Raw genomic sequence first — 114070 nt, 5'->3', positions numbered from 1 at the left:
CGCCTCACGATCAAAGATATCGATTTCAGAGCTGGTTACTTCACCATGCACTAAGAGCGGCATACCAACAGCTTGCATCGCTTCTAATGCCGCATGGCAATGTTTAAGATCACTGACACCAGCATCACTATTCGTCGTTGCACCTGCGGGGTATAGCTTAAATGCGGCGATGCCTGCAGTCTTAGCCTTACGAACTTCATCTGCAGAAGTATTGTCAGTGAGATATAAGGTCATTAAAGGCGTAAAGTCACTGACACCCAAAGACTTTAAATTCGATTCAATGCGAGATTGATAGGCTTTAGCCAAATCCACAGTAGTTACTGGTGGCTTGAGATTGGGCATGATGATCGCGCGAGCAAATTGACGCGCAGTGTCTGCCAACACATCTTTCATCACTTCGCCATCACGAATATGCAAGTGCCAATCGTCCGGCTGAATCAGTTTAATTTGTGTAGGACTATTAGACATATTATTTATCGAGCAAGATGATGCGGAAATCATTCACATTGGTAAGTGTAGGTCCAGTTTCCACTAAAGCGCCTAATTCTGCAAAGAAGCCATAACAATCATGTGTTGATAAGAATTTCTCTGGAAGCAGACCTGCAGTCTGGCTAGCTTGGCGAACGGCGCCATCAAACCAGGCTCCAGCATTCTTTTCGCTGCCATCAATGCCATCGGTATCCGCTGCCAATGCAGCTAATTGAGGGAGGTCTTTAGAGGCAGCAAAAAGAGAGAGCAGATATTCGCTACAGCGACCACCACGACCCTTAACACCGGCTGGAATAGTCACTGTACACTCGCCACCAGAAATCAGAGCAAGCGGTTTATCAAATCCCCTTGACACATGATCACGAACTAAAACAGCCTGCTCAATTCCAACCTCTTGGGCTTCACCAGTAATCGTGTCACCCAAAACGATTGGCTCATAGCCTTGTGTACGAACATAGTCAGCGGCAGCCTCTAAACTTTTATAGGCAGTTGCAATCACATGGTTGGCCACTTGAGCGGAGATTAAATCAGAATCTTTCAAAGTCTCTGGCTTTTCTCCAACTAGGCCTTGCTTGAGATGATTTAATACTGATGCAGGAATGGAAGATGCATCTAAGTCATATTTTTGCAAAATATTGAGTGCATCTAAATACGTGGAGTAGTCAGCAGCACATGGGCCACTAGCAATATCTGCTGGTGAATCGCCTGTGACATCAGAAATTAATAAGGCCTCTACTCGTGCACCACGCGAAATGGCTGCCCTAGCTAAGTTACCACCTAAGATTGCAGACAAATGCTTACGTACCACATTCATCTCCTCAATAGGGGCACCACTACGTAGCAACGCTTCTGTGGTCTTGCGCATATCCTCAATCGAGATACCTGCTTGCGGTAGAGTGAGCAGGCTTGAGCCACCCCCAGACACTAAGGCGATCAATACATCACCTTGCGAAAGTTGATTCGTGAGCGCAAAAATCTCTTTTGCTCCGTCCATACCAGCTTGATCAGGCACCGGATGTCCAGCTTCAATAATTTTGATTTGGGACGTTGGTGAGTTATGACCATAACGTGTCAGCACTACACCTTCTAATGTCACTTCTGGCCAATGCACTTTTGCATAAGCTTCTAAAGCACTCGCCATCGAAGCACTAGCTTTCCCAGCGCCGACCACTAGACATCTTCCCCGTGGCCCTTGTCCAGCTGGAAATATCTTAGCTAAATATTGTGGAACAATCACCTGCGGATCAGCAACAGCGACAGCAGTTGCAAAAGCATTTTTAAGGATCGCGTCTTTGTTTGCCGCCATAGAAGTTGAGGAAATATTTTGGATCATCCAGCTATTCTAATCAAGAGCAGCACGTTCTTGCATTTGCCACATTTCTGTATATTTACCTTTAACTGAAAGTAGCTCCTCATGGGTTCCACGCTCCACAATTTGCCCATGATCCATTACTAAGATCTGATCAGCATGAACGATGGTTGAAAGACGATGGGCAATGATAAGTGTTGTACGGTTCTTAGCCAAAGTCAGCAGCTCCTCCTGGAAAGCGCGCTCGGTTTTAGAGTCTAAGGCTGAAGTAGCCTCATCAAAGATGAGCATAGCAGGCCTCTTGAGAAGGGTTCTAGCTATAGCTACCCGTTGTTTCTCTCCACCAGATAGCTTTAAACCCCTCTCGCCGACTTGGGTGTCATAACCATCTGGCAAACGTTTAATAAAGCTGTCGATCTGTGCCGCCCTAGCAGCCTCATGTACACCCTCAATGCTCGCAGAGGGATCTCCATAGGCAATGTTATAGCCAATCGTGTCATTAAATAGCACTGTATCTTGCGGCACGATCCCAATTGCCTTGCGTAAACTGGCCTGCGTAACATCTTGAATATTTTGTCCATCAATCAGAATCTTGCCTGATTGAACATCGTAAAAACGAAATAATAATCTTGCCAAAGTGCTCTTACCCGCTCCACTTTGCCCAACCACTGCAGTGATTGTTCCTGCTGGAATAGCAAAACTCACATCATGAAGAATTTCACGCTTAGCTTCATAGTGAAACGATACATGCTCAAAACGAACATCAGGACCATGGCCATAGTTTTCAATATGTAGTAGCTTAGCATTTGGTGAGTCTGCAATTTCTTTATCGGTATTCAGTAAAGAGAACATGCGCTCCATATCTGTTAGAGACTGCTTGATCTCGCGATAAATCACACCCAAAAAATTGAGTGGAATATACAACTGGATCATTAAAGTATTAACTAGCACAAGGTCGCCAAGAGTCATGGTGCCATCCACTACACCAAGCGTAGCGCGCCATAAAATTAAGACTAGGCCAATAGCGATGATGGTTTGCTGTCCAAAATTAAGAACAGCTAAAGATTTTTGCGACTTAATGGCAGCGGCCTGATAGCGTACTAAGTTTTTATCGTAACGACTAGCTTCAAAGGCCTCATTACCAAAATACTTTACAGTCTCAAAATTTAATAAAGAATCAATTGCTTTCTGATTCGCCCTTGAATCCATTTCATTCATAGTCTTGCGAAAATGGGTGCGCCACTCTGTTACCACCACAGTAAATACAATATAGAAAACTAAGGCGCATAAGGTAATTGCTGCAAACCAAATATCATATGAGTAAGCTAAATAGCCCAATACCAAAATGAACTCAACAAGCGTTGGTAGGATGCTATATAGCGAATAAGCAATCAGTGATTGAATGCCACGAGTGCCACGCTCAATGTCCCGACTAACACCTCCGGTTTGACGAGCTAGATGAAAGCTCAGTGCTAAGGCATGTAAATGTTCGAAGACTTGAAGAGCCACTTTACGAACAGCATTTTGGGTCACTCTAGCAAAGAGAAACTCGCGTAATTCAGCAAACAAGGAAGCAGCCATTCGAAGAAGCCCATACGCCACAATGAGCGCTACTGGAACTACAAGCAAAACTTGTGGGGAGTCTGGCTTGATGTCTAAATCATCAATTAAACGCTTCAGCAAAATAGGGATGCCTAGATTGGTAACCTTAGCAGCAACCAAGCAAGCTAGAGCAATCGCAACTCTAAATTTGTATTCCAGTAGGTAGGGAATTAAATCGCGAATGACCTTCCAATCGCTTCCCTGTGAAGGCTTGGAATCTGCGCTACCGTGATGATGTCCCGATGAATGTCTCATCGCTCTATCTTATTCCTTCTTCTCTGAGAATACTTTGAGAATAGCCTCTCCATTGCTAGGGGAGAAACATTTTTTAGCGGCCTCTACAAACGGTAACCACTCGTAAGCTACGTGCTCTCTTGGTGACAGCTTAACTTGTGTGTCATCAGGCACTTGCAGTGCAAACCAATGTTCGATATTACTAGTAACCCCCGGAGCATAGCGAAAGCGCCATTCAGGATAGATTTCATACTCGATTTGATGATGCATGTTTTGCAATGCATCTTTTGGTAGGTGATCCACTGCAATGCCCGTCTCTTCAAACACTTCTCGGGTAGCTGCAAAGGCTAGATTCTCATCGAGAGCATCGAGACTACCGGTGACGGATTGCCAAAAACCCGAGCGGTCAGCACGCTCTATCAATAAAACATCCCTATTCAATTTGTAGATGACGACTAAAACCGAAATAGGGATTTTCAAGATGGAATTACTGAGGTTGCTTTATGCGGCTGGGGTAGCTTGACGCAAACGGATATGCAATTCACGCAGCTGACGCTCGTCTACCGGGCTTGGGGCCTGAGTTAACAAGCACTGAGCACGTTGTGTTTTAGGGAAAGCAATCACATCACGAATGGATTCTGCACCAGTCATCATTGTTACGATGCGATCCAGGCCGAACGCAATACCGCCGTGAGGAGGGGCGCCATACTGAAGTGCATCTAACAAAAAGCCAAATTTGGCTTGAGCTTCTTCTGCATCAATTTTCAATGCACGGAATACCTGGCTTTGAACCGCCTCTTGGTGAATACGGACTGAGCCGCCACCAATTTCACTACCATTCAACACCATGTCATACGCTTTAGCTAAGCACTTACCTGGATCAGACTCCAGATACTTCATATGCTCATCTTTAGGGCTGGTAAACGGATGATGACAAGCAACCCAACGGGCTTCGCCTTCATCGTAGTCAAACATTGGGAAATCAACTACCCACAACGGCTTCCAACCTTCGGTAAAGAGACCATGCGCTTTACCCCAAGCAGATTGGCCAATACGTAAACGTAAATTACCAATCGCATCGTTTACTACTTTTTCTTTATCGGCACCGAAGAAAATAATGTCGCCATCTTTTGCACCGGTGCGCTTCAAGATGCCCTCGATCGCTGCATCATGCAAATTCTTCACGATTGGTGACTGCAAGCCATTGCGGCCTTCAGCAACAGCATTGACCTTGATCCAAGCCAAGCCTTTAGCGCCATAAATACTGACGAACTGAGTGTAGTCATCGATTTCGCTACGGCTAATTTCAGCGCCGCCAGGTACGCACAAACCCACTACTCGCCCACCAACTTGATTGGCGGCACCTGAGAACACCTTGAAATCAACGTCTTTCATTAAATCGGTCAATTCGGTGAATTCAAAGTTCACACGCAAATCTGGCTTATCGGAGCCAAAACGCGCCATACCCTCTGAGTAAGGCATGGTCGGGAATGGATTAGGCAACTCAACATTCATCGTCTTCTTGAAAATATGACGAATCATGTTTTCAAATAAATCACGAATTTCCAACTCACTTAAGAAAGCAGTTTCACAGTCGATCTGAGTAAATTCAGGTTGACGATCAGCACGCAAATCTTCGTCACGGAAACACTTGGTAATTTGATAGTAACGATCAAATCCAGCCACCATCAATAACTGTTTAAATAACTGAGGAGATTGCGGCAATGCGAAAAACTGGCCATCATGAACACGGGAAGGCACCAAATAATCACGCGCGCCTTCTGGGGTGCTCTTAGTCAACATCGGTGTTTCGATATCGATAAAGCCAGCATCATCTAAATAACGACGACACTCCATCGCCACGTTGTAACGCAAACGTAAATTCTTTTGCATTTGTGGGCGACGCAAATCTAATACACGATGAGTCAATCGAGTAGTCTCTGACAAATTCTCATCATCAATCTGGAATGGCGGAGTTACAGAAGCATTCAGAATCACCAAGCTATGGCAGAGGATCTCTACTTTTCCACTAACTAAATCTGTGTTCTCAGTGCCGGCAGGACGTGCACGTACAAGACCTTTAATCTGTATACAAAACTCGCTACGAACTTGCTCAGCAAGAGCAAACATTTCTGGGCGATCAGGATCGCAAACAACCTGTACAAAACCTTCGCGGTCACGCAAGTCAATAAAGATAACGCCTCCGTGGTCACGACGGCGATTAACCCATCCAGCAAGAGTGACTTCTTGACCAATCAGTGAATCGGTTACCTGGCCGCAGGTATTGCTTCGCATTGACATAACAATTTCCTATAAATCAAAAATGGCGTGGCAACTGGGATGCAGTTAAACCACTAGAACTATTGGGAGGAACAGAGCCCATTGAAACAATATGTTTCAGAGCCTCTTCCACACTCATCTCTAGTTCAATCGTTTGTGCACGGGGCACGATCATGAAAAAACCAGAGGTTGGATTTGGGGTTGTAGGCAGAAATACGTTGACGTAGTCTTCACCTAATTTGGCAGTCACTTCTTTTGCTGGGATACCAGTTTGAAAAGCGATTACCCAAGAATCCGCATGGGGATAGCGAATTAACAAGGCTTTGCTAAAAGCCTGTCCACTTCCAGAAAATAAAGTGGATGAGACTTGCTGAACGCTGGAATAAATTGAGCGAACAATCGGTATGCGATTAACAAATTTATCCCAGACCTTTAACCACCACTGCCCCGCAAAATTAATCGCAGTCAATCCAGTGAGCAGGATGACCACAATCACAATCAATATTCCAACGCCTGGGAGATCGCGGAAATGCTGTAGATCTCTCGCAGCATCTTCAGGGAGCACCACAATAATGGCGTGCATTACAGAACCAAAAACGCCGTCGAGCAGACCTAAGCCCCAAGCAATCACCCAAATGGTGATCGACAATGGTGCCCAAACGAGGATGCCAGCAATAAAGTATTTTTTCATGTGTTTCGCCTAACCCACTATTTTAGCGGTTTAGCAACCAATCAGCGAGAGACTAATAAATGCCTAGGCTGATGATCAAAATTCCGGTCAAAAACCCGCCGGCAAAGAGTAAAGCCCCCGCCAAAAGGCGATGGGTACGCCTTTCTTGTAACAAAAGGGCCTTTAAGACCTCTAATTCGCCATTCTGGTCTTTTATAGGGGAATGGGCCTGCGCTAGGCTATTGGCGATCAAACGGGGCAATGTTGGCAGAATTTTGGCCCAAGTAGGCGCCTCTTCCTTGATGCCATCAATGAGACCGCGCCACCCTAACTGCTTGCTTACCCATTTTTCCAGAATCGGCTTAGCCGTTTTCCAAAGGTCCAGGTCAGGATCCAATTGACGGGCCAGACCTTCGACATTCAGGAGGGTTTTTTGTAGCAAAGTGAGTTGCGGCTGAATTTCTACCTTAAAGCGACGGGAGGTCTGGAACAAACGCATCAGTACAATGCCCAAAGAAATTTCTTTCAGAGGACGATCGAAATACGGCTCGCAAACAGAACGTACAGCACCCTCTAATTCTTCAACGCGAGTATTAGCCGGGACCCAACCTGATTCGATATGTAACTCAGCAACGCGACGGTAATCGCGATTAAAGAATGCCAAGAAATTCAAGGCTAAATAATTTTTATCAGATTCGCTTAATGCGCCAACGATACCGAAATCTAGAGAAATAAAGCGGCCAAATGTTTCTGGCTCTAAGCTAATCATGATGTTGCCGGGATGCATATCCGCATGGAAGAAACCATACTCAAACACTTGGGTAAAGAATATTTCTACGCCATCTGAAGCCAACTTCTTAAAGTCAACGCCTGCCTCTCTGAGTGCCGCCGTCTTACCAATCGAGATGCCATACATCCTCTCCATGACAATCACATTGGTGTGACATAAATCCCAGTACATCTCCGGAATCATTAACTTATTGGAATCCGCGAATTGCCTACGTAGCTGACTCGCATTAGCGGCCTCGCGCATGAGATCAAGCTCATCATGCAAATAAGTATCAAACTCCGAAACGTTCTCACGCGGCTTTAAACGACGGCCATCTTCGGAGCTTTTTTCAATCACCTTAGCTAGGTCGTACATCAAGGCCAGGTCACCCTCAATCACCGGCAGAATGCCGGGGCGCAAGACCTTAATAGCTACTGAACGACCCTCCCATTCAGGATGTTTATCTGTGCCACGCAAGACTCCGAAGTGCACCTGCGCCACTGAAGCGCTAGCAACAGGCGTTGCATCAAAACTAATAAATACTTCTTCAATTGGTTGGCCTAGATCTGCTTCAATCAAACGACGCGATTCTTCGTTTGAAAATGGTGGTACCTGATCTTGTAATTTAGCCAACTCATTGGCAATATCTTCTGGCAATAAATCGCGACGTGTAGAGAGCACTTGACCAAACTTAACAAAAATAGGGCCTAGTGCCTCGAGCGTTAATCGAATACGCTCGCCTCTAGGCAAATGACTGCCTGGAGACATCCAGCAAAGCATGGTTAAAAATCCGCGACGAATGCCCGGCTTTAGAAGATCGCGAAGTAGTGGCAATAAACCATAACGCCATGCGGTAAAGAAAATGAAAAAGAGACGAGCAATTCGACGCACGATTTATTTAGCCTTTTGCTCTAATAGTTGAATACGTTTTTCCATACGATCTACAGACTCGCGTAAATCACTTAATTCGGATTTACGAACCATAAAATCTCGTTTATTTAAAAGCACTTTCTTTTCTTCGCTGACATACTCCACTACATTGTCCAGTAAATCACTTGCGGCAGAACGCGTGGCAGATACAAACTTTTTACCCTGTCTTACGGCAAAATTTGCAGGTGCATCACCAACGAGCTGAGCCAAATCTTCCTCGTATTCCCAGCGCAACTGCCCAGCAAGACGACCCAATAATTGGGCTAAGTCTGCATCACCAGTAATTTTGACCGCTTTAAAAGCTTGCTCTCGCAAAGAACCAGTACTACCTGCCAAGTCGCTCAATGCCTTGGCAGACACCTCCAAAGTGAGCGAAGGTGCCTCAATCTCTTTTAAGCTAGCCAATAAACCATCTGGCTTGATCTCAAAACACAGATTACCAAGCGGTAGTTGTAGCAATATTGTTTTGTTGGCATGACGAACTAATTCTGCAGACGCCCAAGGCTCGCTACCCAATACGTGATTAATCCCCCGGCAGGCTGCGCCAGAAGCAATCGTATGGGTAGTCAAAAAATGTCTGTTCATGAGTGTAAAAAACCCGCACTAGTGCGGGTTTTCCGACGGAAAGTACCTAAAGCTTAAACCAACTGGGAGATGCCCGCCAGTACCCAGCCGCCAGGACCTTCCACAGGCTTGCTCAAATTCCAGATTTCGGAGAAGTCGCTCGCTGGAGCGCCCTGCTGCTCACGAATCATGCCGCTGAACTGAACGCTACAGAAATAATGGGCATCCGCCGTCTCAACCCCTAAGAGCTGAGCATTAATGGTCACGACATCTGTTTGATTGCTGCCATCAGTTCTACCAGCTAAATCTTGCTGAATCGTGGCAAACATATCGGGAGTTGTAAATTCACGTAAGGATGCAAGATCACCTTGGTCCCAAGCTTTTTGCAAAGTGACAAAATATTGTTTTGCATTTTCCAAAAACGTTTGCTGATCGAAACCAGGAGGCAAGGTTGACTGAAATACCTCAGGCTCTGCACTCACCCCACCGAATGCATTTGCAGCAGGAGTAAAGGCGGGCTCCTGTCTTGGAGTCTCAACATTACTGCGCTGCATGCCTTGAGATGGCACATTTGAGTTTTGACCAGCACCAGACATGGCTGGCAATAATCTACGAATCACAAACATAATGACAAAGCCAGCCAACATTGCGATCAGCAAACCAGTAATCAATGAGGAAGCTGCTTCACCTAAACCAAAATGCGATAAGAGGTAACCAATCCCCAGGCCCGCTGCTAAGCCACCCAAAATACCACCCATGCCGCCAAAACGACTAGGCGCAGGTGCTTGAGGAGCTGGGGTTGGAGCAGTTGGTTGTGCTTGCTGAACTGGCTTTTGCACAGGAGCAGCCTGACGTTGCATTGGTGCACTTGGCGCACGACCAAGACTTCTTCCGCCACCTAAGCGAGCAGCATCAACCTGACCAACCATTGCAATGATCAAAGTAAAACTCAAGAGAACTGCTTTAAAAAAATGTTTATTCATTTTTATATTTACCCCTTCTAATAACTACTCAACTTCTTTAGTTTTTAAGACTTTAAAAACTATACGACTATTAGTATTTAATACCAATATGTAAGGCAACGATACCCCCAGTCATCCTGTGGGTTTCCACTTCATCAAAACCAACCCCCAGCATCATTTCTTTGAGGGTTTCTGCATCAGGATGCATACGAATCGATTCAGCTAAATAGCGATAGCTTTCCGAGTCTTGCGCAATCTTTTCGCCCAACCAAGGCAAAACCTTAAATGAATAAGTGTCATAAACGGGTTGCAAAAAGGCATCAGGCTTAGAGAATTCCAAAACCAAAACGCGGCCACCTGGCTTGATTACGCGGCACATTTCACCTAAAGCGATTTCTTTATGTGTCATGTTACGCAAACCAAAAGCAACGGTCACCACGTCAAAATGATTATTCGGAAAAGGAATTTTTTCGGCATCAAACTGAACGCAAGGCAAAGCCATACCGCGATCCAATAGACGGTCACGCCCCACACCCAACATAGAAGCGTTGATATCACTTAACCATACTTGAGCATCTGGGTTGCGCCCCCAATCAGCGGCTTTTGCAAAAGCCGCAGCGAGATCACCAGTTCCGCCAGCAATGTCCAAGATCTTTTGGCCAGGACGAACATTTGCACGAGCAATCGTCACTTTTTTCCAAACCCGATGCAGGCCGAATGACATCAGGTCATTCATAACGTCGTACTTGCTGGCTACCGAATGAAAAACCTCGGCAACCTTGCCGGCTTTTTCAGCTTCATCAACACTTTGATACCCGAAGTGCGTTTTACTCATTAGTGACTTCCACAAGAATGGCCTGATGCACTGCCTGCTTGTGTCATCGGTGTATCGCGGTCTAAGCCAGCAGCGGCCAATTTATCTAAATGCTCTTTCCATAATTGCTCTTGGTTCTCACACAGAAACAATAAGTAATCCCAGGTAAACAAGCCAGAGTCATGACCATCCGAAAAGCTGGGCTTGAGTGCGTAGTGCCCTACAGGTTCAATGTTAGCAATCAAAACATCACGCTTGCCCGTCTGTAATGTTTCCTGCCCTGGCCCATGGCCCTGAACTTCAGCGGAAGGAGATAAAACCCTTAACAATTCAAAAGGCAAACGATAGGTATTGCTGTTCTCATATGAGAGCTCCAATACCTTGGACTGTTGATGCACAACGATATTGCTCGGAATCATTAAACGAGGACCCTCTCAATACCACCTTGGTTGGCCTTGGCTACATAGTCCTGCATCCAGTCTTTACCAAGTAGCTTCTGAGCCATTTCAACAACGATGTAATCGGCCGTGGTGTCACTATCTGCATCAAAACGTGTCAAGCCTTGTAAGCATGATGGACAGCTAGTTAATACTTTGACCTCACCAGTGAAGTTGTTTTTGCGCAAATCAGTCGCTGCTTTTTCCATCTCAATCTGTTTACGGAAACGCACTTGAGTAGAAATATCAGGACGTGTGACTGCCAACGTGCCAGATTCACCGCAGCAACGATCATTCTTCGCAATCGCTTTGCCATCTTCGAGCTGAATTAACTCATTCACCGTCTTCAGAGGGTCTTGTAACTTCATTGGGGAGTGGCAAGGATCGTGATACATGTACTTCACGCCTGTTACGCCAGAGAGCTTCACGCCCTTCTCTGCCAGGAACTCATGAATATCAATAATGCGGCAGCCAGGGAAAATCTGTTCGAACTGGTAGCCCGCTAACTGGTCATAACAAGTGCCACAAGAAACAACCACGGTCTTGATATCCAAGTAATTGAGGGTATTGGCAACACGATGGAATAACACACGGTTATCCGTGATCATCTTCTCTGCTTTATCAAAGTCGCCATTACCACGCTGTGGGTAGCCGCAACAGAGATAGCCTGGTGGCAGAACCGTTTGAACGCCAACATTCCACAGCATGGCTTGAGTAGCTAGCCCAACTTGCGAGAACAAACGCTCAGATCCGCAACCCGGGAAGTAAAACACTGCCTCAGTGTCTGCAGAAGTTGTCTTAGGATCACGAATAATGGGAACGTAGTTTGCATCCTCAATATCCAACAAAGCACGCGCTGTTTTCTTAGGAAGATTGCCAGGCATCTTCTTATTTACAAAGAAAATCACCTGCTCTTTAACGCTCGGCTTTCCTACCGTTGCTGGCGGATGAGCAGTTTGTTGTTTTGCAAACTTGCGCAAGACATCATTACCCAAACGCTGTAACTTATAACCCCAACCAATCATGGTCTTGCGAGCGAGATTAATCGATTCTGGGCTGGTGGCATTCAAGAAGAACATGGATGCTGCAGTGCCAGGATTAAAGCTCTGCTGCCCCATCTTACGCAAAAGATTACGCATGTTCATGGTCACATCGCCAAAGTCGATATTGACCGGGCATGGAGTTAAACACTTATGACAAACCGTGCAATGCGCTGCGACGTCATCAAACATTTCCCAATGGCGAATCGAAACACCACGTCGAGTTTGCTCTTCATATAGGAAGGCTTCAATCAAAAGTGATGTTGCGAGGATTTTGTCGCGTGGGCTATAGAGCAAGTTTGCACGTGGTACATGGGTTGAACAAACAGGCTTACATTTGCCGCAACGTAAACAATCTTTTACGCTATCGGCAATGGCACCAATATCGCTTTGCTGCATGATGATCGACTCATGGCCCATCAAACCAAAGCTAGGCGTGTAGGCCATGCTCAGGTCAGCATGTGGCATCAACTTGCCTTTATTAAAGCGGCCTTCTGGATCAACGCGATTCTTATAGCTGCGGAAGTCCTTGAGTTCAGCTTCAGTTAAATATTCTAATTTAGTAATACCAATGCCATGCTCACCAGAAATCACACCGTCTAATGATCGGGCTAATTTCATGATCCGATCTACAGCACGATGCGCATCTTGCAACATCTCGTAGTCATCCGAATTGACCGGAATATTGGTGTGAACGTTTCCGTCGCCAGCATGCATGTGCAAAGCTACGAATACACGCTTACGCAAAATCTTTTTGTGAATTGCTTCTAGCTCGGCCAGAATCGGCTCAAACGCCAAACCACCAAAGATGATGCGCAATTCAGAGCGCACTTCCTCTTTCCATGAAGCGCGCAGACTGTAATCCTGCAGACGCGGGAAATAAGAGTCCATCTCAATGAGCCACTCAGCCCAACGCCCGCGGACTTTGGCGATGAGTTCTAAGGCTTGCTGAACACGATCTCCCAAGATTTCTGCTGTAGGAATCTCATACTCAGCATCACTCTTACCTAGCGGTAATGCGCTCTTTTTCAAGAAAGTCTCAAGACCATCAAGTACTTGCAACTTGTTTTTAAGAGAGAGCTCAATATTGATGCGATCGATACCGTCGGTGTACTCGCCCATACGTGGCAAAGGAATCACGACGTCTTCATTAATCTTAAAAGCATTTGTATGACGGGCAATCGCAGCAGTGCGGGCACGATCAAGCCAGAATTTCTTACGAGCTTCAGCGCTGACTGCAACAAAGCCTTCGCCAACTCGTAAGTTCGCCATCCGTACTACTTCACTCGAAGCTGCAGCAACACCTTCTTCATCATCGCCAGCAATGTCGCCAATCAACACCATCTTCGGCAGGCTATTGCGCTTTGATTTGGTGGAGTAACCCACCGCCCTTAAATAGCGATCGTCTAAGTGCTCGAGACCGGCCAAGATTGGGCCGCCTTGCTTGCTTAAACCATCCAAGTAAGCCTTGATTTCTACAATACTTGGAATAGCTTCACGCGCTTGACCAAAAAACTCCAAGCAAACTGTGCGCATAAATTTAGGCATACGATGTAATACCCAAGTTGCGCTAGTAATCAAACCATCACAACCTTCTTTTTGCACACCAGGTAAACCTGATAAAAATTTATCAGTAACGTCTTTACCTAAACCTTCTTTGCGGAAACGTCTACCTTCAACTTCTAATAATTCTGTTTTCAGAATGCGTTGACCAGGCTCGCTATTGCCATCAGACCAAGTGAGCTGAAAACGGACAGTTGCCACATCATGGATCTTGCCCATATTATGTTCAAGACGCTCGATGTCCAACCAATTGCCTTGCGGATCCACCATGCGCCAGCTAGCCAGATTATCTAAAGCAGTTCCCCAAAGAACCGCTTTCTTACCACCCGCATTCATAGCAATATTGCCGCCAATACAACTTGCATCGGCAGAAGTAGGATCAACCGCAAACACAAGCCCAGCATGCTCTGCAGCATCAGATACGCGACGGGTCACAACGCCTGCACCAGTAAAGATAGTAGATACTTCGCGATCTAAGCCTGGCAGTTTTTTAGCTTTTACACCACCAATATCTTGCAACTTTTCTGTGTTAATTACTGCAGACATTGCATACAGCGGAATAGCGCCACCGGTATAACCAGTACCCCCTCCACGAGGAATAATGGTCAGCCCTAATTCAATACAAGCTTTCACCAAACCGGGAATTTCAGATTCGTAATCCGGCTTTAGAACAACGAGTGGAAACTCAACACGCCAGTCTGTTGCATCAGTAACGTGAGCTGCACGAGACACACCATCAAAACAAATATTGTCTGCAGCAGTGTGGCGGCCTAACTCCTTACGGGCACGCTTACGAATCACTTCAACTTCTTTAAATCCGTTTTCGAAATTTTCGATTGCGCGATAAGCGGCACTTAATAGAATTTCTACTTGGTCAGCAGAATCGCCACTATTACGCTTCTTGACTTCACCCAAGCGATGCCAAAGAGCATCGATTAATTGTTTGCGGCGGTCGGGACTGTCCAGCAAATCATCTTGCAAAAAAGGATTGCGCTGCACCACCCAGATATCACCCAGAATTTCAAATAACATGCGAGCGGAACGGCCTGTACGGCGAACGCCACGCAAGTTATTGAGAACACGCCATGATTCCTCGCCCAATAGGCGAATCACAATCTCTCGATCGGAAAAGGAGGTGTAGTTGTAGGGAATTTCGCGAAGACGGGGGGAGCCCGCCTCAGCATCCAACAACTGGTTCAAAGCTAATGGTGCGTTCATAGCGACATATTTGATAAATAAGCATTTTAATTGAGTGAACCTGATAGTGGCAGGATTCCGAGAAAGTTGCTCCTCAAAGGGATAAACCCTTGCAAATCTAAGGGCTTAGGAGCCATCCGTGGTACGCTCATCGGATGGCAACGAACTATTTAAAGAAAATTTTATCGGCTCGCGTCTATGACGTAGCCAGAGAAACCGAACTTCAGCTCGCCCCAGAACTGACTAAGCGTTTGGGCAACCAGGTCTTACTCAAAAGAGAAGATAACCAGCCGGTTTTCTCCTTCAAACTCCGTGGCGCCTATAACAAAATGGCCCATTTACCCCCGGAATCCTTAAAACGCGGGGTTATTACAGCTTCCGCAGGCAATCATGCTCAGGGCGTAGCCCTATCGGCAGCCAAAATGAAGTGCAAAGCCGTCATCGTGATGCCGGTCACGACCCCTAGCGTCAAAATTGACGCAGTCAAGGCAAGGGGCGGATCCTGGGTGGAGATCATTCTTCATGGTGAATCCTATAGTGACGCCTTTAAACATTCTGAGATTCTCGGCAAAAAACGGGGCTTAACTTTCGTTCACCCCTTTGATGATCCTGATGTCATCGCAGGTCAAGGAACGATTGCCCACGAAATTTTTACTCAATACGAAAAACCCATCGATGCAGTATTTGTAGCTATTGGTGGTGGTGGTTTGATTTCCGGCATTGGCGAATACATCAAAGCTGTTAGCCCTAAAACAAAAGTGATTGGCGTTCAAGCCTCTGACTCCGATGCCATGAATCAATCACTCAAAGCAAATAAACGTATTGAAATGAAAGACGTGGGTTTGTTCTCAGACGGTACTGCAGTGAAATTGGTTGGCAAAGAAACATTTCGTATTTGCAAAAAAGTAGTGGACGAAATCGTCACCGTCGACACAGATGAAATCTGTGCAGCTATTAATGATGTATTTACCGACACCCGCAGCATTCTTGAGCCCGCTGGCGCACTCGCCATTGCAGGCATGAAGAGGTATGTCGAGAAAAAACGTATCAAGAAGAAAACCCTAGTGGCTGTGGCTTGCGGGGCAAACATGAACTTTAGCCGCCTCCGCTTTGTAGCTGAACGAGCAGACGTTGGTGAGTTCCGTGAGGCGGTGTTTGCAGTCACCATTCCTGAAGAACGCGGCTCTTTCAAACGCTTCTGCGAATTACTCGGCAAACGTAACGTTACTGAATTTAACTATCGTATCGGTGATCAAAGTGAAGCGCATATTTTTGTTGGCATCAGCACACAAAAATCGGGTGATAGCGAAGCGATTGCAAAGCATTTCCGCAAAGCCAAGTTTGCAACGATTGATCTCACGCATGACGAGCTAGCAAAATCGCATTTACGTCATATGGTTGGCGGGCATTCTGCACTGGCTAAAGATGAATTGCTCTATCGCTTTGAGTTCCCAGAGCGCCCAGGTGCTTTGATGAAGTTCTTAACCAGTATGGCTCCTAACTGGAATATCAGCCTATTTCATTACCGCAATCATGGTGCTGACTATGGCCGCATTCTGATTGGTATTCAAGTACCGAAAAATGAGCAGAAGAAATTCCAAACCTTCTTGGCAACCTTGGGTTACCCACACTGGGATGAAACCAATAACCCTGCGTATCGCTTGTTCCTAAAATAAGTCCAATTTAATGTCATACACACTCACCGGAAAACTCGTCGTCGCGATCTCTTCGCGTGCCCTGTTTGATTTCGAGGAAGAAAATCGCATCTTCGAATCAACTGATGACAGCGCTTATATGAAGTTGCAGTTAGAGCGCTTGAGTGAGGCTGCTCAAAAAGGGGTGGCATTCCCTTTGGTAAAGAAACTCCTCGCTTTTAATGATGAGGGTGAGCAACGTGTTGAAGTAGTGATTCTTTCTCGCAATGATCCAGTAAGTGGCCTGCGTGTATTCCGCTCCGCCGAGCATCATGGCTTACATTTAGAGCGTGGCGTATTTACCAGGGGCAGACCTCCGTATCACTATCTGCGCTCTCTACATGCCAACCTCTTCTTATCTGCAAATGAAGATGACGTACGAGCAACGATTGATGCAGGCTTTCCTGCGGCTCGTGTGTATCCAGAGTCCAGCAAAACCGCGGAGTCTCATCCTAATGAAATCCGTATTGCATTTGACGGAGACGCTGTCCTTTTCTCTGATGAAGCCGAACAAGTCTTTCAGAAAAAAGGTCTTGAAGCTTTTGTGGATCACGAAAGCAAGAAGGTCGATATTCCCTTGCCTCCCGGCCCATTCAAACCATTGCTAGAAGCCCTACACAGACTGCAACGCTCCACTAGTGAAAACGGTATGCGCATTCGCACAGCCTTAGTGACAGCACGCTCTGCACCCGCCCATGAACGAGCCATTCGCACGCTGATGGCATGGGGTATTGATGTAGATGAAGCAATGTTTTTAGGCGGCCTCTCGAAGAGCGAGTTCTTACGAGAATTCGAACCCGACTTTTTCTTTGATGATCAAACCGGTCATTGCCAATCAGCAGCCTCTGTTGCACCAACAGGCCATGTGGTATCTGGCGTATCAAATAATCCTAAGAAGTAAGCGAAATACTGTAATGGCAACCTTAACCCTCGGACAATCAACGCAATATCCAGATCAATATGATCCGAGTTTGCTGTTTCCCATCCCCAGAACTGAGAACAGAAAGAAGTTAGGCCTTAAAGAAGGTCAAGCCCTACCTTTTGTTGGTGTTGATATTTGGAACGCCTTTGAACTGGGCTGGCTCAATCAAAAGGGTAAACCACAAATTGCTTTGGCAGAGTTTCAGATTCCTGCAGACTCACCGAACATGATTGAGTCCAAGTCATTCAAGCTTTATCTCAACAGCCTTAACAGCGCACGCTTTGAGGATGAGAATGAAGTTAAGGAGCGACTCATTACTGATTTATCTGCAGTTGCTGGCAGCAAGATCGCCACCCGCATTAACCCAACAGAAGCAGTCTCTAAAAAAGGGATGCAAGAAATGGGTGGCATTTTGATGGACAGATTAGACATTGAAGTAGATCCAAACCTACCCGCAGACCCAGGCCTACTCGGAGTCAATGAATCCTTTGGCCCAATAGAGCAGTGTCTTGTCTCACATCTTCTTAAGTCCAATTGCCCAGTTACCGGTCAACCAGACTGGGCGAGCGTGCAAATTCGTTACCAAGGCAGACCGATTCTTGAAGAGGGTTTATTACGCTACCTCATTGGCTTTAGGCAGTTAGGCGAGTTCCACGAGCATTGCGTGGAAACCATCTTCACCGATATCAAGCGTCAGTGCAAACCGGAGAAGCTATCTGTATATGCGCGCTATACACGGCGCGGTGGCCTAGACATTAATCCTTTCCGCACCGATCACAATTCACCCTGGCCAGATAATATTCGGCACGCAAGACAGTAGCTTTATTGACATGTAGGCAAATAAAAACCCCTTGTAGGAAATCCTAGAAGGGGTTTTTGGTATTACGGTAATTACCGCACTAGTTGCAATTACTTAAAACGGAATATCGTCGTCCATTGCACCTAATGATGCAGCGTTTGATGCTGCTGGAGCAGACTGCTCAGCCGGCTTTGAGCGACTATAGCTTTCACCGCCATCGCCGCTTCCGCCTACTGGCTTACCACCAAGCATTTGCATAGTTTCTGCAACGATCTCTGTGGAATACTTTTCTTGGCCACTAGCGTCAGTCCATTTGCGTGTACGCAAACGACCTTCAACATAAACTTGTGAGCCTTTTTTGAGGTACTGACCAGCGATTTCTGCAAGCTTGCCAAAGAATGCAACACGGTGCCATTCTGTGGTTTCTTTCATTTCGTTGGTTTGTTTATCTTTATAGCGGTCAGATGTTGCTACTGAGATATTTGTCACTGCGTCGCCACTTGGCATATAACGCGTCTCTGGATCACGTCCTACGTTACCTACGATGATGACCTTATTTACCGAAGCCATGTTGTCTCCCGAAGAAAAATACTACTGTTATTACTGCTAAAAAATAAACTGCTCGCTTTAATTTAATCAATGAAGCTGCGCTTATGTCGTTGTGCTTACACCCTTGGAATCTGCTGCTCTCGTTGGCATTTCACCCATCGACCAAGCAATTATAAGCCAGCAGACCAGGAGTACCGCACCCATCGCAAAGACCGATAAATTACCATGGCTATCCATTAAATAGCCCCCAACCACTGCACCTGAAAATAGCCCAATGGATTGCGTAGTGTTGTAAATACCTAATGCAGTGCCTTTAGATTCTTTAGCAAAACGCGACACCAAAGAGGGTTGCAAAGCTTCAAGTAAATTAAAGCCAACAAAATAAACTAATAATGCAGTAGCAATAGTCATTACTGAATTTGCTTGAGTAAAAATCCACTCTGCTATCAAGAGTAAAACTATTGCCGCCAACAACACTGTTCTTAACTTTTGCTTCTTCTCACCATAAATAATTGCAGGGGCCATCAAAACAAATGACAACAGCACTATAGGAAGATAAATTTCCCAATGGGAGGAAAGTGGCAAACCTGCATCGACCAGCAATCGCGGCACCACTAAGAACATTGCCACCTGGGTTGCATTTAATACAAATACACCAACATTTAAACGCATCAACTCCGGACGAAAGAATACCTCCTTCAAGGAAGCTTGTTGAACTTCGACTTCAGGATGAGTGCTCGGCAAAACGTAATACGTCACCAACATTGCTATCGCCCCAAGAATCGCCAACACTACAAACATTCCACTTAAGCTAATCACTCGGTAAATGGGTGCGGCAATCACTAAAGATAGGGCGAATGACAGTGCAATACTTCCCCCCACTATAGCCATGGCACGGGTTCGTACTTGTTCACGCGTGAGATCGGCAACCCATGCAGAAACAGCGGCAGATATCGCTCCTGCACCCATAACACCTCGCCCAATAGCAATCCACAATAAATCATCCTTAGTGGCAGAGATCAAAGCACCAGCAATAAACAATGAAAGACCCCATAAAACCACTGGTTTACGGCCAATTCGATCGGATAAACGCCCCAAAGGGATGTGAAAACAGGCCTGAACAATATTGAAGATTCCGAGGGTCAAACCTACCAAAAAGGCCTGTTCACCGCCAGGCAAACCACGCGCGTGAATGCTAAAGATGGGCAATAGCAAGAACAGACCCAGCATACGGAGGCCAAATATGCCTGCCAAGGCCAGAGTGGAGCGAAGTTCAGAAGGATTCATGGGAAAGAGCTATATTAACAAGTTACGCTAAAAAATCATGAATAACGAAATCAAGATCCGCGGTGCCCGCACCCACAACCTCAAAAACATCAATCTAGACATCCCTAGAGAGAAACTCGTCGTCCTGACTGGCTTATCTGGCTCAGGCAAAAGCTCATTGGCTTTTGACACGCTGTATGCAGAAGGCCAACGCCGCTACGTAGAATCTCTCTCAGCTTATGCCCGTCAATTTTTGCAACTCATGGAAAAGCCAGATGTCGATACGATTGAAGGTTTATCACCTGCAATCTCGATTGAGCAAAAAGCAACGAGCCATAACCCACGCTCTACGGTAGGTACCGTTACAGAAATTCATGATTACTTGCGTTTGTTATTTGCACGCGCAGGCACGCCGCATTGCCCAGACCATGATCTGCCTTTAGAGGCGCAAAGTGTCTCTCAGATGGTCGATACCGTGTTGTCGATGCCTGAAGATACGAAGTTGATGATTTTGGCTCCAGTCGTGAGCGAGCGCAAAGGTGAATTCGTTGATCTCTTTCAAGACCTGCAGGCACAAGGGTTTGTGCGATTTCGCGTTCGCTCTGGTGGCGGCACAGCAAACGCAGCAAAAGCCGAGATTTTTGAAGTGGATCAATTACCAACTCTCAAAAAGAATGATAAGCACTCTATTGAAGTAGTAGTGGATCGCATTAAAGTGCGCCCTGATATTCAGCAACGTTTGGCAGAATCTTTTGAGACAGCCTTACGTTTGGCGGATGGCAAAGCCATGATCGTCGATATGGATACTGGCAAAGAGATGATTTTCTCTAGTAAGTTTGCTTGCCCAGTTTGCTCATACTCATTACAAGAATTAGAGCCACGCCTCTTCTCCTTTAATAACCCGATGGGTGCGTGCCCTTCATGCGATGGACTTGGACACCAATCCTTTTTTGATCCAAAACGTATTGTCGCCCATCCTGATTTATCACTCGCTTCAGGCGCTATTAAAGGCTGGGATCGCCGCAATCAGTTCTACTTCAAACTCCTTCAGACCCTTGCCAAACATGGCGGATTTGATGTGGAGAAGCCATTTGAGACCCTCAACAAGAAACAACAAGATCTGATTCTCTTGGGCTCTGGCGATGTCACTATTCCTTTCGAGTACATCAATGAGCGTGGCAAGAACAGCATTCGCGAACATGCTTTCGAAGGCATTGTTGCCAACTTTGAAAGACGCTATCGCGAAACTGACTCCATGACAGTTCGTGAAGAACTATCGCGCTATCAAAATGTTCAAACCTGCCCCGAATGTAATGGCAGCCGTTTACGAAAAGAAGCTCGCTTTGTCAAAGTGGGTGAGAAGAAACAATCTCGTGCCATCTATGAAATTAGTGCCTTACCACTCAAAGAAGCCAAAGAATATTTTGAAACACTGGAACTCAAAGGTGCCAAACGAGAAATCGCTGACAAGATCGTCAAAGAGATTGGCGCACGTTTACGCTTCTTAAATGACGTAGGCCTAGACTACCTTTCACTCGAGCGTAGTGCCGACACTCTTTCTGGTGGAGAAGCCCAACGCATTCGCCTGGCAAGCCAGATTGGCTCTGGTCTGACAGGGGTAATGTATGTATTGGATGAGCCCTCTATTGGCCTGCATCAACGAGATAATGATCGCCTGATTGGCACCCTGAAGCACCTGCGTGATTTGGGTAATAGTGTTTTAGTCGTTGAACATGATGAAGATATGATTCGCGCCTCTGACTGGGTGATTGATATCGGCCCCGGTGCTGGCGTTCATGGTGGTGAAGTAGTTGCTCAAGGTACGCCTGCTGAAGTTGAGGCAAACCCAAATTCCTTAACAGGTGCTTACCTTGCAGGCCGTGAAGCAATTGCGGTTCCAGAAAAACGTATTCCTGTAAATGATCGCTTTTTAGAAATCATTGGTGCGCGCGGCAATAACTTGCAATCTGTTCATGCAAAAATCCCCGTTGGTTTGTTAACTTGCGTTACTGGTGTATCAGGCTCCGGTAAATCCACCTTAATTAACGACACCCTGCATCATGCAGTTGCTCAGCACCTCTATGGCTCCAATGCAGAGCCTGCAGCGCACGATGCAATGAAGGGTTTAGAGCATTTCGATAAAGTCATTAGCGTTGACCAATCTCCTATTGGTAGAACACCGCGCTCTAACCCAGCTACCTACACGGGACTATTTACCCCGATTAGAGAACTCTTTGCCGGTGTTCCTGCCTCACGCGAGCGTGGCTATGAAGCCGGTCGCTTCTCCTTTAACGTTAAGGGCGGTCGCTGTGACTCTTGCGAAGGCGATGGCGTTCTCAAAGTAGAGATGCACTTCTTGCCTGATGTTTATGTACCTTGCGATGTTTGTCATGGAAAGCGTTACAACCGTGAAACTTTAGATATTCGCTACAAGGGCAAGAATATTCATGAAGTACTCTCGATGACAATCGAACAAGCCCATGAGTTCTTTGAAGCGGTGCCCGTTGTAAAACGCAAACTAAAAACACTGCTTGATGTTGGTCTAGGTTATGTAAAGCTTGGACAAAGCGCGACAACGCTTTCTGGTGGAGAAGCGCAACGCGTGAAACTCTCTCTTGAGCTTTCTAAGCGCGACACCGGCAGAACCTTATATATCCTGGATGAACCTACTACTGGCTTGCATTTCCACGATATTCAGTTGTTGCTAACTGTGATTCAAACACTCAAAAAACAAGGCAATACGATTGTCATCATTGAGCACAACCTTGATGTAATTAAGACTGCGGATTGGATTATTGACTTAGGGCCTAAGGGCGGCGCCGGTGGTGGGCAAATCATTGCTACTGGCACACCAGAAGATGTAGCGAAAAATGAGTTGAGTTTTACAGGTCACTACTTAGCGCCATTACTAACTCGCAAAGCGCCTACTCCTTTAGCCGGTAAAAAGAAAAGTAAGTAAAGCAATAAAAGCGCGCAGCGCTATTAGATTGATCTCAGAGTAATTTGGCTTCAGCCAAATCGGTTGCCTCTGAATTGCCTGAGATCACTAAAATGTCGTTGGCCTCAAGCTTGAGATCCGGAATGGGGTCCAACTTTACATAATCTGCGTTTCGACCTTTGCGACGTACTGCCTGAACATTGACGCCTTCCTTCTCTAACTCGAGCTCGCCTAGCGTTTTACTAATTGCTTTTGAATGGGGCAGCAGCGTAATGGCATGTAAACGCCAAGACTCATTGGAACCAAAGTCATCGTCCGCAGATCCGCGGAAGTAGCCCCTCAGCAAGCTATAACGCTCTTCCCTTGCTGTCGTGATGCGTCGCACTACCTTACGCATTGGCACACCCATGATTAGCAGAACATGGGAAGCAATCATCAAGCTGCCTTCAATGAGTTCGGGCACGACCTCAGTAGCTCCAGCTGCCTGCAACTTGGCTATATCTGCATCATCTCTAGTACGCACTAATACCGTCATACCAGGACGTAAGCGCTCTACCTGACGCAACACTCGCATACTTGCTGCGGTGTCGGCATACGTAATCACGACTGCCTTTGCCCTTGAAAGGCCAGCAGCTACTAAATAGTTTTCACGACTAGCGTCGCCATAAACCACATTATCTCCAGCAGCCGCAGCCTCTTTAACGCGATCAGGATCTAAATCCAAGGCAATGTATGGAATTTTTTCTTGATCAAGCATGCGGGCCAAACTTTGACCTGAACGACCGAAGCCACAAATGACCACATGGTTTTCATTACGAACACTCTTGGCAGCAACACGAGTTAATGCAAGCGATTGCAGCAGCCATTCATTGCTAGAGAAACGCATTGCAATGCGATCGCTATATTCAATGAGGAATGGCGCGCAGAACATGGAGATCAACATCGCTGCCAATACTGCTTGACTCAAGGTGGGGTCAATTAAATCTAGGCCATCAATTTGATTGAGTAACACAAAGCCGAATTCACCCGCTTGAGCTAAGCACAAGCCCGTTCTAATGGAGATGCCAGGACTAGAGCCAAAGACCCGTGATAGCAAAGCCATAAGGGCAAACTTAAAGATGAGTGGGCCAACCAGCAAAACCAAAACCAATAACCACTGCTCACGAATGACGTTGAAATCCAGCAACATGCCAATCGTCACAAAGAAGAGGCCGAGCAAAACATCGCGAAACGGCTTGATATCCTCTTCCACTTGATGGCGATAAGGCGTTTCAGAAATCAACATGCCAGCTAAGAACGCACCAAGCGCTAGCGACAAACCAAAGTGCTCGGTAAGCGCTGCCATACCCAAAACAATCAACAACAGATTGAGCATGAATAACTCTTGTGAACGCAATTTAGCAACCAACTTAAACCAATGACTCATCAAGCTTTGGCCAATGAAGAAAATCAATACCAAGGCAACGGTGATTTTGATGGACGCTGCAGTTAACGCAACGAACAAGTCGGAAGGATTTTTCCCAAGGGACGGCAATAAAATCAACAGAAAGACCACTGCTAAATCCTGGAACAACAAAATACCCACGACATTGCGACCATGCTCGGTCTCTAATTCAGCGCGATCAGAAATCAATTTGGTCACAATTGCGGTTGATGACATTGCCAGCGCACCACCTAAAGCGATCGCAGCATGCCAAGAGATGGGATAAATCCAATTCATTAGCAAACTGGCGGGGATTGCTAAAAGCATTGTCAGGATGACTTGGCTGCCACCAAGGCCAAATACGATCGATCGCATTGCCCTTAATTTATGCAGGTTAAATTCCAAGCCAATCGAGAACATCAAGAAAACTACGCCAAATTCAGCCAAATACTTCACTGTGGCCGAGTCATTTGCCAAGCCCAAGGCGTTAGGCCCAATGAGGACGCCAATGGCCAAATAGCCCAAAATAGGGGGTAAGCCAAAATAGCGGAAAATAACCACTCCGGCCACACCCGAGGCCAGGAGAATGAGGGTTAATTGAAGGACTGACGGCATATACTTACTTGATGATAGCTAAGACTCGTGAACGTACCCTAAAGCTTGCGCGCGACACCCTCACTATAGAGGCTGCTGCACTGCAAACCATGCGTGATCGCCTTGAGGGCGCAAATGCTGATGCTCTCGTCCTGGCGGTTGAGCTTTTACATGGCTGCAAAGGCAGAATCGTCGTTTCTGGAATCGGCAAATCGGGCCATATTGCTCGCAAAATTGCCGCTACTTTTGCTTCCACAGGTTCCCCGGCATTTTTTGTTCATCCCGCTGAAGCCAGCCATGGTGACTTAGGCATGGTTACTAGAGATGATGTTTTTGTCGCCCTTTCGAATTCCGGCGAGACCGATGAGCTTTTGACTATCGTGCCAATCGTGAAACGCACTGGTGCAAAACTCATTGCTCTCACTGGCGCTCCAAATTCTTCTCTTGCCAAATTGGCAGACGCGCATTTAGATACTAGTGTTGAAAAAGAGGCGTGCCCATTGAATCTAGCGCCTACAACCAGCACTACTGCTGCACTAGCCATGGGTGATGCTCTAGCCGTTGCCTTACTAGATGCACGCGGCTTTGAAGCTGAAGACTTCATTCGCTCTCATCCTGGTGGCAGACTGGGTCGCAAGCAATTAATGCATGTCAGCGAAGTAATGCGTAGCCTTGCAGACACGCCAAAGATCTCCATTGATGCATCCCTACAAGATGCCCTGTTAGAGATGACCTCAAAACGCATGGGTATGGTCGTGATCCTAGATGCCTACAAAAAAGTATTTGGCATATTGACTGACGGTGACTTGCGTCGCCTTCTGGAAAAAACTACCGACCTTGGCGGCATCAAACTGAAGAGTGCAACCACTGCCGATCCTCGTACCATTCCAGCAGAGTTACTTGCTGAAGAAGCGATCGAGATGATGGAGAAACATCGTATCAATCATTTAGTAGTGACAGATAACCAAGGCCATTTATTAGGCGCATTAAATCTGCATGATTTATTTGCAGCCAAAGTTATTTAATCTCCATTAGTAATCGAGCCCTTTTTTATGCCTAGCGCCTTCAATACCCATAACACCAACCCATTAGCTCAATATCCACAGGCCTGGGAGCGTGCAGGCAAAGTGAAGCTTTTGGTATTGGATGTTGATGGCGTATTAACAAATGGACAAGTTTGGATTGGCGTCGATGGAAAAGAATCGTTAAAAGCTTTTGATATTCAAGATGGTTTAGGCATCAAATTATTAGAGCAATGCGGCATTCCGACTGCCATCATTACCGGCAGAAATTCCAAAATGGTTTTGGCACGCTGTGAAGAGCTTGGTATTAAACATGTTCACATGGGTGTTGAAAACAAAGCTATTGCCCTGAAAGAAGTTCTTCAATCTCTGGGGCTGACTGCGGCCGACTGCGCCGTTATGGGTGATGATTGGCCAGACATGCAAATGATGAAAAATGCAGGCTTTCGAATTTGCCCGGCACAAGGTCACGAAGCTGTCCAAGAATTTTCCCACTTGGTGACAACACGCAATGGCGGTAATAGTGCGGTACGTGAAGTATGTGACCTGATTCTCAAAGCACAGAATCGCTACGAAGAATTACTTCTGAAGGCTCGTAGCTAAGCAATGCCGTTAAAGCCTCAGCAAATTAAAGTGGACATCGGTCGCGCTCTGTTGCGCCTGCTGCCCTTGATTTTGATGGGAGCACTCACACTGGCAACTTTTTGGTTGGTCCAAAAAAACACCCCGCCAGAAAAATCTCCTTTAGAACGCGTGCGCCTGCATGAGCCTGACTACACCATTAAAGATGGTGCACTATCCGCTCTTAATGAATTGGGCAATACCAAATACCGAGTGTTGGGTGTCAAAGTCACTCACTATGATGACGATGCCTCTATCGATATCCTGACACCGCGCATGCGCCTGTTCCAAGCTGAGAAAGCACCTGTAACCGTGAAATCGGATACCGGACATCTCGATGGTGATATCACCATCCTCGATTTATACAATAACGCTAGCATCTATCGCCCAGCGCAAGAAGCAACTGCATCACAGCCAGCCACTTTAAGAATGTTGGCCAGTTCAAGCTATTTCAAAGTGCTCATTAACGATGACATTATTGAAACCGATCGGCCAATTACCCTTGAGCAGGGCATGTCGATCATGAACTCCACTGAAGGTGGCGTGTTTAACAACGTCGAACAAAGTATGGTGCTCAGCGGTCAAGTTAAAGGACGTATCGAGCGCGCCCCACGGAGCCACCAATAAAATGGTATCAGTGAAAATTTTATTTGTTCGCCTTGCGCTCCTGAGCTTTGGGCTCTCCCACGCATCTTTGTCGTTCGCAGAAAAAGCAGACCAAGACAAACCCGTCATTCTGGAAGCGGAAAAAGTTTCTGTAAACGACGTTAAGCAAATCTATGACCTCAATGGTCAGGTACTGCTGATCAAAGGCAGCATTATTGTTACTGGTGAGGATGGCCACATTGAAGTGGATCCTCAGGGTTATGAGTTTGTCGATGTCGTGGGCACTCCAGAAGCAGTTGCGAGCTTTAGACAACGTCGCGAAGGCCTTGCAGATGAATTCATGCAAGGCCGTGGTGCCCAGGTTACCTATGACGCTAAGACTGAGTTTCTAACGTTGACAGGCGATGCCAGCTTGAAGCGCTTGCTCAATATGCAAATGCTTGATCAATTAAAGGGCTGGAAAATTGAGTACGATGACGTAAAGCAGTACTATCATGTCACGCCTCCTAAAGATGCAAAACCAGATGATCTGCCCTTAGCAAGAGCTATCCTTTCACCAAGACGAAAAGCAACCCTAGAGAAATGACAGCGGATTTAGCCCACATCGATAATGCTCCCACACTAAGCGCCCATAACCTAAAAAAACGGTATGGCTCAAGAACCGTGGTTCGTGATGTATCCGTACAAGTTAGATGCGGTGAAGTGGTAGGACTACTCGGCCCAAATGGAGCAGGCAAAACAACTTCGTTCTACATGATTGTTGGACTAGTCCCACTCGATGGTGGAAATATCGTTTTAGACGGCGCAGATATTACGCATTTACCGATTCATGAACGCGCTCGAATGGGTCTCTCCTATTTGCCACAAGAAGCCTCTGTATTTAGAAAGCTCAACGTAGCTGAAAATATTCAGGCAGTCTTAGAGCTTCAAGCTCAAGGCGGCAAACCCCTTACTAAGGCCGAAATTGCCAATCGCCTTGATGAGCTCTTAGGCGAACTCCAAATTAGTCATCTGCGCAATAACCCAGCCCTCTCCCTATCGGGTGGTGAACGTAGGCGGGTAGAAATTGCGAGAGCGCTAGCTTCCCAGCCAAAATTTATCCTGCTAGATGAGCCCTTTGCTGGTGTTGACCCTATTGCTGTTGGGGAAATCCAGCGCATTGTGCGCTTCCTGCGGGACCGCCAAATTGGGGTGCTCATTACCGACCACAACGTCCGCGAAACCCTAGGTATCTGTGACCACGCTTACATCATCAGTGAAGGTAGCGTATTGGCCGAAGGTAAGCCTGATCAGATTATTCAGAACGATGCTGTCCGCAGAGTTTATCTGGGCGAAAACTTCCGGATGTAAGCCAGACAAGGCTTCCCGCTTTTAAAGTAATAAAAATTGCACTTCCCTCTTGGTTTTCGGCAAATTCGCTGATACGCTGGAGGCTCATGGTTTATTTTCCAAAAAAAACAGCACAAAAAATTTCAGGGGCTTGCTGCGTACCCCGGGCATGACTATGCGCACGCATCTATAAAAGGAGTCGCTAATGAATTTGAAAATTAATAGCCGTCACGTGGAAGTTACCCCTGCCATGCGCTCTCATCTTGAGGCGGGTCTAGCCAAAATTCGTAAGCACTTCGATCACGTTATTGATGCGTCCGCCTTCCTGGTAGTAGACAAGGCTAAGGAGAAGGACCTCCGTCAAAGCGCCGAGATCACCATTCATCTCAAAGGGAAAGATCTGTTCGCTGAAGCACACAATGCCGACCTTTACCATGCTATGGATGCAGTAGTTGATAAGTTAGAGCGTCAAGTGGTTAAACATAAAGAAAAGATTCAAGATCATCACCACGAAAAGCATTTTGAGTGATCTAGTACTTCAGGACACCTATAATCAATTCACATGAATGCCCTGACCAATCTTTTTACTCCCGACTGCATTGCATTAGACGTCCCCGCCACAAGCAGGGCTGATGCATTTGCAGCCGCTGGAGAACTGTTTTCTAAACAAACAGGAATAACAGCAAACTCCGTTATAGAGTTCCTCAATGCTCGTGAAGATTTAGGTTCTACCGCGCTCGGCGCTGGTGTAGCCATCCCTCACGGTCGTGTGAAAGGCCTAAAGCAGCCAAGCGCAGCTTTTATGAGACTGCAAAACCCCATTGAGTTTGCAGCTCCGGATGGTGAAGCGGTTTCCATCCTGATTTTCTTGCTGGTGCCAGAAAAAGCCACCCAACAACATTTAGAAATTTTGTCTTCGATTGCTCAGCTACTGTCCGATGCCGATGCTCGCGAGACCTTATCGTCTACTGCAGACCCCTTAAAGGTTTGCGAACTCTTACAACACTGGGGTACAGCAAAATGACTCAGCCATTACTCCTAGAAGGAGTAACTGCTCAGCAGATTTTTGATGACAATGTTTCAGAATTAAAGCTGTCTTGGATTGGCGGTCTTGAGGGCGCCGACCGCACCTTCCCACCAGAAGCTGTAAAAATAGCTGCGGCCAGCTCCGACTTAGTGGGTCACTTAAACCTTATTCACCCAAGCCGTATTCAAATCTTCGGCGAGCAAGAGGTTGAATATCACGCAGCTTTGGAGCCAAAACAAAGGCAAGAGCAAATTGCTAGCTTGATCTCCAAGATGCCGCCTTGTGTCATTGTGGCTGATGGCAAGAGTGCGGATCCAGACTTGCAACTATTCTGCCAGCGCTCCTCAACGCCACTATTTACCACCGCTATTTCTGCTGCGGAAGTGATTGACCATTTACGCACTTACTTAACTAAAATTGGTGCCCCTCAAATCACAATGCATGGTGTCTTCATGGATATTCTGGGCTTGGGTGTACTTCTTACTGGCGAATCTGGCCTAGGTAAAAGTGAATTAGGCCTCGAACTCATTTCTCGTGGACATGGATTGGTGGCCGATGATGCGGTTGATTTTGCACGTCTTGGGCCTGATTACATTGAGGGTCGCTGCCCCGTCATCTTACGCAACCTACTTGAGGTACGCGGACTGGGATTGCTCGACATTCGGACGATCTTTGGTGAAACCGCAGTGCGTCGCAAATTAAAACTGCGCCTCATTGTTCAGCTCGTTCGTAGAACCGATGGCGAATTTGAGCGTCTACCCCTCGAGACTCAACATATTGATGTACTAGGCATCCCAATTCGAACGGTCAAAATTCAGGTGGCTGCAGGTCGCAACTTAGCCGTATTAGTTGAAGCTGCTGTACGCAATACCATTTTGCAATTGCGCGGTATCGATACCTTAAAAGAATTTATCGAGCGTCAACGTATTCAGATGAATGCGGAGTCAGAATCCTCAAAGTCCCAAGGACGCCTACTCTAAGCTATGCAGATCAATCTGATTACCGGAATCTCAGGCTCAGGTAAATCAGTAGCCCTGAGGGCTTTTGAAGATGCTGGCTATGACTGCGTAGACAATCTTCCTGTCTCACTTCTTGAAAACCTCATCTCCACTCTTGAAAAAGAAAAGTGCGAGCAAGTTGCGGTCGCCATAGATGCTCGTCGCGGACAATCCATTGCAAACTTGCCGTCCATTCTCGAGAACCTACGAAAAAATCATCAGGTCAGAGTGGTATTCCTGAATGCCGATACCAATACTTTGGTGCAACGCTTCTCAGAAACCCGTCGTCGCCACCCCTTATCCACTAATGGCAAACAATCTCAATCGGCAACTCTGATTGAGGCAATTGATAAAGAGCGTAATTTGCTCGAGCCCCTACGTGCCCAAGCGCACAGCATCGATACCAGCAACCTACCTGCTCATGCACTGCGTTCCTGGATTCAAGATCTCCTCAAAGACAAACCGGTAGGTCTCACAGTAGTTTTTGAATCATTTGGCTTTAAAAAGGGTGTGCCCAGCGAAGCGGACTTAGTTTTTGATGTGCGTTGTCTACCAAACCCACACTATGACAAAGCGCTCAGACCACTGACCGGCAATGACAAGCCCGTTAAGGAATTTCTGGGAAAAATTCCAGAAGTCATGAGCATGGAATCCGACATCACCCAATTCATTAACAAGTGGTTGCCCCATTACATTGCTGATGGTCGCAGTTATTTAACGGTTGCTATTGGTTGTACTGGTGGCCAACATCGCTCTGTCTATCTCGTAGGCCGCCTGAGTGAACACTTCCGCGCCCAAAAGGACCTGATGGACTTGCAGCTTAATTTTTTAGATCGTCACCGCGAACTAGATTCAATTCCTGCAGCAAAAGCTTAATCGGCTGCGGCAGACCATGGCGCCCTAGCTGAGCCAACGGCACCCACTTCAGATCTGGATTTAAGAAGGCCAACTCTTTTGGAGCGCTTACCTGCCATATCTGCATCCACAAGCGTCTGTGCGTAAAGACATGCTTAATTTCTTCGGTCTGCTTTATGGCTTTACAAGCTTTTGTAAGGGCCGCCAATTTTTCTTCAGGCAATGTAGCTGTAAATAATTCCTGTGGGCTTATCTCAATAACTTTTGTTCGAGCTACCCGAGGAGTCCACGGCCCCTCAGGCAAAGACCACAGACCGCCCCAGATAGCTTTACTTGGGCGCTTTTGCAAGAGGATAGAGTTACCCGAACGCATCAACAACATATTGCAATCAAATTCTGGGGATTTGGTCTTCTTGGTTTTTTGTGGAAGCAAAAGAACTTGATCGCTTAAATTGGCTTGGCAGTCTTTTGCGAATGGGCATTTTTTTTCAGATGCTAAACATACTGGTTTGCGTGACGTACACCAAGTAGCGCCAAAGTCCATCAGCGCCTGGGTATAGACCGGCATATCTGCAGGTTTAGTTGGTAGTAAATCTATTGCTAAATCCCATAGTCGATCGTTGATCTTCTTATCTTGTATCGCACCTTCAATCGCAAATAAACGTGCCAGAATGCGTTTCACATTTGCATCCAAAATAGGTGCTCGCTCATGAAAAGCAAATGCAGCGATTGCGCCAGCTGTAGATCGCCCAATCCCTTTTAATTGCTCAAGCAAAATGGGGTCACTTGGAAACTTACCGCCGAACTCTGTCATGACTTGCTTTGCACACGCGTGTAGATTTCTAGCGCGCGAGTAATATCCTAATCCCGCCCACTCGGCCAATACCTCGTCGATATCAGCAGCGGCTAATTTTTTAACTGTTGGAAAGCGTTTCATAAAACGTGGGTAGCGCTCAAGTACAGTGGCTACTTGAGTTTGTTGCAACATGATTTCTGAAACCCACACTGCATAAGGATCTCGATTACCTTGCCAAGGCAAGCCTGAGCGCCCACTGATCACATGCCAAGCAACAAGCTTTGATGCAAATGTGTTAATCAGCGTTTTTGACATTGAGTACAAAAATAAGTGGAGCGTTGGCCCTGCACTATCTGACTAATAGGCGACTTACACACCTTACACGGCAAGCCTTTGCGGTCATAGACTTTGGTTTGGACCATAAAGTGCCCCGGATCACCATCGCTATTTACAAAATCTTTCAAACTACTGCCGCCAGCTGCAATAGCCTTTTTCAAAATCAATCTCACCGCTTCAGCCAAACGAGAGCATTGCGGACGTGTGAGTTTTCCTGCAGCTTTAGCTGGATGAATACCCGCCTCAAATAAACTTTCAGAACAATAAATATTGCCGACACCAACAACCGCTTGCCCTGCCAAAAGAAACTGCTTCACAGCAACACTGCGTTTGCGGGATTTTTGATACAAAATATCCGCGCCCAGCTCACCCGCAAATTCTGGAGAAAATGGCTCAACGCCTAACTTTTGCAAAAGCGCAAATACTTCAATAGGGCCTTTTGATTTGGGATGCCATAAGACTGCGCCGAATTTTCGTGGATCATGTAAACGCAAACTGAACTTACCGAACTCTAGCGTCACGCGATCATGAATCTTGAGGGGGTCCGAGCTTGGGAGCACGCGCAAAGTTCCCGTCATCCCCAAATGAATCAGCAAATAGCCCGTATCCATTTGTAATAGAAGATACTTCCCACGCCTCTCAATGGCATGCACTGTTTGCCCAGGCAAGCTTTTAGAGAGGTTGGCGGGCACTGGCCAACGCAAGCGTCCATCAATAATCTTGACGGCGCTGACCTTGCGCCCCTCAAGATGGGGGGCGATTCCTAATCGGGTGACTTCTACTTCTGGAAGTTCTGGCATAAATGGATTGTAGATTCGCATATTAGAATGTGCTTATGAGTAAATTCACACTGAAACCCCTTTTAAAGGGTTTATTCCTGGCGGCCCTCACTGGTGGAGTCATTTCATCAGCCCATGCCCAAACCCAGGCAAATGGATTGCAATCTGGCGAAGCGGTCTTTGAGGTGCTCGCCTCCGAAATCGCCCTTCAGCGGGGTGAGGCTGGCTTGGCTTACAACACCTATCTGGAGATGGCGCGCCAATACCAGGACCCCAGGCTTGCCCAAAGAGCGATGGAAATTGCAATTGCAGGCGGCTCCCCAGATTTAGCCATGCAAGCTGCCAAAACTTGGGATGAACTCTCTCCAGTCTCAGATACCAAACCTAAAGAAGTCCTGGTAACACTGTTGATCTTAAGCAATCGTTGGTCTGATGCCGTCAAGCCAGCAATTACCATATTGCGCCAACAAACTCCTGCCCAACAAGAAAACACTCTTTTGCAATTGCAAGCATTGCTTGCTAAAGCGAAAGATGAGTCAGATGCTTTGCGCGCTTTTTATGAAATCGCATCTACTGTCAAGATTCCACCCAAAGATCCCGGCCTACTTTATACCTATGCCATGTCTGCTGAAAAAGTAGGTCGCATGGATGTGATGGAAAAAACCTTGCGTGATATTTTGCGCAAGAACCCAAACGATGTAAATTCCCTGAATGCCCTTGGCTATTCTTTAGCCGACCGCAATATGAAGTTACCTGAGGCATATGCGCTCATCAGTAAAGCGCATCAACTATCTCCAAAAGATAGTTTTATTTTGGACAGCTTGGGCTGGGTCAATTTTCGTCTCGGTAAAAACGCCCTTGCATTAGAGCAATTACAACAAGCATTTGCTATGAAACCAGAAGCGGATATTGCGGCTCATACCGGTGAAGTGTTGTGGGCTATGAATCGCCGTGCGGAAGCAGAAGAGATGTGGCGCCAGGGACAAAAAATAGACACCAATAATCCAACCCTGAAAGAAACCTTACAACGTCTAAAGCCAGACTGGGCAAGGAATGACCAAGCATCTAAGGGATCATGGGATGGGCGCTTTGCCGTCAAAATCATTGGCTTAACTGAGTCTCAAAACCAAGGTGGCTCTGGTGGTTTTACCTTGACTCAAGAAGCATTAAAAGATGTTTTAGAAATACGAAATCCCATGGGTGGCTCGATTGCCAAAATTACCATTACGCCAGGTGAAGCCACGCTCGAAAGTGATGGCAAAGTAGTGACTGCAGTTGATGCAGATACCTTAGTGCAAAATACATTAGGCCTACCACTACCAGCGCGCGGATTATCAAACTGGTTAAGAGGCGAAGTGCGACCTGGAAGTGAAGCAAGTGTTGATAGAAATGCAAAAGGTCAAGTTAGCAAAATTAGTCAGGATGGTTGGGACTTGGTTTACACCTGGAGCAATACCAATCGTCTCGAAAAGCTCACAATGACCCGCAGCTCGAATATCGGATCGATTGATATACGCCTCGTGTTTGACCGCCCGAATGACTAAGTAAAAGAACAATGGCGAAACACGATTTTTTATCTCTTCGTTCGCCGGCTAAGCTCAATCTTTTTTTACACATCGTCGGACGAAGAGCAGACGGTTATCACCTGCTCCAATCCGTCTTTCAACTGATTGACTGGTGTGACACCATCCACTTAAAACGCATTTCTGAAAATGAAGTGCGCCGCATTAATCCCATTCCAGGAGTGCTGCCCGAACAAGATTTGGTAGTTCGCGCAGCTAATCTACTAAAAGATTTTTGCAAGATTGAGGTTGGTGTTGAAATTAATCTTCACAAAGAAATCCCGATGGGTGCAGGCATGGGGGGCGGATCCTCTGATGCCGCAACTACATTGATTGGTCTGAACGTCCTTTGGAATCTCAATCTCTCCAAAGAAACGCTTTGCACCCTAGGGCTTCAGCTAGGTGCTGATGTCCCCTTCTTCATTTTTGGTCAAAATGCCTTTGTTGAAGGCATTGGGGAGAAAATTCAAGAAATTTCCCTCCAAACCCCTGATTTTTTGGTGATATTTCCCAATCAGGGCATCGCAACCTCAAGCATTTTTCAAGACCCGGAATTGACCCGAGATCACGCTCAGATTACAATTGATGGCTTTCTTGCATCGCCATTGTTATATCAATCGAATGATTGTCAGGCTGTAGCGATGCGGATTTGCCCAGAAGTGAAGCAAGCTTTGGATTGGATTACCCAGGTAGTACCGGGCTCACAGCCCCGAATGTCTGGTTCTGGAAGTAGCGTATTTGCAGCCTTAGACCCTAAGACTGATAACGCAAAACTAGAAAATCTTCTACAAAATCTTCCTGAAGGGTGGGTAGGTCGGGTTGTTCGGGGGCTAAATAAAAATCCCGCTTACAATTTGATTTCTTCAGATTGACCTGTAGGGGAATCGCCAAGCTGGTTAAGGCACTGGATTTTGATTCCAGCATGCGAAGGTTCGAATCCTTCTTCCCCTGCCAAGTGCTGTAGAAACGATAAAGATAACCTTTTGACCCGACAAAACCCATAAGACTATGTCCTCCACAAACGCAGATTTATTGACTCTTTTCACAGGCAACGCAAATCCCGTTTTGGCTGAGGCTGTAGCCAAAGAACTCAACTTCCCAATGGGAAAAGCCTTTGTTGGCCGATTCTCTGATGGCGAGATTCAAGTAGAAATTCAAGAGAACGTCCGCGGCAAAAATGTCGTGGTGATCCAATCAACCTGCGCACCTACAAATGACAGCTTGATGGAGCTCATGATCATGATTGATGCTCTGAAACGAGCATCTGCAAGCCGCATAACCGCAGTGATTCCTTACTTTGGTTATGCCCGTCAAGACCGCCGCCCTCGTTCTGCTCGCGTAGCTATTTCCGCTCGCATTGTGGCCAACATGCTTCAGTCAGTAGCTGGCATTGAGCGTGTTTTGACTATGGATCTGCATGCCGACCAAATTCAGGGTTTCTTCGATATCCCGGTAGATAACATTTATGCTTCCCCAGTCCTTTTGGCTGACTTAGAGGCGCAGAAAACTAAAAAAGATCTGATCATCGTGTCTCCAGACATTGGTGGTGTGGTTCGAGCCCGTGCAATGGCTAAGCAATTGGGCACTGATTTGGCGATTATTGATAAACGTCGTCCTAAAGCAAATGTATCCGAAGTAATGCACCTCATTGGCGAAGTAGAAGGCCGCCATTGCGTCATCATGGATGACATCATCGATACCGGTGGAACACTCTGTAAAGCCGCTGAAGCGCTTAAAGAGCGTGGCGCTAAGGGAGTTACCGCTTACTGTACACATGCCGTGCTCTCAGGCGGTGCTGTAGCCCGTATTGCGGCTTCTGAATTGGATGAATTGGTTGTTACTGACACCATCCCCTTGACCGCAGAAGCAATAAAAGTCTCCAAAATTCGCCAATTGACCGTAGCCCCACTACTAGCTGAAACCCTTTCCCGTATTAGCAAAGGTGATTCAGTGATGTCGATGTTTGCCGAATAAGCCAAAAATCACCGTTTTACCCCGGTTTTTAGCAGTTTTAAGCCTTTTGTAGGCAAAAACGCCCTTTCCCACGATATAATTGAAGGCTTTTCTGTTTGGTCGCGAACGGAAATTAACCTTAACTAGGAAATCATCATGAAAGTAGTTGCCTTTGAAAGAAGCGTACAGGGAACGGGTGCGAGCCGCCGTCTGCGCAATTCCGGAAAAACTCCGGGAATCGTTTACGGTAGTAAAGATCCAGCCTTGGTCATCGAGTTAGACCACAACGCATTGTTCCATGCTCTCCGCAAGGAAGCATTCCACTCATCCATTTTGGATTTGGAAATTAGCGGTAAGACACAAAAAGTGTTGTTGCGCGATTACCAAATGCATCCATTCAAGCCATTGGTATTGCACATTGACTTCCAGCGCGTATCTGCGACTGAGAAAGTTCATATGCGCGTTCCATTGCACTTCACAAATGCTGACACTTCAGCTGCTGTGAAATTGCAAGGTGCTGTTATTAGCCACATCCTTACTGAACTCGAAGTTTCTTGCTTGCCAGCAGACTTGCCAGAGTTCATTGAAGTGGACTTGGCGAAGATTGAAGTTGGTCACGGTATTCACGCTAAAGACATCGCATTGCCAAAAGGCGTTACTTTGGTATTGCATGTTGAGCAAGAGAACCCAGTACTTGCTAACGCACGTATCCCAGCAGTTAAAGCTGCTGAGCCTACAGATGCGCCTGCTGCACCAGCAGCGGCTGCCCCTGCAGCTGAAGCACCAAAGGATAAAGCTTAATTATTTAAGCTTTATCGCTTGTACAAGAAGGCCTGCGCAAGCGGGCCTTTTTTATTGCCCCAAGTTTTCAATCTTTTTTGGCGAAATACTTTTATATCTTTAAACTCTCAGCATGACTAAATTAATTGTTGGCCTAGGCAACCCTGGAGATGAGCATGTCGAAGATCGGCACAATGCTGGCTTCTGGTTTGTTGACACCTTGGCAAAACAACTAAGCACTCGTTTTGAATCTGAAAAACGCTTTCATGGCAAAGTAGCTAAAGCTAAGTGGGAGGGCGAAGATCTTTACCTTCTAAAGCCCAGCACTTACATGAACCTTAGCGGTCAATCGGTTGGCGCGCTATGCCGCTTTCACAAAATCACTCCTGCAGATATTTTGGTGGTGCAAGATGAGCTGGATTTAAAGCCTGGTACTGCACGCCTGAAGTTAGGTGGCGGCACTGGCGGGCACAATGGCTTGAAAGATATCCAAGCACATTTAAGTACCCCAGATTATTGGCGCTTACGCTTAGGCATTGGCCACCCCAGAGATGTGGCTGGTGATGGACGCCCTATGGATGTTGCAGATTATGTATTGCGTAGACCTCAATTGGCTGAGCAAAAACTCATTGATGCCAGCATTGAAAATAGCCTACAAATTTTGCCGCTCTTTTTTAAAGGCGATGCTCAAACCGCTATGATGGAGTTGCACTCCAAGGGTTAAGCTGTATTGGATTTTTTGGCAGCAGTTAAAAGCGTGAACTTCACCATTAACTGTTCTTGAGTTTCGGTGTGCTCAGGATTAAATGGAATGCAGTCGACTGGACAGACCTGGCGACATTGGGGGGCATCATAGTGACCTACGCATTCAGTGCATTTATCAGGATTGATTTCATAAATCTCCAGACCCATGTAAATGGCATCATTCGGACATTCTGGCTCGCAGACATCACAGTTGATGCATTCGTCCGTAATCATTAATGCCATGATTTACTCGCCAAATTTCATTTGGTCACTCTCTATTCTGAGTGCCTGATGCAATTTTTTTGACGAGCCATTTTTCCACTGAAGGAAAAACAAATTTACTCACATCACCACCCATTGAAGCAATCTCACGTACAAAAGTGCCCGAGATAAATTGATACTGATCGGATGGGGTTAAGAACAGCGTTTCGACATCAGGAAGCAGATAACGATTCATGCCTGCCATTTGGAACTCATACTCAAAATCAGATACGGCGCGTAAACCCCGTACGATCACGCGCGCTTGATGCTCTCGTGCAAAATCTTTTAACAAGCCAGTAAAACCAACGACTTTTACATTCGGATAGTGGCCAAGCACTTCCTTTGCGATAACAATGCGCTCTTCTAAATTGAAGAATGGACGTTTGCTGCGACTGTCGGCAACACCCACAATCAACTCTGTAAAAATGCTCGATGCGCGGCGCACCAAGTCCTCGTGACCACGAGTAAATGGATCAAATGTTCCAGGGTATACGGCAACTGTCATAACGTTCCTAAGGCTTTATCGGCTACAGGCAAGAGTTTAGCCTCTTCCACCCCGAAATAGACAGGCTTTTACCTGTCCAGTTTCTAAGTATTTTCCACAATGCCAGTCCGGTAGTAAGGCCTCTATCTCCTCGCGTGGACGGCTAGAGGGAAATTCCACATAAATACCACCGCCAGCAGAGTCATCGCACACTCTACCAGCCTGAATGACGGCTCGATCTAATAAGCCCGAATCCTGGAATGGTGGGTCAATAAAAATTAAATTACTGGAGCGATCTGCCTGCTGCTTCAGAAACTCAAGGCTATCTCGTTGCAAAATTTCTACGCGGCCAGCGGCTGGTGAAGACTGCAATAAGGCAAAATTGGCCGTTAAATTTGCGCAAGCCCTTTTTTCTTTCTCAAGCAATACTACTAATGCAGCACCTCTTGATGCGGCTTCAAAACCCAAAGCGCCGGTACCCGCAAAAAGATCTAGGCATCGCATACCCGTTAAATCTTGTCCTAGCCAATTAAATAGCGTTTCCCGAATACGATCAGTTGTAGGGCGTAGGCCAGGAAGATCCAAAACTGTTAGCAAACGACTTCTCCAATTGCCGCCAATAATCCGCACCTTCTTCGGCGGCTCAGTCTTTAGAGGCTTGTTTGCTTTATTGAGCTTATTTATTTTTTGCTCCCAATACAACAATCTTCATACGATCCATTGCAAGATATTTTTTGAATGCAGCATTTACCTGCTCTAAAGTTACCGCCTCAACTTGCTTAGTCCATAGATCCATCGTATCGAGCGGCAGGTCATTCCATGCAATTGAAGACACGTTGTCCAACAACTTGCGATTGTTATCAATCCGCAATGGGTAACCATTCACTAAGTTTGCTTTAGCAGCCACAAGCTCAGATGGAGTGGGTCCATCAGCAATAAATTGAGCAGTGGTAGAACTCATCACCTCTAAAGCCAGCGCAGCCTGATCACTCTTGGTTTGTAGGCCCGCTTGAAAAATGCCATTCTCTTTTCCAGGAATAAAGTAACTAAACACGCTGTATGCCAGACCGCGCTTCTCGCGCACCTCAGCCATCAAGCGAGAGACGAAACCGCCGCCGCCCAAAACATAGTTACCAACTAGCAAGGGGAAGTAATCAGGGTTGTTGCGAGCAACCGCCGTCATCCCCATAGCAATGTGGGCCTGCTGAGAGTCAAAAGGAATTTGAATTTCTCTTTGCGCCAGAGGCTCCACAGGAGAGCGCTGGAGTTCAGGCAACTTTGCGATGGGCTGTCCTGAAGCAGGAATCTGCTTTAACAAAGCTTTGATGATTTCTTCTGCTTGAGCACGGTCAACATCGCCAACAATACTCACAATCATGCGATCACCGCGATAAAACTGCTTATGAAATTGCACTAAGTCATTCACGCTTACAGCAGCAACTGATTTCACTGTTGGTGAATCAGCTAGGGGATAGTTTCCATACACTGATTTTTTAAAACGACGTTCGAGAACAAACTCGGGTTTAGTTTCCGCCTCAAGCAAACTCGTTATCGTTCTTTGTTTCTCACGCTCAACAATTTTTGAATCGTAAGTCGGCGCGCTCAACATAGCAGCGGCTAGTTGTACTGCTCTATCGCGCAAGTCTTTTCGGCTCAAACTGCGAATGCGCAAGATTGCTCGCTCACCGCTCACAGATAAGCCAATATTAGCTCCAAGATCAGCAATTTCATCAGCTATTTGAGCTTCAGTGAGAACCCCTTTTTCGCCCTTCACCCCATAATTCATCAGGCCTGCAACCATATCAGCTAGGCCGCTTTTGCCGGCAGGGTCATAGCGATCGCCTGCATCAATGCTCACTTCAATGTCTACCATCGGCAGCGCTTTGGTTTGCACTAAATATGCCTTGGCGCCCTTATAAGAATCTAACTTCTCGATAGGCAAGATAGCGTTGGCATTACTAAGCAAGCCAATAGTAAAGAGGCAAACTGAAATACTCTTAACGAAGAAATTCATCACTTGCCCTCCTTACCAGCAGCTTGACGCACCTGAGGATCTAATACCGCAATCGTGAGACCTTCATCAACTAGGTACTTCTTAGCAACAGCTTGAACTTGTGCGGGGGTAATGGATTGCATTTTTTCTAACATGTAATCGATGTCCTTCCAAGAAAATCCTGCCATCTCTGTGCTGCCAATTTCCATTGCTTGACCAAAGATAGAGTCGCGCTTATAGATTTGCTCAGACAGAATGCGCACCTTGATTCTCTTGAGCTCAGACTCCAGAATCCCTTTTTGCTTTAATTCGTCAAGCGCCTTGCGGATGCTTGCCTGAGCCTGATCGACTGTTTTTCCTTTAGCCATCGTGGCGCTAATTAAAAATAGCTCTGGTCCACGAGAAATCATGTCGTAGCCCACACCCACATCATTTACTACTTTTTCCTGCTTAACGAGAGTGCGATTTAAGCGGGCATTGTCATAGCCATCCAGCACTGCTGTGAGGAGCTCTAAAGCATATGGCTCGGGGTCATCTAGCTTGCCAGGCTCAAGGCGGGGCACCTTCCAAGCCATGGCTAATTGAGCGCTATCAGCTGGCGCCTTTACCTGAACCTGCTTTATCCCTTTTTGAGGCGGCTCAATTTGTGGCTTACGCACTGGCAACTCATGAGCAGAGGCAGCGCCGTAATACTTCTCCGCCATATTCAACACTTTTTTAGCATCCACATCACCGCTGATGACTACGGTTGCATTGTTTGGTTTATACCAACTGCGATACCAATCTCGCGCATCGGATGCTTTCATATTCTCTAAGTCATTCATCCAACCAATAACGGGGTGGCGATATGGTGAACTCATATAAGCGGTTGCCATTAATGATTCGTTGAGCAAACTACTAGGATTGTCTTCTGTTCGTAAGCGGCGCTCTTCCATGATGACCTGAATTTCTTTTAAGAATTCTGCATCGTCAAAATTGAGGTTAGACATGCGATCGGCTTCAAGCTTGATCACGTCTTCTAATTTTGATTTTTCAATTTGCTGAAAGTAAGCCGTGTAACCCCGCGAGGTAAATGCATTCTCGCGCCCACCGACCGCAGCTACCAAGCGAGAAAATTCGCCTGCCTTTACTTTGTCAGTGCCTTTAAACATCATGTGCTCAAGCACATGAGCTACTCCAGTCTTGCCATTGACCTCATCCATGGATCCAGCACGATACCAAGCCATATGAGCTACCGTTGGCGCACGATGGTCTTCCCTGACAATCAATTTGAGGCCGTTGCTCAACTGATACTCATGCGTATCCCCTGAATCAGGAACAGCAGCCCAAGTAAGTTGGCTAAATACGAAGAATAAAAAGGAAATTCGGAGTAAATTGGAAAGCATCTGCTAAATCACCATATCCCTATAATTAAATTGATAAGATGCAAGTTTTAAATTGTATCGATTATGTTCAGCTTACGTAAAACCCTCGGATCTCTTTTCAAATCAAGCAAGATTGATGAATCATGGTTTGAAACTTTAGAAGAATCACTTATTCAAAGTGATGTGGGTCTACCTACGACTGAACAACTCATCACCAAACTACGTAAAGCAGCAAAATCCGAAAAGGCTTCTAGTCCAGAGGAGTTACAAGCTCTGCTCATTCAAGAAGTCAGCGCCCTATTAACTGCTATTGAACCTTCACCAAACCCACTGTTTACAAGTGATAAGCCTAACACCCCAGAGGTGTGGTTAGTTGTAGGGGTAAATGGAGCCGGCAAGACTACGACCATTGGCAAGCTCTGCCGACTCTTTCAGTCTCAAGGTAAGTCAGTTCTTTTAGCTGCCGGTGATACCTTCAGAGCTGCGGCACGTAACCAGCTTCAGGAGTGGGGTGGACGCAATCAGGTTGACGTTATTACTCAAGAAGGTGGTGATGCAGCCGCTGTTGCTCACGATGCCATTCATGCTGCCATTTCCCGCAAGAACGATATTCTCATCATTGACACTGCAGGGCGTCTTGCTACCCAGGACAACCTCATGGAAGAGCTCAAGAAAGTAAAACGTGTCATTGGTAAAGCGCTTCCTGGGGCGCCTCACCACACTCTGCTTGTTTTGGATGGTAATACCGGGCAGAACGGCTTAAGCCAGGTAAAGGCCTTCCATGCCGCTCTTGGCCTCACTGGAATCATCGTTACCAAGCTTGATGGCACCGCCAAGGGGGGCGTGATCTGCGCTCTAGCCCACACCCTACAAGATGACCCGAAACCCGCTGTCCTAGCCCTAGGTAAGGGCGAAGGGATTGAAGATTTAGCCCCCTTCACAGCAGGGCAATATTCATCTGAATTGTTCAATTAAATCAATAGCTTACAGGTCATTAAAACCATTAGCACTCTCTTGACAAGAGTGCTAAAATGGATCTCTATTAACACCTAATTTATACAAAAAATGGTTCAAAAGAAATCCGACAATCCGAATTTGCAAACGCTGCCAGTCGCGCAGACTGCGTCGGCGTCTGCATTTCCGATGCTGCCAACACTTGGGGTTGGCACTCTCGATTCATACATTTCGTACGTTAATCGCGTGCCAATGCTTAGTGCTGCAGAAGAGTTACATCTTGCGCAGGAATTTCGTCGTACTGAAAATGTCGATGCCGCTAAAACCTTAGTGCTCTCTCATTTACGCTTAGTAGTTTCTGTTGCTCGCCAATATCTTGGCTATGGAATCCCGCATGCTGACTTAATTCAAGAAGGCAATATTGGCTTGATGAAAGCCGTTAAACGCTATGACCCAAATAATGGTGCACGTTTAGTGTCGTATGCAATCCACTGGATCAAAGCAGAGATTCACGAGTACATTCTCAAGAATTGGCGCTTAGTAAAAACCGCAACTACTAAAGCACAACGCAAATTATTCTTTAACTTACGTAGCAATAAACCTACATTAAGTGCACTTACACCTAGTGAAGTTGAAGCCTTGGCTAAAGCACTGGATGTCAAAGGTTCTGATGTTAAAGAAATGGAAATGCGCCTTGCTGGTGGTGATGTCGCTTTAGAAGGTGATGACAGCGATGATGAATCTGCTTACGCCCCTATTCAATGGTTGGCGGATAACTCACAAGAGCCTACTGCTCGCATTGCCAGCGCCGAAGCAGATGCCTTGCAAGGTCCCAAACTAGACCAAGCACTGATGGCTTTAGATGAGCGTAGTCGCAATATTGTGCAATCTCGTTGGCTAGCTATGGATGCCGAAGGCAATGGCACTAAAACACTGCATGACCTAGCCGATGAATATGGCATCTCAGCAGAACGTGTTCGCCAAATTGAAACGGCTGCTCTCAAAAAGATGCGCGGCCTGTTGCAAGCAGCTTAATTAGCTTAAGCTGCAAACTTTTTACTTCAGCAGTTCTTTCAAATCATGCGCCAAGGTCTCTGGACCTTGAACGTGCTTGATATATAAACGTAGATGACTCTCAGGATCAAATGCATAGCTACCCGCGGTGTGATCCATGGTGTAAGAGCCTGGCTTAGATCCTGGAACTTTCTTGTAATAAATCTTGAAGTCTTTAGCCACCTTTTCCAAAGCCGCCTCATCTGCGGGACGCAAACCCAAGAAACGAGGATCAAACGCAGGGACGTACTGCTTGAGAATCTCTGCGGTATCGCGCTCAGGATCTACGGTGACAAAAAGCACCTGCACCTTATCGGACTGAGGCCCCAAGAGCGTCATGACTTGCTGCATTTCAGTTAAGGTTGTTGGGCAAATATCAGGGCACTGGGTATAACCAAAAAACATCACTACCACTTTGCCCTTAAAGTCTGCCAAGGTCCTGACCTTGCCATCAGGGTCCACCAAACTAAAGTCTTTGCCAAAAGCAGTGCTGCCAGTGATATCAATATTTTTAAACTCTGGCTTTGGGCTGCAAGCAGTCAATACAAAACAAAGAATTGCTAAAAAGCAAATGCGCAAAAAATTCATATGACTCTCAGAGGAAATAATGGTCTATCAAAAGCGCTGCAAACAGAAGCGAAAGATAGGTAATAGAAAAGCGGAAGGTCTTTTTGGCTAAAGCATCGCTATAGGAAATAAACAAAGCAATGACATAGGCCAGGAACATTAAGCCCAGGATGATTGCCGAAACTAAATACACCATACCGCTCATGCCATAGATATAAGGCAGCATCGTAGCTGCAATCAATATGAGGGTATAGAGAACGATATTCAGAAGTGTAAAACGCTCTCCATGAGTCACTGGCAACATTGGTAAGCCCGATTGAACATAGTCATCGCGACGATACAAAGCCAGTGCCCAGAAATGTGGAGGAGTCCACACAAAAATAATCAGAACCAAAAGCCAGGCTTCTGCAGAAAGCGTATTAGTCACTGCAGCCCAACCCAAGGCTGGTGGCATCGCACCGGATAAACCGCCAATCACAATATTCTGCGGCGTGGCAGGCTTTAGTAACCAGGTATAGATGACTGCATAACCAACAAAGGTAGCAAGCGTTAGCCACATTGTTAATGGATTACAGAAATTCCACAAAATAACCATTCCAAGTGAACCCAGAACAATTGAGAAAATAATGATATGAAAAGGTGTGACTTCGCCGGTGGCTGATGGACGCCAAGCAGTACGCTTCATCTTGGCATCAACGGCTTGCTCAATCAAGCAGTTCACTGCAAATGCAGCGCTAGCTAAAAGCCAGATACCTACAATGCCACCAAATAGCACTGGATACGGAACCATGCCAGGCGTCGCCAAGAACATACCAATCACTGCACAAAAAACGGCGAGCTGAGTCACTCTGGGTTTAGTTAAAACCCAATATTGACGCCAACGTGGCATAGCCACTGATGCGCTTGTTTTAGAGTCGCTCATATTTACGCCATCTTCTTTTGAATGAAAGGCTTCCAAGATGCCCAATAGCTCATTCTGACCAAACAGAATACCAAAGCCGCAGAGCCAGCAGTGTGCAATAAAGCCGCCAATAACGGCCACTGAAACACCACATTAGAAATACCAGTGATGACTTGCAATAAAAGCACTCCGAGCAATAGCTTAGCCACTTGACTAAGGCCTGCTAGAACTGGGGTTGCCAGCGCAAGCGCTCTCCAGCCCAGGGTCCCAAGTACAAGCAATACCAGCATGGCAAAGAGGCGATGTGCCCAGTGGATTGTTTGCAGGGCCGCAGGGGAGATAAATTCTCCCTGAGCATTGAGCCCCAATTGACGCCAGAGAGTAAAGCCCTCACTCCAATTAGTCTCAGGCCAAGCACTTCCCAAACAGGTTGGGAAATCAGGACAGGCTAGTACTGCGTAATTGGTACTCACCCATGCGCCTAGGAAAACCTGTATGAATAAAACTATAAAAGAAAGGGTGAGGAGTTGCGCAGAAAGCGGTCGTACCCGAATGGTGCGAATAGCAGAGGACTTGGTCTCCCATGACTGCTGCGCATACGCTGTTAAGCAGGCCAATAACACTAAGGCCAACATCAAATGAATCGAAACGATGATTGGCTGCAACTTCAGGGTGACAGTCCAAGCACCAAAGGCGCCTTGAACACAAACTAATAAGAGCAATCCCAAGCTACCGAACAAAGGCTTTTTTCCTAAGGACTTCAGTTCAGAAAATGCAATAGCCACTTGCACTAAAATCAATGTACCTACTGTCATAGCTAAGTAGCGATGAATCATTTCGATCCAAGCCTTAATGACCGTTACAGGCCCAGTCGGCAAGGCGCTCTCAGCTTGCTGAATGTCGCCAAGTGCATGAAAAGGATTCGAAGTACCGTAGCATCCAGGCCAATCAGGGCAGCCCAGCCCAGAGTCAGTGAGACGTGTAAATGCACCAAATACAATTAGGTCAAAGGTCATAAAGACCAAAACCCAATTAAGTTTTTGCAACAAGCTATAGCCAGGCTTTTTCCAAATGAAGAAGAGCGGTAGGCCAGCAAAAACAATAGCGATGGCCGCCAGCTCCAGAAATAAAATCAGACTGGGCATTACAAACTTTCGCCCTTGTGATTTAACTTCAGAAGCTTTTCCAAGTCTTTCTTCATACTAGAAAATTCTTTAGGAGAATTTGTCACTGGGAAATACATCATCTTGGCAGGACTTGGGTCAATCAACTGAATTTCCTGTCCTACACCCTCTTTATTTAACCAAGCCTCAAATTCAGTCCTTTTCTTTGGGTCGGAAGGCAATGTAAGCACCTTAAGCCCCGCCGTCTTTTCGTCATAAATCTTTAGGACTTCAGGGTCAACAGGCTTGCCATCGGTATTCACCCAGATCAACTGCAAGCGTCCACTTTCTCTACCCATAGCAACTTTGGTTTGGCGCATCAGAAATAAAGCTTCAATACATTTCTCATCTTTGATGTGACATTCGCCAGCTGGACGAGCTACCAAGAGAGTCCATTTACCCTGGAGTGGAGTATCAAGCCACGCCGCATTGAACTCTTGCGCTGGATATACGAGCGTTCCGAAATTGGTTTTTCCACCCTCAGGTTTAATCACATAATAAGCAAAGTAAGAAGCGAGAACTGGTGAGGCACAAGCCAGCAATAACAACAACATCTGAATGCGGCCACGACGCGTACGCGCATTAATCGCAGATGCATCCACCTGTGAAGCTGGAATTAATAACTCTTTATCACTCACTCTTGATCCCCATTCACTAATCCCTGTCGTTTATATTGCCGCAGGCCACTTAGCAACCAAAATAAAAATCCAGCAAAAGCCAAAGCAAACCACTGGAATGCATAAGCATAATGGCGATCGACCCCAGTTGTCAGAGGTGCCCAATCACGGATTAAGCCATCCTCTATGCCAACCTCAATCTCACGCAAGATAAAGGGCGCTTGACTCCAACCATGTAACTTGCCTTCAGCTGTTAAATCAAAATTTTGTTCAATTCTTGGTTTGTTTACATCGGCAGAAATCTTGCTACTCCCAAGCTCATAGACTTTCCCGGGATGAGCAAATACAACGCCTTCAATATTGACTACCTTGTTTGGAGTTTGCACGGGTGGGAGGGTTTCGCGATTTTCATTATTGCGCGGCGCCCAACCCCGATTCACCCAAAGAACCTCATCTTTCCCTTCCAACCTCAAAGGCATCATCAGGTAAAAGCCGGACTGTGCAGTGGCGCTACCAACAGGAGGAATAGGTCTTGGCCTGTTATCCAGCCAAACTGCTGCCTCGGGAACATATCGCCCACGAGCAATCATACGACGTTCACTAGCCTCTTCCAAAGTCCATGGTATGGCATTGGCACTTAAGATCGGCATTTGTTGGCGGGCCTGTAAATTTGCTGCTAAGGCAATTTTGGTGTTAGCCCTGCTCAGTTGCCAGACCCCAGCGCCACAGCCGATCGCAATCACCAGCAAGGCTGATAAAGTAGCAACTATGCGCTTGGCAACGAGGGCAAAAAACAGCTTATTCAATTGAGGGATTTGAGATGAAGTGGATTATTCCTATTGTCCTACTAATGATTGTTTTTAGCTTAGGATCGGCTCTTTATTACATGATGAAAGATAGGGGAAATAGTTCCCGCATGGTTCATTCACTGATGCTACGCATTGGGTTATCCGTCGCGCTATTTTTAGGAATTCTGCTAGCCCACTACTTTGGCCTCATTGAGGCTACTGGCATCAGGGTGGGAACAAACTAACCGTTACCGCACACAACAAGAGTGCTAAAACAAATCGGGGCTTTAAAGCCCCGATTTTTATTCAACTTACATCCAGTAAACAGCGATGTACAAACCAAGCCAGACTACGTCAACGAAGTGCCAGTACCAAGCAGCGCCTTCAAAAGCAAAGTGGTGTTTAGCAGTAAAGTCGCCACGAATCATACGGCGCAATACGATCGCCAGCATAGTGCCACCAAGGAATACGTGGAAACCATGGAAGCCAGTCAACATAAAGAATGTAGAGCCGTAGATACCTGATGTGAGCTTCAAATTAAGCTCATGGTAGGCATGGTAGTACTCGTAGCCTTGGAAACACAAGAAGATAAAGCCCAGGCCAACAGTTGCAGCCAAGCCAATAATGGCTTTCTTCATGTGGTTCTCTACCAATGCATGGTGAGCAATAGTAATAGTCACACCAGAGCTTAGCAACAACAATGTGTTGATGGTTGGAACCGGCCAAGGGCCCATGGTTGTGAATTTCTCAACCAATCCAGCAGGACCATCATTTGGCCAAACAGCCTGGAAATTAGGCCAAAGTAATTTGCTCGTAACGTCACCCATCCAAGGCATTGCAATATTGCGTGCGTAAAAGAGGGCCGCAAAGAATGCACCAAAGAACATGATTTCTGAAAAGATGAACCAAGCCATTGACCAACGATAAGAAATATCAACGTTGATACCATTCTTACCAGCATTGGATTCAGCAATCGTATCTCCGAACCAGTGATAGAGCACAAACAGAATCCATGCCACACCAACCAAGCTCAGGGCGCCGCCCCAAGAAGTGTGATTTACCCAGCCAGACATACCAGCGCCAAATGCAATTAAGCCGACGGCGGCCATGGCAGGATGCCTAGATAGTCCAGGGACGAAATAGTATGGGTTTGAATTGGATGACATCTTATTCTCTCTATTCAATCAAAAAATAATCATTGGGACACAACTGCTTTCACTATCAACAGGAGAACACCCATAAAAATCAAGGCGCCAACAACACCTGCAATGATAATGTGAACAAAACTGAGTGAAGCTACATCTTCCTGCAAACCTGATTGTTTACGCACGCCCAAAAAGCCCCACATCACGGCTTTCATAGACTGCATAAAACTACTTTTTTTCTTCACGACACCACCTTTGACTTTGGTGCAGGTGGTGTACCACCCATGCCCAGCTCAAAGAAGGTATACGACAAAGTAATGGTTTTCACATCATCCGGTAAACCCGCATCGATCACAAAAACTACCGGCATCTTCTTTGTTTCATTTGCCGCTAGGGTTTGCTCTTGAAAACAAAAACACTCTAACTTTGTAAAAAACTCTGTAGCACTTTTAGGCGCATAACTTGGTATTGCCTGTGCTCGCACTGGGCGATTCTGATTGTTGGTAACCTCATAAACAATCTCAGTCATTTCACCAGGATGCACTTCTAAAAAATTCTTTACTGGTTTGAAAGTAAACGGGCCTCGGCTATTAGAGTCAAACTCAATCGTCACCGTACGTGCATAGTTAACCTGGGTATTACCAACCCTATTTGGGCTGAAGGCTCTGACACCATAGTCATTTTTACTCGTTACAACATTAATCCCAGTAACCTCACACAAGGCTTTATACATAGGAACCAAGGCATAACCAAAGCCAAACATCATGACTGAAGCAATAAGTAGCTTCATTAAGATTTGGCGATTTGCAGAATAAGTCACGGTCATATAGGCAAAGTGGGATTAACCCAAAACGCTCCACTTCATCACAATGCCAATAAAAAAGACTACGGCAACGCTCAAAAGAATCAGCCCTAAGCGACGATTATTCGCAGCTAGGGCTTGTTTAGGGGACGTATTAAATTCCTGCTTCACGTAACTGCTCAGCACTTGGAGGAGTTTCAAAGGTGTGGTGTGGAGCTGGTGAAGGCACAGTCCACTCTAAACCCTTAGCACCGTCCCAAGGCTTGGCTGGAGCCTTCTCACCATGACCACGGTAAGCAGGTAATGCTACACAGAACAAGAAGTACACTTGCGATAATCCAAAGCCTAGAGCGCCGATTGAAGCAATTAAATTGAAATCAGCAAACTGAGTAGGGTAGTCGGCATAACGACGTGGCATGCCTGCTAAGCCCAAGAAGTGCATTGGGAAGAATGTGATGTTAAAGAAAATCATGGAAGTCCAAAAGTGGATCTTGCCGCGAGTTTCATTAGCCATGCGACCGGTCCACTTAGGACACCAGTAGTAGAAGCCGGCGAACATAGCAAACAATGAACCCGCTACCAACACATAGTGGAAGTGCGCTACAACATAGTAGGTATCTTGCAAACCAATATCGATTGGCGCCAATGCCAGGATCAAGCCAGTAAAGCCACCCATCGTAAATACGAAGATGAAGCCAATAGCCCACAACATTGGAGTTTCAAAGGTCATTGAACCTTTCCACATGGTTGCAACCCAGTTAAAAATCTTTACACCAGTTGGTACAGCGATCAACATCGTTGCGTACATGAAGAACAACTGGCCAGTTACCGGCATACCAGTTGCAAACATATGGTGAGCCCAAACAATGAATGACAAGATCGCAATAGACGATGTTGCGTAAACCATTGAGCTGTAACCAAACAATGTTTTTCTGGAGAAAGCAGGAACGATTTCACTAACGATTCCAAATGCTGGAAGAATCATGATGTAAACCTCTGGGTGCCCAAAGAACCAGAAAATATGCTGGAACATAACCGGATCCCCGCCGCCAACTGCAGAGAAGAATGAAGTACCAAAGTGACGGTCAGTTAAAACCATCGTAATTGCGCCAGCCAATACAGGCATTACCGCAATCAATAAGTAAGCAGTGATCAACCAAGTCCAGCAGAACATTGGCATCTTCATCAAAGTCATACCAGGAGCGCGCATATTCAAAATGGTCACGATGATGTTGATCGAACCCATGATGGAAGACGCACCTAATAAATGGAGGGCAAAAATAGCCATGTCCATACCAGGGCCCATTTGCGAGGTCAATGGAGCGTAGATTGTCCAACCGCCAGCAGGCGCGCCGCCAGGAACTAAGAATGAACTTAAAAGCAATGTTGCAGCCACTGGAAGAATCCAGAAGCTAAAGTTATTCATACGAGCAAACGCCATATCAGATGCACCAATTTGCAAAGGCACCATCCAGTTTGCGAAGCCAACGAATGCCGGCATGATCGCGCCGAACACCATTACCAAACCATGCATGGTTGTTAGCTGATTAAAGAACTCAGGGCGGAAGAACTGTAAACCAGGCTGGAATAATTCCAGACGAATTCCCAAGGCCATCGTGCCGCCGGCTAACAGGCTAATAAACGAGAAGATCAAATACATCGTACCGATGTCTTTGTGGTTGGTTGCAAATAACCAACGACGCCATCCGTGTGGCGTGTGATCATCATGCGCGTGATCGTGTGCGTGGTCGTGGGTTGTAGAGACTGTGCTCATGGATTACTCCGGTTTCGTTTTATCTGTATTAGTTAATCTGATTTACTGGCCGCGTGCGGTAATAATTTCTTGGGTCTGAATCACTTCGCCGGTTTTATTACCCCACGAATTGCGGGTATAAGTAATTACGGCTGCGATATCTCCGTCGGAAAGTACGCCTGCCCACTTCGGCATTGCATTTTTACCGTTCAGCAAAATATTAAATTGGCCTGCTTTAGGTCCATTAACCACTTTGCTGCCATCCAATGCAGGGAATGCCCCAGCACCTTTGCCATTCGGCTGGTGACAAGCTGCGCAATTAGCTGCATATACTTTTGCGCCACGCTCTTTTTGCTCTTCCAGGGTGTAAACCTTAGACGGATCACCACCACCTGCACCCATTGCTTTTTTCTTCTCAGCAACCCAAGCGGTGTAATCCTCTTGTGAAACTACTCTCACAACGATAGGCATGAAGGCATGCTCTGCACCGCAAAGCTCAGAACACTGACCGCGAAAAGTACCAATCTTGTCGGCTCTAAACCAGGTGTCACGAACAAAGCCTGGTATCGCATCTTGCTTTACGCCAAACGCTGGGATAGTCCAAGCATGAATAACGTCGTTAGCAGTAGTGATCAAACGAATTTTTTTGCCAACTGGCACAACCATTTCGTTATCTACTTCCATCAGATAAGTATCTGACTTAGGTGCTAAGTTATTGATTGCCTCTCGGGATGTAGCCAAAGTCGAAATAAAATTGATGCCTTCACCCTCACCCTTGATGTAGTCATAACCCCACTTCCACTGATAGCCGGTGGTCTTAATAGTGATGTCAGAGTTAGTAGTGTCTTTCATTGCCACAACAGTTTTTGTTGCTGGCAATGCCATGCCGATAACAATCAACAATGGAATAACTGTCCAAATAATTTCAACAGTCGTGCTCTCGTGGAAAGAAGCTGATTTGTGACCCAATGATTTGCGATGCTTCAAGATGGAATAAAACATCACCCCAAAAACGCCAATAAAAATCACTGCGCAAATGACCAACATCATCCAATGCAACCAATGGATCTCTTGCATGATTTTGGTAGCAGGAGGCGCGAAATTTAGCTGATTAACAGCTGGGCCACCAGGCATATTCTCTGCTGCATGAGCAAAAGCAGTGCCAAAAGCAACTACGAAATAGAGCGAAGCCCTAGTGACTTTTCCAAATAAATTCATCTTATTCTCTGTTTATTGTCGTGAGCAAAGCAGCAAAAATGCCACAAAATGCCCAAAAAACGGTCTCAAGCCAATACATTCAGCCGTGATTATAGGGTTAATTAGGCACAAGAACAAACAGGGATAACTCAGCTTGAACCAATCTTGGTCGAGGTTTAAATGATAGTAAGCACTTACACTTAGGCAGAATCTGACCTAGTCTTGCGCACAATTTGATTTGCATCAAAATAGGCTATGTTGTCCTTTGCCTTTGCAAGGTGCTTTCCAAGGGCCCAGGCATGTCCATAAACTAACTCTAAGGTGATTTTTTGGGACAAAACCTCTTTTTCAATCGCTTTGGGAGGGATGGAATGTATCAATTTCAGCGCACTCATATCAGCCAGCAATAAAGCAGGCTTCTCGTAATCCAAAGTGAGGTACTCCATGTCCATTACAGGATCAGAAAACCGCTCCCCAAGCAAAGCATCTCCCATATCGTGCATATCCCAAGGGCTTAATAAATTCTTCAGCTTTACGTCCGGAAGCTCTAAGGCGCGCAACTCTTTTCCGGTATCGGGGCCCAAATAGCTAAATGTGATTAAGCCGCCCTCGCGCAGAACACGCCAACACTCCTGTAAGAAATGCTTAGGATCAGGCAAATCCTGCAACAAAAGATCGCTAAACACTAAATCAACAGAATTGTCAGGAATATCGAATCTTCCAGATGAGGTGTAACTGGCCAAGGGGCTAGCATTACTAGAAAATGCAGATCGCCAATTGCTCATCGCCTTAGTACGCCACATTTGAAATCCTGAGACACCTTTTTCGGTGATGCTGAAAATGCGCGCCTTTGGATAGCGCTGAGCGAGCGTATCTAAATGCTTACCAGCAAAATCGGGCACCACTAAGATGTCTTTTACATCAAGCTTAACGATATCTAATTTCTGCAGCATGCGATCTGCAATTTCGTCTTGTAACCATCTAAGGGGCTGGGTCATTGACTCAGTATACTCAGCGCCCCATGCGATTTCCTGAGACCATTTTTCAAGCCATTTGTGAACAACTTTTGCCCACAGCATGTATTGCTTGTCAGGGGTTCCAGCAATCATCCCTATGCGATCGTTGTCTCAATCAATTACGAGATGAAGGTTTATTGAACTATCAATGCTGCTACCAATGCGGCATAACACTTCAGGCTTCAGAAATTGCACAGCAACGCTGCATGCAATGCCAAACCTTGAGGCCCTACTTTGATGAAACTTATTGCTTAGATCGCTACGATGGATTGCTACAAACTCCACTACATGAATTGAAGTATCAAAAACGCATTGCATTTGCTAATGCCCTTGGCAGAACATGGAACTTACTTCTTAGTAAGGAGCTTGAAGATATCTCTGCTGATTATTTACTGCCAGTGCCGCTCAGTATTGAGAAGTTAGCACAGCGTGGTTTCAATCAAAGCTGGGAAATAGCTAAACAGATTCGGTGTGGAGGGCATATTCAAAAATCACCTTATATGCTGCAGCGTCATCATTATGCAAAGCACCAAGCCGGAAGCACCTTGAGTAATCGCCAGCTAGCCATTCAGGGAATGTTTTACGTTGAAGATCGTTATATTCAGCAGCTCGCTAACAAGACTGTGATTGTGTTTGATGATGTAATGACAAGCGGCGCAACTCTTAATGAAATTGCGCGCGTTCTGAAGGACAATGGTGTATCTCGCGTAATAAACTGGGTCCTACTCAGAGCTGCGCGACCAATCTAAAGAATGCTACATGTTTAATATCGTTTTATTCGAACCAGAAATCCCGCCCAACACAGGCAACATTATTCGTTTGTGCGCCAATACCGGAGCAAGGCTACATTTAATTGAGCCGCTTGGATTTCCAATGGAAGATGCCAAGTTGCGTAGAGCGGGCTTGGACTATCACGAGTTTGCACGAGTCAAAGTCCATAAAAATTGGGAAGAGTTTTTAAAGGATGAGCAACCCGATCCCCAACATCTCTTTGCATTGACCACCAAGGGCTCAGGAAAGTTTCATGAAGGCAAATACGCGCCCGATGATTACTTCGTATTTGGTTCTGAAACTAAAGGCATTACGGATGAAGTCAGAGACTCCATTCCGAATGAGAATCGTATGCGCCTAGCGATGCAAGATAGCAGTCGCAGTCTTAACTTATCAAATACTGTAGCAATCGTTGTGTATGAAGCATGGCGGCAGAATGGCCTTGCTGGTGGTCAATAACAAATTGACCCAGATGCTGTAATTACGATTCGATTTTAGGATCGCGCCCCATGAGTTTTTTAACAGCATCATGCGGGTTCAATTTTCCAGAGAGCACTTCACCCATCATCGCAGTAATCGGCATGTCAACTCCTAGGCGTTTTGCTAAGTCGCCAACCGCCTCTGCACAAAGTACACCCTCAGCAACGTGACCAAGACTGGCAAGAACCTCAGGCAGCGACTTACCAGCAGCAAGCTCAAGGCCAACGCGCCGATTACGCGATAGATCTCCAGTGGCAGTCAAGATCAAGTCCCCAACCCCAGTTAGACCCATACAAGTTTCGGATTTACCGCCTGCGGCTTTCACAATGCGCATCATCTCTGCTAAACCGCGTGTGAGAACAGCAGCGCGTGCGTTCAGACCTAAATCTAAGCCATCACCAATACCTGCAGCAATCGCCAAGACATTCTTAATTGCCCCACCCAATTCCACACCAATTAAATCATCGCTTGAATACACGCGCATATTGCCGTGATGGAAAGCGGTCTGCACTGCTTCACATAACTTGGGAGATTTGCTAGCAACGGTTAAAGCGCAAGGCATACCTTCACCAACCTCATGCGCAAAGCTTGGGCCAGATAAGGCGCCATATGAATGCGTTATTCCATGAGAATGCATCTTGCTCTCACGCTCTACTACCTGATGGGGCAATAAGGCGGTATTCGGCTCAAGCCCTTTGCAAAGCCAAATAATATTGAGTGGGTGCTCAGCAATCTTTAAAGCTTGGTCGATTGTTTCTGAAAGCCCTGACATTGGTGTAGCAATGACTAATAAATCATCGCTAGAAAGTCTTTTGATAGCAGTAGAGAAGTCGCTTTCAAACTTGAGGTTTGCAGGCAACTGAATCCCTGAAAGATAAGCGCGATTTTCAGCGCTCTCTTCGATTTCTTTTAACTGTTGTTTACTACGAGACCATAAAACAACATCACCTTCTTGGAGAAAGCGAGCTGCTTGTGCAGCCATCGCCGTTCCCCAGGCGCCAGCACCAAGCAGTGTCACTTTCATGATCTGTGGGCTCGCTCGTTGAGCTTAGTGAGGCTTGCTCTCAGCGGCAGCGCTATCCTTAGCGGCAGCTTCTTGTTGAGCTTGCATCAAACGATGTTCGTACATGGCGTGGAAATTAATCTCATTCAAATGAATTGGCTGGAAGCCTGCGCGACTAATAATGTCGGCAATATTTGAACGCAAATACGGATACAGAATCGTTGGGCAAGCAATACCAAGCATGGGGTCAATTTGCTCCACCGGAATATTGCTAAATTCAAAGATGCCGGCTTGTTTTGCTTCTACCAAGAACAGTACTTTGGTGTCGACTTTCGCAGTCACAGTGGAACTAAGGGCCACCTCAAAGATACCTTCACTTAAGGGTGCAACGGAGATATCAATCTCAACCTGCACTTGTGGCTCAGACGCAACCAACAAAATCTGCGGAGCATTTGGTTGCTCAAGAGATACATCTTTTAAGTAAATTCGCTGAATACGAAATCCAGGTTCTTTAGCTTGCTCGGCACTTGCCTGAGGTGCTGGGGATTTTTCAGTCATTGCTAACTTTCTTTGTATGTTTAATCTATTAAGCTAATAAGGGATCAAGCTTTCCAGCCCGATCTAATGCCACTAAGTCGTCATAACCACCAACATGCGTGTCACCTATATAGATTTGTGGAACAGTGCGGCGGCCAGTGCGTGTCATCATTATTTCGCGCTGGGCCGGATCACGATCAATCAAAATCTTTTCGAGATTAGCAACGCCTTTTTTAGTCAGCAACTTTTCCGCCATGACGCAGTAAGGGCAAACTTGGGTGCTATACATTGTTACTGGAGGCATCGATTTTTCCTTATTTCACTAAAGGCAGCGCTGCTGCTTTCCAAGCCTGGACACCGCCATCTAAGGCGCCTACTTCGGCAAAGCCCAGCTTTTGAGCTTCGGCCACGAGTTTGCGTGACTGGGTGCCAGTTTCACAAACCAAGACCACTGGGTGCTTGCGATCGAGCTTGAGCTTTTCAATAGCCGCGGTCAAACCAGCGGCATTGGCCAATTTGGCACCAGGCAGATGACCAACTTTGAAGGCCTCCTCCGAGCGCAGGTCCAAAACATAGGCTTTGCGACGATTAATCCAAATCGTCGCTTCGGTAGGCGATAAGCCTTTTCCGCCAATAAGCGTAGATAATGAGGGTAGGAAAAGCGCTATGCCTGAAACCAACAACAGGGCAATAAGCGCTAAATTATCAATTTGCGTGAGAAAGTTCATCACCGGATTATAGAATGGCTCTATGAAACAACTTGTCCTTATTCGTCATGGCGAATCTGCCTGGAACCTTGAAAACCGCTTCACTGGCTGGGCGGACGTCGACTTAACCCCTAAAGGCGCAGAACAGGCCATTGCAGCAGGCGCAAACCTCAAAAAAGCAGGTTATGAATTTGATATCGCCTATACCTCCGTTTTAAGGCGTGCAATTCGCACTCTTTGGCACGTTCAAGATGCCATGGATTTGATGTGGCTTCCTGTTGTTCATAGTTGGCGTTTAAATGAACGTCACTATGGCGCGCTCACTGGATTGAATAAAGCTGAAACAGCAACTAAATATGGCGATGAACAAGTTCATATTTGGCGTCGCTCCTATAACGTGCGTCCACCGCTACTTGAGCATGATGATGAACGTCATCCTAAAAATGATCTCCGTTATTCAAAGCTCAATCCTTCCGACATTCCTTTGGGTGAATGCTTAAAAGATAACGTTGAGCGAGTATTACCCTTGTGGAATGAATCTATTGCACCCGCGCTCAAGGCTGGCAAACGCGTTTTACTAGTAGCACACGGCAACAGTATTCGTTCACTCATGAAGTATTTAGATCAAATGTCTGACGAAGACATCATGGAAGTGAACGTACCTAATGGTGTGCCACTTGTTTATGAGTTAGATGACAACCTCAAACCTATTCAACACTTTTATTTGGATTAAAGCAAAAGAGATATGCGCCAATTTCTAAAGAATTTCGCCCTAATAACCGTTGGCCTTATTGCCGGCGTAGCAGCCACGATCCAGCTCTCCGCGACTGCCCAGCAAGGCGCCCAGCTCCCACTGGATGAGCTGCGTACGCTCTCCAATGTCTTTGCCCAAATTAAGCGTGAATATGTTGAGCCCATAGAAGATAAGCAACTACTAACAGATGCTGTTAAAGGAATGGTGAGCAGTCTTGATCCACATTCCACTTTCTTAGATAAAAAAGATTTTGCAGAGATGCAAGAGATGACTTCTGGAAAGTTTGCTGGACTTGGCATTGAAATCACTTCTGAAGATGGTGTAGTTAAAGTACTCAATCCAATTGAAGATAGTCCTGCTGCTCGCGCAGGCCTTCAAGCTGGAGATCTCATCACACGCCTTGATGACAAACCAGTACGCGGCATGTCTCTAGACAAAGCTGTGCGCACTATGCGCGGCACTCCTGGAACCAAAATTACGTTGACAGTATTTCGTAAGAGTGAAGAGCGTAGCTTTCCAGTAACGATCACGCGTGCAGAAATTAAAGTTCAATCCGTCAAAACAAAAATTCTGGATAACGATATTGCTTGGGTACGCATCACTAGCTTTCAAGAGCGCACCGTTCCTGATCTTGCTAAAAAATTGACTGATATCGCCAATCAAGATCCAAAGCTCAAAGGCATCATTCTTGACCTGCGCAACAATGGCGGCGGTCTATTACAAGGAGCTGTGGGTGTAGCTGCAGCATTCTTGCCTGCTGATGCAGTCATTGTCTCTACTAAAGGCCAGTCCCCAGATTCAAAACAGGTATTTAATGCAAACCCAGCGATGTACCGTCTAAATGAGTCTGGCGATCCTTTGGCGGGTGTTCCGGCGATGTTTAAGAAATTGCCTATGGTGGTCTTGGTTAACGCTTATTCCGCATCAGCCTCTGAGATTGTGGCTGGCGCACTCCAGGACTATAAACGCGCAACCATTATTGGAAAAACGACCTTTGGTAAGGGCTCTGTCCAAACCGTTCGTCCTTTGACCAATGATTCAGCACTGAAGATTACTACCGCTTATTACTACACCCCAAGTGGCAAGTCGATTCAGGCTTTTGGTGTGAAACCAGATATTCCAGTTGATCAAAATAAAGATGGCGATCCAGATGATGTCTTAATCACTCGCGAGATCGATAGCGAGAAACACTTACGCAATAAGCAATCTGCTGAAGATAAGTTGATTAAAGATCGTGAACAACGTCGCCTCGAAGAGTTGCAGCGCATTGAAGAGAAAAATGCCAAGAAGACTCCTGAAGAAAAAGAGAAGGATAAAAATAAGAAACCGCCTGAACTAGGTAGTGCAGATGACTTCATGCTTTCTCAGGCAGTAGCCTTTATTAATGGCCAGCCTGTGAAGCGCTCTTCATCCAAGCTCGAATAATCTTTTAATCTCTGCGGCTGGCACATGAATGACGAGCAGTTACTTCGATACTCAAGGCACTTGCTGCTTGACGAGATTGATGTTGCTGGCCAAGAGAAGCTTCTCCAATCACATGCATTAGTCATCGGCGGCGGCGGCTTAGGCAGCGCTGCAGCACCCTATTTAGCGTCAGCAGGAGTAGGCCACATTACCCTGATGGATCACGATGAGGTAGAACTCACCAATTTGCAGCGCCAAATCATGCACACCGAAAGTAGTATTGGGAAAAGCAAAGTGGCGTCAGGAAAAGAATTTTTACAAGGTCTTAACTCCAGTATTCAGATTGAAACTATTCAGGCTAAAGCCACAGCTTCGTTATTAGCTGAACTACTGCCAAGCGTTGATGTTGTTCTCGATTGCACAGATAACTTTTCAACCAGACACCTGATTAATGCTGCCTGCGTTAAACATCAAATTCCATTGGTTTCAGGCTCTGCTCTCAAGTTTGATGGTCAAGTGAGCGTCTTTGATCTGCGAAATCCAAGCTCACCATGCTATGCCTGCATCTTTTCTCCAGATGAAGTATTTGAAGAAGTCAGTTGCTCCAGCATGGGCATCTTCTCGCCTCTAGTAGGGATCATTGGAGCCATGCAAGCCGCTCAAGCGCTGCAGGTATTAATTGGTTTTGGAGAGTCCTTGGTGGGCCGCATGTTGCTCTGGAATGGGCGCACGACCCAAATCGATGAAATCCGTATTAGCCGTAATTCCGAGTGCTCGGTATGCGGCTCAGCCCACTAGGCAACGCACTAAATAATTAAGACAGCAGTCGCTCTAGAGCCTTTGCCTGCTCTTCTGGCTCGTATGCTTTCAAGACCCTAGCAACGCGGGCTTTTAACAAGCCGACATTGGCCTGAAGAATTTCCCGCTTGACCAGCAATAACTGGCTGAAGTGCATTGAGAAATCCGTTAAGCCCAAGGCAAGCAATAGCCTGGTTAATGCAGGATCACCAGCCATCTCGCCACAAACAGCCACAGGTACATTGGCACGTTTAGCTTGCTCAATGATATTGGCCAATAAATTCAATATCGCTGGATGCAATGGGTCATATAAATGGGCAACTGCATGATCTGCGCGATCAATCGCCAGCGTGTACTGAATTAAATCATTCGTTCCAATAGAAAGAAAATCGAATCGATTAATAAACAAAGGCAAGACTAAAGCAGCGGCCGGAATCTCAATCATTGCGCCAACTTGAATATTCGGATTAAATGCTTTGCCACGCTGATGCAATTGTTGTTTGGCTTTTTCAATCAGTCTAAATGTTTCATCGATCTCTTTAGCATGCGCCAACATGGGAATCATGATGCGCGCTTGACCATGGGCTGATGCACGCAAGATTGCTCTGAGCTGCGTTAAAAATATTTCAGGCTCTGTTAAAGACCAGCGGATCGCCCGCAAGCCCAGTGGTGATGTGCCTGTTTGAGAAATATCGCCACCGCCGCCCAATGCCTTATCTGCACCAACGTCAATCGTTCTGATGTTGACAGGTAAGCCATGCATTAAATCGACTACGCGACGATATTCTTGATATTGCTGCTCTTCATCTGGCAAAGCCTGCTTACGGTCCATGAATAAAAATTCAGAACGGAATAAACCAACCCCTACAGCACCCAACTTCACCGCCTGAATAGCATCTTCTGGCAATTCAATATTGGCAAACAACTCAATCTCAACACGGTCGGCTGTTTCTGTTTTTGCATGCTTCAACTGTTGGAGCTTACGGGCTTCTTTAAGCACCTGAGTTTGTAGTTTGCGATATTCGGCTAGCAGCTGCTCATCTGGGGCAACTACTACAACTCCTCGATCGCCATCTAGCACCAACCAATCGCCATGACGAATCATTTCGCTGGCATGGCGCACACCAACTACCGCAGGTATTTCCATGCTGCGCGCCACGATAGCCGTATGAGAGGTCTTGCCCCCCAGATCCGTTACGAATCCAGTAAAAGCATGCTCTTTAAAACGCAGCATGTCGTGTGGTGCAATATCGTGAGCAACAATAATTGACTCAACACCAATATCGCTGGTTGGCAAAAAATTGGCATCGTTTAATGGATCTTTTTTCTGTGCATTTAAAGCCTTAATCACGCGTTCAGCAACTTGCCGAATATCATTGGCGCGCTCTTTTAAATACGCATCCTCAATATCTGCAAACTGCTCCAGAAGATCATTGAGCTCAGTGGTTAAAGCCCATGCCGCATTTAAGCGTTGCGTGCGAATGAGTTTAATGGGCTTCTCAGCTAATGCTGGGTCCGCCAATATCATGCCGTGCACATCTAAGAATGCCGCCATCTCTTGCGGCGCATCTTTTGGCAATCCTTGACGCAATTGCTCAAGCTCTAGGCGAACCTGATCAAATGCATCTAATAGCTTTTGTGCTTCAGCCTCTTCTTTGCCAGCTTCAATCAAGTGATGACTGACTTCTAATGCCGCACGAGAAATCAGTACCGCCTTGCCAATGGCAATGCCTTTCGATACTGGAATGCCGTGCAATGCAAAAGTCATACTATTTACTCGCCCTCGCCAAATCGGTCATTAATTAAGGCGGTGAGTGCCTGCATAGCTTCATCTGCTTTTTCTCCAACAGTCTCGAGAGTCACAGTGCTGCCGATACCGGCCGCTAACATCATCACACCCATAATGCTTTTCGCATTAATTTGACGCCCATTACGTGACAAAAATATTTCACAAGGAAACTGAGCAGCTAATTGAGATAGCTTGGCAGAGGCGCGCGCATGCAAGCCTAATTTATTGATGATTTCGATTTCTACCGAAGGCATAGTGTGCTGGCCCTTATCTATTCTTGATTTACTTTTGCACCTAAGCGCAAGATGCCATTCTGTCCACCAGCAAGCGCTTTTTGCGCTAACTCTTCCAGATTTTCTCCACGATGAGAAATGCAACGCATCAGCATAGGTAGGTTTAATCCAGCCAGCACAATGACAGGCGCATTCAATCCCGATAAAGGGCCCAAGGCCTCTAGCTTGCAAGCCACATTAGCAGGGGTTGCGCCCATCACATCTGTCAGGATTAAAACGCCGTTGCCTGTATTCACACCATAAGCAGCCTTCATCACGCGATCAAAGCTTGCCTTGGTATCTTCATGAGGAGGAATATCCACTGCTCGAACACGCTCAGGCAATACACCAAAAGTATGCTCAGCAAACCCCAGCATTGCGCTGGCAACCGGTGTGTGAGCAACGATGACAATTCCAGTCATATTTATGCCAATGCTTTCTCTAAAGCTGCCAACCAAAATTGCGCAACATTAAAGTTGCTTTGGTCAGTAATTTCTACAAAACAAGTAGGGCTCGTCACATTAATTTCAGTAAGATAACCGCCGATTAAATCCAACCCAACTAAGAATAATCCACGCTGATTTAAAACAGGGGCTAATTTTTCAGCAATCCTTTTTTCGGTCTCAGTTAAAGGCATCGCTACGCCTTTGCCACCCGCAGCTAAATTACCCCGAATTTCGCTACCCTGCGGAATGCGAGCTAGAGCAAATGGCACTACCTCTCCGCCAATTAAAAGCACCCGTTTGTCGCCCTGGGCAATTTCTGGCAGAAAGCGTTGAACCATCAGGGTTCTTGCGCCATTCTCACCAAGCGTTTCTACGATGCTAGCAAGATTTAAGCCATCAGCCCCAACCCTAAATACACCCATTCCGCCCATGCCATCTAAGGGCTTAATCACGATATCGCGATGTTCCTGATGAAAAAGCTCTACTGCAGCTAATTCACGCGTGACCAAGGTAGGCGGAATCAGTTCTGGAAACTCTGTAATAGACAGTTTTTCTGAATGATCTCGAACAGCACTCGGCTCGTTAAATACTTTCGCGCCCTGACGTACTGCAGCAGATAACAACCAAGTGGTATTAAGGTATTCAATATCAAAAGGAGGGTCTGTGCGCATAAGCACAGCAGAAAAAGACTTGAGTGTTCGAGACTCAATCTCACCCAACTCAAACCAGTTCGTGGAGCTGGGCTTAATGACCAAAGACTGGCAATCAGCCACCACAAAATTATCTCTCCACAACACATTGCGACTTTGACAAAACCACAAGTGGTGTCCCGCCTCTTGCGCTGCTCGCATCATTGCGAGTGTGGAATCTTTTTGAATCTTAAAAGATTCAAGGGGGTCTGCAATAAAAAGAAGGTTCATTATTTCTATTGAGAGATTGGTGATTTATTTATGCGGCTTCAGCATTGGGATCGGTTCGCTCTAGCTCCAATGATGCAGCAAGCAGCGCTAAGCGAGCAACTACACCATACAGATAGAAGCGATTTGGAGCGGCGCTACCTGGCTTAGCCCCTAGATCGGGCATCGAGTTTTGCTCAAAGGCTAGAGGCACAAAGTGCATGCCAGGAGCATTGAGATTCTCATCCGGACCGCGGTCAGTATGAACGCGATAGAAGCCGCCAATGACGTAACGATCAATCATGTAAACCACGGGCTCAGCAACCGCTTCATTGACCTTCTCGAAGGTATACACACCCTCCTGAATCAATACATCGCTGACCTCAAGGCCTTCCTTAACTACACTCATCTTGTTGCGGTCTTTACGATTCAAGCCCTTTAGCTGCGCGGGATCATTGACTACCATCACGCCCATGCCATAAGTGCCGGCATCAGCTTTTACTACGACATAAGGCTTCTCTTTAATACCGTATTCACGGTACTTCTTGGCAGTCTTTTTTAAGACTTGCTCTACAGCAGTTTGAAGTTCGTCTTCGCCCTTGCGCTCATGGAAATTAATATTAGAGCAACTAGTAAAGTAAGGGTTGATCATCCATGGATCGATATCAACTACTTTGGCAAATTTCTTCGCCACTTCTTCATATGCGGCAAAGTGATTTGATTTACGACGCACATGCCAGCCAGCGTGCAAGCCTGGCAGTAAGTACTGCTCATAAATATTCTCCAGAATCGGAGGGATGCCTGCGGATAAGTCGTTATTTAATAGAATCGAGCAAGGATCAAAATCTTTTAGACCTAAGCGTTGCTTCTTGAGACCCAATCGAGAAAGCGGCTCCATCAATAAGCGATTGCCATCAGGCAAATCAATCCAGGTTGGCTTCTTAATTTCTTCGGAGAAAGTACCCAGCCGAACATTCAAGCCGGCTTGACGCAAAATCGAAGACAAGCGCGCAATGTTCTGCAAATAGAAAGTATTGCGTGTATGACGCTCTGGGATCAGCAATAAGTTTTTAGCCTCAGGGCAAATCTTTTCAATGGCAGCCATGGCAGCTTGAACGGCAAGCGGCAACATCTGCGGTGAAAGGTTATTAAACCCTCCAGGAAAAAGATTGGTATCAACTGGGGCTAACTTAAAGCCAGAATTGCGTAAATCGACTGAACAGTAGAAAGGCGGAGTATGTTCTTGCCACTCTAGCCTGAACCAACGCTCAATGGTTGGGGTCGCTTCTAGAACCTTTGACTCTAATTCGAGCAAAGGGCCGGTGAGTGCAGTAATGAGATGTGGAACCATTCCACCATTGTAAGATTATTAAAAGAAAGACGCGGGATCCGAGGATCCCGCGCTGAAAACTAGGCAACCAACCAGGGCCGCCCAGTGAGGGGTAAATCTACCGATTAAGACTCGTAAGCGGTCTCGCCGTGTGAGCTGATATCCAAGCCTTCGCGCTCTTCTTCTTCCTTAACGCGCAAACCAATCACGATATCGATCAATTTGAAGGCTACGAAAGAAACTACGCCAGACCAAATTACAGTGGTAATTACGCCTTGAGCTTGGATCCACAATTGGCTAGCAACAGAGTAATCAGGAGCAACTGCATTAGCTACATAATCCCAGATACCTGTTCCACCCAAAGCTGGGTCAGCGAATACACCAGTCAACAATGCACCAGTAATACCACCTACGCCGTGAACACCAAACACGTCCAAGCTGTCGTCTGAACCCAAAATCTTCTTGAGACCAGTAACACCCCAGAGGCAGATTACGCCAGCGATGACACCGATTACGATTGCGCCCATTGGGCCAACGAAACCAGCAGCAGGAGTAATTGCAACCAAACCAGCTACGCAACCAGATGCAGCGCCCAACATTGATGGCTTGCCTTTGAGAACCCACTCAGCAACTGACCAACCCAATACAGCAGCAGCAGTAGCTAAATAAGTATTCACGAATGCCAAGGCAGCGCTACCGTTTGCTTCAAGAGCTGAACCAGCATTGAAACCAAACCAGCCGAACCACAATAAAGCAGCACCAGTCATTACATAAACTAAGTTATGTGGCTTCATTGCTTCTTTGCCGTAACCAATGCGCTTGCCGATTACAAAGGAACCCACTAAACCAGCGATCGCAGCATTGATATGCACAACGGTACCACCAGCAAAGTCGAGAACACCTTTTTGCCACAACCAACCAGCACGAGCAGTAATTGCTTCGAGTGATGCAGCATCTTTGATGTCATCTGGACCAGGCCAGAACCAGACCATGTGAGCGATTGGCAGGTAGCTCAAAGTGAACCAAATCACCATGAATACCAGGATTGCAGAGAACTTAGCGCGCTCAGCAAAAGAGCCAATGATCAAGCAGCAAGTGATCGTTGCGAACACTGCTTGGAAAGCCATAAATACATACTCAGGAATCACAACACCCTTACTAAAGGTTGCTGCTACTGAGTCTGGATTCATGCCGCCCAAGAAGAGACGATCTAATCCACCGATGAATGCTCCGCCTTCCGTGAATGCAAAGCTATAGCCATAAATCGCCCATAGCACTGAAATCAAAGAGAAGACCATGAAACATTGCATACAGATAGACAAGATGTTCTTGCTACGCGTCAAACCGCCGTAGAACAACGCCAAGCCAGGCAGAGTCATCAACAGCACTAATGCTGTACAGACCATCATCCAAGCAGTGTCACCTTTATTGCACTTTTCAGAGCAAAGAACAGGAGCAGGTTCTGCAGCTGCAGGAGTAGCAGCAGGAGCTGTTACAGCTGGTTTTTTAACTTCATCAGCATGCGCTGGCGAAGTAACCATTACACCAGTAGCGCCAATGGCCAAAGCCATAGCACCACCAGCAACGAGTCGTTTCATCCAAGTTAACATTTTGAACCTCTCTTTAAAGTGCTGACGCGCCGGTTTCACCGGTACGAATGCGAATGACGTGCTCAACTGGAGAGACAAAAATCTTGCCATCACCAATCTTGCCAGTACGTGCTGATTTTTCAATTGCTTCAATCGCACGCTCCAAGATGCCATCTTCAACAGCAGCTTCAATTTTTACTTTAGGTAAAAAGTCGACAACATACTCAGCACCACGATACAACTCGGTGTGACCTTTTTGACGACCAAAGCCTTTAACTTCAGTGACGGTAATGCCCGAAACTCCTACTTCCGAGAGAGCTTCGCGCACTTCGTCAAGCTTGAAGGGCTTGATGATTGCGGTAATTAATTTCATGTGTTTCTCCGTTCAGAGTGGAAATTAGAAAGTTTTGGTAAGTGAAACGATGCCAGTGGATCCACCCAAGTTTTTGCCTGATGGACTTTGGTAAGCATAGGTGCTACCAGTCTTAGCTGCGTTGGTGCCAATATATGCTGCAGCTAAAGATAAGCCTCCGCCAAAGTCTTTAGTTAAACCAAGCTTCCAGTCTGTGTAATTCGCAGTTGGAACGCCTTTAACAACAGCTTGACCGGCAATGTATTGATAGCCAACGTGTGCATTAACTGCTAGACCCCAAATACCCGTGTCATAGTTTGCAGTTAAATCCGGATAGTAGGAACCGTTACTATTTGCAAATCCGAATGTATTAGATACAGCATAAGAGAACTTAGCAAAGCCTGTTACCGGGCCAAATGTAAAGTTTTGAGCAGCGTAGATCTCAGTTGTATTTGGGTTGGTATATGAAGATGGTAAACCAGTAGTCGGATAGTAGTACTGCAAAACTCCGAGGTCTGAAGCAAAACCTTCGCCGATCAACTCTTTCTTGATACCTGCATAGAAGTCCATTTCAATAGGTGCAGATACGTTCTTGGTACCGCCAGCGCTTGCCGCGTCTGAAATCCAGCTAATAGAGCTGTTCCAGTTACCAATATAGAAACCGCTTTCATGCGCGTAATCAAAACCACCCTGAATGGCAGGCTTAAAGTTTGACTGAGAAATACCACGGTAACGATAATCACTAACTACAGTTACGTTAGCAGTAATAGGGCTTACTTCAGGCGCCGCTGGTTCGTCAGCAGCAAAAGCTACTGTAGTTGTGAGGCCTGCCAACAAAGTTACTGCTACCGCAGAGATTGCTGTCTTTTGCAAAGTTTTCATGAACTACTCCTTACTGGTTGTATTAAAAAATGGGTTGAATGCTTATTGCATGGGGTGATATTGAATCCCTGGGAATTCACGGCTTTGTCACAAATCCCCCAAATAAGGCAAATGCCCTTTTTTGGTGCTAAATATTGCACCTGAAGGGTGAATATGGGGCATTTTTCGGGTTTTAACCCCTTTTTGGGCAGTTTTACGCATACAACTTAAAATACGAATGTGTATCTTTTCTGCAACTCTCAATAGAACTGCGAACCCTCATCATGCAAAAACCAGGCGAAATCCTCGAGCAAATCCAACGTATCGCAAACGATATGCAAAACAAAGTTAGTGATGCCATTCGTAATTCGCCGGCTCAAGAGATTGAAAAGAATGTACGCGCCATGATGAATCAAGGATTTCAGAAAATGGATTTAGTAACGCGCGAAGAGTTTGATCTTCAAAGCAAAGTGCTTGCTAAGACGCGTGAAAAGTTAGAGGCGCTTGAAGCTAAAGTTGCTGCACTAGAAAAACAATAATTAAATGATCTTCTCTTCAGACTACTCTGGAGAAAAATCACTAAAGAAGTTTTCATACTCTTCTTTAGACAACAAAGTGTTTGCACTCTCCGTGCCTAGATTGGCATGCAAGACTGAGATCTGATAAATCCAGTTATCGCCATTCGGCGCAACTCGATTAATCCAACGAACGCGCATAAGTTGCTGCGATTTACCGTTGGATTTCAAATCCAGAAAATAATCTTTGATCGGTAAACGCTGTCGATCTGCTGTTTTATAAAAAGCATCCTCAACAGTGACGTCACCACCAGATGCTTTTGTCCCATTAATTAAATTAGCCTGTAATTGCGAAAGTAACTTACTTATTGAGGCACTTTGATTGGCCCGCAACTGGATAGTGCTGACCGAGTAAATATCATCATCAATTTTTACCGCTTCAAGTGTCTGTAAAAGTTCTTGATCAAGATAAGGAATGCGGCGCTCTAATTTGTCTGGTTTGCCAGGAAATAAAGCGGTATATCTCTCTTGCGGTGCTTGGACTGTACGCCAATCTAATTTAGGACTACATGCAATCAGAAAAATGAAAGTCGCTAGTAGGGTGGCGGCTTTAAATATCCCTTTAGACAACCCCAGCTCCATGCGCCTGTTGATCTGCGTGATAGCTTGAGCGCACCATAGCACCTACAGCCGCATGAGAGAAGCCCATTTCATACGCCTTTTCCTCAAACATCTTAAAGACGTCGGGATGAACGTAACGCGTAACAGGTAGATGATGTCCTGACGGGGCAAGATACTGACCAATAGTGAGCATGTCGATATTGTGCTCACGCATATCGCGCATCACTTCTAAGATTTCTTCATCTGTTTCACCAAGACCCACCATTAAGCCGCTTTTGGTGGGGACATGAGGAAAGCGCTCTTTAAAATCTTTCAAGAGCTTTAAAGAATGCAAATAATCTGCACCCGGTCTAGCCTGTTTGTATAAACGTGGCACTGTTTCGAGGTTGTGATTCATCACATCAGGCAAACCACTAGGCGCATGCTGAGCAAAAATATCTAACGCTTTATCTAGGCGGCCACGGAAATCAGGCACCAACACTTCAATACGGGTATTCGGGGAGAGTCCACGTGATTGAGAAATGCAATCGACATAGTGCATTGCGCCACCATCGCGCAGATCGTCACGATCCACGCTAGTGATAACGACATAGTTCAGTTTGAGCGCAGCAATAGTACGCGCTAAATTAGCAGGCTCTTTTGCATCAAGAGGATCTGGTCTACCGTGACCTACGTCACAGAACGGACAACGACGAGTGCACTTATCACCCATGATCATGAAAGTGGCAGTCCCTTTACCAAAGCATTCACCTATATTGGGGCAGCTGGCTTCTTCACAAACAGTCACTAACTCGTTCTCGCGCAAAATCTTTTTGATTTCAGAAAAGCGAGAATTATTAGAGGCCGCCTTCACCCGAATCCAGTCAGGCTTTTTCAATACCTCTGTTAAAGGAATGATTTTGATTGGAATGCGCGCAGTCTTCTCACTTGATTTTTGTTTACGTGATGCGTCGTAATTGAGGTCTTGGCGCGCCTCGATAGGTGTCTTGGTGTCAGGCTTATTTGTGGTCATGATGGCATCAGTTGCTTTTGTAAATGCTGCAAAAGCCTTTGGCTAATAGTGTCTATATTGTCCTTGATCCCAAGGGTTTGCATGTCGACTGTCTTTAAACCCTCATACCCACAGGGGTGGATACGCTGAAAGGCCTCTAAATCGGTAGCGACATTCAGGGCTAGACCATGATAGGAGCAGCTTTTGGATACTTTAAGGCCCAAGGCCGCCACCTTAGCACCAATCCATTCTGATGGCACTCCTGACTGCTGAGAGACGTAAATTCCCGGAGCCCCCGGATGCCTTTCAGCCTTAATCCCAAAATCGGCCAGAGTATCTATCAGCGCTTGCTCTATACGAGAGACCAATTCTTTTACAAAGATCCCTAGACGCTTTAAATCTAGCAAAAGGTAAACCACGATTTGGCCTGGCCCGTGATAGGTAATCTCTCCACCCCGATCCACTTGCACGAGTGGAATTTGATTGCTGGGTGAATGCAAGTTACCCACATCGCCTGCCAAACCTAAAGTGAAAACAGGGGGATGTTCTAAGACCCAAATTTCATCGGGCGTTTCACTGTTACGCTCTTTAGTAAAGAGTTTCATCGCCTCATACGTAGAGGCGTAATCTGCTAAACCCAATTGTTTTACTAAAACCGACATGAATTCAATTACAGAACAATACTAACCAATGGATGAGTGGACAAGGTTCTATACAACTCATCTAACTGTTCACGGCTAGTCGCAGTAATTGGTAAAGTAATGCCGAGGTAATTTCCATCCTTAGAAGGACGTTGCTCCACTTTGCTCTCGTCAAACGTAGGATCAAATTGTTTGGCAATATGCATTATCGCTGGAAGATACTCTGGGTTTGCTTTACCCATGACCTTGATAGGAAATAATGATGGGTACTCGATTAATGATTTTTCTTCGGCCATATAGTCTTTCTATTTCTAATTACTTACGATGGTCTGGCATGCCCAACCATGCGCCAGTAATGATGTTGCGAATGCAATGCAAGCGGCGATGGAAAAAGTGATCTGCGCCAGGCACTACTTGCACAGTCAACTCTTGCGGACGCGCCCAATCTAAAACATCAAGCAAGGGAATGGTTTCATCCAGTTCCCCATGAATCAAAATCGTATCCGCGGGCACTGGAGCCAGAGTCCATTTGCCTGCAGCGCTACCCACCATCACCAGTCGCTCAGCCGAACGACCCAAGTCTGAAAGTCTCTGCACTAAGTGACTACCAACAAAACTTCCAAAAGAAAAACCTGAAACTACTAGCGGCAGGGTATTGGCATCTCCTACCCAGGATTGATTCGCAGTTGCTTCAAATTGACTCCAACTTGATGGTGTACGCATCCAATCGGTTACATGAAGCAAGTCCTCTAACTCCCCAACACCATCATCATGAACACCCTCAGTTCCACCTACACCGCGAAAGTTTGGGCGCACGCTGACGTAACCCAACTGGTTAAAAGCACGTGCCATGGTTTGAGCCACCTTGTTATCCATCGTGCCACCCATCAATGGATGGGGATGTGCCACGAGGGCCAAGCCACGCACAGCAAATGCAGGATCATTTTTTAATTCATCTGGCAGATCAATAGACATTTCCATTGATCCAACAATGCCTTCAATCTGTATTACTTTTGTACGGCTATTCATAAAAAACTTTCAACTCTCTTTAATGGCTAAGCTAATTGCAAGCGTTCTACTGGACGCCCTTCGATCAAATGAGACTGAATAATTTCTTCAACATCATCTACATCAACCATGGTGTACCAAACACCCTCTGGATAGATAACCACGACTGGGCCGTCAGCACAGCGATCCAAGCATCCCGCCTTATTCACCCGAATTTTTCCTGGGCCCGCAAGGCCAAGCTCTTTCACTCTCTTCTTAGCATAGTCAAACAAGGCAAAAGCATTATGTTGATCGCAACAATCTTCACCATTGGCGCGCTGATTAAGACAAAAAAACAGGTGGTGTGAAAAACTCATAGAAAAAATATATTCATCAATGTTTCGGTTTAAATTCAACAGCACTTCGAACCATCCAAGTCAGTGCCAGAGGTAACCATACTACGGAAACCCATTGCATCAACTCATTAAAGTGCAATAGGCGCCCTTGATACCAGTGTCTGAGCGTCAGAATGAAATATGGATTGTCTGGCAAAACATTAACCGCTATTGTGGTTCCCAGTAAGCAAATCAAAGCTAACCAAAACTTCGTCATTTGCTTGAGCCTTAACGTCCATCTTAATAAGATGCTGCCCAGTACCATTCCCCATAGAGCTCCAGCCGTAAGCCAGATCAAACTAAACTCAGCGCCAAATTGAAGGGCGGTAAATAGAGTCTTCACCATCACAGTTAGCCCAAGCAGTCCATTGAGAATGCGCCACTGGGGGGCTTTAGTGCGAAACCCCAGAGAGAGCAACAGGGCCACCCCAAGCCAGCATAGCGAGGTGATTAACGCCTCTTGAATGACCTGATTGATCACCACAGTACCCCAATCGACCGAGCCAAATATGGCATGCCCCCATACGCCCGTACCAAGCCAAGAGCTTTGTGGATAAATTTGTGACCAGGGAAATAATAAAAATAGAGCACACGCTGCCCAATTAAGGCCAAACCATTGATCAAAGCGCCGACGAATTGCGCTTCCAGAAAGCCATTGTGGTCCTAGAGGAATGGCTAATAAGCCCCCTAGCAATCCTCCTAATATATTGGCCCACCAGTCCATCTGGCTCGGGATGCGAGTAGGCACCCAAGACTGCAATGTTTCTACACCTAGCGCCAGGGCCGCACTCAAGCTAAGGGCAATTCCAAGAGCTACGTAGTTACGCCAACGGGGATAGGCAGCAAACATCACCAAAAATCCAAATGGAATATAAGCCAAGATATTGACCGATACATCAAATAGGGTCATAAAGCGAGGTAGCGGAGCATCCAACCACGCCCAAGCAGAGATCCCATTCTGAAAATCAAAGTCAAAGGGGTTCAGGCTTACATAGATGATCAAAAGCGCGTAGCTTAAGCTCATAGCCCTCGCTAAGGGCATAGCCTGTAGTGGCCATACCAGCTTCCGAGGTCGTTGATCTTTTTGATCCATCCCACAATTCTAGGTCAGACCTTTCTACAATGGCGGAATGACTGCAAATTGCATACTTGAGCGTGTTACTGAGACTAGATCCACCAATGACGATCTGATGAGTCGCTGGCGTGCAGGGGAACTCATTGATCCAGTGGCTCGGATTGCCCACAAGCAAACTGCGGGCAAAGGCAGGGCAGGCCGAGCATGGCTAGCCAACCCTGATGACTCACTTTGCTTCTCTCTCGCATTTCCATTTAAAAGAACTCCAACCGAACTCAGCGGACTCAGCTTATTAGTTGGTCTTGCAGTGATAGAAGGTGTTGCACAAGCTTGCAATCTAAGTGAGAAAGCGCTTCAAGAGGCTGGCCTGCAACTGAAATGGCCCAATGACTTATTGCTGAACAAGCACAAACTCGGCGGCATCCTTATTGAAGGCGGCCAAGCAAAAGCGGGTGATCCTACTTGGATGATTATTGGGGTTGGCATTAACTTGTGCAATCCAGAAGCAATTGAAGCAAATCTAGATACTGGCCTGAAAGTGGGTTCACTTGCTCAACTGACGAAATCACTCCCTGATACAGAATATCTCTGGCTCAAACTGATTACTTCACTCGAACACAATCTTGCCGAATTTGACCTGCATGGATTTAAGGCTTGTAAAGAACGTTGGATGGGTTGGGATGCCTATCGAGATCAAGCGGTGTGTATTTCGGGCGCAGGTCAGGATCCTATTCATGGCATTGCAAAAGGTGTGGATGAGGTAGGGGCATTACTATTGCAACAAGAAAACAAAACCATCGCCATTCATGCAGGTGATGTCTCATTTCGGATTCAATCATGAGCCTTTATTTATTTTTTGATGTTGGTAATACGCGCCTGAAGTGGGCAGCTGTGGAGTCAACACAAAATCCTAGCGCTCAACAAAAAAAGTTATGGGCATACTCAGGCTCTATTAGCAGTAAGTCTTTGCAATCAGCAGAACATCGAGCTGAGTTGGCTGACTATATTGCTAAAACCTTACCAAAGCCTGCAGCTATTGGCTTTGCCTGCGTTGCTGGCCAAGAGGCAATCACTAATCTCAAATCACTATTTCCACAATGGAGTGATTTAGACTGGAGGCAACTCAAAGGGGATAGTGCTTATGTAGGGATGCGTAGCCTGTATCAAGATCCTAGCAAGCTCGGCGCAGATCGCTGGGCCGCACTGATTGGGGCGCGCGTTTTATCGAACAAAAACACTTTGATTGTGAATGCCGGTACTGCCACTACCATTGATTTACTGGGTTCTACCGGCGTACATTACGGCGGATGGATTTTGCCCGGTCTTGGATTAATGCAAGAAAGTCTAGCAAACAATACTGCGCAGCTAGGCTTGGCTACACGCGCAGAACATCATGGGTTTGGATCCTCCACTAATGACGCAATCATTGGAGGTTGTGATGCAGCGCAAGTTGGCGCAATTCTGTATGGCGTACAGCATGCAAAAGAATTAAATCTTCCCATCGAAAAAATTTGGCTTGATGGCGGAAATGCCAAAGTCCTAGCGCAAGAAATTACAAAAACTAATTTACCAATCAAGCAAGCCGTGGAAGTAAGCGAAGGATTAGTACTACGCGGTACCTGGGCGTGGTTACTGCAAAACCTTTAAGAGCGGATCTTACCCAACAGGCTTGTAGTTGAGCGCTCATATAGGAAAGGTATCGCAACTGCTTTACCACCCCAACTTTTAACCAGGTGGGTTTCTGCCAAAGTGTCAATATCGTAATCACCGCCCTTGACGTAAATATCAGGACGAATTTTTTCAATCAAATTGACTGGCGTTTGTTCGGTAAACAACACAGTCATATCCACACTTTCCAATGCAGCCAATAAAGCCTGGCGATCAGCCTCTGAATTAATGGGTCTGTCATCGCCCTTACCCAACATCTTCACTGAGGCATCAGAATTCACGCCCACCACCAAGCTAGCCCCCAGAGCACGGGCTTGGGCCAAATAACTGGCATGGCCACGGTGCAGGATATCGAAGACCCCATTAGTAAATACCAATGGTCTAGGAAGATTTTCCAGGCGAGTAGCAAGCTGTTCTGGTGAGCAGACTTTTGCTTCAAAAGCGGGGGGTGGCAAATGACTCATAACCCAATATTAATGGCATTCTTGCGAGGCCAGCGATATTAGCCAGAATGTCTTAGACTTGGCTTCTCACTCGTGAATAAAAAAGGTGCAATATGCCCCGTTTTGTAATGAACTGCCTATTTGGGCTATTTGCATTCTTGTCTGGATTTCAGCTAGCCAATGCTGCGCCCACTTGTAGCCCTCTGCTCTCCCATACTTTTCCTCGCTTACAGGATGAAGCGCCGCAAAACCTTTGCCAATATCAAGGGAAAGTCATATTGGTAGTAAATACAGCCAGCTTTTGCGGCTTTACAAGCCAATATGAAGGTCTTGAGAAGATTTACGCCAAATACAAAGATCAAGGCTTTGTCATTCTGGGCTTTCCTTCTAATGACTTTGGACAACAGGAACCTGGTAGCAATAAAGAGATTGCCGATTTCTGCAAGAACACCTATGACGTAAAATTTCCAATGTTTGCTAAGAGCACGGTTTCTGGCAGCAACCCAAACCCCCTATTTAAGATGTTGATTGCTAAAACTGGCACAACTCCAAAGTGGAATTTTTATAAGTATTTAATCGATCGAAATGGTAATGTGGTTGATTCGTTTGGAAGCGTTACCAAACCCACCAGTAGCAGCATTACAAATGAAATTGAAAAGCTTTTAGGAGAAAAAGCTCAGTGAGTAAAAAAAGAATTGCCATTATTGGCGCAGGCATCTCTGGATTAGGCTGTGCCTACGCCTTAAGACAACATCCTGAATTTGAAATTACCTTATATGAAGCTGGCGATCACATTGGTGGCCACAGCAATACTGTTGACATCACTTGTAATATCGGTGGAAATGAAATCACACACGGTATAGACACTGGGTTTCTGGTATTTAACCGCAAGACTTATCCACGTCTCGTTCGTTTATTCGAAGAAATTCAAGCACCAGTAGCCCCCTCAGAAATGTCTTTTTCTGTATCGATTGATACCGCTAGCAAATCTGGGGCGGGGAAAAAGATTGAATGGGCTGGCAACGACATCAATTCTTTTTTTGGACAAAGATCTAATCTCCTGTCTCCATCATTTTGGAGAATGGCCTATGACATCATGCGTTTTAATCGTTTGGCCACTCAGTTAGCGCATGACCAAATTGAAGCTGGTCATCAATACAAAGAGCCTGATGAAAAAATTGCCGATTTTTTAAAACGTCACCGCTTTAGCCAAAGCTTTAAAGAGAATTACTTTCTACCTATGATCGGCGCCATCTGGTCTTGTTCAGTCGAACAGATGCTCGAGTTCCCTATTCAAACCATGGTGCGCTTCTGCCATAACCACGGCCTTTTGCAAATCCAAAATCGCCCGCAATGGTTGACCATCAAGGGTGGCTCACGAGAATATGTAAAACGCCTTGTGACAGCGCTAGAAAAATATGGAGTGGCCATTAAAAGGGAATGCATCCTAAGAGTAAATACAGGTCATGATGGCGGGCCAGTTGAGGTTATCAGTCAAGCTGGCTCAGCCCATTTCGATGAAGTCATCATGGCTTGTCACAGCGACCAAACATTAGATTTAGTTCATGGCATTGACCAACAATCAAGAAATATCCTGGCATCAGTTCCATACCAAAAGAATCGAGCAATATTACATACCGATATTCGTTTCTTGCCAGATGTAAAACGTTGTTGGGCTGCGTGGAATTACACCGCTAAATCCGGCGCTAAACCCAATACAAAACAACACGTCAGCGTTAACTACTTAATTAATCGTCTGCAACCTCTACCAGCTCAACTTCAAGACACCCAAATTATTGTGAGCTTAAATCCCTCGGAAGAGCCAGATCCAAAACTTGTGCATCAAGAGATTCACTATTCACATCCCGTCTTTGATATGAGTGCGATACAAGCTCAGAAGGAGCTGCCCTTAATTCAAGGTACATCCTCCATTTGGTATTGCGGTGCTTGGACGGGATTTGGATTTCATGAGGATGGTTTACGCTCTGGAGAATTGGTTGCAGAAGCTTTAATTGAAAGCATTCGACAACCGATTAAAACCAAACAAGATGTGTAGTTGATGTCAGGCGCCAAGATTAACTTTGGAGTAGTAAAACACCAGCGCTTAAGGCCGGCTAGGAATGCCTTTGGTTATGGAGTGTTTACCATCTCCATTCCTATGCGCGCTCGCAGTGCCAACCCGAATTTACTGAATCAGAACGGCTTAAGCGATAACCGTTGGGGCCTCTGTGCATTTTTTGATAAGGACCATGGCCAAGGGGAATCGAATAGCCTTGCTTGGATCGAAAAGATTCTTGCAGACAATCATGTGCAACTTGTCGATGGAGAAATTTGGCTTCAGACTTTTCCAAGGGTATTGGGTTATGTCTTTAATCCCGTGAGCTTTTGGATCTGCACACGCGCTGATGGCAAAGTACAAGCGGTACTGGCTGAGGTTAACAATACCTTTGGTGAGCGTCATTGCTATTTACTGCACAAAGATTCGGGTGAAGCGTTGCACTCGGGCGAAACACTTAGTAGTAAAAAGGTATTTCACGTTTCACCATTTTGTGCGGTACGTGGTGATTACCATTTCCGCTTCTTATTTTCGCAAGATAGTAGTAGCGGCAAGAATAATGTCTGTCGCATTGAGCTTCATGAGGACGGCCAACCCCTTATTAACACCAGCATTAGCGGCACCAGCCGCCCACTCAGTCGTACCAATATTATGCTGGCACTACTACGCTACCCATTAATGAGCTTGGGTGTCATTTTCCGTATACATTGGCAAGCAATAAAATTATGGGTAAAAGGTGTACCCTTTCACTCAAAGCCTAAACCACCAGAACTTGAAGTTAGCAGATGAATCGCCCAGGACAATCCCTTCTCTCTAGACTCAATTTTTCTCGTCCGCAAGGGCGGGATAGCGCTTCGCCACAACACCAAATTAAGGCTAAGGCACTCCTAACTCTTCTGACGAAGCTCAGCAGCGGCCATTTAAAACTTACCCTTCCCAATGGCGAGAAGCGCGAGTTTGGTATTCAAAGTGATCAATTGCATGCTGAAATTCATATCTTGGAATGGTCTGTATTTAAAGAGATCATGTCCCATGGAGACATTGGTTTTGCCGAGAGCTATATTCAAGGTAAATGGAATACTCCAGACCTCAAAGCACTGCTTGAATTAGCCATACGCAACCGAACTATCTTAGAAAAAGCCATTTACGGTAATTGGTATGGGTCGATTTTTTACCGTCTAAAACACTGGTTGCGAGATAACAGCAAAGCGGGAAGCCGCAAGAATATTCATGCGCACTATGACCTAGGTAATGCTTTTTATACGCTGTGGCTTGATCCCACGATGAGCTACTCGAGCGCCTGGTTTTCTGAAGGTGATCAGCAAGTCTTAGCTGGAGCACAGCGCGCAAAAATTGGGCGCATTCTGGACTCCTTAAAGACTGCGTCAGGAGAGCACATACTTGAAATTGGTTGTGGCTGGGGTGGCGTTATGGAGGAGTCTCTTCGTAACAAGAGAGCCATTACTGGGCTAACTCTATCTACAGAGCAAAAAGTATTTGCAGAGAAACGTTTATTAGCAGTGCAAGGTCAAATTGCTAACCCTCCTGGATTTGAAGTACGCCTTCAGGACTATCGTGATTGCCAAGATAAATTTGATGGTATTGCTTCTGTCGAAATGTTTGAAGCAGTTGGTGAGAAACATTGGCCAGAATATTTTGAAACAATTGCCCATTGCCTCAAGGCAGGCGGCAAAGCTTGCATCCAGACGATTGTAATTGCCGAGGATCTTTTTGATCGCTACAGACGCAACACTGACTTTATTCAGCAGTATGTATTTCCTGGAGGCATGCTGCCCTCTAGAGCAAGCTTTAAAGCAAGCGCTGCTAAGGCTGGATTACAAATAGATGATGAATTCGCTTTTGGCGGAGATTACGCAAGAACTCTTTGCTTATGGCGCGATAGCTTTAATCAAAAACTGCAAGAAGTACGTCAACTTGGCTTTGATGAAGCATTCATACGTCTTTGGAACTTCTACCTCATGTATTGCGCCGCCGGCTTTACAGAGCGTAATATCGACGTAGTGCAATTCACTCTGAGTCATCAACCATCACCAGCATCTTCTGATGCGCTAGGCGTATGAAACAAAGCGGAATAGATCACTTCTCAGGCAAAAGAGTCTGGGTCATAGGCGCATCCAGCGGCATTGGCGAAGCTTGTGCACAAGCCCTTCTTCTCAAGGGCGCTAAAGTAGCGCTTTCCAGCCGAAGAGCCGAACGATTAAATGAAATTGCCCTCACTGGAGCGATTGATCAAAGCCTAGTCATTCCTATCGACGTTACCGATGATGCGCAACTCCAGGATGGCTATAAAACGATTTTGAACGCTTGGGGCAGAATTGATCTCCTGCTCTTTGTATCGGGCGTATACACCCCATTGCGAGCAGCTTATTTTGATTTCAAGATTGCTGAAAAAACAATCGATGCAAATCTTCTGGGGCCTATGAGAGCAGTTGCATTAGTGATGCCAGAGATGCTCAAGGCTCACTCGGGACATATTGCTATCGTGGGTAGCGTTGCAGGGTATAGCGGCCTGCCAAAAGCTTTGGCATATGGCCCAAGTAAGGCTGCCATCATTAACTTTTGCGAGAATTTATATTACGACTTGCTGCCGACAGGAGTCAGCGTGCACATGATCTCGCCAGGATTTGTGGCTACTGAGGCTACTGCAAAAAATGACTTTGAGATGCCAGCCTTAATTAGTGCCGAGGAAGCAGCCAACGAAATATTGACCGGTATTCAGAAGGGGGAATTCGATATTCACTTCCCCAAGCGATTCACAAGATTCTTAAAGTTTCTGAGAATCTTGCCTTACCCAATCTACTTTTGGATTGTGCGCCGCTTCGTCAAAATTTAAGCTGCGCTAAAGCATTACGCAGCAACCTATTTTGAGGTTACTGCTTGTACTTGTCTTTACGAATTTTCTCTTCTAGATAATCCATTACTGCAATTGCTTTAGCTTTAGACCCAGCAATAGATGGTGATGTCACATACTTGCCTTGCATCACAATCGTCGGCACGCCATCAATACGATAGGCTTCGGTTAATTGCTTAGCGGCACGCGCTTTAGACACCACTGCAAAAGAGCGATAGGTTGCCAAGAAGGTATTACGATCAATGCCTTGAGACGCAACCCAATCTGCAATCTCCGTCTCCGTTAAGAGGCGCTTATTTTCCTTATGCATTGCATACATTACTTTTTCATTTAAAGCATCAGCTTTGCCCATCGATTCGAGCGCGTAATACATTTGGCTATGGGGCAAGAAGTCATCACGGAAAGCTACGGGGACTCTTTTGAAGACAACATCCTTAGGTTGGCGCTTTACCCAGCTACTGAGCTCTGGCTCAAAGTCATAGCAATGGGGGCATCCGTACCAAAAGAATTCAATAACCTCTACTTTTCCTTTGGTTTCGACCGGCTGTGAAACAGGCAATATGCGGTAATCAAAGCCTTCTTCGATTTTTTGAGCTTGTGCACTAGCAAAGCCACTTAAGAAAAGCAGTGCTAATAAAGTAATGAATCTTTTGCTGTATGAAATCATGATTTGCTAGATTTAATTAAAGTTGGTTTAAGTCCTATGCCACTCAATTTATCTCGTACTGAGTTGCTCTCATCAACGCTGTTATATGGGCCTACCCGCACGCGCCAGAGAGTATTGCCGTCACTTGTTACTTCGCTAAGCTGAGCCTGAATTCCCTGGATTGCTAAATTCGCTTTTTGCGCATCTGCATCAGCGCGCTTTGTAAACGCACCCACTTGCAAGAAATAAATGGCGTCTGATTTGCTTGCAGGCGATGCATCCGCTGGCTTATCGGCAGTTTTCTTGCCGTTTACCAAATCTCCAATTGGATCGGTTGATGCAGGGGCTGGTGATTTACCCTGGAGCGGCTTATTTAAATCAACTGGCTCGGCAGGAGCGCCTACTTCACCTTCAGCAGGTGCTGTAGAAGGTTTAATGATCAAAGGCAGACTTGGGGCACGCATCCCCGGTCTTTCTTGAGGGGTATTTTTAGAAAGATAAAAGGCAATGACAAAGGCGATTCCAAGGCCGACGCCCAAACCCAAAATAAAGCCGAGAATAGTGCCGCCGTATTGGGAGTTTTGTTGATTCGGTGTTTTCATCATTTCCTCATCTTACATCTTCACTTCATACCTCGCCATTACATCTTTATTGGCGCTGATACCCCGAGTACTTTTAAGCCATTTTGCAGAACCTGGCGGGTTGCCAGTAGCAATGCAAGACGCGCTTGCTTTAAGTTTTGATCATCAACCAAGACGCGATCTGCGTTATAGAAGGCATGGAAATCGCCCGCTAAGTCACGCAGGTAAAAAGCCAAGGCATGCGGTGCTAATTCTTCGGCAGCAGCGGTCAGAACTTCTGGGTATTCTGCCAAACGACGCAGTAAATGATCCGATGCTTTGCTTTGTAAGAGCGATAAATCGGCCGTAGCCAAATCTGATATTTGTCCACCCCACTGTTGCAAGATTGAATTAATTCTTGCATGCGCATACTGAACGTAGAACACTGGATTCTCATCGTTTTGCTGTAATGCTAAATCAATATCAAAAACAAATTCGGTATCTGCCTTACGTGAGATCAAGAAAAAGCGCACAGCATCGCGACCGCGCTGCAAAGCTAACTCCCGCTCTTCAGACGTCATCTCTGGAGTAACGCCACCAGACCATTCCACCAAATCACGCACAGTGACATATGAGCCGGCACGCTTAGAAATTTTGACTTCTTCACCATGGCGCATAACAGTAACCATCTTGTGCAGCACATACTCTGGATACGTTTTAGGAATATCCCAACCGCGCTTCTGTGCTACGCCTTGCAGGCCCGAGCGGACACGGGCAATGGTGCCGTGGTGATCGCTACCCTGCACATTAATTACTTTCTGAAAGCCGCGATTCCACTTGCTGGTGTGATACGCCACATCAGGCACAAAGTAGGTAAAGCTACCATCTGACTTACGCATCACACGATCTTTATCGTCACCATCATCCGTGCTCTTCAACCAGAGCGCGCCTTCGGATTCATAGGTCTTGCCAATGCTTTGTAAGTCGCCAACAATTTGTGCAACGCTACCGTCGGTATATAAAGAGGACTCTAAGTAATAGCAATCAAATTTCACACCAAAAGTTTTTAAATCAATGTCTTGTTCATTGCGCAAATAAGCAACCGCAAATTGACGAATAGCTTCAAGATCATCTTTAAATTCTGGTGAGACTTTAAATGCGCTAGAAATCTCTGCAATATATTCGCCGTTATATGCCTGTTCAGGCCACTTGGCATCTCCAGGTTTCAAACCCTGTAAGCGTGCTTGAACAGACAAGGCTAAATTCGCAATCTGCACACCGGCATCGTTGTAATAAAACTCACGATGAACTTTGATTCCCTGGGTAGCCAATAAATTGGCTAAGGCATCGCCCAGCGCTGCTTGTCTACCGTGACCTACATGCAATGGGCCGGTTGGATTGGCGGAGACAAACTCAATCATGGCGCTTGGCGCAGACTGACCTCCCTGCACAGACTCACCAAAATGAGTTCCCGTAGAAAGGATCTCCTGAACTACAGCAGTCTTAGCAGCATTGCTAAGGCGGAAATTAATAAAGCCTGGGCCAGCAATGTCACAGGATGCAATCAGCTCATTAAAGCCTACTTGCTGCTGCAAGCGCTCCACCAAGGCCTGTGCCAGCTCACGCGGGTTTAGCTTCCAAGCCTTTGCTAGCTGAAGGGCGATATTACAAGCGACATCCCCATGGTCAACAGCCTTGCGACGCTCCAAACGGGGGGTAGGAGCCTCCCCTAGGTCGCGTTCCTGAGCCAAGCCTGCAAGTGCAGTATTCAGCATTTCAATTAAACGATTTTTATTGGTTAACAACATAGATAAGTGAGTTTATCAGGTGGTAAGCTATCGAAATGATCTATCAATTTCGCTCAAAGGCCGGTCCAGATGTCATCATGCTGGCGGATCTGACTAAACGAATTTTTGATATTTTGGGGCGCGCCCTGGAGCCTCGCGGAATCTTGACCGTTGAGCAACTTCCAGACCTCATCACTGCTCTAGAAACTGCCATCCTCAAAGATCTTGAGGAGCGGGCTAAAACGAATGACGAGTCCGAGAAGGGCGCTGAGAAGCCTAAGCTGGCCGATCGCCTTGGACAGCGAGCCTACCCATTCCTGGAGCTGATGAAGCAGTCCAAAGCCAAGGACGAACCCGTTATGTGGGGCGTTTAATCTAACAAGCTCGCTAGCTGACGACGGGTATCTTCAATACTTTGACCACGGCGTTTAGCCAAGTCTTCAACCTGATCATCCGATAGCTTACCCACATTAAAGTAGCGCGCATCCGGATGAGCCAAATAGAAACCGCTCACGCTTGAAGCTGGATTCATGGCCATCGACTCAGTCAGAGTCATGCCAATATCTTCAGAGCCAATTACCCGCAATAAATCTTCCTTAACTTCATGTGCAGGGCAGGCTGGGTAACCAGGTGCCGGACGAATACCGCGGTATTCCTCATTAATCATCTGATCATTGGTCAAAATCTCGTCTGTTGCATAACCCCATAAGTCTGTACGAACACGATGGTGCATGAGTTCAGCAAACGCTTCTGCCAATCGGTCCGCTAAGGCCTTCAACATAATGGCACTGTAGTCATCGTGCTTTGCCTGAAACTCAGCCACTTTCTTTTCAACACCATGACCGGTGGTAACTGCAAAACAACCCAGATAATCAGCAACGCCAGAATCTTTTGGCGCAACGTAATCAGCCAGACAACGATTAGGTCTGCGTACACCCTCTACAACTGGACGCTCGGATTGTTGACGCAAGTTATGCCATACAAACAAAGGATGCTGACGTGCTTCATCGCTATACAAAACGATATCGTCGCCAACGGTATTAGCAGGATAGAAAGCAACTACTGCATCGGCTTGTAGCCATTGCCCTTTAATCAGTTTATCGAGTAAGGCTTGGGCGTCAGCAAATACTTTGCGAGCTTCTACACCAACAACTTCATCATCCAGGATTGCTGGGAATTTACCTGCAAGGTCCCAAGTCTGAAAGAATGGCGTCCAGTCAATATATTTAGCAATATCGCTCAGTGCAAAGTTTTTAAATACACGACGGCCAATGAACTTCGGCTTCTCTGGAACATAAGCAGACCAGTCGATCATCTCGCGGTTCTTGCGCGCTGCCTCTAAAGAAATCGTTGGTGCTGCCTTCTTATTAGCATGCTGTTCACGAATGCGTACATAGTCATCGCGCAAATCTTGAATAAATTTCTTGGCACTCTCATCAGAAAGTAAGCTGGAAGCTACTGAAACTGAGCGGGATGCGTCAGGTACATACACCACAGGGCCATCGTAGTGTGGGGCAATCTTTACCGCTGTATGAACGCGCGAAGTTGTTGCGCCACCAATCATCAGCGGAATTTGACGTTCGCGAAACCAATCATCACGTTGCATCTCTTGCGCAACATAAGTCATTTCTTCTAGCGAAGGTGTAATCAATCCAGATAAACCAACAATATCTGCATTCTCTGCTTTGGCACGCTTGAGGATCTCTGCACAAGGAACCATCACCCCCATATTGGCTACTTCAAAGTTATTACATTGCAGAACAACAGTCACAATATTTTTACCGATATCATGCACGTCGCCCTTCACAGTGGCCATGACAATCTTGCCCTTAGCTTTGGCTTCGCCGCCTGCTGCAATATGTTGGCGCTTTTCTTCTTCGATGTACGGAATCAAGATGGCAACCGCTTGTTTCATTACACGCGCACTCTTGACCACTTGAGGCAAGAACATCTTGCCAGCGCCAAACAAGTCGCCCACGACATTCATGCCATCCATCAGCGGGCCTTCAATGACCTCAATAGGTCTGCCGCCAGCGCCCATAATTTCTGCGCGCAACTCTTCGGTATCTTCTTCAATAAAAGTAGTAATGCCATGCACTAGGGCATGCGTTAGACGCTCACGTACAGGGGCTTCACGCCAAACGAGGTTCTCAACCTGTTTAGCGCCACCACCTTTAAATTGATCGGCAATGTCCAACAAACGCTCTGTCGGTGTCTTACCATCTTTTTCTTTAAAGCGATTGAGAACAACATCCTCAACACGCTCACGCAACTCAGGATCCAAATCAGCGTAAACACCCAACTGACCAGCGTTCACAATACCCATGTCCATGCCAGCTTGAATGGCGTGATACAAGAACACCGTATGAATCGCTTCGCGCACACGATCATTGCCGCGAAATGAGAAGCTCACATTGGATACGCCGCCACTAACCTTAGCGCCCGGCAGATTTTCTTTAATCCAGCGAGTGGCATTAATAAAGTCGACAGCGTAGTTGTCGTGCTCTTCAATACCAGTAGCGATTGCAAAAATATTCGGATCGAAAATAATGTCTTCTGCTGGGAAGCCAATCTCATTGACCAAAATCTCATAGCAGCGCTGACAAATTTCTGTCTTACGCTTAAAGGTATCGGCTTGCCCTACCTCATCAAAAGCCATCACTACAGAAGCAGCACCATAACGACGAATTAGACGTGCTTGTTTTCTAAAAGACTCTTCACCCTCTTTTAAGGAGATCGAGTTAACAATTGGCTTACCTTGAATACACTTCAGACCCGCTTCAATCACACTCCACTTGGAGGAGTCGATCATGATGGGAACGCGTGCAATATCAGGCTCAGAGGCGATCAAATTGAGGAAGCGTGTCATCGCCGCTTCAGAATCCAACATCGCTTCATCCATATTGATGTCGATGACTTGTGCGCCATTCTCAACCTGCTGACGCGCTACAACTAGCGCTTCATCAAATTGATTATTCAAAATCATTCTAGAAAATGCTTTGGAGCCAGTGACATTAGTGCGCTCCCCAATATTGACGAAGCCAACATCAGCAGTAACGTTAAATGGCTCAAGACCAGAAAGCTTCATTGCTGGCATCGCTTTTTTCTCTATCGTGCTCATGCTGATACCTCCGCATTCTCACGATAGAAAGCGCGTGGCTTCCGTTTAGCAACCGCATTAGCAATTGCGCGAATGTGATCAGGTGTCGTGCCGCAGCAGCCACCTACTAAATTAACCAAGCCATCTTTAGCAAAACCATCTACTAGGCTAGAAGTGATTTCTGGGGTCTCATCAAAGCCAGTATCACTCATCGGATTAGGCAAGCCCGCATTCGGGTAACAAGACACTGCCGCATCGCAAATTCTTGCTAGCTCTGCAATATAAGGGCGCATTAAAGCAGCACCTAATGCGCAGTTCAAACCAAAGGTGAGTGGCTTGATGTGACGCAAACTATTCCAGAAGGCCTCAACTGTTTGACCAGACAAAATACGGCCAGATGCATCGGTCACTGTTCCAGAAATCATTACCGGCAAACGCTCACCGGTCTCTTCAAAAAATTCATCGAGGGCAAAGAGTGCAGCTTTGGCATTAAGCGTATCGAAAATAGTTTCAACCAAAAATAAATCGACGCCACCCGCAAATAATCCTTCAATCTGCTCGCGATACGAAGCGCGTAATACATCAAAGCTCACATTGCGTGCGCCAGGATCATTAACATCCGGTGAAATACTTGCCGTCTTTGGTGTAGGCCCAATCGCGCCTGCAGCAAAACGCGGTCTTTCTGGAGTGCTGTATTTTTCACAAGCTGCGCGCGCTAATTTGGCAGAGACTTCATTCATCTCACGAGCCAAGCCAGCCATCTTGTAATCCTCTTGCGCCACTGAGGTGGCACCAAAAGTATTGGTTTCAATAATGTCTGCGCCAGCATCCAAATATTGCTCATGGATCTTGCTAATAATTTGCGGCTGAGTCAAAACTAAAAGCTCATTGTTACCTTTGATATCGCCAGGATGATCGGCAAATCGGGTATTTCCCGGCAAACCGCGATAGTCGGCTTCAGTTAACTTGTATTGCTGAATCATGGTGCCCATGGCGCCATCCAAAATGAGGATGCGCTGCTTCAAAAGCTCGGGAAGCTTTTGACCGCGGGTATAGGGCTGGGACAAACCATTAGATTGCATTGTTAAACCGGGGATAATCTCTAGAATCCCTTATTCTATTGGAAAAGCCACTTTTCATTTACCCCGGAGCCCCTATGTTTGGAACCATTCCAGAATTCAATCAAAGCCTAGATATGTTTAAAACAATGTGGGGGCAAGGTGCCGCAGGTCAGGCTGGGCAGTTCCCCTTTACGGCAGACGCCTCTATGGCTGCTGGTGGCTTTGCTTCAGCTTTTCCTGGCTTGGATGTAGATGAGCTAGAAAAGCGCATTAAAGACCTTAAAAGCGTTGAAAACTGGCTCAATTTGAACCTCAACATCCTCAAATCGACTATTCAGGGTCTTGAAGTTCAGCATGCCACCATGATGGCACTCAAATCCTTTGGTGATGCTGTCTCAGCAGCCGGCTCTGCGGCCAGTTCAACAAGCGCCCCCAAAGAAGAATCTAAGACCAAAACGACTAGTGCTAAACCACGGAAAACCGCAACACGCCGTCCTCGCAAAGCTGGCGATGCAACTTTCCTCGACGAAGTAGGTAATTCAGATGAGCAATAGCCTCACCCATTGCAAATGTGAGTTGATGAATATCTAATTCACGTTTAAACAAAACCGGCACAATCTCCCTAGCATGTGCCGGTTTTTTACATGCGGCCAAAGTATCCGCCAAGCGATCATCATGATGCGCTTTGAGTTGCGCAACACGCGGCCTAATTCCAGTAAATGGTTTGCCGTGTGAAGGAAGTACCAATGCGCCCTCAGGCAACACTAAATATTTTTCAATAGAGTCAAGATATAAGCCTAGCGGATCTGCATCTGGATCTGCATCATAGACACTTACATTGGTAGAGATGCGAGGCAACAACATATCCCCAGAAATCAACACCCCAAGATCTTTACAAAACAGCGAAGCATGCTCAGGCGCATGCCCATAACCCATAATGACTTGCCACGTACGACCACCTATTGCAATTAATTCACCATCAATAATGCGGCGATATTGACGAGTCACTCCAGGAACCATATTGCTGTAGTAATTGGAGCGCCCGCGAATTTTTTCTAAATCTTCTGAGCCCGTTAAACCATGTCTTTGAAAGTGATCTGCAGAACCACCACTGCCAGCGCGTGAACCAACTGCAGCACCACCCTCTTTGCAACTTAACCATTGAGCAGTTAAGTAATCTGTCATGGAAATCCACATGGGGACATGCCATTTTTCACAGAGCCATTGCGATAGACCCACATGGTCAGGATGCATATGCGTCACTATCACGCGCAAGACTGGTAAGCCTTCAAGCTGAGTAGCAAACACCTGCTCCCATGAGGCTCTTGTCTCATCATTAGCAATACCGCAGTCCACAATCGTCCAACCCGCAACACCATCAATTTCATCACGCAGCAGCCAAAGATTGATGTGATCTAAAGCAAAGGGCAGGCGCATTCTGATCCAGCGAACACCCGGCGCAACCTCTATGCTGCTACCCACTTCCGGAAGAGCGTCTCCTAAGGGATAATGAATTGCAGCTTCAGCGCTTGCTTTGTTTTGAGTATTCATGGCTTAGTGTTATTGATTGATTTTTTTACTTCTAGGTTTGCTTTGACAACAGTTCCATCGCCTTGCATTAATTGGTGTGACATTAATCCTGAAAATGGCTACTGTCGTGGCTGCTATCGTACCTTGACTGAAATTGCTGATTGGTCAGATCTTACGAATCCTGAGAAGCTTGAGGTTTGGACGCAACTTCCAAGTCGCAAACCCCAAGCACCGCAGTAATACCAATCTTTATTTCTTTTTCATTTATTGACGTCGACAATCAACCGTCCACGTACATTACCTGCCATTAATTCTTGCGCGTATTTGATCGACTCCTCAAGCGTGATCTCATGAGAGATTTCATCTAAGGTTTTCAGATCTACTAACTGACTCAACTGCTCATAGGCAGCAATGCGTTTTGCACGTGGCACAGTCACGCTATTAATGCCGTACAAAGTAACGCCACGCAAAATAAATGGTGCAACACTTGAAGGAAAATCCATACCTTGAGCCAGCCCACAAGCGGCTACTGCACCATCGCTCTTGGTCTGTGCGCAAGCATTAGCCAAAGTATGGCTTCCTACGCTATCGACTACCGCAGCCCAACGCTCTTTTGCCAAGGGCTTACCTGGGGCGGATAAAGTTGCACGATCAATTACTTCGGCTGCGCCCAATTTCTTCAGGTAATCTGCTTCGGCCATACGGCCAGTACTCGCGACAACGGTAAACCCGAGCTTGCTAAGAAGCGTGATGGCAAAGCTGCCAACCCCACCTGCAGCACCGGTGACCAAAACCTCACCATCACTTGGCTTAAGCCCATGCTTTTGTAGTGCCATGACGCAGAGCATGGCGGTATAACCTGCGGTGCCAATGGCTAATGCTTGTTTAGCTGTAAACCCCTTGGGCAGCGGAATCAACCAATCGGCCTTCACACGGGCCTGCTGGCCTAAGCCACCCCAATGCCCTTCCCCAACTCCCCAGCCGTTGAGAAGCACCATATCGCCAGTCTTGAAGTCGGAACTGGTGCTCTCCATCACTTCCCCAGCAAAATCGATGCCTGGCACCATTGGGAAGCTGCGAACTACCGGGCCTTTACCCGTGATAGCCAGGCCATCCTTGTAATTGAGGGTGGAATATAGGACCTTTACGCGAACATCACCTTCTGGGAGCTTAGCCTCATCAACTTGGGCTAACTCTGCGCGATACCCTTGATCATCCTTATTTACCAATATTGCTTTAAACATGTCTCTTCCTTTTAGAACGAGGTATTTCCCCGCAGCAATTGCTTAATAGGTTTATCCTAACGAGCATTGCTGATTATGGAGGTTTCCATGAAAAAAATTCTACTATTAACTACGATTTCTGGCTTGGCGCTATCTGGCTGCTATTCCACCCAAATTAATATGTCCATGGGCAATATGCGCCTGATCACCTCTAGCGCGGCACCGCAGGATGTCATGGATTTTGCTACCAAGACCTGTCAGGATGATTTCTATGAAGGTGCTAGCTTTCTATCCAAGGCAGGCAAAGAATATCGCTTCAAGTGCGTAAAAGCTGAAGAGAATGAAGTTTTAAATCCCATTCCCGGTACAACGCTGACCGCTACAGCAAAAGCTGAAGTTAAATAAGTAAAGATTAATGACCCCATTTACTTCACAAGAGCTACGCAAAGGTTTCGCATCATTTGCAACTGGGGTCACTGTTATCACTTGCCTGGATGAAGAAAATAATTCTCACGGCATTACGATTAGCTCCTTCAACACTGTCTCACTCGAGCCACCACTCATTCTTTGGAGCCTTAAGAAGCATTCGCGTCTGATGCCATGGGTTGAGCTTGGCAAGAAACATCTGATTCATGTGCTAGAGCGCTCGCAAGAGAATTTGGCAATGCATTTCGCTAATGTGAAGACCGATCAATTCAAGGGAATTGATCACAAGCTAGCTGCTAGCGGACTTACGCAGATTGATCATTGTGTAGCTTATTACGAATGTGAAACTGTTTGTGTTCACAAAGGTGGCGATCACAACATCATTGTTGCCAAAGTGATTAACTTAAAAAATCATCCTGAACGAGAGCCCCTCATTTTTGCGCGCAGCCAATTTGTAGGTCTCGATTTCACAGAAACTAAAGCCAGCTAATACCAATTCATCTTTGTAAGGAAATGCCATGATGCGTTTATGGGGTCGCAAAAGTTCTATTAACGTTCAAAAAGTATTGTGGTGCTTTGCCGAGCTTGGACTCAAAGAAGGCAAAGACTTTGAGCGGATTGATGCTGGCCTGCAATTTGGCCTCAATAACACGCCAGAATTTCTCAAAATGAATCCGAATGGGCTTGTACCCACCCTTGAAGATGAGGGTCTGGTACTTTGGGAGTCCAACACCATCATGCGCTACTTAGCCCGTCAGCATGATCAGGCTGGGCGCTTTACAGCAGATGTTAAGACTCAGTACGAATCCGAGAAATGGATGGATTGGCAATTGGGCACGATGTGGCCAGCACTTCGGACTGCATTTCTGGGCCTCACCAGAACGCCAGAGGCAGATCGTAAATACGAATCCATCCTCAAGGGATATCAAGAAACTAATCGGCTACTGGGATTACTAGATCAAACATTGTCCAAGCAAAGCTATTGTGCTGGCAATCAATTTCAGACTGGAGATATTGTTCTAGCTCTATGTGTCAGTCGTTGGATTCTTCTAAATCAAACCTTCCCACAGCACACTGGTGAGCGTGCACCCCTTAAGAATATCGATGCCTGGATGCAACGCCTAGAAAATGAAACTTGCTTTAACGAGATTGTTGAAAAAGAACTCAATATCGTTAAATAGTTTTCCTGTCTTTCATTTTTACTGCTGCTTAAATTTCTTGGCGTGGTGATCAGCGCCAATAAATAAGTACATTGCTGGTACTACAAAGAGTGTGAACAGCGTACCAATTGAAAGGCCAGTGAAAATCACAATACCCATCGATTTACGTCCTGCGGCACCCGCCCCAGAGGCAATCACTAAAGGCAGTACACCTAAAACCATTGCTGCAGTTGTCATCAAAATCGGGCGCAAACGGACGCTACTTGCTTCAACGATGGCATCAAGCTTACTGCGGCCTACCTCCTGAAGTTCATTCGCAAACTCCACGATCAAAATACCGTGCTTACTAATTAAGCCCATGAGTGTGACTAGGCCAACTTGGGTATAAACGTTTAAGGTCGTGAATCCTAAATTAATAAAGATCAGGGCGCCAAATAAGGCTAGCGGCACAGAAACCAAAATCACAATCGGATCCCGGAAACTTTCAAACTGAGCTGCGAGCACCAAGAACACAATCAAGATCGCAAAGAACATGGTGACTAAGAAGCCCCCAGACTCAGCCATAAACTGGCGTGAAGGGCCTGCGTAGTCCATGGTGTAACCATTAGGTGCAACCTCTTTCAGAGTCTGTCGCATGAACTCCAATAAATCCGCTTGCGAAATAAATGGTGTGCTTACACCTGAGATCGTTGCTGAATTCAATTGCTGGAAGTGATTAATAGACTGCGGCACCACTCTTTGTTTAATCGTTGCAATAGTGCGTGCTTGAACCATCGCGCCACTTGGCGTACGGATGTAGTAATCCAATATTTGATCTGGATTAAGACGATCCACTTGCTTCACTTGTGGAATCACACGATAAGAGCGTCCGGCCACCGAGAAGTAATTCACATATCCACCGCCTAAAGCAGCAGATAAGGCTGAACCGACTTGTTGCTGAGTCATACCTAGAGCAGCGACTTTTTCTCGATCAATCTCTAAAACATCTTGTGGCTTATCAATCTTGAGATCAGAATCCACGAAGAAGAAATTGCCACTGCGGCGCGCTTTATCAAGCACCGCTTGTGAGACTTCATTTAACGCCGCATAAGATTCTGTTGTATTAATGACCACCTGCACAGGCAAGCCTTGTGCTCCTGGTAAGGCAGGAAATTGGAAGGCGGCAACGCGTGCGCCTGCAATGGAGTTCCATTTTTGCTGCATATCTTCTTGGAACTTGGTTGCGTTACGACTGCGCTCACCCCAGTCTTTCAGCAAGATACCGCCAAAGCTCGAAGTTGGACTCGTGATCTGAAAAGCCTGTTCGTATTCTGGTTCTGCGGCAGCAATTGCGTAGATTTGATCTGCATAAGTCTGCATTTGCGTCACCGTACTATTGGGAGGCCCTGATGCTTGCATCAAAACAATGCCCTGGTCTTCGGTTGGCGCTAATTCAGCACGCGCAGTTGAGTACAAGTAGGCTACGCCCCCTAGCAATATAACTCCCATCACGATGATGACCTGCCAAGTGCTTAGCAAGTCACGCAGTGTAGTTTGATAGCTGTGATGCACCTTCTCAAATATGCGATCAATCTTCTGCACAAAAGGTGACGCCTCTTGCTCTTCTGTAAAGATACGAGAACACATCATGGGCGAGAGTGTTAAGGCAATTAATCCTGAAACAGCTACAGCGCTAGCCAAAGTAAAGGCAAACTCAGTAAACAGTGCGCCCGTCAGACCGCCCTGAAAGCCAATCGGGATATACACTGCAATCAGCACTACCGTCATTGCCAAAATAGGACCGCCTAATTCGCGAGCAGCAATTAAAGATGCCTCTAGTGGTGACTTACCTTCTTTCATGTGACGATCAACGTTTTCCACCACGATGATGGCGTCGTCCACTACCAACCCAATTGCCAAGACCAGAGCGAGAAGTGTAAGCAAATTAATTGAATAACCCAGCACTTGCATGAGGAAGAAAGTGCCAATGAGCGATAAAGGCATTGCAATTACTGGAACAGCCACCGCACGAGCACTACCCAAGAAAAGGTAGATCACCACAGTCACAATCACCAAGGCCTCTATTAAAGTAGTTACCACTTCATCAATGGAGCTGGTAATAAATTTAGTAGAGTCATAAACAATCTTGCCCGTCATGCCAATGGGTAATTGCTTCTGAATATCTGGCACCACATCCCGAACACGTTGCGCTACATCCAATAGGTTGGCCTGTGGTGCAACCTTAATGGCAATAAATACTGACTTCTTGCCACTAAAGGCAACGTTCGTGTTGTAGTCCTCAGAGCCCATAGTGACATTGGCCACTTGGTCTAAATACACAATATTCACGCCATCTTTTTTAATGACCAACTTGCGAAACTCATCTAGGGTATGCAAGTCGGTGCCAGCAACCAAGTCAACCGAGACCATCTCGCCTTTAGTGCTTCCAACTGCTGATAAGTAGTTGTTGGCTGACATGGCACTATAAACATCATCGGCGCCCACACCAAGACCGGCCATCTTCTCTCGATCCAACCAGGCACGTAAGGCGAATTTACGTCCACCAGTGATCTCTGCATTCTGAACCCCTTCAACAGAATCCAGCTTTGGCTTTACAACACGCAATAAATAGTCAGTGATGGCATTGTTGGGGATGTCATCACTATAGAAACCCATATACATCGCAGCAGTAGATTGGCCAACCTGTACTGTCAAGATAGGTTGCTGTGCCTGCGGTGGCAACTGATTTTTTACCGCACTAATTTGAGTCTGTATCTGCGTTAATGCCGCGTTTGAGTCATAGTTCAACTTCAAAGTTGCAGTAATAGTGGAGACTCCACTCACGCTGGCAGAAGATAAGTAATCAATACCTTGCGCCTGAGCTATAGATGCCTCAAGAGGCTGAGTAATAAACCCAGCAATCGTTTCAGGATCAGCACCATAGTATGCCGTAGTGATGGTCACAACCGCATTTTGCGTTTGCGGATATTGATTTACAGGCAAAGAACCAATTGCCTTCAAACCAAAAATCAATACAAGAGCACTCACTACCATGGAGAGCACTGGTCTGCGGATGAATATGTCAGTCCAATTCATCTGCTATTTATTCCTGCGGCTTTGGATCAGGTGAGTTAGCTGGCTGCACCTTGTTATTAATAATTAGTGGTGTGCCATTCTTGAGCTTCAGCTGACCGCTAGTAACCACCGTTGCGCCTTCATCAACACCCTTCAAAATGGCCACTTGATCACCACGAGTTAATCCAGTCGTTACAAATACCTGTTGTGCCTCAAGGGCTGGATTGCCTTGCTTATCTTTCTTGCCAGTAGGTTTAGCAATAAAGATGGTCGAACCATACGGGTTATAAGTAACTGCCGTCTGAGGTAGGGTCAGGTATTTCACTTGATCACCCAGCTTGATATTCACATTAGCAAACATGCCCGGCAGAATTTTCTTATCCGGATTAGCGAGTTGCGCCTCAACCTGAATATTGCGGGTATTGGTATCAACCTTTGGACTAACAGCAGTAATCTTGCCTGTAAAACTCGCATCCTTAAATGCATCTGTGGTCACAACAACCTCCTGCCCAACCTGAATGAGTTCAGCATTGTTTTGCGGTAAGTTGAAATCTACAAAAATAGGATCTAAGGTTTGTAACGTTAGCAGCTTATCGCCAGGATTTACATACTGTCCTGGATTGATAGAAACAATACCTACCCGGCCACTAAATGGCGCTTTGAGATTTTTCTTGGCCACTAAAGCAGTTTGCTGCTCAACCTGCGCTTGTTTTGATTTGGAATCAGCAGCGCTCGTATCAAATACATTCTTACTAATTGCCTGAATTGCTAACTGCTGTCTATCACGCTCATTAATGACTTTAGCTAGATCGGCCACTGCCTTTAAAGAGTTCAACTGGGCTACATCAGATGCATCATTTAATTTAATGAGGAGTTCGCCTTCTTTAACGTCTTGACCTGACTTAATAGGCACAGTCTGTACTAAACCGCCAATCTCCGTGCTGAGCTCAACACCCCTAAATGCACGCACATTACCAACGCTAGTTAACTTAGGCTGCCATTCTGTATTTGCAATCACCATGGTGGATACCGTTGCAGGAGGCAATCCCATGCCCGCGATGAAATGCTTAATCATGAAAGTCTTGAGCTGATTGAAAGCGAAGATCAATCCCAATAATAAAAATACACCGCAAAGCATGATGGTCATACGGCGCTGCAAGGGCTCCATTGCCATGAGCTTTTCATGGGCCTTGGTACCGCGCCATTTCTGACCCATGCGCGCCCAAAAGGCTTTGGTCTTTTCCCAAAGAGCAATTGCTCTCTCACGCAATTTCCATTTAATTGCTTTACGTTGCATCCATGCCCACAAGGCAAGAACCAAAGCAATGAGCTTGTTCTTAATTTGTTCCAGAAGTTTCATTTTGATCTTTGTTCGCTATGTCTTTTGGTTTAAAAGCAGGGCCCTCACGATTCCACCAGCCACCACCTAATGCTGCAAATAAAGCTGCGGTATCTGAGAAGCGGGTTGCTTGTGCTGCAACTGATTTCACTTTTGCTTGCTGATACTGATTTTGGTAATAGAGCACTGCTAAATAACTGGCTGTACCGAGTTTGTACTGTTGCTGCACTAAATCCAGAGTTTCGTAGGCATAACGCTCTGCGTCCGATGCTGCCTTGAGTGCTTGCGCACCAGTCTCTAATGCGCGCAATGCATTGGCTACTTCTTGGAATGCATTTAAGACAGTTGCTTGGTATTGAAAAGCAGCTTGCTCATAATTAGCAATCGCACCACGACGCTGTGCCAAAAGCTGACCACCCTGAAACAATGGCTGCAAGATGCCTCCACCCAAAGTCCATAACGCAGAGTTCGGACCAAACAGTCCATTGGATGTCAGTGCGGCAGCACCAATAGATCCCGTGATATTAAATTGCGGCAATAAGTTCGCCGTTGCTACACCTACGAAAGCATTTTGAGCTTTTAACTGGGCTTCAGCCGCCCGCACATCAGGACGTTGCCGTACTAGGCTGGAAGGTACCGATAGAGGTAGCTTCTCTGGCAAATGCAAATTGGCCAAATCAAACTTGGCAATATTGGCATTGCTGGGAATCTCACCTACTAGCACTGCTAATTGATTGCGCGCAAATGCCAGATTTCGTTCGTAATTAAAAAGATCCACTTGAGAGTTCGATACCAAGGTTCGCTGGGATGTGACGTCTACCTTAGAAACTGTACCAATGACTAACTGCTTCTCAGTTACTTCGGCAAGATTCGTTTGAGCTTTTAGGATTTCTTCTGTAGCTTGCATCTGCGCTCGCAGTGCGGCCTCTTTAACAGCGCTCGTCACTACATTAGCTGTTAGTGAAAGATAAGCACCCTCTAATTGAAACTGCGCAACCTCTGCTTGTGCGCGCGCACCCTCAACTGCTCTCCGAGCTCCACCAAAAACATCCAACTTATATGTTACGTTGACTGTAGCGTTGTACAAGTTATAGGTATCAGTCCCATAATTCATGCCGTAGACGGCAGATGGCTGCTTCTGTCTTATGGCGTTTGCACCAACACCAATTGCTGGAAAATATTGGCCACCAATCTGTGCATTGGCATTTTCTTGGGCAGCACGCAATGCTGCATCAGCTGCACCTAAATTTGGATTTTGCTCAAGCGCTTTTTTAATCAGCGCATCAAGCTCAGGAGATTTATAAAGTTCCCACCACTGCGCTTCTATATCTGCGCCCTCAACAAACTCTTGATCGGTGCCACCTGGCACTCCAGGCGCAGTAGTGAGTTTCTTGGCGACAGGGGTTTCTGTATAGGAAGAGGTCTTAGGTGCTTTAGGTTGCTTGAAGTCTGGGCCGACTGCGCATGCAGAGAGAGCTAGCGCACAAATTAGCGGAAGCAATTTCAAACCTGAAAGACGGGGCATCGATAGAAACATGGGTTGCAACAAATATCCTCTTTTACAAGAGTTATTTGAACACAGAAATGCAATCAGGGCTTCGTAAAGCCCTGATTTATCTGCTGAATTTTTTTCATACCTTTAGATGAATGTCAAACAGGCGAAAAATTATTCGACCGTAACGCTCTTTGCCAGATTTCTGGGCTTATCAACGTCTGTACCACGCGCACAGGCTGTGTGATAAGCCAACAGTTGAAGAGGTACTACATGAAGGATAGGTGAGAGGTTGCCATAGTGCTCAGGCAGCTTGATGACATTGATGCCGTCGCTGCTAGAGATATGGGTATCTTGATCAGCAAAAACATATAACTTGCCACCGCGTGCTTTGACTTCTTGCATATTGGATTTAAGCTTCTCCAATAAGACGTCATTTGGCGCAACGGTAACAACCGGCATCTTGTCTGTAACTAGAGCAAGCGGACCATGCTTTAACTCACCTGCTGGATAAGCTTCAGCATGAATATAAGAAATCTCTTTGAGTTTTAATGCGCCTTCAAGTGCAATTGGGTAGTGCATTCCACGACCAAGGAATAGGGCATTTTCACACTTAGAAAAAGCATCACTCCAGGCAATGATTTGTGGCTCAAGCGCTAGTACTGCATGAAGCGCTTTCGGTAGGTGACGTAAGTCACGAAGTAACTCTTTTTCTTTTTCAGGAGAAATTTTGCCATCGCGCTTAGCAATCGAAACCGCTAAGAGATAGAGCGCTAAAAGCTGCGTAGTAAATGCCTTTGTTGAAGCCACTCCAATTTCAGCGCCAGCCTTAGTCAAGAAATGCCAATCGGTTTCACGAACCATTGCGCTACTGGCTACGTTACAAATTGCTAATGTGAACCGGTGACCTAAACCCTTGGCATGACGTAATGCTGCCAAAGTATCTGCCGTCTCACCAGATTGTGAAACCACCACAATGAGTGTTTTTGGATTGGGTACAGTGGTGCGGTAGCGATACTCACTCGCAATTTCTACTTGAGTTGGAATACCAGCAATATCTTCTAGCCAATATTTAGCAACACATGCGGAGTAATAACTTGTGCCGCATGCCAATATTAAAATCTGCTCAAAAGCTTTCCAATCTTCTGGCTTTGCTTCAAATAGCTCAGGACCAAAGTCGGCGATATTAGCAAGCGTGTCGCCAATTGCCCTGGGCTGCTCAAAAATTTCTTTTTGCATGTAATGCTGATAAGGGCCGAGATCAACTGAGTCAGCTTGTGCTGGCATAGGCTTCAGATTTCTTTGAGCGACCTTACCAGCTTGATCAACTATATCAACGGAATCAGCCTTGAGAACAGCAACATCACCCTCTTCCAAATACATCATGGAATGAGCGCGTCCTGCCAATGCCAAAGCATCAGAAGCCAAAAAGTGCTCATGATCGCCAATGGCAACCACTAGAGGAGAACCAACACGAGCGCCCACTAAAGTACTCGGGTTATCTTGAGAGATAACGCCAATAGCGTATGCGCCATGTAATTTAGGAAGCGCCGCTCTTACCGATGCCGCAATATCTTTTTGACCACTAGCCACATATTGCTGGTGAATTAAATGGGCGATAACTTCAGTATCTGTTTCAGAAGTAAATACATATCCAGCGGCTTTTAAATCTGAACGCAGAACTTCATAATTCTCAATAATGCCGTTATGAACAACAGCGACCAAATCATTGGAAATATGAGGATGGGCATTTTGGGTATCTGGCTTGCCGTGAGTAGCCCAACGTGTATGCGCAATGCCCAAGGTGCCAAAGAAATCTTTGCCTTGCTCGGCCAACTCAGAAACACGTGCAGTGGTGCGGGCACGCTCGATTGGGTGCTTAGCATCATCGCCATTAATCAGAGCAAAGCCACAAGAGTCATAGCCGCGATACTCTAAGCGACGCAAGCCCTCAACCAAAACATCAACAATATTTTTTTGGGAGGCCGCGCCAACAATACCGCACATTATTTTTTACCCTTTGCAGTTTTCTTAATCGTCTTCTTGACGGCCTTCTTCACAGCTGTCTTTACGGTTACTTTTTTAGGGCTTGCTTTCTTGGCAGCAACTTTTTTGACTGGTTTCTTTTCTTGCTTGACAGGGCGCTGCCACTGCAAGGAAATTTGTTTCGCTCTGGATACTGTGAGCTGATTGGCAGGCGCATCTTTAGTCAGAGTTGTACCAGCCCCCAATGTGGCACCACGACCAACGCGCACTGGTGCAACCAATTGAGTATCCGAACCAATGAAAACGTCATCTTCAATAATGGTCTGGTGTTTGTTAACGCCATCGAAGTTGCAAGTAATGGTGCCGGCACCAATATTGACTCGTGAGCCAACAATAGAGTCGCCAACATAAGCCAAATGATTTGCTTTGCTATTAGCAGCAATTTTGCTGTTCTTCACTTCTACGAAATTACCAATATGCACATCGTTTGATAAATCTGCGCCAGGACGCAAACGAGCATAAGGGCCAATTAATGATTGATTACCCACTTTTGCGCCGTCCACATGGCTATATGCATGAATAGAAACGCCTTTACCAATCACGCTATTGCGAATGACGCAATATGGCCCAATCTTTGTGCCCGCATCTAATGTGACACAACCTTCGAATACGCACCCCACATCAATAGACACATCAGTGCCGCACTCTAAGGTGCCACGTACATCAATACGCACAGGATCAGCAAGGGATACACCTGCATCCATTAATTGATTGGCAATATTAAGTTGGTGCACACGCTCTAGTGCAGCGAGTTGATCACGACTATTGACACCAATCGTCTCGAACTCATCATCAGCTTGCGTTGTGCGAATCGGCACGCCGTCTTTAACAGCCATGGCAATCACATCAGTCAAGTAGTACTCGCCTTGTGCATTGCTGGCACGTAAAGACTTAAGCCATTTCTTCAATGAGTTCGTTGGCAATACCATGATGCCGGTATTAATTTCTTGAATCGATTTTTGCGTTGGCGTTGCATCTTTCTCTTCAACAATCTCTTTTACAGAGCCGTCAGCATCGCGCACGATGCGGCCATAGCCAGTAGGGTTGCTGAGGTTCTGTGTCAGTAAAGCTAATGCAGAGTCTTGTCCTCTGACGCCATCAGCTAACTTTGCTAATTTAGCCAGCGTCTTTTTTGTAGTCAGCGGCACATCACCATATAAAACTAAGGTTGGCTCTTGAACATCTAATTTAGGTAAGGCTTGCAATAGCGCATGGCCTGTTCCTTTTTGTTCCGCTTGCAGCGCAGTGCTTACTTTGCCAAAGCTTGGATCTTCCTTGCTTGTGTTGAGCAAGAATGTTTTTACATCTGCTGCACCATGACCAACCACTACAACGGGGCCAGACTTAGCCTTCTTATCTTCTAGTGAAAGAGCGGTATTGAGAACGTGTTGCAGTAGGGGCTTGCCTGCCAAAGTTTGCAGGACCTTGGGTAGAGCAGACTTCATCCGCTTTCCTTGCCCAGCAGCCAAAATGACGATATTCATAGAGAGGGATTATAAGTCGCCTGAATCATGGTTCCACAGGCTAATTCATCCAATTCAGCCTCATCTATTGCCCTGTCGCCAGAAGATTTAGCGGCAATCCCTGCCAACTCGGTGGAAATCTCCAAGTTTTTGAAATCAAAGGCTTCGCCATCCATCAAATGGGATGGGACGATGTGATGCATCGAGCGGAATAAGTTCTCCACCCGGCCCGGATACTTCTTTTCCCAATCGCGCAGCATTTCTTTCATGGCCTGACGCTGCAAATTGGGCTGACTTCCACACAAATCACACGGAATAATCGGGAAGTTCATATCTGCCGCATAACGTTCAAGCAGTTTCTCAGGGACATATGCCAAGGGGCGAATCACTATATGCTTGTCATCATCTGAGCGCAACTTGGGTGGCATGCCTTTTAGCTTGCCCGCATAAAACATATTGAGCATCAAGGTTTCTAGAATGTCATCGCGGTGATGGCCTAAAGCAATCTTCGTTGCGCCTAACTCATCTGCAACACGATACAAAATACCTCGGCGCAAGCGTGAGCACAATCCACAAGTGGTTTTACCCTCAGGAATCACACGCTTCACAATGCTATAGGTATCTTGCTCTTCGATGTGATACTGAACACCTAAACTTTTTAAATAATTGGGTAAAATTTCAGCCGGGAAATTAGGCTGCTTCTGATCCAAGTTCACCGCAATAATTTCAAAATTGATTGGTGCTCGCTCATGCAGCTTCATCAGAATATCGAGCATGGCGTAACTATCTTTGCCACCCGAAACACATACCATGACCTTATCGCCCTCTTCGATCATGCCAAAGTCACCAATAGCTTGACCTACCAAGCGGCAGAGTTTTTTCTCTAGCTTGTTTTCTTCGAAGACAACTTTACGAATATCGCCCATAAGAGTTCTTTTCTAAATTCTATTTAAGAAGTCTTGATACGAAATACTTCAACGCCTACCGAGTGGCAATCTGGATAGACATCTGGCTTAGCCGTACTTACACGCGCAGCCAATACCTTTGGGTGGAGCAACATTGCCGTCAAAATGTCGTCGCAGAAGGTTTCCTGCAAATGAATATGCCCCTGGGAGGCTCGAGCCTTAATGGTTTCCCGCATGAAGTCGTAATCCACTACTTCATCCAACTGATCATTCGTTGGTGTATTCATTTCAAGGGGAATATATAAGTCCACATTGAGGATGACGCGCTGCTCTGCTTTTTTCTCAAAGTCATGAACGCCAATATTGATATAGATCTCATAGTCGCGAAGAAATAAACGGCGACAGTCAAGAAGGGCGGGGTGAGAAAGAATGGCGTGCATATATATTTGCTTTTTTAAAAATACTTAATTAGTTTTGAACATCACATCACGTGATGATGGCAATAAATGTTGCCCACCGTCCACATATAAGGTGGTTCCGGTGATGGCACTAGAGTCCGCCAAAAATACGGCTGCCTTTGCAATATCTGCAGGCGATGAGGATCTACCTAGCGGCGTCATTTGATGAGCCTTAGAAAAACCATCCATTGTTTGATCACCTGATGGCAAAGAGATTCCGGGCGCCAATCCAACCACTCTTAGATGAGGCGCAAAATCCATTGCCAATAGTTCAACCGAAGAAAGTAACGCCGCTTTAGACAATGTATAAGACAAATAATCTGGATTAGGGTTAATCAACTTTTGATCTAGTAATTGAATCACTACTGGAATCACTGCTAAGATCGCATCGGATGTATTTGGCTTACTTTTTTGAAACTCAAACATCAGTTGAGATAGCAAAATTGGAGCGGTTAAATTGACCTGTATATGGTCTTGCAAACTTTTTCCACTCAAGGGGGTATTAGAGTTTGCGCGGTCATATTCAAAGATAGATGCGCTATTCACTAAGCAGGACAAATTGGGAAATGTCTTGCTGACTGCCAAGAAAAGATCTTTAGTGGCAGCCTCATCAGCCAAGTCCGCCTGAAAAGCCTGGGCTTTCACACCCATCATTTCGATTTCTCTGATGGTTTCTTGGGCCTCTTGCTCAGATCGCCCATAATGAACGGCAACATCGCAGCCCTGACGGGCAAACTGCAAGGCAATTTCTCGACCCAGGCGCTTGGCGGCGCCAGTCACTAAAACTGCTTTTCCTTGCTGGGATGGGGGCGTTGAACTAGGGTTCAATTAAATTCTCTTAGACTAGCGAGCTATGGATATTACCTTGACCAGCCTTGAAACGGAGCATAGTGCGCTTCTAAAGGCCAAAATAGCCTCTCAAATCGCCTTAAAGGGCGGCTGGCTGCCATTCTCTCGCTATATGGAGATGGCTTTATATGAGCCCAGGATGGGCTATTACAGCGCTGGCGCTCATAAACTAGGTGCCGGCGGCGATTTCACTACTGCCCCTGAATTAAGCCCTCTCTTTGGCGCAGCCATTTGCTCAACTCTCCTACCGGTACTTGAGGGGCTAAAGGAAAAAGGTCTGCCCACTCAAATCTTGGAGTTTGGTGCTGGAACAGGCAAGCTTGCTACTTCAATACTTACCCGCCTGAATGACCTTGGCTTTCATTTGGATCGTTACGACATTATCGAAATTTCGCCAGACTTAGCGCAGCGACAACAAGAAAGAATTAGAAATACTGTTGAACAACTCGATCTTAAGACCCCATGCAATTGGTTAACGGGGTTACCTGAGAATTTCAAAGGCATCATTCTGGCCAACGAAGTGATTGATGCCATTCCTTGTGATGCCATCATTTATCAAAATGGATTTTGGTATTGGTACGGTGTTGCATTTGAAAACGACAAGCTCGTTTGGAAAGTGGGTGCACCAGTCGAACAACCACGACTTCCTGAAAGCCTTCTCAGCGGTAATTTCTCAGAAGGCTATGTCACCGAACTACACACGCCAGCAAACGCCTGGATGCAACAAGTTGCTAAACATTTAGATGCCGGCCTGTTCCTCACGTTTGACTATGGTTTTCCTGAGAGTGAGTACTACCACCCGCAAAGACTTGAAGGCACCTTAATGGCCCACCATCGCCACCATGCAATTCAAGATCCATTTCATCTGCCTGGTCTTTGCGACTTAACATCGCACGTTGAGTGGTCCCAAATTGCTCGTAGCGCGTTGGCTCAAAATGTAGATGATGTGTATCTTACCAACCAGGCCGCCTATCTACTAGATGCAGGTATTGGTGACATTGCTTTAGAAATTGGCGACCCAAGTGATCCAGAAACTTTTCTACCGATTTCTAACTCTTTACAAAAACTGTTGTCCGAGGCCGAGATGGGTGAACTCTTTAAAGCTTTTGCATTTTCAAAGAAATTAGAAAGTTTGCTGCCGGGATATGTGATCGAAGATTTGCCAGGCTTACGCGGCAGAAATAGGCTGTAGACGCTTGTTTTAAGAAGCTAGAGCCATAGTAATTGCAGACAACCTGGCAGACTCAAATGCGCTGCCAATCCGCTCGCCGTTGGATCGATCTTCCGCAGCTACGCCAGCAATAATTTCGGCTGTATTGATAGTTTGAGTAGTACGCATTGCATTAATCAGAGGGGAAACAGGCATTCCTAATTTATCCGCAAGATTCAAAAGTGCTTGTGCTCGATCTGGCTTACGCCAAACATCTGCACGGTTGAACCAATTCAAAACGTCAACCACCTGATAAGAAGCATTGGGATACTTGCTTATCAAGACCCTAAGATCGCTAAATATTTCACTGAAATCTCGCACATCAATTGGCATGCGTACACATTCAGCCCATGAACGAATTTCATTTGCAGGTAAATTCATTAGCGTAATTGCGCAGCGCTCTTCAATACTATTTCCAGCTAAGGAAAAATACGCGTTGAGCTCTTCACGAAACGACTCTTCAGACAGTTGGGTGGTCAATGAAGGCGCCAATATCGTTCTGGCAGCACCGGCATCCAATAAAACCTGAAACAGGCGCATCGGCTTAGAAGCAATTAAGCCTCTGGCTAATTCCTGCCAAATGCGTTCTGCCGATAGGGCATTTAATTCGCCTGATTGAGCAATGGCCTTAAGAGCATTGAGCGTTTCAGGAGCAACACTAAATTCAGGAAAGCGCGCAGCAAAGCGAGCAATGCGCAAGAGGCGCAATGGATCTTCTGCAAATGCATCTGACACATGACGAAATACTTTGGCAGCCAAATCTTCTTGGCCGTTATAAGGATCAATAATGGTGCCGAATTGCTTTCCATCAGCGCCCACTTCTTGCGCCATTGCATTGATTGTTAAATCACGACGCTCTAAGTCTTGCTCCAGAGTGACAGAAGGGTCGGCATAAAAGTTAAAGCCTTTGTAGCCTTTACCAGTCTTGCGCTCAGTGCGCGCCAGTGCATATTCAGCCTGCGTCTCTGGATGCAAAAACACTGGAAAATCTTTGCCGATAGGACGAAAGTCCTTAGCAACCATCTCTTCTACGCTGGAGCCCACCACAACATAATCAATGTCGTGCACAGGCAAACCCATGAGGGTGTCCCTAATGGCTCCGCCTACTGCGTAGATTTTCATTACTGCATACCCTCTAGGCTACGACGACTCATTTTGAATACTTCCGGCAAGGCATCAACACTATTCACTGGCAAAGTATTGGGTACTTGCATAGAGGCAATATTGTCACGAGACATCAATGTAGGACCGGGCAAGAATTCAAATGCCAATGCCTGTAGATAGCCTACAAAAGCAGGCACAGGAATGATGAGGCACGAGGTTTTAGCCTTACGTGCAGCAAACTCAACAATCTCTTTCATGGTGTAAACCGTTGGGCCAACCAAGTCATAGGACTGACGAATTGTTTGAGGCATCGATAAGGATTTAACAAATGCACCCGCAACATCATCTACGCTCACCGGCTGAAACTGCGCCTGGGAATTTGCTAAAGGCATAGCAGGAAACAACTTAGTCAACTTAGAAAACAAATTAATGAATTGATCCTGCGCACCAAAAATGACTGAAGGCCTAAAGATAGTCCAATCTAAATTGCTGGCCTTGACTGCAGCCTCGCCATCACCTTTGCTGCGCTGATACATTGATGGGCCATGAGAGTCGGCACCCAATGCGCTCATATGTAAATAGCGCTTTAAGCCATGGAGCTGCATTGCCGTAATAATGTTTTTAGGCAGCTCTACATGCGCAGCTTTAAATACCTTTCCATAAGGCTGAGCAGGCTTATCGTGCAGCACTCCGACCAAATTGATCACGGCACCATTTTGCTTAATGCGCTCACAAAGGCTCTGCAGCTCATCAAACTCATGAACATCAGCCTCTTCGACATGTACCTTGGGCAACATGCGTAATTCACGTGCAGCGCCTAAATGGCCTGTTGGAACCAATACGGAATAACCTGCTAGTTGAAGTTGCGCAGCAATGACTCGCCCCACAAATCCATTGCCACCGATTAGAAGAATGTCATATTTCATAGGAAGCTTTCTTTGTTTAGTGCAGTATTCATTGGTGGTTTAAGGAAGTTCAGATTGAGTAGCAGCCTTCGGTGTAATGACACCTAGGCGCTGTTTTAAAGATTGTGGCTGACCATTCATCACCGATGAATAGTAATTTGCATTAGAGAGCACATTCTTCACATACACACGTGTCTCAGTAAACGGAATAGTTTCTGCAAAAATAGCGCCCTCTGTAGGGCCAGATAATTTTTCCCGCCAAGCCTTTGAGCGCGAAGGGCCTGCGTTATAGGCCGCGGAAGCCAAAACCCAAGACCCATCTAAATCGATCAAAACCATATTTAAATAATTACTACCTAAAGTTAAATTGGTATTCGTATCGCTCAATTTGTCATTGGTGTAATTGGCCATTCCAATTTTCTTAGCCACGTACTTTGCAGTATTCGGCATCACTTGCATTAATCCAGAAGCACCCACAGAAGAGGCGGCATTCATAATGAAGCGTGACTCTTGACGAATTAAGCCGTAAGCCCAAGCAAGATTGAGGTCTATTTGACGCGCAATCGGAGATAGCTCTTCTTTATAAGGAGTTGGGTAGCGCAAGCTAAAGTCGTGCTCTTGCTTGGTACGATCGGCAGTGTTAACGACGCGGTCATATAAATTGATTCGCTTTGCATACTCAGCAGCTGCAAGCAACTGCTTGTCAGTCATATTACGCAATTCCCAGTTCCACTCGCGATTACCTTCAAAGCGAAGATTCATAGCATACAAGCGCTCACCACGAATAAAGCCCTTGCGGCTAGCCATCGCATCAATCTCCTGCTCAGTCACCTTCGTTTTAGGAGGCGCATTATTAGATTTGCCTAATTCTTCACGCGCAAGCTGACCATAAAAGTTATATTGATCAGCAATCATTTCAAAACTGTCTTTGGCCTTTACATCTTGGCCTTCGGCCTTCAATGCGCGGCCATACCAATAGGTCCACGCGGGGTCCTTAGAGCGAACCGCCGGGTTCATACCATCAATTGCATTTTTAACCAGGACCCAATCTTTGGCACGCAAGCCTGCGCGCACTTTCCATTCTTGTGACTCGACTGAAAGGAGTTCGTTAAAGCCCAGCTCTTGCTGTAAGCGATACGCATCGTCCGCATTGGGGTCTAATTTCTTGGCTAAAAATTGTCCAATCACGCCCCAAGCAACCGCTTGGTTTTCTTTGCTATAGCGTGAAGCGTTTTGAGAAAAGTCACGATAGGCCTTTGCTGGATCAGCCTTTGCTACTTTAACAATATCCGCAATTGGGTCTTCACCACCAATACGTCGCGCCATGGTGTCGTAGCCTTTCTCGCTGGCCGCACGCCCAATAGCCTTGGCTTCACTTGGAGCCATGCCGCCCGCAGCAACCAATGATGGAACCAACTCTTGGCATGCTTGTCCAAAATAACTTGGATCCAATAACACTGCTCGTGAATCAATGGCTAATTTAGTTGGGTTTTCGCCTTGAGATAATTTTGATAGCAAGGAATAGCACTTCACTTGTGTATCGTCATCCAATACAAACTTGGCATACTCAGCGTCAAAACGTGCCCAATCCCTCCGCTTCCCCAAAACCAATAACCAATCATTGCGCATACGGTCAGCCAATGCAGTGCCTTGGTATTGATTTAAAAATGCGACTACTTGAGCATCTGCACCATAGTCATTGCGCGCGCTACCGGCGCTATCAAATAACTGTGGCTTGATCCGGAAGTAGGCCACATAGTCATCAAATGGATAATTAACTAAATTGGATGAAAGTTGCTGGGTACGAAAAACATCATTCTTTTTTGCAGCTTCGCGCAAATCGATAAACATCCGATCTGTATCGGTAATTTCAGCTGGAGCAGCCTTGCTTTCATAAGACTTGGGCAGGCTTGGCTTCTTCAGCTTTTCTGCATAGGAATTGGACGCACCTAGTACTAGGCCCAAAACCAGAATTTTGGCCCACTCAAGGTATTTGCTGTTTACTATTACAAACTTCATTCTTCCGATCCAACCCTATCTCTATTTGCAAGGCTAGAGGCCTTGCAGAACTTGATTACTATATTCTTTAATTTTCGCCTGATAATGTTCGATATGCACGGTAATTCACCAAAAACTCTTCGCCAAGATTTATTAAAACAACGCAAAGAATTTACTGCCGGGAATAGCTACGCTTCTGCAAAAGCAGACCTAATTGCAGGCCTCAATCATTTTTTAGCCAATGAAGGCAAATCTATTCGCTCAATCGCCCTTTATTGGCCCATTCAAGATGAAATTGATTTACGCCCAACTTTATTAAGCTGGATGAAGAATGCCCCTCAGCGCCGCTTAGCACTGCCCTATGCGCGCTCGGATAAGCATCTTGATTTTTTTGAGTGGCAGGAGGGGGATGTATTAATTCCAAGCGCTCACGGCGTTCCTGAGCCTAGTCTAGAAAACACTGCCAGGCTACAACTCATTCCTGACTGCATCCTAATTCCCTGTGTTGGCTGGTCTAGCTCTGTTGTGAGCGGTAAAGCACACTATTGGCGACTAGGCTATGGCGGCGGGTATTTTGATCGAACTCTGGCGCAGCTACGAAAAGACAATCCAAGTCTCATTTGCTTGGGGATTGGATTTGATTGGCAAAAATTAGAGGATTCTCAATGGGCCGCTCAAACACATGACGAGCCCTTGGATATGCTGTTGACGGAGTCTGGCTTACTAAGTTGATTTACTTCGTTAAATCCAAATTGTCTGCAATCGCTAAAACCGCATCGGCCTGATTTAGCGAGTAGAAATGAATGCCAGGTGCGCCAGCAGTTAACAACTGATCGCACAAGTCTGTCACCACTTCTTCGCCAAATGCACGAATAGAGGCAATATCATCACCGTAGGATTGAAGGCGTAAACGAATCCAGCGTGGGATTTCTGCGCCACAGGCATCAGAGAATCGCAATAATTGGCTGCTATTGGTAATCGGCATAATGCCGGCAATGATTGGCTGCGTAACGCCCAATTCATAAGCCTCGTCTACGAAGCGGAAGTATGCATCGCTGTTGTAAAAATACTGCGTGACGGCAGAGTTTGCACCCGCCTTCATCTTTTGCACAAAGAAATCGATATCACTAGCAGGCGACTTCGCTTGTGGGTGCGTTTCTGGATAAGCGGCTACATCGATATGAAACCAATCGCCCGTTTCTGAGCGAATAAATTCAACCAACTCATTAGCATGATGAAACTCGCCATACTGACCCATGCCAGATGGCAAGTCACCGCGCAAAGCCACAATGCGCTTCACACCTAAAGCTTGATATTGCTTGAGCATCTCGCGCACGCTTTCACGTGAGCTGCCCACACAAGACAAGTGAGGAGCAACTGCTGCACCGGCAGCATGAATGTCGCTCACCACTTTTAAAGTACCGGACTGAGTAGAGCCACCGGCACCAAAGGTCACGGAATAAAACGCAGGCTTGAGTGTTTCACTGAAACGCTCGCGCACCAGATGCAACTTACTCTCACCTTCAGGTGTTTTTGGAGGAAAGAATTCGACGCTTAATTCCATGATTTTGGGCCTAGGTTTCTATGTGACTGGATTAATAACGGTAGTGGTCAGCCTTGTATGGACCTTGCTTCGTTACGCCAATGTAAGAAGCTTGCTGATCAGACAGGACAGTTAACTCGGCATTGAGAGTCTTGAGCTGTAGACGTGCAACCTTCTCATCCAAATGCTTAGGCAATGTATAAACACCGATTGGGTATTTATCTGTACCTACTGCATTCCACAATTCAATTTGTGCAATCACCTGGTTTGCAAATGAAGAGCTCATGACATACGAAGGATGCCCTGTGCCGCAACCCAGGTTCACCAAACGACCTTTAGCCAAAATAATGATGCGCTTTTCAGGCTTGCCATTGGCGGCCGGGAAAATCACGTGATCAACTTGTGGTTTGATTTCTTCCCACTTGTATTTCTCAATTCCAGCAACATCGATCTCATTATCAAAGTGCCCGATATTACAAACGATGGCTTGATTCTTCATCTTAGCCATGTGGTCATGTGTAATCACATGGTAGTTACCTGTTGCAGAAACAAAGATGTCCGCTTTATCAGCAGCGTAATCCATCGTCACAACACGGTAGCCTTCCATCGCAGCTTGCAATGCGCAGATTGGGTCTACTTCAGTCACCCAAACTTGAGCTGACAAGGCACGTAATGCTTGAGCTGAGCCTTTACCCACATCGCCGTAACCACAAACTACTGCAACCTTACCGGCTACCATTACGTCCGTAGCACGCTTAATTGCATCTACCAAAGATTCGCGGCAACCATAAAGGTTATCGAATTTACTCTTAGTAACTGAGTCATTGACGTTGATAGCTGGGAACTTTAACTCGCCCTTAGCAAACATTTGATACAGGCGATGTACCCCAGTGGTGGTTTCTTCTGTAACACCTTTAACTTTTTCTAAACGAGTTGAATACCAAGTTGGATCTTGCGCCAATTTATTCTTAATGGCAGCAAACAAAATAGTTTCTTCTTCGCTCGTTGGATTGTTCAAGCAAGCTTGATCTTTTTCAGCACGTGCGCCAAGGTGCAATAATAAAGTTGCGTCGCCGCCATCATCCAAAATCATATTGGTATAGCCGCCATCAGCCCACTCAAAAATACGGTGGGTAAAGTCCCAGTACTGCTCAAGTGTTTCGCCTTTAATAGCAAATACTGGTGTGCCATTAGCAGCGATTGCAGCAGCAGCGTGGTCTTGTGTGGAGAAAATATTGCAAGATGCCCATTGAACTTCAGCACCGAGTGCCTCAAGCGTCTCGATCAAGACTGCAGTTTGAATGGTCATGTGTAATGAACCAGTAATGCGTGCGCCACGCAATGGCTGTTGTGCAGCAAATTCATCACGAATGGCGATCAGACCAGGCATTTCAGTTTCAGCAATAGCGATTTCTTTGCGACCAAAGTCAGCCAAAGAGATATCAGCGATTGCGCAACGAGTTGCTACAAAGTTATTTAAATCAGAAACGGTATTCATTAATGCTCCAGCTAAATACGATCCAATGCTGGAGTAGAAACTCGCTAGCCATTGAATCATGGGTTAGCGAGCGCGGTTGCAATTAGCAAACTCCGAGGATTACCTTAGAGCCCACTCCCTTCAAGCCTGGGGAAGTACTGGGTCTCAGCATTCCTTGCAACGCTCCTTGAAGGTATGCCGTAATTGTAAACAATTACGGCATATTTCGCCTCAATACACCTACAAACTGCGTATTTCCTACTTACTGACCTGCTGCGGCACGTAATGCAGCTGCTTTGTCTGTTTGCTCCCAAGTAAATTCTGGCTCTTCACGACCAAAGTGGCCGTAAGCAGCAGTCTTTTTATAAATTGGGCGCAAGAGGTTCAGCATCTTCACAATACCTTTTGGACGCAAGTCAAAGTGCTCAGATACCAATTGAGCAATCTTCTCATCCGAAATCTTGCCAGTACCAAAAGTGCTCACCATGACTGAGGTTGGTTTAGCAACGCCAATCGCATAGGAGATCTGAATCAAGCACTTGCTTGCCAAACCAGCAGCAACCACGTTCTTCGCAACATAACGTCCAGCGTATGCAGCAGAACGGTCAACCTTAGATGGATCTTTACCAGAGAAAGCGCCGCCGCCGTGAGGAGCTGCACCGCCGTAGGTATCAACAATAATTTTGCGACCAGTTAAACCACAATCGCCCTGTGGCCCGCCGATTACAAAACGACCGGTTGGGTTTACCAAGAAATTAATAGCGCCTTTGATCAAATGCTTAGGCAATACTGGTTTGATGATTTCTTCGATCACTGCTTCACGCAATTTTTCGAGGGAAATTTCTTCATCGTGTTGAGTAGACAACACAACTGTGTCGATAGAGTCAGGCTTGCCATCGACATAACGCAAGGTCACTTGTGACTTCGCGTCAGGACGCAACCAGTTCAAACGGCCATCGCGACGCAACTGTGACTGACGCTCAACCAAGCGGTGTGACAAGTGAATTGGCAAAGGCATGAGCTCTGCGGTTTCATCACAAGCGTAACCAAACATGAGGCCTTGGTCACCAGCTCCTTGATCCAAGCCGTCATCATGGGCTTTATCAACACCTTGAGCGATATCAGGGCTCTGCTTGTCGTAAGCGACCAATACTGCACAACCTTTGTAGTCGATACCGTAGTCAGTGTTGTCGTACCCAATTTCACGTAAGGTATTACGCGCAACTTGGATGTAGTCAACGTTAGCGTTAGTAGTAATTTCACCAGCCAAAACGACTAAGCCAGTGTTGCACAAAGTTTCTGCTGCTACACGTGCAGTAGGATCTTGAGCCAAGATGGCATCGAGAATCGAATCAGATATTTGGTCTGCTACTTTATCGGGGTGGCCTTCAGAAACAGATTCTGAGGTAAAGAAGTAATCATTTGCCATTGCATATTCCTTTAATAATTAACACGATCTTGGGACAACTCGACGTGCCAGGAACCACAACGGCGACGCTTTAGCAGAATTTATGAATCGCCCTGCAAGTTGCCTTAACTCAGCGATGTTAGAATTCTATCCGAAAAATGCTTAATTGGCCAAGACTAAGCAATTTCCACACTCCTGTAGCAGCTTTGAATATCATTGGGGGGTGAGAAAAACCCTTCTAAAGCTCTGTCTTAATATGATTGCCATGCTACCCCTTGCGGTAGTGCAGCTTATTGGGGCATTTTTAGGCATTCTGGCTTATATAGGCTCAAAAAAATACCGCTCACTCTTTCGCCCACAATATGAAGCTGCATTGACAGTTCGAGGCATACCATTTAGGTTATGGGCCGCAGTTAGAGCTTCTGGAATGTTGTTTTCAGACAGTCTATGGATTTGGCGCAACCCCAAAAAAGCTTTGGAGATCACCACAGTTCATAACTGGGATGTTGTTCAAGATGCCATGTCCGAAGGCAAGGGAATGATTATTCTCTGCCCGCATTTG

General features: G+C 46.1%; 118 protein-coding genes, 1 tRNA gene and 1 riboswitch (2 of these 120 only partly in view). Of the genes, 44 read left to right on the top strand and 75 right to left on the bottom strand.

The genetic code is table 11. The features are described from left to right. The 12 genes from pyrC to ICE89_RS09380 all read right to left on the bottom strand — a co-directional run. Positions 1–468 carry the 5' end (the start) of a dihydroorotase gene (pyrC, locus tag ICE89_RS09435; protein WP_216265694.1) on the bottom strand. Its footprint begins 591 nt before the window's first position, so the window shows 468 of its 1059 coding nt (coding positions 1–468); its start codon is at positions 466–468; its stop codon lies beyond the left edge, outside the window. 1 nt (position 469) lies between these two features. Further along, positions 470–1822, bottom strand: a complete 1353-nt coding sequence (locus ICE89_RS09430; RefSeq protein WP_216262796.1) for a glycerate kinase — start codon at positions 1820–1822, stop codon at positions 470–472. Between the two features lie 9 nt (positions 1823–1831). Beyond that, the gene (locus tag ICE89_RS09425; RefSeq protein WP_216262797.1) at positions 1832–3655 is read right to left on the bottom strand and encodes an ABC transporter ATP-binding protein/permease; all 1824 of its coding nucleotides are present in this window, start codon (positions 3653–3655) and stop codon (positions 1832–1834) included. 9 nt (positions 3656–3664) lie between these two features. Continuing rightward, the gene (nudB, locus tag ICE89_RS09420; protein WP_216262798.1) at positions 3665–4114 is read right to left on the bottom strand and encodes a dihydroneopterin triphosphate diphosphatase; all 450 of its coding nucleotides are present in this window, start codon (positions 4112–4114) and stop codon (positions 3665–3667) included. A gap of 21 nt (positions 4115–4135) precedes the next feature. Beyond that, positions 4136–5935 carry an aspartate--tRNA ligase gene (aspS, locus tag ICE89_RS09415; protein ID WP_216265693.1) on the bottom strand — a complete coding sequence of 600 codons (1800 nt, stop codon included), beginning with the start codon at positions 5933–5935 and terminating at the stop codon, positions 4136–4138. A 16-nt stretch (positions 5936–5951) separates the two neighbouring features. Next, complete coding sequence (locus ICE89_RS09410; protein ID WP_215358654.1) at positions 5952–6605, bottom strand: DUF502 domain-containing protein; 654 nt, start codon at positions 6603–6605, stop codon at positions 5952–5954. A 52-nt stretch (positions 6606–6657) separates the two neighbouring features. Then, positions 6658–8244, bottom strand: coding sequence for a ubiquinone biosynthesis regulatory protein kinase UbiB (ubiB, locus tag ICE89_RS09405; RefSeq protein ID WP_216265692.1), 1587 nt, complete (start codon positions 8242–8244; stop codon positions 6658–6660). Positions 8245–8247: 3 nt separating this feature from the next. Beyond that, positions 8248–8868, bottom strand: a complete 621-nt coding sequence (locus ICE89_RS09400; protein WP_216265691.1) for an SCP2 domain-containing protein — start codon at positions 8866–8868, stop codon at positions 8248–8250. Positions 8869–8921: 53 nt separating this feature from the next. Continuing rightward, positions 8922–9830: a Tim44 domain-containing protein gene (locus ICE89_RS09395; RefSeq protein ID WP_216265690.1), complete on the bottom strand. Its 909-nt coding sequence runs from the start codon at positions 9828–9830 to the stop codon at positions 8922–8924. A gap of 70 nt (positions 9831–9900) precedes the next feature. After that, positions 9901–10644, bottom strand: a complete 744-nt coding sequence (gene ubiE, locus ICE89_RS09390; RefSeq protein WP_072582714.1) for a bifunctional demethylmenaquinone methyltransferase/2-methoxy-6-polyprenyl-1,4-benzoquinol methylase UbiE — start codon at positions 10642–10644, stop codon at positions 9901–9903. Continuing rightward, complete coding sequence (locus ICE89_RS09385; RefSeq protein WP_216265689.1) at positions 10644–11042, bottom strand: gamma-butyrobetaine hydroxylase-like domain-containing protein; 399 nt, start codon at positions 11040–11042, stop codon at positions 10644–10646. The genes ubiE and ICE89_RS09385 overlap by 1 nt, the downstream gene beginning before the upstream one ends. Further along, positions 11042–14881, bottom strand: coding sequence for an FAD/FMN-binding oxidoreductase (locus tag ICE89_RS09380; protein WP_216265688.1), 3840 nt, complete (start codon positions 14879–14881; stop codon positions 11042–11044). Before ICE89_RS09380 ends, ICE89_RS09385 begins: the two co-directional genes overlap by 1 nt. 134 nt (positions 14882–15015) lie before the next feature. Between ICE89_RS09380 and ilvA the strand changes: the two genes are divergently transcribed. The 3 genes from ilvA to queF are packed head-to-tail and all read left to right on the top strand — an operon-like array spanning position 15016 to position 18296. Continuing rightward, positions 15016–16536, top strand: coding sequence for a threonine ammonia-lyase, biosynthetic (ilvA, locus tag ICE89_RS09375; protein WP_216265687.1), 1521 nt, complete (start codon positions 15016–15018; stop codon positions 16534–16536). 10 nt (positions 16537–16546) lie between these two features. Next, positions 16547–17455 (top strand): 5'-nucleotidase, encoded by a 909-nt coding sequence (locus ICE89_RS09370; protein WP_215360353.1) that lies wholly within the window; start codon positions 16547–16549, stop codon positions 17453–17455. Between the two features lie 13 nt (positions 17456–17468). Then, entirely contained in the window at positions 17469–18296 is an 828-nt protein-coding gene (queF, locus tag ICE89_RS09365) for an NADPH-dependent 7-cyano-7-deazaguanine reductase QueF (RefSeq protein WP_216262805.1), read from the top strand. A 93-nt stretch (positions 18297–18389) separates the two neighbouring features. Here queF and ssb read toward each other — a convergent pair whose 3' ends face one another. Then, positions 18390–18845: a single-stranded DNA-binding protein gene (ssb, locus tag ICE89_RS09360; protein WP_215321062.1), complete on the bottom strand. Its 456-nt coding sequence runs from the start codon at positions 18843–18845 to the stop codon at positions 18390–18392. Positions 18846–18926: 81 nt separating this feature from the next. Continuing rightward, on the bottom strand, positions 18927–20111 hold the full coding sequence (locus ICE89_RS09355; protein ID WP_216265686.1) for an MFS transporter: 1185 nt from the start codon (positions 20109–20111) through the stop codon (positions 18927–18929). A gap of 37 nt (positions 20112–20148) precedes the next feature. Here ICE89_RS09355 and uvrA point away from each other — a divergent pair, with 37 nt between their 5' ends. Further along, complete coding sequence (gene uvrA, locus ICE89_RS09350; protein ID WP_216262807.1) at positions 20149–23049, top strand: excinuclease ABC subunit UvrA; 2901 nt, start codon at positions 20149–20151, stop codon at positions 23047–23049. Between the two features lie 34 nt (positions 23050–23083). Here uvrA and ICE89_RS09345 read toward each other — a convergent pair whose 3' ends face one another. After that, the gene (locus ICE89_RS09345) at positions 23084–25066 is read right to left on the bottom strand and encodes a monovalent cation:proton antiporter family protein (protein WP_216265685.1); all 1983 of its coding nucleotides are present in this window, start codon (positions 25064–25066) and stop codon (positions 23084–23086) included. An 11-nt stretch (positions 25067–25077) separates the two neighbouring features. On the opposite strand from ICE89_RS09345, the gene ICE89_RS09340 reads away from it, so the two are divergent. The 9 genes from ICE89_RS09340 to rapZ all read left to right on the top strand — a co-directional run bounded on the left by ICE89_RS09340 (position 25078) and on the right by rapZ (position 31524). Continuing rightward, positions 25078–26070: an SIS domain-containing protein gene (locus ICE89_RS09340; protein ID WP_216262809.1), complete on the top strand. Its 993-nt coding sequence runs from the start codon at positions 25078–25080 to the stop codon at positions 26068–26070. Positions 26071–26097: 27 nt separating this feature from the next. Then, positions 26098–26670, top strand: a complete 573-nt coding sequence (locus ICE89_RS09335; RefSeq protein ID WP_216265684.1) for an HAD family hydrolase — start codon at positions 26098–26100, stop codon at positions 26668–26670. Positions 26671–26673: 3 nt separating this feature from the next. After that, positions 26674–27315 carry an LPS export ABC transporter periplasmic protein LptC gene (gene lptC, locus ICE89_RS09330; protein ID WP_216265683.1) on the top strand — a complete coding sequence of 214 codons (642 nt, stop codon included), beginning with the start codon at positions 26674–26676 and terminating at the stop codon, positions 27313–27315. A gap of 10 nt (positions 27316–27325) precedes the next feature. Continuing rightward, the gene (gene lptA, locus ICE89_RS09325) at positions 27326–27880 is read left to right on the top strand and encodes a lipopolysaccharide transport periplasmic protein LptA (protein WP_370624858.1); all 555 of its coding nucleotides are present in this window, start codon (positions 27326–27328) and stop codon (positions 27878–27880) included. Next, complete coding sequence (gene lptB / locus ICE89_RS09320) at positions 27877–28644, top strand: LPS export ABC transporter ATP-binding protein (RefSeq protein WP_216262813.1); 768 nt, start codon at positions 27877–27879, stop codon at positions 28642–28644. The genes lptA and lptB overlap by 4 nt, the downstream gene beginning before the upstream one ends. Before the next feature lie 184 nt (positions 28645–28828). Next, a complete protein-coding gene (gene hpf, locus ICE89_RS09315; RefSeq protein ID WP_012358449.1) occupies positions 28829–29152 on the top strand; it encodes a ribosome hibernation-promoting factor, HPF/YfiA family in 324 nt (107 codons plus the stop codon). Positions 29153–29185: 33 nt separating this feature from the next. Then, on the top strand, positions 29186–29647 hold the full coding sequence (locus ICE89_RS09310; protein ID WP_216265682.1) for a PTS sugar transporter subunit IIA: 462 nt from the start codon (positions 29186–29188) through the stop codon (positions 29645–29647). Beyond that, complete coding sequence (gene hprK, locus ICE89_RS09305) at positions 29644–30630, top strand: HPr(Ser) kinase/phosphatase (RefSeq protein ID WP_216265681.1); 987 nt, start codon at positions 29644–29646, stop codon at positions 30628–30630. The genes ICE89_RS09310 and hprK overlap by 4 nt, the downstream gene beginning before the upstream one ends. A 3-nt stretch (positions 30631–30633) precedes the next feature. Continuing rightward, on the top strand, positions 30634–31524 hold the full coding sequence (gene rapZ / locus ICE89_RS09300) for an RNase adapter RapZ (protein WP_216265680.1): 891 nt from the start codon (positions 30634–30636) through the stop codon (positions 31522–31524). Here rapZ and mutY read toward each other — a convergent pair. Beyond that, entirely contained in the window at positions 31469–32614 is a 1146-nt protein-coding gene (gene mutY, locus ICE89_RS09295) for an A/G-specific adenine glycosylase (protein ID WP_216262817.1), read from the bottom strand. The genes rapZ and mutY overlap by 56 nt on opposite strands. Then, positions 32599–33435, bottom strand: a complete 837-nt coding sequence (gene mutM, locus ICE89_RS09290; RefSeq protein ID WP_216265679.1) for a bifunctional DNA-formamidopyrimidine glycosylase/DNA-(apurinic or apyrimidinic site) lyase — start codon at positions 33433–33435, stop codon at positions 32599–32601. The genes mutY and mutM overlap by 16 nt, the downstream gene beginning before the upstream one ends. Positions 33436–33470: 35 nt before the next feature. Here mutM and ICE89_RS09285 point away from each other — a divergent pair, with 35 nt between their 5' ends. From ICE89_RS09285 to pth, 6 genes are all read left to right on the top strand, one after another. Next, positions 33471–34958 (top strand): outer membrane lipoprotein LolB, encoded by a 1488-nt coding sequence (locus tag ICE89_RS09285; RefSeq protein WP_216265678.1) that lies wholly within the window; start codon positions 33471–33473, stop codon positions 34956–34958. An 11-nt stretch (positions 34959–34969) separates the two neighbouring features. Beyond that, positions 34970–35848 (top strand): 4-(cytidine 5'-diphospho)-2-C-methyl-D-erythritol kinase, encoded by an 879-nt coding sequence (gene ispE, locus ICE89_RS09280; RefSeq protein WP_216265677.1) that lies wholly within the window; start codon positions 34970–34972, stop codon positions 35846–35848. Between the two features lie 5 nt (positions 35849–35853). Continuing rightward, positions 35854–35930 (top strand) — tRNA-Gln (locus ICE89_RS09275). Positions 35931–35984: 54 nt separating this feature from the next. After that, complete coding sequence (locus ICE89_RS09270; protein WP_216265676.1) at positions 35985–36950, top strand: ribose-phosphate pyrophosphokinase; 966 nt, start codon at positions 35985–35987, stop codon at positions 36948–36950. 135 nt (positions 36951–37085) lie between these two features. After that, positions 37086–37730 carry a 50S ribosomal protein L25/general stress protein Ctc gene (locus tag ICE89_RS09265; protein WP_215358679.1) on the top strand — a complete coding sequence of 215 codons (645 nt, stop codon included), beginning with the start codon at positions 37086–37088 and terminating at the stop codon, positions 37728–37730. Positions 37731–37842: 112 nt separating this feature from the next. Further along, the gene (gene pth / locus ICE89_RS09260; protein WP_216265675.1) at positions 37843–38433 is read left to right on the top strand and encodes an aminoacyl-tRNA hydrolase; all 591 of its coding nucleotides are present in this window, start codon (positions 37843–37845) and stop codon (positions 38431–38433) included. Here the strand turns inward: pth and ICE89_RS09255 are convergent. The 5 genes from ICE89_RS09255 to ICE89_RS09235 are packed head-to-tail and all read right to left on the bottom strand — an operon-like array spanning position 38430 to position 42576. Next, positions 38430–38696 carry a YfhL family 4Fe-4S dicluster ferredoxin gene (locus ICE89_RS09255; RefSeq protein ID WP_216265674.1) on the bottom strand — a complete coding sequence of 89 codons (267 nt, stop codon included), beginning with the start codon at positions 38694–38696 and terminating at the stop codon, positions 38430–38432. The two genes, pth and ICE89_RS09255, sit on opposite strands and share 4 nt — an antisense overlap. Positions 38697–38721: 25 nt before the next feature. Beyond that, complete coding sequence (gene coaD / locus ICE89_RS09250) at positions 38722–39219, bottom strand: pantetheine-phosphate adenylyltransferase (protein ID WP_216265673.1); 498 nt, start codon at positions 39217–39219, stop codon at positions 38722–38724. A gap of 36 nt (positions 39220–39255) precedes the next feature. Beyond that, the gene (gene rsmD, locus ICE89_RS09245) at positions 39256–39903 is read right to left on the bottom strand and encodes a 16S rRNA (guanine(966)-N(2))-methyltransferase RsmD (RefSeq protein WP_255558792.1); all 648 of its coding nucleotides are present in this window, start codon (positions 39901–39903) and stop codon (positions 39256–39258) included. After that, positions 39875–41212 carry a pitrilysin family protein gene (locus ICE89_RS09240; protein WP_216262825.1) on the bottom strand — a complete coding sequence of 446 codons (1338 nt, stop codon included), beginning with the start codon at positions 41210–41212 and terminating at the stop codon, positions 39875–39877. Before ICE89_RS09240 ends, rsmD begins: the two co-directional genes overlap by 29 nt. After that, on the bottom strand, positions 41212–42576 hold the full coding sequence (locus ICE89_RS09235) for a pitrilysin family protein (RefSeq protein ID WP_216262826.1): 1365 nt from the start codon (positions 42574–42576) through the stop codon (positions 41212–41214). The genes ICE89_RS09240 and ICE89_RS09235 overlap by 1 nt, the downstream gene beginning before the upstream one ends. Before the next feature lie 63 nt (positions 42577–42639). Between ICE89_RS09235 and ftsY the strand changes: the two genes are divergently transcribed. Then, entirely contained in the window at positions 42640–43530 is an 891-nt protein-coding gene (gene ftsY / locus ICE89_RS09230; RefSeq protein ID WP_216262827.1) for a signal recognition particle-docking protein FtsY, read from the top strand. Positions 43531–43620: 90 nt separating this feature from the next. Further along, positions 43621–44544: an RNA polymerase sigma factor RpoH gene (rpoH, locus tag ICE89_RS09225; RefSeq protein WP_216262828.1), complete on the top strand. Its 924-nt coding sequence runs from the start codon at positions 43621–43623 to the stop codon at positions 44542–44544. Between the two features lie 21 nt (positions 44545–44565). On the opposite strand, the gene ICE89_RS09220 is transcribed toward rpoH, so the two are convergent. From ICE89_RS09220 to ICE89_RS09200, 5 genes are read right to left on the bottom strand one after another with little or no spacing between them, the layout of a single operon-like run. After that, positions 44566–45150, bottom strand: a complete 585-nt coding sequence (locus ICE89_RS09220; RefSeq protein WP_216265672.1) for an SCO family protein — start codon at positions 45148–45150, stop codon at positions 44566–44568. A 7-nt stretch (positions 45151–45157) separates the two neighbouring features. Further along, on the bottom strand, positions 45158–46051 hold the full coding sequence (gene cyoE / locus ICE89_RS09215) for a heme o synthase (protein ID WP_216265671.1): 894 nt from the start codon (positions 46049–46051) through the stop codon (positions 45158–45160). Between the two features lie 2 nt (positions 46052–46053). After that, positions 46054–47175, bottom strand: a complete 1122-nt coding sequence (locus ICE89_RS09210) for a heme A synthase (RefSeq protein WP_216262831.1) — start codon at positions 47173–47175, stop codon at positions 46054–46056. After that, complete coding sequence (locus ICE89_RS09205; protein ID WP_216265670.1) at positions 47175–47831, bottom strand: hypothetical protein; 657 nt, start codon at positions 47829–47831, stop codon at positions 47175–47177. Before ICE89_RS09205 ends, ICE89_RS09210 begins: the two co-directional genes overlap by 1 nt. Continuing rightward, positions 47828–48616 (bottom strand): SURF1 family protein, encoded by a 789-nt coding sequence (locus ICE89_RS09200; RefSeq protein ID WP_255558791.1) that lies wholly within the window; start codon positions 48614–48616, stop codon positions 47828–47830. Before ICE89_RS09200 ends, ICE89_RS09205 begins: the two co-directional genes overlap by 4 nt. A gap of 14 nt (positions 48617–48630) precedes the next feature. Here ICE89_RS09200 and ICE89_RS09195 point away from each other — a divergent pair, with 14 nt between their 5' ends. Further along, a complete protein-coding gene (locus ICE89_RS09195; RefSeq protein ID WP_072582679.1) occupies positions 48631–48843 on the top strand; it encodes a twin transmembrane helix small protein in 213 nt (70 codons plus the stop codon). Positions 48844–48909: 66 nt separating this feature from the next. On the opposite strand, the gene ICE89_RS09190 is transcribed toward ICE89_RS09195, so the two are convergent. The 7 genes from ICE89_RS09190 to ICE89_RS09160 form a co-directional block, all read right to left on the bottom strand. After that, a complete protein-coding gene (locus tag ICE89_RS09190; RefSeq protein WP_216265669.1) occupies positions 48910–49764 on the bottom strand; it encodes a cytochrome c oxidase subunit 3 in 855 nt (284 codons plus the stop codon). Between the two features lie 29 nt (positions 49765–49793). Further along, positions 49794–49967 carry a DUF2970 domain-containing protein gene (locus ICE89_RS09185; protein WP_216265668.1) on the bottom strand — a complete coding sequence of 58 codons (174 nt, stop codon included), beginning with the start codon at positions 49965–49967 and terminating at the stop codon, positions 49794–49796. Between the two features lie 17 nt (positions 49968–49984). Beyond that, positions 49985–50569: a cytochrome c oxidase assembly protein gene (locus ICE89_RS09180; protein ID WP_216265667.1), complete on the bottom strand. Its 585-nt coding sequence runs from the start codon at positions 50567–50569 to the stop codon at positions 49985–49987. 15 nt (positions 50570–50584) lie between these two features. Beyond that, positions 50585–50716 carry a cytochrome oxidase small assembly protein gene (locus ICE89_RS09175; protein WP_216262835.1) on the bottom strand — a complete coding sequence of 44 codons (132 nt, stop codon included), beginning with the start codon at positions 50714–50716 and terminating at the stop codon, positions 50585–50587. Next, positions 50700–52319 carry a cytochrome c oxidase subunit I gene (ctaD, locus tag ICE89_RS09170; RefSeq protein ID WP_216262836.1) on the bottom strand — a complete coding sequence of 540 codons (1620 nt, stop codon included), beginning with the start codon at positions 52317–52319 and terminating at the stop codon, positions 50700–50702. The genes ICE89_RS09175 and ctaD overlap by 17 nt, the downstream gene beginning before the upstream one ends. Positions 52320–52361: 42 nt before the next feature. Beyond that, positions 52362–53432 (bottom strand): cytochrome c oxidase subunit II, encoded by a 1071-nt coding sequence (gene coxB / locus ICE89_RS09165; RefSeq protein ID WP_370625360.1) that lies wholly within the window; start codon positions 53430–53432, stop codon positions 52362–52364. Between the two features lie 263 nt (positions 53433–53695). Continuing rightward, positions 53696–54493 (bottom strand): class I SAM-dependent methyltransferase, encoded by a 798-nt coding sequence (locus ICE89_RS09160; RefSeq protein ID WP_255558790.1) that lies wholly within the window; start codon positions 54491–54493, stop codon positions 53696–53698. On the opposite strand from ICE89_RS09160, the gene ICE89_RS09155 reads away from it, so the two are divergent. Both ICE89_RS09155 and trmL read left to right on the top strand, forming a co-directional pair. After that, positions 54493–55260: a ComF family protein gene (locus tag ICE89_RS09155; protein ID WP_255558789.1), complete on the top strand. Its 768-nt coding sequence runs from the start codon at positions 54493–54495 to the stop codon at positions 55258–55260. The two genes, ICE89_RS09160 and ICE89_RS09155, sit on opposite strands and share 1 nt — an antisense overlap. A gap of 10 nt (positions 55261–55270) precedes the next feature. Next, positions 55271–55741 carry a tRNA (uridine(34)/cytosine(34)/5-carboxymethylaminomethyluridine(34)-2'-O)-methyltransferase TrmL gene (gene trmL, locus ICE89_RS09150; protein WP_216262840.1) on the top strand — a complete coding sequence of 157 codons (471 nt, stop codon included), beginning with the start codon at positions 55271–55273 and terminating at the stop codon, positions 55739–55741. Positions 55742–55763: 22 nt separating this feature from the next. On the opposite strand, the gene ICE89_RS09145 is transcribed toward trmL, so the two are convergent. From ICE89_RS09145 to ICE89_RS09130, 4 genes are read right to left on the bottom strand one after another with little or no spacing between them, the layout of a single operon-like run. Then, on the bottom strand, positions 55764–56786 hold the full coding sequence (locus tag ICE89_RS09145; RefSeq protein WP_216265663.1) for an NAD(P)H-dependent glycerol-3-phosphate dehydrogenase: 1023 nt from the start codon (positions 56784–56786) through the stop codon (positions 55764–55766). 24 nt (positions 56787–56810) lie between these two features. Then, positions 56811–57323: a protein-export chaperone SecB gene (gene secB, locus ICE89_RS09140; RefSeq protein WP_216265662.1), complete on the bottom strand. Its 513-nt coding sequence runs from the start codon at positions 57321–57323 to the stop codon at positions 56811–56813. A 28-nt stretch (positions 57324–57351) separates the two neighbouring features. Continuing rightward, positions 57352–57606 carry a glutaredoxin 3 gene (gene grxC / locus ICE89_RS09135; protein ID WP_072582670.1) on the bottom strand — a complete coding sequence of 85 codons (255 nt, stop codon included), beginning with the start codon at positions 57604–57606 and terminating at the stop codon, positions 57352–57354. 10 nt (positions 57607–57616) lie between these two features. Further along, positions 57617–58030, bottom strand: a complete 414-nt coding sequence (locus tag ICE89_RS09130) for a rhodanese-like domain-containing protein (protein ID WP_216262843.1) — start codon at positions 58028–58030, stop codon at positions 57617–57619. A gap of 22 nt (positions 58031–58052) precedes the next feature. Here ICE89_RS09130 and gpmA point away from each other — a divergent pair, with 22 nt between their 5' ends. The 3 genes from gpmA to ICE89_RS09115 are packed head-to-tail and all read left to right on the top strand — an operon-like array spanning position 58053 to position 60965. Further along, entirely contained in the window at positions 58053–58742 is a 690-nt protein-coding gene (gene gpmA / locus ICE89_RS09125) for a 2,3-diphosphoglycerate-dependent phosphoglycerate mutase (RefSeq protein ID WP_216262844.1), read from the top strand. Positions 58743–58754: 12 nt separating this feature from the next. Next, positions 58755–60188 (top strand): S41 family peptidase, encoded by a 1434-nt coding sequence (locus tag ICE89_RS09120; protein WP_216262845.1) that lies wholly within the window; start codon positions 58755–58757, stop codon positions 60186–60188. A 24-nt stretch (positions 60189–60212) separates the two neighbouring features. Then, positions 60213–60965 (top strand): HesA/MoeB/ThiF family protein, encoded by a 753-nt coding sequence (locus ICE89_RS09115; protein ID WP_216262846.1) that lies wholly within the window; start codon positions 60213–60215, stop codon positions 60963–60965. Positions 60966–60981: 16 nt separating this feature from the next. Here the strand turns inward: ICE89_RS09115 and ptsP are convergent, their stop codons facing one another. The 8 genes from ptsP to ICE89_RS09075 form a co-directional block, all read right to left on the bottom strand. Further along, complete coding sequence (gene ptsP / locus ICE89_RS09110) at positions 60982–62733, bottom strand: phosphoenolpyruvate--protein phosphotransferase (RefSeq protein WP_216262847.1); 1752 nt, start codon at positions 62731–62733, stop codon at positions 60982–60984. Between the two features lie 5 nt (positions 62734–62738). Further along, positions 62739–63008: an HPr family phosphocarrier protein gene (locus ICE89_RS09105; RefSeq protein ID WP_072582664.1), complete on the bottom strand. Its 270-nt coding sequence runs from the start codon at positions 63006–63008 to the stop codon at positions 62739–62741. A gap of 17 nt (positions 63009–63025) precedes the next feature. Continuing rightward, a complete protein-coding gene (locus tag ICE89_RS09100; protein WP_216262848.1) occupies positions 63026–63448 on the bottom strand; it encodes a PTS sugar transporter subunit IIA in 423 nt (140 codons plus the stop codon). Between the two features lie 2 nt (positions 63449–63450). After that, complete coding sequence (gshB, locus tag ICE89_RS09095; RefSeq protein ID WP_216262849.1) at positions 63451–64392, bottom strand: glutathione synthase; 942 nt, start codon at positions 64390–64392, stop codon at positions 63451–63453. 28 nt (positions 64393–64420) lie between these two features. Further along, a complete protein-coding gene (gene gshA, locus ICE89_RS09090; RefSeq protein WP_072582662.1) occupies positions 64421–65719 on the bottom strand; it encodes a glutamate--cysteine ligase in 1299 nt (432 codons plus the stop codon). A 104-nt stretch (positions 65720–65823) separates the two neighbouring features. Beyond that, on the bottom strand, positions 65824–67308 hold the full coding sequence (locus ICE89_RS09085) for an ammonium transporter (RefSeq protein WP_216262850.1): 1485 nt from the start codon (positions 67306–67308) through the stop codon (positions 65824–65826). A 13-nt stretch (positions 67309–67321) separates the two neighbouring features. Continuing rightward, positions 67322–67660, bottom strand: coding sequence for a P-II family nitrogen regulator (locus tag ICE89_RS09080; RefSeq protein ID WP_011903792.1), 339 nt, complete (start codon positions 67658–67660; stop codon positions 67322–67324). Positions 67661–67684: 24 nt separating this feature from the next. Next, a complete protein-coding gene (locus tag ICE89_RS09075; RefSeq protein WP_216265661.1) occupies positions 67685–68521 on the bottom strand; it encodes a TorF family putative porin in 837 nt (278 codons plus the stop codon). Between the two features lie 263 nt (positions 68522–68784). On the opposite strand from ICE89_RS09075, the gene ICE89_RS09070 reads away from it, so the two are divergent. Further along, positions 68785–69039: an accessory factor UbiK family protein gene (locus ICE89_RS09070; protein ID WP_216265660.1), complete on the top strand. Its 255-nt coding sequence runs from the start codon at positions 68785–68787 to the stop codon at positions 69037–69039. Positions 69040–69060: 21 nt separating this feature from the next. Here ICE89_RS09070 and ICE89_RS09065 read toward each other — a convergent pair whose 3' ends face one another. Genes ICE89_RS09065 through ICE89_RS09035 form a run of 7 tightly spaced genes read right to left on the bottom strand, consistent with a single transcriptional unit; the run spans position 69061 to position 73743 of the window. Then, positions 69061–69645, bottom strand: coding sequence for a hypothetical protein (locus ICE89_RS09065; RefSeq protein ID WP_255558788.1), 585 nt, complete (start codon positions 69643–69645; stop codon positions 69061–69063). Continuing rightward, on the bottom strand, positions 69638–70648 hold the full coding sequence (lipA, locus tag ICE89_RS09060; RefSeq protein WP_216265658.1) for a lipoyl synthase: 1011 nt from the start codon (positions 70646–70648) through the stop codon (positions 69638–69640). The genes ICE89_RS09065 and lipA overlap by 8 nt, the downstream gene beginning before the upstream one ends. Next, positions 70645–71289 (bottom strand): lipoyl(octanoyl) transferase LipB, encoded by a 645-nt coding sequence (gene lipB, locus ICE89_RS09055; protein WP_216262854.1) that lies wholly within the window; start codon positions 71287–71289, stop codon positions 70645–70647. Before lipB ends, lipA begins: the two co-directional genes overlap by 4 nt. An 8-nt stretch (positions 71290–71297) precedes the next feature. Continuing rightward, the gene (locus ICE89_RS09050; RefSeq protein ID WP_215323559.1) at positions 71298–71564 is read right to left on the bottom strand and encodes a YbeD family protein; all 267 of its coding nucleotides are present in this window, start codon (positions 71562–71564) and stop codon (positions 71298–71300) included. A gap of 19 nt (positions 71565–71583) precedes the next feature. After that, positions 71584–72297 (bottom strand): alpha/beta hydrolase, encoded by a 714-nt coding sequence (locus ICE89_RS09045; RefSeq protein WP_216265657.1) that lies wholly within the window; start codon positions 72295–72297, stop codon positions 71584–71586. 26 nt (positions 72298–72323) lie between these two features. Then, entirely contained in the window at positions 72324–72632 is a 309-nt protein-coding gene (locus ICE89_RS09040; RefSeq protein ID WP_216265656.1) for a ferredoxin, read from the bottom strand. Positions 72633–72648: 16 nt separating this feature from the next. Further along, positions 72649–73743, bottom strand: a complete 1095-nt coding sequence (locus ICE89_RS09035; RefSeq protein WP_216265655.1) for a VanZ family protein — start codon at positions 73741–73743, stop codon at positions 72649–72651. A 37-nt stretch (positions 73744–73780) separates the two neighbouring features. Here ICE89_RS09035 and ICE89_RS09030 point away from each other — a divergent pair, with 37 nt between their 5' ends. Both ICE89_RS09030 and ICE89_RS09025 read left to right on the top strand, forming a co-directional pair. Continuing rightward, a complete protein-coding gene (locus ICE89_RS09030) occupies positions 73781–74566 on the top strand; it encodes a biotin--[acetyl-CoA-carboxylase] ligase (protein ID WP_216265654.1) in 786 nt (261 codons plus the stop codon). Then, the gene (locus ICE89_RS09025; protein ID WP_216265653.1) at positions 74563–75372 is read left to right on the top strand and encodes a type III pantothenate kinase; all 810 of its coding nucleotides are present in this window, start codon (positions 74563–74565) and stop codon (positions 75370–75372) included. Before ICE89_RS09030 ends, ICE89_RS09025 begins: the two co-directional genes overlap by 4 nt. Here ICE89_RS09025 and rfaE2 read toward each other — a convergent pair. Beyond that, positions 75369–75857, bottom strand: coding sequence for a D-glycero-beta-D-manno-heptose 1-phosphate adenylyltransferase (gene rfaE2, locus ICE89_RS09020; RefSeq protein WP_216262860.1), 489 nt, complete (start codon positions 75855–75857; stop codon positions 75369–75371). The genes ICE89_RS09025 and rfaE2 overlap by 4 nt on opposite strands. 107 nt (positions 75858–75964) lie before the next feature. On the opposite strand from rfaE2, the gene ICE89_RS09015 reads away from it, so the two are divergent. From ICE89_RS09015 to ICE89_RS08995, 5 genes are read left to right on the top strand one after another with little or no spacing between them, the layout of a single operon-like run. Further along, complete coding sequence (locus ICE89_RS09015; protein WP_370625359.1) at positions 75965–76519, top strand: glutathione peroxidase; 555 nt, start codon at positions 75965–75967, stop codon at positions 76517–76519. Further along, a complete protein-coding gene (locus ICE89_RS09010; protein WP_216265652.1) occupies positions 76516–77892 on the top strand; it encodes an FAD-dependent oxidoreductase in 1377 nt (458 codons plus the stop codon). Before ICE89_RS09015 ends, ICE89_RS09010 begins: the two co-directional genes overlap by 4 nt. Before the next feature lie 3 nt (positions 77893–77895). Beyond that, a complete protein-coding gene (locus ICE89_RS09005; RefSeq protein ID WP_216265651.1) occupies positions 77896–78681 on the top strand; it encodes a DUF1365 domain-containing protein in 786 nt (261 codons plus the stop codon). Further along, complete coding sequence (locus tag ICE89_RS09000) at positions 78678–79973, top strand: cyclopropane-fatty-acyl-phospholipid synthase family protein (RefSeq protein ID WP_216265650.1); 1296 nt, start codon at positions 78678–78680, stop codon at positions 79971–79973. The genes ICE89_RS09005 and ICE89_RS09000 overlap by 4 nt, the downstream gene beginning before the upstream one ends. Beyond that, the gene (locus ICE89_RS08995) at positions 79970–80746 is read left to right on the top strand and encodes an SDR family oxidoreductase (protein WP_216265649.1); all 777 of its coding nucleotides are present in this window, start codon (positions 79970–79972) and stop codon (positions 80744–80746) included. Before ICE89_RS09000 ends, ICE89_RS08995 begins: the two co-directional genes overlap by 4 nt. Positions 80747–80783: 37 nt before the next feature. On the opposite strand, the gene ICE89_RS08990 is transcribed toward ICE89_RS08995, so the two are convergent. Genes ICE89_RS08990 through argS form a run of 3 tightly spaced genes read right to left on the bottom strand, consistent with a single transcriptional unit; the run spans position 80784 to position 83745 of the window. Next, complete coding sequence (locus tag ICE89_RS08990; RefSeq protein WP_216265648.1) at positions 80784–81431, bottom strand: thiol:disulfide interchange protein DsbA/DsbL; 648 nt, start codon at positions 81429–81431, stop codon at positions 80784–80786. Beyond that, positions 81428–82015 (bottom strand): SPOR domain-containing protein, encoded by a 588-nt coding sequence (locus tag ICE89_RS08985; RefSeq protein WP_216265647.1) that lies wholly within the window; start codon positions 82013–82015, stop codon positions 81428–81430. Before ICE89_RS08985 ends, ICE89_RS08990 begins: the two co-directional genes overlap by 4 nt. A gap of 35 nt (positions 82016–82050) precedes the next feature. Next, on the bottom strand, positions 82051–83745 hold the full coding sequence (argS, locus tag ICE89_RS08980; RefSeq protein WP_370625358.1) for an arginine--tRNA ligase: 1695 nt from the start codon (positions 83743–83745) through the stop codon (positions 82051–82053). Between the two features lie 68 nt (positions 83746–83813). Between argS and ICE89_RS08975 the strand changes: the two genes are divergently transcribed. Continuing rightward, positions 83814–84131 carry a DUF1840 domain-containing protein gene (locus tag ICE89_RS08975; protein ID WP_216265645.1) on the top strand — a complete coding sequence of 106 codons (318 nt, stop codon included), beginning with the start codon at positions 83814–83816 and terminating at the stop codon, positions 84129–84131. Here the strand turns inward: ICE89_RS08975 and metH are convergent. Together metH and ICE89_RS08965 are read right to left on the bottom strand one after the other, a co-directional pair. Then, complete coding sequence (metH, locus tag ICE89_RS08970; RefSeq protein WP_216265644.1) at positions 84128–86878, bottom strand: methionine synthase; 2751 nt, start codon at positions 86876–86878, stop codon at positions 84128–84130. The genes ICE89_RS08975 and metH overlap by 4 nt on opposite strands. Continuing rightward, complete coding sequence (locus tag ICE89_RS08965) at positions 86875–87939, bottom strand: homocysteine S-methyltransferase family protein (RefSeq protein WP_216265643.1); 1065 nt, start codon at positions 87937–87939, stop codon at positions 86875–86877. Before ICE89_RS08965 ends, metH begins: the two co-directional genes overlap by 4 nt. Positions 87940–88013: 74 nt before the next feature. On the opposite strand from ICE89_RS08965, the gene ICE89_RS08960 reads away from it, so the two are divergent. Continuing rightward, positions 88014–88472: a PhaM family polyhydroxyalkanoate granule multifunctional regulatory protein gene (locus ICE89_RS08960; protein WP_216265642.1), complete on the top strand. Its 459-nt coding sequence runs from the start codon at positions 88014–88016 to the stop codon at positions 88470–88472. Here ICE89_RS08960 and ICE89_RS08955 read toward each other — a convergent pair. After that, the gene (locus tag ICE89_RS08955) at positions 88384–89469 is read right to left on the bottom strand and encodes an MBL fold metallo-hydrolase (protein ID WP_216265641.1); all 1086 of its coding nucleotides are present in this window, start codon (positions 89467–89469) and stop codon (positions 88384–88386) included. The genes ICE89_RS08960 and ICE89_RS08955 overlap by 89 nt on opposite strands. A gap of 42 nt (positions 89470–89511) precedes the next feature. On the opposite strand from ICE89_RS08955, the gene ICE89_RS08950 reads away from it, so the two are divergent. Further along, positions 89512–89688 (top strand): DUF1289 domain-containing protein, encoded by a 177-nt coding sequence (locus tag ICE89_RS08950; RefSeq protein WP_072582634.1) that lies wholly within the window; start codon positions 89512–89514, stop codon positions 89686–89688. 20 nt (positions 89689–89708) lie between these two features. Here ICE89_RS08950 and ICE89_RS08945 read toward each other — a convergent pair whose 3' ends face one another. After that, the gene (locus tag ICE89_RS08945; protein ID WP_216265640.1) at positions 89709–90692 is read right to left on the bottom strand and encodes an MDR family oxidoreductase; all 984 of its coding nucleotides are present in this window, start codon (positions 90690–90692) and stop codon (positions 89709–89711) included. 87 nt (positions 90693–90779) lie between these two features. Here ICE89_RS08945 and ICE89_RS08940 point away from each other — a divergent pair, with 87 nt between their 5' ends. From ICE89_RS08940 to ICE89_RS08930, 3 genes are read left to right on the top strand one after another with little or no spacing between them, the layout of a single operon-like run. Continuing rightward, on the top strand, positions 90780–91076 hold the full coding sequence (locus ICE89_RS08940; protein ID WP_216265639.1) for a hypothetical protein: 297 nt from the start codon (positions 90780–90782) through the stop codon (positions 91074–91076). Between the two features lie 10 nt (positions 91077–91086). Next, on the top strand, positions 91087–91587 hold the full coding sequence (locus ICE89_RS08935; protein ID WP_216265638.1) for a flavin reductase family protein: 501 nt from the start codon (positions 91087–91089) through the stop codon (positions 91585–91587). A 28-nt stretch (positions 91588–91615) separates the two neighbouring features. Further along, positions 91616–92278 carry a glutathione S-transferase family protein gene (locus ICE89_RS08930; protein WP_216265637.1) on the top strand — a complete coding sequence of 221 codons (663 nt, stop codon included), beginning with the start codon at positions 91616–91618 and terminating at the stop codon, positions 92276–92278. Between the two features lie 18 nt (positions 92279–92296). Here ICE89_RS08930 and ICE89_RS08925 read toward each other — a convergent pair whose 3' ends face one another. From ICE89_RS08925 to ICE89_RS08890, 8 genes are all read right to left on the bottom strand, one after another. Continuing rightward, entirely contained in the window at positions 92297–95332 is a 3036-nt protein-coding gene (locus ICE89_RS08925; RefSeq protein WP_216265636.1) for an efflux RND transporter permease subunit, read from the bottom strand. A 7-nt stretch (positions 95333–95339) separates the two neighbouring features. Continuing rightward, on the bottom strand, positions 95340–96479 hold the full coding sequence (locus ICE89_RS08920) for an efflux RND transporter periplasmic adaptor subunit (RefSeq protein WP_216262951.1): 1140 nt from the start codon (positions 96477–96479) through the stop codon (positions 95340–95342). A gap of 169 nt (positions 96480–96648) precedes the next feature. Further along, positions 96649–98187 (bottom strand): efflux transporter outer membrane subunit, encoded by a 1539-nt coding sequence (locus tag ICE89_RS08915; RefSeq protein WP_216262952.1) that lies wholly within the window; start codon positions 98185–98187, stop codon positions 96649–96651. A gap of 129 nt (positions 98188–98316) precedes the next feature. After that, positions 98317–100149 carry a glutamine--fructose-6-phosphate transaminase (isomerizing) gene (gene glmS, locus ICE89_RS08910; RefSeq protein WP_216262876.1) on the bottom strand — a complete coding sequence of 611 codons (1833 nt, stop codon included), beginning with the start codon at positions 100147–100149 and terminating at the stop codon, positions 98317–98319. Next, positions 100149–101672, bottom strand: coding sequence for a bifunctional UDP-N-acetylglucosamine diphosphorylase/glucosamine-1-phosphate N-acetyltransferase GlmU (gene glmU, locus ICE89_RS08905; protein WP_216265635.1), 1524 nt, complete (start codon positions 101670–101672; stop codon positions 100149–100151). Before glmU ends, glmS begins: the two co-directional genes overlap by 1 nt. Next, the gene (ttcA, locus tag ICE89_RS08900; protein WP_216265634.1) at positions 101669–102577 is read right to left on the bottom strand and encodes a tRNA 2-thiocytidine(32) synthetase TtcA; all 909 of its coding nucleotides are present in this window, start codon (positions 102575–102577) and stop codon (positions 101669–101671) included. The genes glmU and ttcA overlap by 4 nt, the downstream gene beginning before the upstream one ends. A 23-nt stretch (positions 102578–102600) precedes the next feature. Beyond that, entirely contained in the window at positions 102601–102996 is a 396-nt protein-coding gene (locus ICE89_RS08895; RefSeq protein WP_216265633.1) for a dihydroneopterin aldolase, read from the bottom strand. A 24-nt stretch (positions 102997–103020) separates the two neighbouring features. Next, positions 103021–103842 carry an SDR family oxidoreductase gene (locus ICE89_RS08890; protein ID WP_216265632.1) on the bottom strand — a complete coding sequence of 274 codons (822 nt, stop codon included), beginning with the start codon at positions 103840–103842 and terminating at the stop codon, positions 103021–103023. A gap of 25 nt (positions 103843–103867) precedes the next feature. Here ICE89_RS08890 and ICE89_RS08885 point away from each other — a divergent pair, with 25 nt between their 5' ends. Next, positions 103868–105055 (top strand): class I SAM-dependent methyltransferase, encoded by a 1188-nt coding sequence (locus tag ICE89_RS08885; protein ID WP_216265631.1) that lies wholly within the window; start codon positions 103868–103870, stop codon positions 105053–105055. Between the two features lie 9 nt (positions 105056–105064). Here the strand turns inward: ICE89_RS08885 and ICE89_RS08880 are convergent, their stop codons facing one another. From ICE89_RS08880 to ICE89_RS08870, 3 genes are read right to left on the bottom strand one after another with little or no spacing between them, the layout of a single operon-like run. Beyond that, positions 105065–106195, bottom strand: coding sequence for a polynucleotide adenylyltransferase (locus tag ICE89_RS08880; protein WP_216265630.1), 1131 nt, complete (start codon positions 106193–106195; stop codon positions 105065–105067). Continuing rightward, positions 106195–107103: a complex I NDUFA9 subunit family protein gene (locus ICE89_RS08875; RefSeq protein ID WP_216265629.1), complete on the bottom strand. Its 909-nt coding sequence runs from the start codon at positions 107101–107103 to the stop codon at positions 106195–106197. Before ICE89_RS08875 ends, ICE89_RS08880 begins: the two co-directional genes overlap by 1 nt. A 39-nt stretch (positions 107104–107142) precedes the next feature. Continuing rightward, positions 107143–109101, bottom strand: a complete 1959-nt coding sequence (locus ICE89_RS08870) for a lytic transglycosylase domain-containing protein (RefSeq protein WP_216265628.1) — start codon at positions 109099–109101, stop codon at positions 107143–107145. A gap of 93 nt (positions 109102–109194) precedes the next feature. Between ICE89_RS08870 and ICE89_RS08865 the strand changes: the two genes are divergently transcribed. After that, the gene (locus ICE89_RS08865; protein WP_255558784.1) at positions 109195–109812 is read left to right on the top strand and encodes a 5-formyltetrahydrofolate cyclo-ligase; all 618 of its coding nucleotides are present in this window, start codon (positions 109195–109197) and stop codon (positions 109810–109812) included. Between the two features lies 1 nt (position 109813). On the opposite strand, the gene metF is transcribed toward ICE89_RS08865, so the two are convergent. From metF to metK, 3 genes are all read right to left on the bottom strand, one after another. Next, a complete protein-coding gene (metF, locus tag ICE89_RS08860) occupies positions 109814–110644 on the bottom strand; it encodes a methylenetetrahydrofolate reductase [NAD(P)H] (RefSeq protein ID WP_216265626.1) in 831 nt (276 codons plus the stop codon). Positions 110645–110675: 31 nt separating this feature from the next. Beyond that, positions 110676–112121 carry an adenosylhomocysteinase gene (ahcY, locus tag ICE89_RS08855; protein ID WP_216262953.1) on the bottom strand — a complete coding sequence of 482 codons (1446 nt, stop codon included), beginning with the start codon at positions 112119–112121 and terminating at the stop codon, positions 110676–110678. 61 nt (positions 112122–112182) lie between these two features. Then, a riboswitch (S-adenosyl-L-homocysteine riboswitch) is annotated at positions 112183–112295 on the bottom strand. Between the two features lie 67 nt (positions 112296–112362). Continuing rightward, on the bottom strand, positions 112363–113529 hold the full coding sequence (metK, locus tag ICE89_RS08850; protein WP_216265625.1) for a methionine adenosyltransferase: 1167 nt from the start codon (positions 113527–113529) through the stop codon (positions 112363–112365). Positions 113530–113764: 235 nt separating this feature from the next. Between metK and ICE89_RS08845 the strand changes: the two genes are divergently transcribed. Further along, on the top strand, positions 113765–114070 hold the start of the coding sequence (locus ICE89_RS08845; RefSeq protein ID WP_216265624.1) for a lipid A biosynthesis acyltransferase. The gene runs 537 nt beyond the window's last position; 306 of the gene's 843 nt are visible here — the first part of the coding sequence; its start codon is at positions 113765–113767; the stop codon falls past the right edge of the window.

The organism is Polynucleobacter sp. AP-Kaivos-20-H2 (assembly GCF_018882215.1).
In the GTDB taxonomy this organism is placed as follows: Bacteria; Pseudomonadota; Gammaproteobacteria; order Burkholderiales; family Burkholderiaceae; genus Polynucleobacter.
The sequence above is the reverse complement of the archived record's forward strand: the minus strand, read 5'-3'. Positions and strand labels throughout refer to the sequence as shown.

What these genes read in the sequence shown, in the direction of transcription:
- ICE89_RS09430 (WP_216262796.1), bottom strand. Translation starts at nt 1,822, where the DNA reads ATGATCCAAAATATTTCCTCAACTTCTATGGCGGCAAACAAAGACGCG.
- ICE89_RS09425 (WP_216262797.1), bottom strand. Translation starts at nt 3,655, where the DNA reads ATGAGACATTCATCGGGACATCATCACGGTAGCGCAGATTCCAAGCCT.
- aspS (WP_216265693.1), bottom strand. Translation starts at nt 5,935, where the DNA reads ATGTCAATGCGAAGCAATACCTGCGGCCAGGTAACCGATTCACTGATT.
- ICE89_RS09410 (WP_215358654.1), bottom strand. Translation starts at nt 6,605, where the DNA reads ATGAAAAAATACTTTATTGCTGGCATCCTCGTTTGGGCACCATTGTCG.
- ICE89_RS09400 (WP_216265691.1), bottom strand. Translation starts at nt 8,868, where the DNA reads ATGAACAGACATTTTTTGACTACCCATACGATTGCTTCTGGCGCAGCC.
- ICE89_RS09395 (WP_216265690.1), bottom strand. Translation starts at nt 9,830, where the DNA reads ATGAATAAACATTTTTTTAAAGCAGTTCTCTTGAGTTTTACTTTGATC.
- ubiE (WP_072582714.1), bottom strand. Translation starts at nt 10,644, where the DNA reads ATGAGTAAAACGCACTTCGGGTATCAAAGTGTTGATGAAGCTGAAAAA.
- ICE89_RS09385 (WP_216265689.1), bottom strand. Translation starts at nt 11,042, where the DNA reads ATGATTCCGAGCAATATCGTTGTGCATCAACAGTCCAAGGTATTGGAG.
- ICE89_RS09380 (WP_216265688.1), bottom strand. Translation starts at nt 14,881, where the DNA reads ATGAACGCACCATTAGCTTTGAACCAGTTGTTGGATGCTGAGGCGGGC.
- ilvA (WP_216265687.1), top strand. Translation starts at nt 15,016, where the DNA reads ATGGCAACGAACTATTTAAAGAAAATTTTATCGGCTCGCGTCTATGAC.
- ICE89_RS09370 (WP_215360353.1), top strand. Translation starts at nt 16,547, where the DNA reads ATGTCATACACACTCACCGGAAAACTCGTCGTCGCGATCTCTTCGCGT.
- queF (WP_216262805.1), top strand. Translation starts at nt 17,469, where the DNA reads ATGGCAACCTTAACCCTCGGACAATCAACGCAATATCCAGATCAATAT.
- ssb (WP_215321062.1), bottom strand. Translation starts at nt 18,845, where the DNA reads ATGGCTTCGGTAAATAAGGTCATCATCGTAGGTAACGTAGGACGTGAT.
- ICE89_RS09355 (WP_216265686.1), bottom strand. Translation starts at nt 20,111, where the DNA reads ATGAATCCTTCTGAACTTCGCTCCACTCTGGCCTTGGCAGGCATATTT.
- uvrA (WP_216262807.1), top strand. Translation starts at nt 20,149, where the DNA reads ATGAATAACGAAATCAAGATCCGCGGTGCCCGCACCCACAACCTCAAA.
- ICE89_RS09345 (WP_216265685.1), bottom strand. Translation starts at nt 25,066, where the DNA reads ATGCCGTCAGTCCTTCAATTAACCCTCATTCTCCTGGCCTCGGGTGTG.
- ICE89_RS09340 (WP_216262809.1), top strand. Translation starts at nt 25,078, where the DNA reads ATGATAGCTAAGACTCGTGAACGTACCCTAAAGCTTGCGCGCGACACC.
- ICE89_RS09335 (WP_216265684.1), top strand. Translation starts at nt 26,098, where the DNA reads ATGCCTAGCGCCTTCAATACCCATAACACCAACCCATTAGCTCAATAT.
- lptC (WP_216265683.1), top strand. Translation starts at nt 26,674, where the DNA reads ATGCCGTTAAAGCCTCAGCAAATTAAAGTGGACATCGGTCGCGCTCTG.
- lptB (WP_216262813.1), top strand. Translation starts at nt 27,877, where the DNA reads ATGACAGCGGATTTAGCCCACATCGATAATGCTCCCACACTAAGCGCC.
- hpf (WP_012358449.1), top strand. Translation starts at nt 28,829, where the DNA reads ATGAATTTGAAAATTAATAGCCGTCACGTGGAAGTTACCCCTGCCATG.
- ICE89_RS09310 (WP_216265682.1), top strand. Translation starts at nt 29,186, where the DNA reads ATGAATGCCCTGACCAATCTTTTTACTCCCGACTGCATTGCATTAGAC.
- hprK (WP_216265681.1), top strand. Translation starts at nt 29,644, where the DNA reads ATGACTCAGCCATTACTCCTAGAAGGAGTAACTGCTCAGCAGATTTTT.
- rapZ (WP_216265680.1), top strand. Translation starts at nt 30,634, where the DNA reads ATGCAGATCAATCTGATTACCGGAATCTCAGGCTCAGGTAAATCAGTA.
- mutY (WP_216262817.1), bottom strand. Translation starts at nt 32,614, where the DNA reads ATGTCAAAAACGCTGATTAACACATTTGCATCAAAGCTTGTTGCTTGG.
- mutM (WP_216265679.1), bottom strand. Translation starts at nt 33,435, where the DNA reads ATGCCAGAACTTCCAGAAGTAGAAGTCACCCGATTAGGAATCGCCCCC.
- ICE89_RS09285 (WP_216265678.1), top strand. Translation starts at nt 33,471, where the DNA reads ATGAGTAAATTCACACTGAAACCCCTTTTAAAGGGTTTATTCCTGGCG.
- ispE (WP_216265677.1), top strand. Translation starts at nt 34,970, where the DNA reads ATGGCGAAACACGATTTTTTATCTCTTCGTTCGCCGGCTAAGCTCAAT.
- ICE89_RS09270 (WP_216265676.1), top strand. Translation starts at nt 35,985, where the DNA reads ATGTCCTCCACAAACGCAGATTTATTGACTCTTTTCACAGGCAACGCA.
- ICE89_RS09265 (WP_215358679.1), top strand. Translation starts at nt 37,086, where the DNA reads ATGAAAGTAGTTGCCTTTGAAAGAAGCGTACAGGGAACGGGTGCGAGC.
- pth (WP_216265675.1), top strand. Translation starts at nt 37,843, where the DNA reads ATGACTAAATTAATTGTTGGCCTAGGCAACCCTGGAGATGAGCATGTC.
- ICE89_RS09255 (WP_216265674.1), bottom strand. Translation starts at nt 38,696, where the DNA reads ATGGCATTAATGATTACGGACGAATGCATCAACTGTGATGTCTGCGAG.
- coaD (WP_216265673.1), bottom strand. Translation starts at nt 39,219, where the DNA reads ATGACAGTTGCCGTATACCCTGGAACATTTGATCCATTTACTCGTGGT.
- ICE89_RS09240 (WP_216262825.1), bottom strand. Translation starts at nt 41,212, where the DNA reads ATGAATTTCTTCGTTAAGAGTATTTCAGTTTGCCTCTTTACTATTGGC.
- ICE89_RS09235 (WP_216262826.1), bottom strand. Translation starts at nt 42,576, where the DNA reads ATGCTTTCCAATTTACTCCGAATTTCCTTTTTATTCTTCGTATTTAGC.
- ftsY (WP_216262827.1), top strand. Translation starts at nt 42,640, where the DNA reads ATGTTCAGCTTACGTAAAACCCTCGGATCTCTTTTCAAATCAAGCAAG.
- rpoH (WP_216262828.1), top strand. Translation starts at nt 43,621, where the DNA reads ATGGTTCAAAAGAAATCCGACAATCCGAATTTGCAAACGCTGCCAGTC.
- ICE89_RS09220 (WP_216265672.1), bottom strand. Translation starts at nt 45,150, where the DNA reads ATGAATTTTTTGCGCATTTGCTTTTTAGCAATTCTTTGTTTTGTATTG.
- cyoE (WP_216265671.1), bottom strand. Translation starts at nt 46,051, where the DNA reads ATGAGCGACTCTAAAACAAGCGCATCAGTGGCTATGCCACGTTGGCGT.
- ICE89_RS09210 (WP_216262831.1), bottom strand. Translation starts at nt 47,175, where the DNA reads ATGCCCAGTCTGATTTTATTTCTGGAGCTGGCGGCCATCGCTATTGTT.
- ICE89_RS09195 (WP_072582679.1), top strand. Translation starts at nt 48,631, where the DNA reads ATGAAGTGGATTATTCCTATTGTCCTACTAATGATTGTTTTTAGCTTA.
- ICE89_RS09190 (WP_216265669.1), bottom strand. Translation starts at nt 49,764, where the DNA reads ATGTCATCCAATTCAAACCCATACTATTTCGTCCCTGGACTATCTAGG.
- ICE89_RS09185 (WP_216265668.1), bottom strand. Translation starts at nt 49,967, where the DNA reads ATGCAGTCTATGAAAGCCGTGATGTGGGGCTTTTTGGGCGTGCGTAAA.
- ICE89_RS09180 (WP_216265667.1), bottom strand. Translation starts at nt 50,569, where the DNA reads ATGACCGTGACTTATTCTGCAAATCGCCAAATCTTAATGAAGCTACTT.
- ctaD (WP_216262836.1), bottom strand. Translation starts at nt 52,319, where the DNA reads ATGAGCACAGTCTCTACAACCCACGACCACGCACACGATCACGCGCAT.
- coxB (WP_370625360.1), bottom strand. Translation starts at nt 53,432, where the DNA reads ATGCCTGGTGGCCCAGCTGTTAATCAGCTAAATTTCGCGCCTCCTGCT.
- ICE89_RS09160 (WP_255558790.1), bottom strand. Translation starts at nt 54,493, where the DNA reads ATGACCCAGCCCCTTAGATGGTTACAAGACGAAATTGCAGATCGCATG.
- trmL (WP_216262840.1), top strand. Translation starts at nt 55,271, where the DNA reads ATGTTTAATATCGTTTTATTCGAACCAGAAATCCCGCCCAACACAGGC.
- ICE89_RS09145 (WP_216265663.1), bottom strand. Translation starts at nt 56,786, where the DNA reads ATGAAAGTGACACTGCTTGGTGCTGGCGCCTGGGGAACGGCGATGGCT.
- secB (WP_216265662.1), bottom strand. Translation starts at nt 57,323, where the DNA reads ATGACTGAAAAATCCCCAGCACCTCAGGCAAGTGCCGAGCAAGCTAAA.
- grxC (WP_072582670.1), bottom strand. Translation starts at nt 57,606, where the DNA reads ATGCCTCCAGTAACAATGTATAGCACCCAAGTTTGCCCTTACTGCGTC.
- ICE89_RS09130 (WP_216262843.1), bottom strand. Translation starts at nt 58,030, where the DNA reads ATGAACTTTCTCACGCAAATTGATAATTTAGCGCTTATTGCCCTGTTG.
- gpmA (WP_216262844.1), top strand. Translation starts at nt 58,053, where the DNA reads ATGAAACAACTTGTCCTTATTCGTCATGGCGAATCTGCCTGGAACCTT.
- ICE89_RS09120 (WP_216262845.1), top strand. Translation starts at nt 58,755, where the DNA reads ATGCGCCAATTTCTAAAGAATTTCGCCCTAATAACCGTTGGCCTTATT.
- ICE89_RS09115 (WP_216262846.1), top strand. Translation starts at nt 60,213, where the DNA reads ATGAATGACGAGCAGTTACTTCGATACTCAAGGCACTTGCTGCTTGAC.
- ptsP (WP_216262847.1), bottom strand. Translation starts at nt 62,733, where the DNA reads ATGACTTTTGCATTGCACGGCATTCCAGTATCGAAAGGCATTGCCATT.
- ICE89_RS09105 (WP_072582664.1), bottom strand. Translation starts at nt 63,008, where the DNA reads ATGCCTTCGGTAGAAATCGAAATCATCAATAAATTAGGCTTGCATGCG.
- ICE89_RS09100 (WP_216262848.1), bottom strand. Translation starts at nt 63,448, where the DNA reads ATGACTGGAATTGTCATCGTTGCTCACACACCGGTTGCCAGCGCAATG.
- gshB (WP_216262849.1), bottom strand. Translation starts at nt 64,392, where the DNA reads ATGAACCTTCTTTTTATTGCAGACCCCCTTGAATCTTTTAAGATTCAA.
- gshA (WP_072582662.1), bottom strand. Translation starts at nt 65,719, where the DNA reads ATGGTTCCACATCTCATTACTGCACTCACCGGCCCTTTGCTCGAATTA.
- ICE89_RS09085 (WP_216262850.1), bottom strand. Translation starts at nt 67,308, where the DNA reads ATGTTAACTTGGATGAAACGACTCGTTGCTGGTGGTGCTATGGCTTTG.
- ICE89_RS09080 (WP_011903792.1), bottom strand. Translation starts at nt 67,660, where the DNA reads ATGAAATTAATTACCGCAATCATCAAGCCCTTCAAGCTTGACGAAGTG.
- ICE89_RS09075 (WP_216265661.1), bottom strand. Translation starts at nt 68,521, where the DNA reads ATGAAAACTTTGCAAAAGACAGCAATCTCTGCGGTAGCAGTAACTTTG.
- ICE89_RS09070 (WP_216265660.1), top strand. Translation starts at nt 68,785, where the DNA reads ATGCAAAAACCAGGCGAAATCCTCGAGCAAATCCAACGTATCGCAAAC.
- lipA (WP_216265658.1), bottom strand. Translation starts at nt 70,648, where the DNA reads ATGACCACAAATAAGCCTGACACCAAGACACCTATCGAGGCGCGCCAA.
- lipB (WP_216262854.1), bottom strand. Translation starts at nt 71,289, where the DNA reads ATGTCGGTTTTAGTAAAACAATTGGGTTTAGCAGATTACGCCTCTACG.
- ICE89_RS09050 (WP_215323559.1), bottom strand. Translation starts at nt 71,564, where the DNA reads ATGGCCGAAGAAAAATCATTAATCGAGTACCCATCATTATTTCCTATC.
- ICE89_RS09045 (WP_216265657.1), bottom strand. Translation starts at nt 72,297, where the DNA reads ATGAATAGCCGTACAAAAGTAATACAGATTGAAGGCATTGTTGGATCA.
- ICE89_RS09040 (WP_216265656.1), bottom strand. Translation starts at nt 72,632, where the DNA reads ATGAGTTTTTCACACCACCTGTTTTTTTGTCTTAATCAGCGCGCCAAT.
- ICE89_RS09035 (WP_216265655.1), bottom strand. Translation starts at nt 73,743, where the DNA reads ATGGATCAAAAAGATCAACGACCTCGGAAGCTGGTATGGCCACTACAG.
- ICE89_RS09030 (WP_216265654.1), top strand. Translation starts at nt 73,781, where the DNA reads ATGACTGCAAATTGCATACTTGAGCGTGTTACTGAGACTAGATCCACC.
- ICE89_RS09025 (WP_216265653.1), top strand. Translation starts at nt 74,563, where the DNA reads ATGAGCCTTTATTTATTTTTTGATGTTGGTAATACGCGCCTGAAGTGG.
- rfaE2 (WP_216262860.1), bottom strand. Translation starts at nt 75,857, where the DNA reads ATGAGTCATTTGCCACCCCCCGCTTTTGAAGCAAAAGTCTGCTCACCA.
- ICE89_RS09015 (WP_370625359.1), top strand. Translation starts at nt 75,965, where the DNA reads ATGAACTGCCTATTTGGGCTATTTGCATTCTTGTCTGGATTTCAGCTA.
- ICE89_RS09005 (WP_216265651.1), top strand. Translation starts at nt 77,896, where the DNA reads ATGTCAGGCGCCAAGATTAACTTTGGAGTAGTAAAACACCAGCGCTTA.
- ICE89_RS09000 (WP_216265650.1), top strand. Translation starts at nt 78,678, where the DNA reads ATGAATCGCCCAGGACAATCCCTTCTCTCTAGACTCAATTTTTCTCGT.
- ICE89_RS08995 (WP_216265649.1), top strand. Translation starts at nt 79,970, where the DNA reads ATGAAACAAAGCGGAATAGATCACTTCTCAGGCAAAAGAGTCTGGGTC.
- ICE89_RS08990 (WP_216265648.1), bottom strand. Translation starts at nt 81,431, where the DNA reads ATGATTTCATACAGCAAAAGATTCATTACTTTATTAGCACTGCTTTTC.
- ICE89_RS08985 (WP_216265647.1), bottom strand. Translation starts at nt 82,015, where the DNA reads ATGATGAAAACACCGAATCAACAAAACTCCCAATACGGCGGCACTATT.
- argS (WP_370625358.1), bottom strand. Translation starts at nt 83,745, where the DNA reads ATGCTGAATACTGCACTTGCAGGCTTGGCTCAGGAACGCGACCTAGGG.
- ICE89_RS08975 (WP_216265645.1), top strand. Translation starts at nt 83,814, where the DNA reads ATGATCTATCAATTTCGCTCAAAGGCCGGTCCAGATGTCATCATGCTG.
- metH (WP_216265644.1), bottom strand. Translation starts at nt 86,878, where the DNA reads ATGAGCACGATAGAGAAAAAAGCGATGCCAGCAATGAAGCTTTCTGGT.
- ICE89_RS08965 (WP_216265643.1), bottom strand. Translation starts at nt 87,939, where the DNA reads ATGCAATCTAATGGTTTGTCCCAGCCCTATACCCGCGGTCAAAAGCTT.
- ICE89_RS08960 (WP_216265642.1), top strand. Translation starts at nt 88,014, where the DNA reads ATGTTTGGAACCATTCCAGAATTCAATCAAAGCCTAGATATGTTTAAA.
- ICE89_RS08955 (WP_216265641.1), bottom strand. Translation starts at nt 89,469, where the DNA reads ATGAATACTCAAAACAAAGCAAGCGCTGAAGCTGCAATTCATTATCCC.
- ICE89_RS08945 (WP_216265640.1), bottom strand. Translation starts at nt 90,692, where the DNA reads ATGTTTAAAGCAATATTGGTAAATAAGGATGATCAAGGGTATCGCGCA.
- ICE89_RS08940 (WP_216265639.1), top strand. Translation starts at nt 90,780, where the DNA reads ATGAAAAAAATTCTACTATTAACTACGATTTCTGGCTTGGCGCTATCT.
- ICE89_RS08935 (WP_216265638.1), top strand. Translation starts at nt 91,087, where the DNA reads ATGACCCCATTTACTTCACAAGAGCTACGCAAAGGTTTCGCATCATTT.
- ICE89_RS08930 (WP_216265637.1), top strand. Translation starts at nt 91,616, where the DNA reads ATGATGCGTTTATGGGGTCGCAAAAGTTCTATTAACGTTCAAAAAGTA.
- ICE89_RS08925 (WP_216265636.1), bottom strand. Translation starts at nt 95,332, where the DNA reads ATGAATTGGACTGACATATTCATCCGCAGACCAGTGCTCTCCATGGTA.
- ICE89_RS08920 (WP_216262951.1), bottom strand. Translation starts at nt 96,479, where the DNA reads ATGGAGCCCTTGCAGCGCCGTATGACCATCATGCTTTGCGGTGTATTT.
- ICE89_RS08915 (WP_216262952.1), bottom strand. Translation starts at nt 98,187, where the DNA reads ATGTTTCTATCGATGCCCCGTCTTTCAGGTTTGAAATTGCTTCCGCTA.
- glmS (WP_216262876.1), bottom strand. Translation starts at nt 100,149, where the DNA reads ATGTGCGGTATTGTTGGCGCGGCCTCCCAAAAAAATATTGTTGATGTT.
- glmU (WP_216265635.1), bottom strand. Translation starts at nt 101,672, where the DNA reads ATGAATATCGTCATTTTGGCTGCTGGGCAAGGAAAGCGGATGAAGTCT.
- ttcA (WP_216265634.1), bottom strand. Translation starts at nt 102,577, where the DNA reads ATGGGCGATATTCGTAAAGTTGTCTTCGAAGAAAACAAGCTAGAGAAA.
- ICE89_RS08895 (WP_216265633.1), bottom strand. Translation starts at nt 102,996, where the DNA reads ATGCACGCCATTCTTTCTCACCCCGCCCTTCTTGACTGTCGCCGTTTA.
- ICE89_RS08885 (WP_216265631.1), top strand. Translation starts at nt 103,868, where the DNA reads ATGGATATTACCTTGACCAGCCTTGAAACGGAGCATAGTGCGCTTCTA.
- ICE89_RS08880 (WP_216265630.1), bottom strand. Translation starts at nt 106,195, where the DNA reads ATGAAAATCTACGCAGTAGGCGGAGCCATTAGGGACACCCTCATGGGT.
- ICE89_RS08875 (WP_216265629.1), bottom strand. Translation starts at nt 107,103, where the DNA reads ATGAAATATGACATTCTTCTAATCGGTGGCAATGGATTTGTGGGGCGA.
- ICE89_RS08870 (WP_216265628.1), bottom strand. Translation starts at nt 109,101, where the DNA reads ATGAAGTTTGTAATAGTAAACAGCAAATACCTTGAGTGGGCCAAAATT.
- ICE89_RS08865 (WP_255558784.1), top strand. Translation starts at nt 109,195, where the DNA reads ATGCACGGTAATTCACCAAAAACTCTTCGCCAAGATTTATTAAAACAA.
- metF (WP_216265626.1), bottom strand. Translation starts at nt 110,644, where the DNA reads ATGGAATTAAGCGTCGAATTCTTTCCTCCAAAAACACCTGAAGGTGAG.
- ahcY (WP_216262953.1), bottom strand. Translation starts at nt 112,121, where the DNA reads ATGAATACCGTTTCTGATTTAAATAACTTTGTAGCAACTCGTTGCGCA.
- metK (WP_216265625.1), bottom strand. Translation starts at nt 113,529, where the DNA reads ATGGCAAATGATTACTTCTTTACCTCAGAATCTGTTTCTGAAGGCCAC.